We start from the raw sequence: 115,343 nt of genomic DNA, 5'->3' as shown, positions 1-115,343 counted from the left end.
CCCGCCGCGGGGATGAGCGTGTACACATTCCCCTCTTGGGACATGATGATGATCTCACCGGACACGTCCTCGGAGATCATCGTGGGGTTGAAGGGAGTCTCCGTATTCTCTGGACGGCGATGGAGGGAAAAACGCTCCTGCACCGTCCCGGAATCCGGCTCATAACGCAGCGCCGACAAGGTGCCGAAACCCCAGTCACCGTAGATGTAGCAGCCCTCGAGGCGAGGCAGGCGATTGCCGCGGTACACGAAGCCACCGGTGATGCTCACACCTTCCGAGTGCATGTAAGCGTACACAGGCTCCTCATACTTGCGGTCGGGCAAAAAGGGCGTGGAATGGAAGCCTGCCTGTCGTGGTCCATCGCGATCGCTCCAGCCGTAGTTCCGGCCCTTCTTGATCAGATTCACCTCTTCCCAGATGTCCTGCCCCACGTCCGCGAGCCAGAGCTGGCCGGTCACACGATCAAAGGAGAAGCCCCAGGGATTGCGGAGACCCAGCGCCCAGATTTCCGGGCGCCACTCCTGCTTGTCCGCGAAAGGATTGTCCTTGGGAATGCCGTAAGGGAGAGCGCCCGTGCGGTCGTCCACATCGATGCGCAACAGCTTGCCATGCAGCGAGAAGGGATTCTGCGCGAGCCGGTACGGTTCATCACGCATGCCACCATCACCGATGGCGATGTACAGCTTGTCATCGGGTCCGAACGCAAGACCGCCCGCGAAGTGATTCGCCATGATATGCGGCAGCTCAAGAAGCACACGCTCCGTGCTTGGATCCGCCTGGAGAGGATTCCCCTCCGTCGTTCTCATTTCACTGATGATCGTGCGACGTGGCTCCACCGTGGAGTAGGAAATGTAGAACTTCCCATCCTGCGCAAAGTCTGGATGGAAGGCCATTCCATGAAAGCCCTCCTCAAAAAGGATGACCTTCTTGAGCTGTTCACGAAAATCCAGAAATCGCTCCGGCGTGCCGAGGATCTCATCCTGCGGCAGCACCCAGATCTCGCCCCGCTGCTGCATGATGGCATGACGTGGCTCCGGCAGCGGCATCACCGCCATGGCCACAGGCGAATCAAAGCGCTGTTTCACATACAAACGCTGCAGGCGATACTGCGCGGCTGAATCCGTCAGCGGGATCTCCTTGGGAACATCCGAGTCCTCGCCCGGGATGGGATTCGCGACTGCTTGCACGGCTCCCAGCATCACAGCGGCGAGCCATCCAAATCTCCTGGCCGTGGGGGTAGTGGCGAAGATCATGCGCCTTTGTCAGCGATCCTCATGCCACGGTAAAGCACGGATGCTGAAGGGCGTTTTCTTTTTGAGCCGAAGGAATCAAGCCTCGCTCACCCGGAACTTCAGTGCAGCAACTGGCGCGCCACGATGGCATCCGCAGGATTCTTGTCATCGGTGAGCGGCCCCGCTTCAGCAGGAAGCTGGCGCTCCAGCAAGCGGCGCGAGACCATCCGAAACTCGCGACTGCTCGGCAGGTAGTACTTGTCCTCCAGCCACGGCTTCCAGCTCTGGTTTGATCCCAGGAGAATGATGTTTTGCACGTCGCCTCCATTTCCCACGGCGAACACCTCCACGTGCGGAAACACCCTGCGCAAGGTTCCGAGGATGTAGGAGAGCAGCTCCGATTTTTCTCCTTGCGTTGCCGAGATGAGGTTCATCAGGAATACACCATTCGGACTGAGCTTGGACTTCACCTCCGCAAAGAATTCCTGCGTCACCAGATGCGCGGGCACATGCTGCCTGCCGCTGTACGCATCGCCAAAAATGAGATCATAGTTCCCCTCACTCTGTCTGAGATAGCGGCGGGCATCGCTGGCATGCGCATGCACATTGGGATGTTCATCGAGTTTGAAGAACTTGCGGCCCACGTTGATCACCGCGGGATCGATCTCCACCACGTCCACATGCGAACCCTGCACCACGCGGGACACTTCCTCCGGCATGCCAAAGGCGCCGGCGCCAATGAAGAGTGCACGCTCAAGCTTGAGGTTCTCGTTCAAGAGGGCCAGACGCCAGAAGTTCTGGTAGTCGAGGATCAGGCCACCGTCGGCAATGCGCATGCCTCCCTCAGTGGTATTGTCGAGTTCGAGCACGCGTGCCCCGGGATAGTTCTTGGGCTCCTTCACCGTGATCTGGTGGTAGAATGAAGTTTCCTGATGCACCACTTCCGCGGACACGGGCGCCTCGACGAAATAGCCTACCAATCCTGCGGCAATGATGGCCCCCACATGGCCCGCCTGTTGTTTCGCCGGCTTGCGTGCCATCCAGAAGGCGATGAGCGCCAGCAGCAGCAGCAGCACCCCCGTGCCGATGAAAATGGACTTCACCCCAAAGGCGGAGAGAAGGAAAAACCCTGAAAGGAATGTGCCCACAAAACTGCCCAGTGAGCCCAGCATGCTGATGACACCCGCAGCGTGTCCCACCTGGCGGTCCTGATTCACCATGCTGTAGAACCGCACACTCGCGGGTGACACCGCACCCAACAGGATGGCGGGCAGGGCAAAGAGGAACAGCGAGATGAACACCGGACCCGCGATGAGCCCCCGAGTGGAGAGGCCAGGTGAAAACCAGGTGCTTAGCACCGGGATGAGCATGGTGAGCACCGCGGCACCCGTGAGCAGTGTGGCGAGCAGGTCCACACGGCCAAATTTATCCGCCAGCACCCCGCCGAGCCACGCACCACCGCTCAATGCAATCAGCACCACTCCAATGAGGGCCGTCCACGTGTAGATGCTGTTCCCAAAGTGTGGAGCGAGGAGCCGGTTCGCACTGATCTCAATGACCATGACCGATGCTCCGGAAAGAAAGCAGATGACGGCCAGCAGCCAGTGCGTGACGCGGGCATCCGAAGGCGACGCGCTCGGCGACACAACGGCGGCAGACGAACTCTCGACGCCGGGCTTTTTAGAGGAAGGCTTGGACATGGGGCCCCATCCCTAACTGCAATTCCCCCGGGCAGAAAGAGCGAATTTGTGAAGACGGAGGCAGGGGGATCCGGGCTTGCGGACAGAGGAAAGAAACCCAAAGAGCCGCCTCGCTCAGCCGTGCTTGAAGCGGAGATCCTTGATCTCCTTTTCGCCAAAACGTTCCTGTAGCCGCTTTAGCAGCGAGCCCTTCTGCATCATCAACGTGTGGTGCAGGGCTGGCTGCAACACACGCACCGTGAGCACCCCGCGTTTCAGGCCATCGGGCGCAGTGTGGCGGGCATTGAAGGAGCCCACGATGGCCTCCCACGCCGCCGCCACGTCGTCCTCGCGCAGGCGCTCATCCAGCTTCCACGTCTTCAGGATCTGCGGGATGATGGACTCCAGACTTTGCGCATGGCTGTCCATGAGCGGCCCATCCTCCACCCCACGCCAGTCCGTGATGGCCTGGTGGCGAAGTCTTTCTCGGCGATTGGCCCAGCGCATGGAGGAGAGTCAGGGGGAAAGAGGTGGGAGTCAATCGACAAGGAGACTTGCGTCGGTGACTCACAGGGCAAAAGAAAAGCCGCACCCCTGCCGGGCGCGGCTCTTCAAAAAACTGGTCTTCGGAAAGGGCTGGGCAGCTTACTCGCCGTCCGCACCGATCGCCTCCACAGGGCAGCCAGCCATGGCTTCGTCGCAGAGGCGCTGCTCTTCGTCGTTCTCCGGCTGCTTGTACACAAAGCTGTGCCCGCCGTCGTCGTCACGGGTGAAGTTGGCAGGGGCAGTCTCGCGGCACAGGTCACAGTCAATGCACTGGTCGTCCACGTAGAACTTGCCAGAGGTATTCTGCGGATACTTGTTTTCGACGTCTGCCATTTTTTCGAGTTTTGGTAAAAGTTGGATCGCAGGGTAATGTCTGGTGGCGGGGTTTCAAACGGTTTTTTGGCCAGCTCAACTTCCCCGGCAGCAGGAGCCTCCTGCCTTCGTATCCCTCTCTGGTGCAGGATGCGGGCCACGGCGTCGGGATTTTTCCTCGGTGCTTGTCTTCCGCCCCCGCCGGTGCTCCATTCCCTCCCCCTCCCCACCACTCCACACTGTCCCCCCGATTTCCATGTCTGCGACCATCCCCTTCCCCTCGCCCTCGGCCCAGGCGGCCACGGCTCTCAAGCCCCTCGTCCCGGTGGAGGGACTGCACGTGGTACACCTCTACTACACCGTGGACCACGGCCTGTGGCAGACGCTGACCAATGAGGAGCAACAGGCAGCCAAGACCCGCCTCGCCGAGCTGGTACAGACCATCCGCTCCCATCCGCGCACCCAGCTCCTGACTTTCAGCGTGATCACCCCCAAGGCCGACCTCGGCTTCATGCTGATGACGCCGGATCTGCAGGACGCGAACCTCTTTGAAAAGCAGCTCACACTCGGCCTCGGCCCGGACATCCTAGAGCCCGTGTACAGCTACTACTCCATGACAGAGCTCAGCGAGTACAGCACCTCCGAGGAGGAGTACAAAAAGCAACTCCGCGCCGAACTGCAGAATCAGGAAGAACACGGAACCGAAATCGTGCTCAGCCCGAATGACCTCGATGGCAGCGATACCTTCGAACTCCGCCTGAACGAATGGCGCGAGCGCATGAAGAAATACAACCAGGACCGTCTCTACCCAAACATGGCGGACTGGCCCGTCCTCTGCTTCTACCCCATGAGCAAGCGCCGCTCCGATGGGAACAACTGGTACGCCACCGAGTTTGAAGCACGCCGCGAGCTGATGCAGGGACACGCCCGCGTCGGCCGCCAGTGGCATGGCAAGGTTCGCCAGCTCATCACCGGCTCCACCGGCCTGGACCTCATGGAGTGGGGCGTGACGCTGCTGGCGCACGACACCTACCACATCAAGGGCATCGTCTACCAGATGCGCTTCGACGAAGTCAGCTCGAAGTACGCCGAGTTTGGCGACTTCTACATTGGCCTCCAGATGCCACTGGATGAACTGCTGCGCCGTGTGCAGCTCTAACCAATCAAGCCCGTTCGTTTCCGAGTAGAGAGAGTCCTTCGTTACATGCAGAGCAAGCCATTCATCGTCGCCGGACGCGAGATCCGGTCACGCCTGATGCTGGGCACGGGCAAGTTCAGCTCAGGAGAGAAAATGCGTGCCGCGCTGGATGCCAGCGGTGGCGAGATCGTGACTGTCGCCCTGCGCCGCGCGGACTTGTCTGGCAAGAAAGACCCGTTTGCGAACATCCTGGAGTTCATCCCGGCGGACAAGTATCTGCTACTGCCCAACACCAGCGGCGCCATGAATGCGGAGGAGGCCGTGCGCCTCGCCCGCCTTGCCGTGGCCGCCGGCCTGCCAAACTGGGTGAAGCTGGAGATCCACCCCGACCCCCGCTACCTGCTGCCCGACCCGGTGGAAACTCTGAAGGCCGCAGAAGTACTGGTGAAGGAAGGCTTCGTCGTGCTGCCGTACATCAATGCCGACCCCGTGCTCGCGAAGCGCCTGCAGGATGTGGGTACTGCCACAGTCATGCCGCTGGGTTCACCCATCGGCTCACACCAGGGCATCACGACGCGGAAACAAATCGAAATCATCATCGAGCAGGCCTCCGTGCCCGTCGTGGTGGATGCCGGTATCGGTGCCCCCAGCCATGCCGCCGAAGCTCTCGAAATGGGTGCCGACGCCGTGCTGGTGAATACGGCCATTGCTGTGGCTGGCGATCCCGTCCGCATGGCGCAAGCCTTCAAGATGGCTGTGGAAGCCGGTCGCGCCGCCTATGAGATCGGCCTTGCCGATGCCAGCGAGCGCGCGTCCGCGACGAGTCCACTGGGCGCGTTTTTGAATTCCTGAGCCATGCCCTTGAGGTGGCTTGTGCCGAAGGCCTTGGACTGCGGCAGCCTGCTGCCGCTTTGAAGAGTCCACAGCCTGCTCTGGCGATGGTAAATATCACCCGCTGCGCGAGAATCCAGGAAAGCTTGGCGACTTCGTCGCGGCATGGCGTGCAGCAGGCTGCACTAATGGAAAGCGGCTGCAGGCATCCGCAGTCCAAGGCCTTCGGCCCCTGAAATTGGCCCTACGGATCCGCCGGAAACGGATTCGCATCCAGACGAAGCTGAGCCTCGGTCTGGAGCTGTTCGCGATGCGCAGCATCTTCACGCTGCAGATGAACCGTGGCTGCAAACCCCAGTACCAGCGCCAGCACCCCAATCGCCACACAAGCCACCCATGAGGGACTGGCATGCCCCGTACCGTGATGGCTGAGTATCGATGCCACTCGACGGCGCAAACGCGACGGAGAGCGGCCCAGGAAGGACATCGCAGGAGCCGGAGTCGGCGCCACACCACCACCTGCAAGCGTCAGCAAGGAACGCGCATAGCTCTCCGGTCGCACGCCCGACTTCAACACCGCGTCATCGCACAGCTGTTCGCAGGCCTCGGACCAACGACGGAGCACCACATGCGCGAGTGGGTGCCACCACCAGAGCGCGAGCGCCACCTCACCCGCGAGACGCCACCAGAGGTCACCGCGGCGTGCATGTTCCAACTCGTGGCGAAGGACCGCACGCAGGGTGGACGTCCTCCATCCCGCAGCCTGCCCTGGCAAAAGCACCACCGGCTTCCATTTCCAAAGAGCCACACACGCCGTGACGACGTGTGGAGAGACCCGCACCTGAGGCTGCCCCATGCCCGCAAAGATACGATGCATGGATTGCGGCAAGGATTCCGAGGCATCTTCAGAATCACCCGCGAGCGCAAGCATACTGCGCCAGCGAACGAACAACCTCAGCAACATCGCGGCAGTTCCCAGCAGCCAGCATCCGGCGATGACTCTCATCCCACCCACAGCAGGCCCTTCCTCACCTCCAGCTGGCACCTGCCCTGCATTCCACTGCAGATCGATGGCAAGACCAGCGATGGAGGCGAACCAGCGGAGCAGTGGGAGTGCCATCAAGATCAGCAGCCCCACCAACAGCACCCTTCTCCTCAACGCATGCGCCTGCGCCGGCAAGAGACACGCCGCTGCGAGCACGCCCAGAAGCGCGCAGGTGAGGGAGAGCAGCAGGGAGGTCATGGCAGTGCAGGGCTAGCGGCTGGAGGTTTTTTTCTTGCGTGCATGTTCCTCCACCATGTCCCGGATCTTCTTGAGTTCCTCCGGGGGAAGCTGGCGTTCATTTTCCGCAAGCAAGGTGGCGACGAGTTCGCTGGGAGAGCCGCCGAAGAACGTGTCCAGCATGCGCCCCAGGGCACCTTTCCGGGCACGAGTGAGCGGCACCGCCGGCGCATAGAGATACTGTCGTGAAGTTGGATCCTTCCTCACACGGGCCAGTCCCTTCTCCACCAAGAGCCCCAGCAGTGCACGCACCGCGGAGTAGCTGGGCTCACCGGACATCTGCTCCTGCATCTGTCCCACCCCGGACTCCCCGAGTCGATGGAGGATGTCCATGGCTTCGCGCTCGCGGCGCGGGAGGGGTTCATCAGAGCGGGCGGGCATGTGCAGAATTTTCCGCACTTTATCGGTCCCGCAACTGGAAAAAGCGGCGCGCGGAAAATTAAGTGCAGAAAATTCTGCACTTTTTCGTTTGACGATCCCGGCGTTAATGCAGAAAAATCTGCACATGAAAGCCGAACCCGATTCCATACGCCGTCTTCATGTCCTTTGCGCCGCGCTCGTGACAGCCGGTCTCTCATTCCTCCTCGGCGCCTGCGCCTCCTCCGATGGTTCTCTCACGTACGCGGACTCCGGGGGTGTCGGCCGGGGCCTTCGCCCGCCGGGCTCGCCGCCCACCGCCGCCTCCCAGAGGTCCAAAGCTTTGGAAAGCCGCCCCGGTCTTGGCACCACCCTGGGCAACGAGTACACGGACAACTCAGTATCCACCATGTTCTATCGACGCAACCAGTCCACGCCGGATGCTGTGGGCTCCTTCCACTACAACGACGAAGACGGTGCCAAGGCCATGGCGGACTTCCTGGGAGACTCCTCCAAGCACACCGGCAGCTTCAAGCTGGCTGGCGGCAGGGTGAAGGCTTCTCTGGATACGGGGTGGTATGGCGGCAAGCTCCCGTGGTACGAATCCAACGGGAAAATCTTCGTGATCGGTCAGGCAGGCTCAAGCTACTCCATCATCTTGGAGAACCCAGGCAAGGAGAAGGTGGAAGTAGTCGTGTCCGTGGATGGCCTGGATACCCTGAGTGGCACTCCCGCATCTGCAAGTCGTCGCGGCTACGTCATTCCCTCGAAGAGCCAGATCCGCATTGATGGCATGAAATACAACGGCAAGATGCGCCGCTTTGAGTTCGGCTCCGTGCGCAACTCTCAAGCGGCGAAGACCGGTGGCGAAAGGGGCGCACGCAATGTCGGTGTCATCGGCGTCGCCGTGTACGTGGAAGACGAAGCCGCGGCGAAGATGGCCCGCATCAAGGAAGGCATGACTCGTGACGACGCGCGGGCCTTTCCTGGCAGCTGACTGATCACTCGAGAATCTCAGCAGTCCCCCCAGCCCACGGCTTCTCCACCCGGGAACGAGCCGTGGGTTTTTCTTTTGTCTTGAGGATACCCACCCTGGTTTGTTAGCCTCCTGCCATGCAGAGCCAGACAGCCGTTCGCCCTCAAGAGGCGGGGCACGCTTCCTCATCGCCAGGGTCAAGGCGCTGGGGACGGTGGCTCATCGCATTGGTGTTCATGGGAGGAACCTGCGTTTTGTTCTGGCTGATGGCCAACTCTGCCATGCGCGCCAGCATCATTACGCTTCCCCATCATACGGAAATCAAGATTCTGGGCGGGTTCACGGGAACACCCACCACATGGAAGGAGCACCGCCCCAAGATGACGGTCAGCTATGACGTCACCGTCAAAGACGAGAGTATCGAACAGAAGTGCAAGGATCTCTGGAATTCGCTTCATGCACGCCTGCCTTCTTGGGCATCATCAAAAATCAAGGCATTCCCGCGGCCAAAACGAGAGACCTATGGCTCCATGAAGCCTCAGGTGATCGCACTCGCTGCGAGCCAGCCCATGGACTTCGCGGAGTGGAGCATCACCGTCAAAGATGACTCCGGGCAGAATGTCCCTGTATTCAGCTCCACGCCATCATCAAAGTCGCCCAAAGCACCACTGCCCGTTCGGTTGCTGCAGGGTGAGTATCCTTCGGACAGTAAAAGCCTGACCCTCCGCTTCGAATTCAGAGGAATCAAACCCAAGGGACCTTATGGCACTCCCATTTCTGAGTTCACCATCGAGAATCCCTTTTACAGACATCGGTCAGTCCTGTCCTCGCACGCCTCTTCCAAGGGCTTGGTGGGCACGCAACGAATCACCGCAGAACACTTTCGTCTCGACGCTCCACGCACAGAACTCCTTCAGGAAGTCACCTTCCGGCTTCGCTGCGATCCATGGCATGACGCGGATGATGGCGTGCAGGTCTGGAATACCACGATCTGCAACGCCGCCGGTGGTTGGGATGTGATGCCGCTCGTGAAAGTAAAGCGGATCCCCGCCGAGCAGGCGCAGGAAATCGTGTGCCGCACCGCCGGGTGGCCATCGAGATACCCCTTGCGAGTGCGCTTCTGGCTGTCTCCTCGCTTCAGTCACAGTCGCCCGCCGCGCACATCGTTTGAATTCAAACAGGTGGTGGTGCCCAAGCCGGGGCTTGGACAGGCTCAGAACATGACTGCGCGCAGCGGGAATGCTGAGGCCACGCTCTTTTCCGTGCAGAATCGGTCCGAGGGCGTGGTCTCTTTCAGGCTCGCGGACTTGCGGATCACCCCACGGCATGAATGCACCTCGTGGCACCTCCGGGATTCCCAGGGGAACACGACACATCCCGGAACAGGAGCCGAATATCGGGCGTGGGAAGTAGATGACGAAGGCCTCACCTCGAACCGCGTCACCTTCGACACCAATCTTCCAACCAACACCGAATGGTTTGAGATAGGCCTCACGGAGGTGGTGCCGGAGATGGTCGAGCTGGAATTCCCGCCACAGACCAAACCCTGAAGGTCACCAGGATGAACTCATCGTGGCGAAATTCGGGAACTCGTGACGGGCTTGGAAGGGCCACTGCCGCAGGAGGCGCATCCTCCTGCCCTTTTCTTCTTCCAGAACGTGCGCTTCACGAAGACGATCACCGTGCCGATCACCACGAGGAGTGCGGCCCAGGATTGCCAGTCGTTCGATGCGTTCATGAGGTCAGAAGCCCAGCAGGCATCCTCCTTGGTAGACGATGAAACTGGCCAGCCAGGCTGCGGCCGTCATGTAGCCAATCTGGAAGAGCGGCCACTTCCAGCCGTTCGTCTCGCGCTTCACCACGGCCACGGTGCTCAGGCACTGCATGGCAAAGACGAAGAAGACCATGATGCTCACACACACCAGCGGCGTGAACACCGGGGATCCATCCGGCCACTTTTCGGCGGCCATGTGCTCGCGGAGATGGACGCTCTCTTCATCGTCCTCCTCCTGCACGGCATACACGATTCCCATGGTGCTGTTGAAGACTTCACGCGCCGCGAAGCTGGCAATGAGACCGATGCCAATCTTCCAATCAAAGCCCAGTGGCTTGATCAGGGGCTCCACAAGATGGCCAGCCTGGCCCGCAATGCTGTTCGCAAGATTCACGGACTTGTCCGCATCCGGAGTCTTGGGGTAGGTCATGGCCGCCCAGAGAAGGATGGAAAGACCGAGAATCACGGTGCCGGCGCGGCGCAGGAAAATGCGGCCACGCTCGAGCATGAAGAGGAGCAGTTGCCGGATGGAAGGACGCTTGTAGCTGGGCATCTCCAGCACCATGAGACTGCTTTGTCCCTTCATGAGCGTGCGATTGAAGATCCACGCGAAGAAGAATGCGCCCACCGTACCGAGGAGATACATGGCAAGCAGGATCATGGCCTTCGTCCAAGCGGGAACTTCACCCGAGGGCAGCATGGCTGCGATCATGAGCGCATACACCGGCAGACGTGCCGAGCAGCTCGCCAAGGGGGTGACCAGGATGGTGACGATGCGATCCTTCAAGCTCGCAATCGTACGCGTCGCCATGATGCCAGGCACCGCGCACGCGTAGGCGCTCAGGAAGGGCACGAAGGATTTTCCGTTCAACCCCACCTTCCCCATGATGCGGTCCATGATGAAGGCCACGCGCGACATGTAGCCCGAGTCCTCCATGAGGCCGATGAAGAAGAAGAGGATGAGAATCTGCGGCAGGAACACCACCACACCGCCTACACCCGCAACGACCCCATTCACGATGAGGTCACGCAGATCGCCCTCCGGCATGGCGCCTTCCACCCAGGAGCCAATGGCGCCAAATGCATCCTCAATCCAGCCCATGGGCCCCTCGGCCACGCTGAACACGGTGTAGAACAGCACTGCCATCAAACCAATGAGTGTCACCACACCCCAAACAGGATGCAGCAGGAAGCGGTCGAGCTTGTCCGTGAAGGTGCTCTCCTCACGCTCAGGGCGGCGCAGGACGCCATCCAACATCTTCTCAATCGCCTCGTACCTCGCACCCGCCAGCGTGTCCTCCCACCCGGGAAACTTTTTCTCCAACGTATCATGAGCAGCGGCAATGCGGTTCACGTGCTCGTCCTTGATGCCGTAGTGTTCCGGATCATGATCGGAGATGAGATAAAGCGGCTCCAGCAGCGAGGCTTCATTGTGCACGGCACCGGCATTCACCAGATCACCGCGCACCTCATTCAGCGCACGGGTGATGTCCGCAGGCATGGGGGGCTCGTGCTTCGGCGGAGCCTCAAGCTTGCGGCTCATGGCGGCTTTCAATTCCACGAGCCCCTTCCCAACGCTCGCCTGCATGGGAATGATGGGCACACCGAGCTTCTGGCTGAGCTGGGCGAGGTCAATGCGCCACTGCTTGGCCTCGGCCACGTCCATCATGTTCAGCACCACGAGGGCAGGCAGCCCCAGTTCCAGCACCTGAGTGGTCAGATAGAGATTGCGCTCCAGGTTCGCCGCATCTGCCACGATGACCACCGCGTCAGGCCGGGGCGTATCGCGACGGCGGCCAAAGAGCACATCACGCACCACGGCCTCATCGGGCGAGCGTGCGTTCAGGCTGTAGGCACCGGGAAGGTCGATGAGCCGCATCCGCTTCCCGTGCAGGGACATGCAGGAGCCCTCACGCTTCTCCACGGTCACGCCAGGATAGTTCGCGACCTTTTGCTTCAGGCCCGTCAACGCATTGAAGATGGTGCTCTTTCCGCAGTTCGGATTGCCTACAATGGCAAAGAGGGTCTCACGGGTCGAGACTCCCGCCGGCTGCTCCGGCATGACGTCAGCTACAGCTCCAGACATGAAATGGACTACTGGGGAAGAATCTTGATGTGCTGGGCTTCGCTGCGGCGCATGGCAAGGCGGGAGCCACGCACCGAAATTTCGATGGGATCGCCAAGGGGCGCACGACGCACAAGACGTACTTTGGTACCCGGCACCAGCCCGAGCTCACGCAAGCGCGTGATATGTTCATCATGCCCAACGGGAATGTCTTCAATGACCGCGGACGCGCCGGGAGGCAGTTGGCAGAGGGTGGTGGCAGTGGGCATGATGCGGAGTCCGAAGGTATTGAGAATGGGTCGCAGATGCAATGTAAACGTTCGGGATTTTCCGTTCTCTCGGCTTCCCGTCAAATGACTCTGAAACCACCCCTCATCCCAACGCAGCACCACTTGATTGTCAGCCGTTCAGGGATGATCATCCCCACCTCTCACCCACGCTCATGCGCTCCATCCTCCGCATCCACCCTGCCGATGATCTCATCGTAGCGCTGCAACCGCTCAAGGCGGGCCATACCTACCAACTGGATCACGAGGCTTGGAGCCTCCCCGGGGACATTGGCGCGAAGCAGAAATTCGCCGCACGCAATTTCGCTGCCGGGGATCGCGTGACCATGTACGGCGTGACCGTCGGGCGCACGACACAGGCCATCGCCGCAGGAGCCCTCGTGCACACCCACAATCTCAAGCACGACTCAGATGCCTTCGGCGGCAAGCAGCAGGAGATCGCCTGGAGCACGCCGGATGTCTCGCGGTGGAAGTCACGCACGTTTGCAGGCTACAAGCGGCCCACAGGACGCGCGGGCTCAGCAAACTACTGGGTGGTGATCCCGCTCGTATTCTGCGAGAACCGCAATCTCAACTTCATGCGCGAAGCGCTGCAGACGGAACTCGGCTACAAGAAGACCGGACCGTACCAGCAATTCGCACGACAGCTCGCCGCGATGCATCAAAAGGGTGTTTCGAAATCCGAACTCGAAGCTTTGGCGGCAAGCATTGACGAAACCTCCACATCCAAACCTCTGTTCCCGCACGTCGATGGCGTGAAGTTCCTGGAACACGGCTTGGGCTGCGGCGGCACACGGCAGGATGCGGAAGCGTTGTGCGCCCTGCTTGCCGGATACATCGCGCATCCGAATGTCGCAGGCGCCACGGTGCTCAGTCTCGGATGTCAGCATGCGCAAGTGAGTCTCTTGGAGAAGGCACTCGCGGATCACCATCCACACTTCGCGAAACCGCTGCACATCTTCGAGCAGCAGAAGAGCGCCTCCGAGCGCGACATGATGAGCCGCGCCATCAAGACCACCTTTCTCGGCATGGCAGAGGCGAATGACTTACGTCGCGAACCGTGTCCCATCAGTGATCTCATCGTGGGCGTGGAGTGTGGCGGCAGCGATGGCTTCTCCGGCATCTCCGCGAACCCCGCAATCGGCCACACCGCAGACCTGTTGGTCGCACTCGGTGGCACCGCCGCGCTCTCCGAGTTCCCTGAACTCTGCGGCATTGAGCAGGAACTCAGCAATCGCTGCGTCACCGCGACATTGGCTGATCGCTTCGTGCATCTCATGCGCGCCTACCAGCGTGCTGCCGAAGCCTGCGGCAGCGGCTTTGATGCGAATCCCTCGCCCGGCAACATTCGCGATGGCTTGATCACAGATGCCATCAAGTCCGCCGGTGCCGCGAAGAAGGGCGGCACCTCCCCCGTGACCGATGTACTCGACTATCCCGAACCCATCACCAAGCCCGGCCTCGCCCTCGTCTGCACCCCTGGCAACGATGTGGAAAGCACCACCGCCCTCGCAGGTGCCGGCTGCACCGTGATGCTCTTTTCCACCGGCCTCGGAACCCCCACCGGCAATCCCATCTGCCCCACCCTCAAGATCTCCACCAACACCGAACTCGCCCTCCGCATGGGCGACGTCATCGACTACGACGCCGGCCCCATCATCACCGGAAAGAAGACGGTAGAGCAAGCCGGGGAAGAAATGCTGGAGCTGACCATCGCCACCGCCAGTGGTGAATACACACCGAAGGCCGTGGCCTTGGGCCAGGATGACTTCCTGCCGTGGAAGCGTGGCGTGTCGCTGTAAAGCAAACCATCAGGCCAAACAAGGTCGCAGCATGAGCAGTGGACGCTGCGCCCTCACCACGATCCCAAAAACCCACGAGACTCCTGAGTGCAAAGACACCGCTGTGAAGCGTAGACGGGGCGACAGCCCCTACTTCTTCAGACTCGCCTGCTGCTCCACTCTCGCGAACGGCATCATCATCCCGCCCTGATGCAGGACCAGCCCCTGGATCTTCCCATCCTTCTCCCGCTTGAATTCCAGCTCCACGCGGATCGCTTTGCAGAAAACTCGGTCCTTCTTTTCCGCCACGGGATAATACGCAAAATCCGGCTGTTCTCCAAGCCTCGCGAGCAGGTAGGACCCACGCGGTGAGAGCTTCACTTCAAAGGTCTGGATGCCCAGCTGATACTTCCCTGTCAGTTCATCCAACGCCGCCCTCGTCATCTCCCCTTCTTGCGGCTCCGCAAAGCGATTCCCTGAGAGCACGGTACCGCGCTGCTTGAGGGTGACGGACGTCACCGCCCCCTTCTCATCACGCTTGAATGCAAAGTTCGCATCCACACTGGGTTCACGGAATACATCCCTGTCCGCAGGCCCCACATCACCCCACTTCTGATCTGCGAGCTTGGCCTGCAACCTGCCACGCTCAACGCGGAAGCGCATGACGCCCAAGCCGGAAAAGTCAAATGTGCCCACGTAGTCCTCAAGCTTCGTGCCTTCCGCGAGCTCCTGCTCACGAAAGGAGGGCTGCGGCTTCATCTCACGCCAGAGGAATTGCCTCGCAGCGAGTTCCGCCACACCTGCCGCAGAGAATCCCCCGATGGGTGACGCTGAATTGGAGAACACCACAACGGTAACCTTCTGATCCGGAAAACGTCTCAACTCGCTGGTGAATCCATTCAAACCTCCATTGTGCCAGATGCTCTTCAATCCACGCACTTCCGCTACCACCCAGCCATAGGCATAGTTCCCATCGAAGGCATCGGTCTTCTTGGGAGCATCCGCCTGTTCCTTCAGCGGAGTAAGCGCTTTCTTCTGGGACTCGGCACTCAATACACGACCGTTGAACACAGCCTCATTCCAGCGATACAGATCGCCGACAGTGGAATACAACTCCCCCGCCCCACCGGCCTGGCTCATGTGCCAGTTCAGAGCAAGCTTCCAACCGGCATTCTTATCCTTCTCCTCCTTGGGCGCATATCCCTTCGCTTCATGAGCCAGCCCCAGCCCGGGACGATGCGCGCCGGTGGTTTTCATCCCCTCCTTGTCGAACACACGATCCTTCAGCAGGGCCACGTACGAACGTCCCTGCACCTTCTCCACAATGTCACCGAGCAGGTAGTAGCCCGAGTTGCAATACATGTGGGAGGCGCCCGGAGCGAAGTTGGGAGACACATCTCTGAACGAGGCAATGACCTGTGCTGGGGTTACGGGCTCCGTAGCCTGCTTCATGAAGCCGGGAAGCGCAGTGAAGTTGTAGATGCCCGAGGTGTGCGTCAGCAGATGATGCAGCGTGATCTTGTCCCCACGAGGAAAACCCGGGTAATACTTATCGATGGTGTCCGTGACCTTGAGCTTGCCGTCCTCTTCGGAAAGAAGGATGGCCGCCGCTGTGAATTGCTTTGTGACCGAGCCGATGCGGAAAGCGGTCTCCGGGGTGATGGATTTCTTCGCCTCGATATCCTCCATCCCAAAGCCACGCTCGTAGACGACCTTGCCATCGCGCGCGACGAGCACCGCAAATCCGGGACTGTCTTCCTTAACAGCGTTCTTCAAGGCACGATCCACAATCTCGCCCGGCTTGGGAAACTCGCGATTCGTGTCCGCGCCTTTCTTTGCCAGTAGTTCCGCCGCTTCTTCGCGACCATGCATGCGCGCGATCTGCCATGGCGTCAGCCCGCTCACTTCATGTGGCGCATTCACATCGGCGCCATCCGTGAGAATTTGTTCGATCTTGGAAAGGTCTCCAGCCGAAGCTGCCGTGTGAATCGGAGCCGCATGCAGCGACGACGCGATCGCTGCACACAGAAACAAACGCACACTCGCGACAAGCTTGTTCGTCATGCCATGGAGGCTACTCCAGGAATGACGAGGGTGTCACCAGAATTGCGCACGCGGGCAATACGCCGCGCAGGTTATTTGGCGTTTCCGATGCCCGAGTGAATATTGGCGATGGCCGCATTGATCTTCTGCTCGGTCTTCTTCTTGTCCCCCACTTGCGCTTGGGCGATCGCTTCGTTCACCAGTTCCAGCGCTTCCACCCTGGCTCCGCCTTTGTTCTTGGAGGCATTCTTGAGATGCTTCCGGGCGGAGGTCAGCATGGGGAGAGGCTGGTCGGATTTCTTGGCAGACTGCAGCAGCTCCAGCGCTGCTCGCATGTGAGGCTGATCAGGGTTCGCAGCTTCCGTCAGGAAAACACCCGACAACAGAAGCAGCAAGGTAAGAACGGGAATGACGTGTTTCATGGCGTTCAGGGCTTGAATGTTGCGGGCTTTGAGCCCCAAACGCGGGCAATGGCATCGCTTCTTTCAAAAACGATAAGGGGCCGCCTTTTGGGCGCCCCCTCCGTCGGGAAGCTGGAAGCTAACGCTTAGGACTTCTGCGCTCCCGCCGCGGGTGCAGGCGCGGGTGCAGGCGCCGGCGCCGCAGGAGGCTCAGGTGCCTTGGGTACCACCACATCTGCCATCGCATACTCGCGGTCGCGGTTCACACCGGGAAGCGGCACAGGGTAGCGGCCATTGGCGTCTTCATGAATCGGAGCCGGGCCATCGAGCGTCAGCTTGTCCACTCCAGGCGCGAACTCGTACGGGCAGTTCAGCATCTGATCATAGGTGATGATCTGGCCGGTGTGCGCCGCCATACGGCCCATGACGGTGACGAGGCTGGCCTTCACGCCGCGCTCCATTTCGTTGTAGGGCTTGTTGTTGCGGATGGCATCAAGGAAATCATCCCACTCCGTCTGATACGGGTTCGGCTCAGGGGATGGCGCACGCCACACCGTGGCCGAAGAGTCACGGGTCTGACCCTTGAAGATGGCGCTCTTCGCCGGGAGGTGACCCGCCGTGGAGACGATCGCCATGCCCTTCGAGCCGTGCACGTGCGTGGAGAACTCATTGCGGCAGCCCGTGATGTTGCGTCCTTCGAAGAAGAACTTGCTGCCATCCTTCCAGGTGTATTCGACAGAGTAGTGATCGAAGTTCTGGTCCACGTAATCGCCACGATCCGTGCGACCACCGCTGGCTTGGGCTTCCACGGGCCAGTCGTTTTTCATCCAGCAGGCTTCGTCGATATTGTGGATGAAGAAGTCGCTGTACGCGCCGCCGCTCGCCCAGAGGAACGAGTGGAAACGCTGGATCTGCCAGATGAGCTCCGGCGTGTCTTCCGGACGACGCTTCGAGAAGCAGGAAGCCACGGGCGCCTGCATGCGGTACGCACGGGCAAGGATGAGATCGCCAATCGCGCCATCCTGGATGCGGTTGTAGAGCTCGCCGCGGACACGGCAGTGGCGGCACATGAGACCCACAGCCACCTTGAGGCCTTTCTTTTTCGCCTCTTCATTCAGCTCCAGCATGCGCTTGGAGGTGGGGCCGTCCACGGAGAGCGGCTTCTCCATAAAGATGTTCACACCCCGCTCAATGGCGTACTTATAGTGCACCCAGCGGAAGGCCGGAGGCGTGGCGAACACGGCGATATCCCCGGGCTTCAGCATGTCCACCGCCTGTTTGTAGGCATCAAACCCGATGAACTTCGCATCCTCCGACACGCTCATGCGGTCAGGATGCTTGCTGGAGAGCGCGTCAAAGCTGGAGTCCAGACGGTTCTTCTGCACGTCCGCCATGGCGACGAGACGGGTGGGCGGCCCCACGGAGAGCGCATTGCTCGCAGCACCGGATCCACGACCACCGCAACCGATGAGAGCCACCTTCACCTCGTCATTCACCGAGGCGTGAACATACGGGATGGTGATACCGGACAGCACGGACACGCCAGCAGCGGTGCGTGTCGTGGTTTTTAGGAAATCGCGACGGGATGATACGGGAGATTCTGAGGGATTCATGGCGTTAGGGCCGGACATAACGCCCCCAGCACACCGGATTAATCACCGGAATGCAAGCTTGTCTCCGCCGCGCACCTCACTCGAATCTGCTGCACGCCTCAGGCGGCGCGCAGCACGGGCTCTCCGACCAACTCGGAAACCGCCTGGGCAGTCGCTTCCTCCAGGACAATGAGACCTTCCTCCAGCGCATCCTTCGGAATGCTCAGCGGTGGCGCGATTTTCACCGTCTGCCCCCAGGCACCCACCGGTGCGAAAAGAAGGAGTCCCTTCTGGTAGCAAAGCTCAATGATGCGATGAGCGAGATCGTGGTCCGGGTCCTTCGTCCCGACCTTGACCGTCTGCATGCCTGCGACGAGCCCCTTGGCCGTGACATGGCCGATGACAGCAGGATGCTGGGCCTGGATCTTCTTCAGTCCGGCAAGGAGCACGGGCTCCAGCGCGGCGGCGTTCTCCGTCATCTTCTCACGCAGGATCTTGCGAATCGCCGCCATGGCAGCCGCGCAGCAGACAGGATTCCCCGTGTGTGTGCTGGTCATGGAGCCCGGAGGGAATTGATCCATGATTTCTGCACGACCAATCACCGCCGAGAGCGGCAGCGAGCTGCTGATACCCTTCCCACAGCAGATGAGGTCAGGGGCGAGGCCGTAGTGCTCAAACGCCCAGAACTTGCCCGTGCGGCCGAAGCCCGCCTGCACTTCATCGAAGGTGAGCACGATCTGATGCTTGCGGCACCACTCGGCGAGCTGGCGCACGTACTCGGTGGGAGCGAAGTCGGGACCCACGCCCTGGTAGGTTTCCATCATCACGCCAGCGATGTTCTCCGGCTTGAGACCACGCTGCTCGATCGCCTTCAGGAAGCAATCAAAGGTCACATCTGGCTGCCAGTAGCCGTCCGGGAAGGGCACGGTGAAGATCGCCGGGTCTTCATTCACAATCCAGTTCTTCTGCCCGGCCATGCCACCGGCCTGCTGGGAACCCAGCGTGCGGCCGTGGAAGCCGCGCTCAAAGCCGATGATGCCAATCTTGCCGCGTCCGCCCACCTTGATGCCGTGCGAGCGTGAAAGCTTGATCGCACACTCGGTCGCTTCCGAGCCGGTAGTGAGGAGGAAGACCTTCTTCAGGTCTGCCGGTGCCAGTGAGATGAGCAGTTCCGTCAATTCGGCGCGCTCTTCGCTGGGGAAAACATAATTGTGCAGCAGCCCACTCTGCACCTGGGCGATGATGGCATCGCGCACTTCCTTCACGCCGTGGCCGGCATTGGTCACCAGCACGCCGCTGCTCCAGTCGAGCCATTGGTTGCCATGGCGGTCGTACACATAGTAATCCTCCGCCTTGTCCCAGACGATGGGCGGCATACCACGCATGGAAATGGGCTCAAGGGAACGCAGCTTCTCCAAAACAGGCACGGAATCCGGATGCGGAAGTGCCGTGTTGATACGACGATGCTTCGTCTCCACGCGAGGAACGGAGACGGGGGTGATGCTGTACTCTTTGCCCATGTCCACAGGCTACCGCGTACGGGAGCAAGCTGCTACGCTGGGGGCAATGCCTTGTGATACAAAAGTGATTCGGGCATTTTGAAAGAGGGCCGCCACCCGACCGCAGTGCCACTATTTTACCTCGGCAGAAGTCGGATGCTCCAAAATCTGGAGTTCAAAAAACTTGGTCTCGCGATGGATGGTGGCGACATCCATCTGCACGAGCTTTTCCCTTGCCACACGAAGCTCTTCCTGGGTGCGGCCGAGGTCCGCCTTTATCTTGTCCAGCCTCCCCTGAGGGGCCTTCCGGTCTGTGGCATTTTTTTGTTCCTCGGTCAGCAATTCCACCTCCTGCGTTTTTTCGACGACGGCTAACACCGCTTTTGAAGCCACACCGAGAGTCGATTCTTCCATGACCTCCTTCCGCTGTGCGATCAGCACTTCCAGCAAGCGCTTCAGGAAAAATCGGGTGTAGTCCGCACTCGTTCCGGTGGCAGTCACTTCCACCTGGGTCGTTTTCAGCATCCGACTTGCCGAGAGCTTTATCGGGACGGGAGCAACGTAGGGATGATAAGTCTCCGTGCGGTCCGCGGCACGCTTGCGAATTTCCGGGCTCTGCAAAAGTTCAATCTGCTCATGAACAAACTTCGCGACAGCTGCCTCATCAGGCTGACCGGTATAGACCACACCCGGACCAACATCGATGACCGCCCGGCTGACGGACGGTGTACCAAGGACGACCACCGCAGCACCCGTAGGTCTCACTGACGATGCTTTCTCCGAAGCACCATTCTTTTCTACCGCTGGCACCTCGCTCTTTAGCGGTTGCCCACTGGGGTCGACCATCATGGCAGTGACAAAGATCATGACAGGATGCTTCTTCGAAATCAGCGCCTCCTCTCCCTTCAATGCGGAATTCATGAGGAAGGCCGCCACATAGGCGTAACCTCCAAAAGCAATCGTGTGGCCGTCCTGCATGGTGACCACGGTGTGCACCGTGCTTGTATTGCAGATCGGGGTTTTCACGGTCCCACCGCCCACCGCGGGAGCATCGGCCCACCCCATGAAGCCTTGCAATTCGGGTCCGAGATCAAGCTCCAACGTATTCCCAAAAGGACTGACAACTGGATCGATCTCCAGCCGGATACCGATGGGCCGCATCTCAAACTTCTTTGGCACATACAGCGCAGACTCGCCCTGCTCCGCCGGCTCCTTTCTGTCGTACTCGGTGGGGTAAATGAAATCTCGCGCCACCTCCAGCGTGCCCCTGCGTTCGCTGCGGGTGGTGATGGGAGGAAGACCAATCACCGCCTCTACTTGGGGTGCGAGATCGGTCAGATCAAAAGAGGCACCGTTCCCAGAAGTGTTGGCGGATGGCGTGCCCTTCCCCATCAGACTCTTGAGGAGGACTTGGAATTGGGCATCTGTGAACGCACCAGCAACGTGCATCGAGGTCTCAGGAGGCGCTCCGGGATGCTGCTGCGTACTCAGCGAGCCTTCTCCTGCTTTCGCTGGTGTTTTCAGGGATGCCGGCTTCTCGAGTGTTCCAGCAGACGCTCCAGGGAGTACCGGCAGGCTGATTCCCTCCTTGAATACCACCAGGTGACTTCGGATATAGACCTGCCTCACGGGCGTGTTCAGCTTGGCATCCACGATCCCTCGGATCAAATTCAGGTTCGTTGTCGTGTTCCTCACAATCAATTGGGAGGTGGAAGGTATGAAAGTCGCACTTGCCCCTTCGGGAAAAGGGATTCCGAGCTCCTTCAGAACTTCGATTGCATTCCTTCGTGAAGCATTGCCATCGGTGATCCTCCAGGATTCAAGCGTCGGGATTTGCCTCCAGGTGTGAAAGTCCGGAGATACACGGTAGGTACGTGTGTACAGTTCCTCGGAAGAGGACGATGGCGTCGCCTCTTTGGTACTGGGCGGAATCACCTTGGGTGCGGCTGGCTCAGCAGCGGCGAGCGCAATGACAGCAGCACCACCCAAGACCATGGAGAACGCCGACCACGCCGCGCGTCTCGAAGTTTTCCCCAAGCGTGTGATATCCACGATGCGCTGACGAACCAGATCCGCGCCGCCAAGGATACCTGCCATGAGTCGCAGGGCCACCGTCTGCGTCACACGGGTCTCCAATGTCAGCAATGTCTGCCCATACGCGTGTGCCCGGTTCTCACCCAGCCCAATCACCGCGGCATCACAAGCAGACTCTCGGTCACCGCGAAACTTGCGCGACGCGATCCATACCAACGGATTGAACCAATGCACGGCCACTACCAGTGCGGATGCCCAATGCAGCCAGAGGTCCCTTCTCTTGATGTGGGCCAGCTCATGCAGCAGAACATGTCGCAAAGCCTCCTCCCCCAGGGACTCGGCGAGACGAGGTGGCATGAGTACCACAGGACGCCAGAGTCCTGCCACTGCCGGACTCTCCACCGCGGCTGAAACCATCAATCGCGGCAGGCGCTTGAGTCCAGACAGACTTGCACAAACCCGAAACTCAGCCGCAAGACCTTCGCTCACCGGTTCCTGCTGGTGTCGGAGACGACGCCACAGTCCCGCATATGCTGCCAGCCAAAAGAGGAGAATGGTGAGGGCGCTCGCAGCCCAGGCCAGCGCCATCTTTTCTCTCACGGAGAAGCGAGCGACAGGCGCTGCGGGTATCACCGGATCCGGCGCTTCCAACAAAGGCTCGGGTTCACCTTGCACGACGACCGCGGGGTAGTCCTCCACTGCGACCGCCTTCCTTACCGGTGTGGGGAGCGCCTCCGCCGTGAAAGCCCAGCCCACCAGACCTGGCAGCTGCGGGCTCAGGCACAGCACGGCCACCGGAAACCAGAGCCAGCTTCGCGCCCCCGGCGCGAGGCGACGACCCAGCATCCACCGGATGAGGAGCACCAGAGCGATGGCAGCCGCTCCCAGCAGCGACGCCCGAAGCACGTAGTCAAACACCAGGGACAGCGTGGAGAGAGTTGGTGAATTCATGACTTGGGCTTCTCAAGAGCACACAGAGCTCTATTGGTTTTCCTTTGCGGGTGCAGGGCGCTCAAGAATGTCGATGCTACTCGTCACACCGTGGGCTTCCTCCGCTTGTTGCAGCTTCTGTGTCCACACGCGAAGGTTTTCAGTCTCGCGCTCCAGCTCCGCATTGATCTTGTCGATCTCTTCCTTGGGTGCTCCTCCTTTGGCCATGTGATCACGGTGTTCGGTCAGCGTTTTCACCTCCTTTTGCGATGCAAGCACTTCTTGGAGGATCTTCCCCAAGGCTCCATACGCAATCTTCTCCATGGCCTCTTTGCGCACAGCCATGAGCTCATCCAGCAGACCATCCAGAAAATATCGGACATAAGCCTCGCTTGTTCCCGATGCTTCGACGATCACCTGTCCGCTCTCAGGCAGACGGGCAATGCCAAGGTCAACGGGCACCGGAGCGATGTTCGGATACAACATCGCCACACGTTTCACCGCCCGCGTGCGCAGTTCCTTGCCTAGAAGAATCGCCAGCTGTGACTCGGTAAATGCCGCTGTCGGTTCCCTGTCGAGTTCCCGAGTACCAGGCTTGGGCACATGAAACTGCAGTCGCGCCCGCTTGGAGGTCACGCCACCTGCTGTCGCTGCCTTGCCCCCCTTTGCCTGAGGATCGGGTGCCTTCTCCGGTGTATCATTCTTTTCCCCCTTCTGCACCGGCTTGCCCACCGGATTGCCACTGGGGTCAATCATCGCGGCGGTGACAAAGATCATCACCGGATGAACTTTGGAAAGGGTCGCCGCCTCACCTTTGAGCGAGGGATCCAGGAGGAAGGGAGAAACGGACGATTCACCCGAGAACGCCACAGTCTGGCCATCCCAGATGGTCACCGAGGTGCTGACCTTTCTGCTCTCGAAAGCGGGGTTCTTGATCTTCTCACCATCGGCCACGGGATACTCCGTCCACCCGATGAAGGATGGCATTTGAGGTGCCAGAACCAGATCCAATGTGTATCCATCCGCCCCGATGACAGGCTCCACATCCAGCAGAAAGCCCACCGGCTTCATCTCAAAATGGGTGGGCACCAGTTTGGGATGGGTATCTTTCGTCGCGCCCTGGACCGGATCATACGCCGTGGGAAAGATGAACTCGCGCACCACCTCGACCGTGGCTTTTTGCCCATTCCGGGTGACCACGGATGGCATTCTGACGACCGTCTGCACCTGGCCGGCGAGCGTCTTTAGCCAAGCATCGTACGAAGTGTCATCGGGCTTGCCATCGGGAGCCGGCACCCCCTTGCCCATCAGTGCCCGGAACAGCACCTGGAACTGGGGATCCGTGAAGACGCCGCTCACCGCGAATGGCGCGGGGTTCCCGGCTGCCGGATGTACCACCAGAGGAGGTGCAGGCGTGCCTGAAATGGGCTCCGCGGCCGTCTCGCTTTTCTCTGGCGCAGGCTGCATGGGCCCCAGCAGATTCGGTTTGCTGCCTTCCTTGAAGACCACCACATGGCTCGTCACATAGATCTGGCGAATCGTGGCAGTCTGCCTGGCATCGATGATGGCTTCGATGAGATCCAGATTGTCCGCGGTGTTCCTCGCAATGAGCTGGGAAGTGGACGGTACAAAAGTGGCTGAAGCTCCTTCTGGGAAAGGGACACCGAGTTGCTTGAGCAGGACCACCGCCGTGGGCTTTGGCTTCTTCTCCTCCCCACGCGCAGGATTGTCTTGCGGACCCTGTTCTTGAATCCAGGTGAGGAAATCCGGCGGCACTCTGAAGGTGCGCGTGTAGAGTTCCTTGGCAGCAGTTTTGAACGAAGGCGATGCCGCATCCTTTTCTGCAGCCGGCTTCGTTTCTGCGATGGTCGTCGGTGGCGCGGGTTCTGCCGCGACGACTGCCAGCATCCCGGCACCGCTCAGCACTACCACGAAGGCAAAGCACGCAGCCATGCGCGAGTTTCTGTCCCTGCGGGTGATATCCACGATGCGCTGCTTCACCATGTCGGCGCCTCCCAGCATCCCTGCCATCAGTCGTGGCGCGAAGGACGGCACCGCACGTGAGCCGAGAGCCAGGAGCGTCTCGCCATAGGCGTGCGCCTGTCCGTCAATGGCATGAATGACTGCAGCATCACACGCAGCCTCACGATCCACACGGAACTTGCGAGCCGCAAGCCATACGAGCGGATTGAACCAATGCAACACCACCATCAGTGCCGACGCCCAGTGCAACCAGAGGTCCATGCGCCGGATGTGGCCGAGTTCATGCAGCAGCACATGCCGCAACGACGAACGGTCCATCGACTCCAACAATCCCGGTGGCACAAGCACGGTCGGCCGCCACAGCCCAGCCACCGCAGGATTGTCCACCGCTCCGGTCACCAGCAGACGGGGCACACGGCGCAGTCCTGCCTTGAGAACACAGTCGCGGAACTCTTCTCTCAAACGTTCACTGACAGCGCCCTGTTCACGCCTCACTCTCCTCCACAGACCCACATAGGCGATGAGCCAGAAGGCGCCGAGGCAAACACTGCCCGCACCCCATGCAATGGCCAGTGCCTCTCTGATGGACATCGTTGCCCGGACCACCTGCGGTGCAGGCATCCCTGCGTCCTTCAGGAGCTGCGGCTCACCACGCACCACAATCGGCCCGAGCGCCGGCTCGAATACTTCACGCACAGGTTTGGCGATCCCCTCTGGGGAAACATTCCACCCGATGAACGACGGGAGTCGGGGACTGAGACAAAGCAAGACCACAGGGAACCACAACCACCCCCGTGCAGCCGGGGCCAGGCGTGACCCAAGTGTCCACCGGATGCTCACCACCATGAGAATGGCGACCGCAGCCAGCAACGAAGCACGGAGCACAAAATCAAACGCTTCCGTGAGTGCGGGAAGCACGGCGTGGAGTGCGGGCAGATTCATGGCTTTGGCTTTACATTTTCATCGAGTAACCTCTTGAGCTCCTTCACCTCCTCAGGAGTGAGCCTGGCATTGGCGGCGAAATGGGCGAGCAAGGTCTTCTCCGCACCGCGGAAGACACGCTGCAGGAAGGTCTTGCTCTCCGCCCTCACCACGGCATCCCGCTTCACCGCCGGCGCATACTCGCGGACACCCGCCTCGTTGTCCTTCGCGCGCAAGGCACCCTTCTCCACCAACCGTGTAAGAAGTGTGCGGACCGTATTGGGCGCCCAGCCCGTGGATTCACGCAACCCCGCAATCACCTCCGCGGCGGTCTGCGGGGATTCTTCCCACAGGTATTCCATGACAGTCCATTCGGAATTTGAAACAGCTGGCAATGACATGCGCCCATCATGCTACAGTTGTAGTGCACCAGTCAACTACAATTGTAGTTCGAATTTTCAGACCCTCGAAAGCTGGATTATGTGCACGCGGAAAAAACAACACCATTGCCCTCCGCCAAGAAACTGATACTTTTGTTATACACCATGCGACACACCACCAAGGCACGGCCCGTGCTTGAAAACACTCCCCAGCGGGAGTGGGAGTCCTTCCACTGCGAAGTGGTGCAGGGGAGCGGCTATGGAGCCCAGTGGCACTTCCACCCGGAACACCAGCTCACGCTTGTCCTCAAAAGCCGGGGACACCGCGTGGTCGGCGACAGCATTTCTCCACTCACTTCCGGAGACCTTGTCCTCGTGGGCGGCAACGTTCCCCACGTGTGGCACCAGGATGACATGGAGAAACCCATGGCCACGGATGCCGTGCATGCCATCGTCACCCGGTTCCGTGATGACTTCCTTGGCGAAGACTTCATGCGCAAACCGGAGATGGAGCCCGTGCGCGCGCTTCTAAAGCGTGCCAACCGTGGCCTGCAGATTGGCGGTTCCACTCGCAACCGTGTGGCGCAACGCATGCAGAACATGGCCAAGATCTCAGGCCTGCCCAAAGTGATCGAGTTGCTCCAGATCCTACAGGACCTTTCCCAGTCCAAGGACCTCAAACCGCTGGCGAGCGCGGGATTTCGTCCTGAGCTTCATGAGACGGACCAGGGCCGCATGGGTCGTGTGTTTGGCTATATCCATGAACACCTCACGGAGCCCATCTCCCGCGAAGCCGTGGCAGCCAGGGCCAGCCTGAGTGCCGGAGCCTTCAGCCGCTTCTTCAAGACCCGCACGGGCAAGACCCTGCCTCAATACGTGAATGAGCTCCGCGTAGGCCGTGCCTGCTCACGCCTTGCAGAAACAGACGACAAGGTGGCGGACATCGCGCTGGACTGCGGCTTTGAGAACCTGGCGAATTTCAATCGCCAGTTCCAACGCCTCATGGGCGCCTCCCCGCGCGCGTACCGGCAGCAATTCCGCCGGAGCGCACTGGGTTGATGACAGACCAGGCAAGCTGCCGGATCTACATCCGCGAACGACGACGGCGCAACACCAAGGTAATAGCTCCTACCATCAGCAAGAGCGCACGTCCCGGCTCCGGCACCACGGCGCCAATCGAGATGGTGCCGTCGGTGTAGATTTTCGAGGTATCCCACGCAAGACCCTCAGCAAGGGTTGGCAGGACAAAGTCATCAAAGGTGCCGGAATTGTGGACCCCTGCTGATACGTTCGCCCAATCGATGAGCTGCCAGGTGGATCCCAGCGCCCAACTCAGTGCCGCACCGGTGGTATCGACGAGGACCAAGCTGCCATCAATGACAACGGAGGTCGCACTCGTGAGACGAAGCACGTCATTGTCTGTGGTGGGATTGGCGCCCGATCCATTGTTGGTATTCCCAAAGATGTCGAACTGAACCGTTCCTCCCAGCGTGACGATGCCTCCATCGCTGGTTTGCAAGCTAAGAGCAGAAGCTGCTCCACCACCACCAGCGCCAACGCCGTGGGTACTGCCCACCATCAGCGTGGCACCGCTGTTGACCGTGATGTGCCGTGTGCCGGTGGAAGCTGTGATTGTGCCCGTGCCCCCCAAGGTGGCCCCAGAGAGGACGTCCACTCTCCCCGTGCCTGTAGCGGAACCCGTCGTGTTGTTTGCCAGGAACTTGCCCGCAGCAATCGTAGTGCCCATGCCATAGGTATTTGCGGCAGTGACTTCCAGGGTTCCGGTGCCCGTCTTTTCCAGTGCACCGCCCGCACCACTGAGGACGCCCGTGAGACGTGCATCCACATCATTGGCGTTCACACCGTTGCCCACCTCAATCGTGCGGCTGCGCGAACCCAAATCGATGGCGTTGGCAAAAGTCAGCGTGGAGTCCGAGTAGGCCGAGCCAAGCTTGAAGGTGTAATTCGCATCGCCACCCGCCGCGGAGACCAGGAAGTTTGAAGCGCCCCAGACAAGGTTGGTCGGAGTGTCACCGCCAAGGCTCACCAGGCGAGAGCCTCCGTGTGCACTGAACCCGCCATCACCCAGGAGCGCCACCTGTCCCGCAGCCGCGCCGACACCACGGCTGAAATCTCCGTTGGCAGTGTCATTCAAGTCGGCTCCGATTTCGAAGATCCCGCCCAAGATGCGCTGTATGCCCGTGTTGAAGTTCATCGCTTGGGAAAACCGCAGGACACCATTCTCCACATACAGATCACCGACCGGACTGGCGCGGTTGTAGACGACCAGCCCCGGCCCGTTGCTGACGAGAGCCATGCCGTTCATGTTGATGTCAATCGTGAACTTCCCCGTGCTGTAGTTGGAAACGAACAGAGAATTCTGCAATACCGCCGTGGTTCCCGTGATCGAGGCGTCATTGGCTCCAGTCACCAGCAGGGCGTGCCCATTGAACGCAGTGGTGGTCAGGAGCTGGCGAGTGCCAAGGTTCAGATCGATGCTGGTTCCTGCGACTGCCGTGCTGCCCGTGTCGATCTGGAGGGTGGAAAAAAGGAAGTTCGCCGCAGAGTGGTCCACATCCGTGTTCATGATGTAGTTGTTGGCAGAACCTGACTGGGAGGAGACAGCCGTCAGCAACGTCGCACCCGTGTAGCGACGAATCTCAAGCGTGCCAGCATCCTGCATGGCAAAACCGATGCCCGTGGCGTCTTTCACGAGGATGGTCCCGCGGTAGCCATTGGCACTCCCGGTGGAAGTACCCGCCATGACGATGCCATTCTTGATGGATACGGAATTGGCTGGAGGGGGCGTCGCGGCCCCATCGGCAGTGGGCAGGGCCGTCGCTGTTCTCAGGATCCCGCCGCTGGAAAGATCGATGAACAGGGAGGAAGTGCCACTGCCGGAGGCCCACACGCCATTGGTTGTGACCGTCGTACCAGCCCCACCATTGTTGTCGATCACCAGTTTGCTGGAGGTGATGGAGTTGAGCGTGACACCTCCCACGCTCACATTCGTGGCACCCGTGGTGTTTCCCTTGAAGGTGATGGTGCCGTTGCCAAACACCAGGGACTGTCCGTTGATCGGAGTGCCACCTGCGGAGAAATCGAGCACGAGGTTTCCATTGTAAGCTGTAACTGGACCTGTGAACGTGTTGGTCCCGGCCAGCGTCTGGGAACCGTGTCCGATTTTTGAAATTCCAACGGTGCCCACCAGTCCGGCCGTCCCGCTGTTGTCCAGGATGTTGCCGGTAAATACCGCATCTCCCCCATTGGCTCCCACCGTGAGTGTGCGGAGTCCAACCGTCGCCGTATCATTGACAACACGACCTGCCACGACTCCCGCACCACCTTCCAGCCCATTGATGACCTCGTTGGTGTTGTTAAGGTTCAACGTGCCTGCGACACTGCTGCCGCCATTGATGACGACATCTCCAGATCCGGCATTGTCCGGCAGCGCCGAGCCACCGGTCAGGGCGATGGTTCCATCATTGATGATGGTGTCACCCAAATAGGTGTTGAGCCTCGTGAGCGTGAGAGTTCCCGTGCCATTCTTCACCACGGAGACGTTGCCTGTGATCACCCCACCATAGGTGGAATTGCTGTTCTGGTTGATCGTCAGCGTGCTCAGTTCATAAGCATTGGAGTTCGTGAGCGCTGCGAAGGTATTGGAGTTGCCCGTGTTGCGAAGCAGCGCAATGGTCTGGTCGTATCCGAACATATCCACTGTCGCCTGCTCCGTGTTGTTCGTGGAGAAGTGGATGTCCAGTATCGTCACGGTGGGGAGCGTGTTGTCAGCGCCCAAGCGCAAGGTGCCACGAGCAATTTCCGTGGTGGCTGTGATTCCATCTCCGTAGGTATTGGCTCCCGAGAGAACGACGGTGCCCCCCACATGATCGGCGCCAATCTGAAGCACATTGTTCGCCGCTCCGTCATCGATGACGCCGGTGACAATAAGGGTGCCATTCTGCTGCGCACCAATGCGGCTGTTGGTGAGGCTGTTCAGGATGATGTTCCCGGCCCACGTGGCTGTAGCGCCTGCGGCCGCCTGCAGCGCACCGCGATTCACATCCGGCGAACCTGGCGTTGCCACGGAACGACCGCTTCCATTGAGCGTGATGGTCTCTCCAGTGACCGTGACTCCATTCATGAGCTCAATGTGCGCTCCTGAACTGACCACGGTAGCACCGGTCGTGCTACCCAGAGCCGTATTCGATGCCACGCGAAGAATGCCCGCGCTGACAGTAGTGGTGCCACTGTGGGTGTTGTTTCCGCCGAGCACCAGCACGCCGTTGCCCGTCTTGGTCAGAGAACCCACATTGGGCAGGCCGGTGGTAGCAGTGCCGTTGGGATTCACCGTGCGGTCGGCGACGGTCCCATTCACCGTGAATGTCTTGTCTGGCAGGACTTCAATCGTGCCCGTGGCAGCTCCACCGCCGCTATTGCCAATGCCGATGGATCGGTTCACATCCAGCGTGAAGCTCTCCTCAATGCGCAGGCGCCCCAGATTCGCAAGGATGATGGAGTCCACCACTGGAGAAGCAGGAGCCTGGCCGAGATTGCGATCTTGCGAGATGGAAATGGCACCACCACCCGCCGCCAGGGTCCTCCCGGTGTAGGTGTTCACCCCTGTCAGACGCAGGGTTCCCGCGCCATTGAAGAACACGTGGCTGGCCAGCGCATTGTTCCCGCTGTTGTTGGCAATCACACCACTGATGAGTGTATTGCCACCACCCAGGAACTCCGCCACGAAGCTCGAGTTCTGGGAGTTGGAAAGGTAGACATTGCCTGCCAGTTCAAACACCGCAGCCGCCGTCATGGAATTGGTGATGTCATTCCCGTCGGCTCCAAAGGTGAAGTCCCCCGTCACCTTCAGCGAGTTGGCGCCGGAGACCGTCGAGTTTGTACTGAGCACAAAGTTATTCGCCACAGTACGGGCGCCGCCCGCTGCCTGGAGGTTGCCTCCATTCAGCAGCACCGTGCTGGTACCAAACGCGCTGTCATGCCCAGCAGCAAGCACCCCCTGGGTCAGGGTGGTGGTGCCGCCGTAGGTATTGGCCCCGGACAGGATCAGGGTGCCGGTGCCAATCTTGATGAGCCCTGCCGTCCCAGTGCTGTTGCTGATGATTCCCGAAATGGTCGCCGTATTGGCAGCAGCAGCCGTCGTGCTGATGGTGCGCACAGCGCCGTTGAGGTCGATGCCATTCTTGAAGTCCAGCACGTTGTCGGCATTGGCATCATTCAGGGTCAGGACGGTGGGATTGAAGAAAGCGGAGCCCCACTGCAGGGTTCCCCCTGCGCCGCCAAGATTGATGTTGGCAGCATTGCCCACCGCGGTGAAGCCCCCGACAGCGCCGGTCAACTGCACCTCCCCGGCACCAGAGCCCAGAGCACGCGTAAAGTCCGCGGACGAACCCGGGGCGAACAATCCCCCGGCAATGTTGAGGTTGCTGCCACTGGAAAGCCCCACGCCATCCACCGCTCGCAAGACGCCTTCCGTAATGACGGTCTGGCCGGTGTAGGTGTTCGTGCCTGTCAGCGAAAGGATTCCCAGCCCGGCCTTGGTCAGTGCAGTGGCTCCGCCATTGTTCTCGATGTTCGAGCCAATCGTAAACATGCCTGCCACACCCAGATTGTTTTGCATCACGATGAGTTCGCCATTCAGGGAACCTCGCAGCGTCCCCCCCGTGAGCGTGGAAGCGTTCGCGCCAACCTGATCGGTCACCAGGATCATGCCGCTGTCGATGGTATGTGTGCCGGTCAGCGTCACGGTGAAGGCACCGGCGGTATTGTAGCGCAGGCTGTTGATGTTGGTGGCGGCGTACGGTGCGGGGTTGGTGCCAGTCACGTCCATGTTCGCCCCGGTCACCCAATCCGTCGTTCCGGTGGGCACATAGGTCGCGGCCGTGAGCGCACCAGCCTGCGCGACAATGAAGTCGCGCCCATTAAGGGTAGCGCCGATGAGGAGGGAATTGGGTCCTGTCGAAACACTGCTGCCGCCAGCGCTGGTCGGAGCATTGGCAAATGTCACCGTGAACCCCGTGGCTGGCACGGCGAAGTTCACCGTGCCAAAGGCCTGCCGCACATAGCCACCACCACCCGCTCCCGTGAAGGTCAGCGTATTGGTTCCCGTGATGCCATTCGCATTGATGGTGCTGCCGCCCTGGAGAATGGTCAGGCTGGCCAGTGTCTGGTTGTGTGAGTTTCCGTCCGCCGCGACTGCGTGTGTGAATGTGCCGCCGCCGAGCGTGAGCGTGGCCGCGCTGTTGATGCGATTTGTCACACCGTTGTTCGTTGCCGCCGTGGCGCTGCCATTCCTGAAAGAGGCGCCGCCGGTGATGGTGACTGCAGAGGTACCAGCAAGAGAACCGGCAATTCCATCCAGGTTCAGCGCTCCCTGCTGCACCGTGGTGGTACCGTTGTAGGTATTTGCCGCCGAGAGCGTGAGCGTGCCTGCACCGGTCTTCACAATCGAAGCTGTAGTCGCTGCGCCATTCACCAGCCCGACGCTCACCGCGAGGTTTGCGCCGCCACCACCGATATTGAAGGTGCGGCTCACCGCGCTCGCAGTGCTGCTGAGCTCAACTCCCACCAAACCTCCCGTGCCTCCTGCCGTATCAAGGTTGATGCGTGAAGAAGTCGTTCCCAAGGTGGTCACGTCTCCATTCAGGACCAGCCTGCTGCCCTGGGTGCCTGAGGCTCCCTGGCGCAAATTCAACGTGCTACCATCCAAAAAGAGGCCGCCGCTACCGACGGTCAAGGTACTCCGCGTCGTGGCGTTATTTCCATAGAGGGTAAAGCTGTTCGCCGTGTCGACGGCAGCACCCGCCACGGCATTCATGCCCGTGATCCGCAGTTCGTTTACCGAGACTTGTGCGGCACTGTTGCCGACAAAGATGGCGCTCGTCGTCCCCCCAGTGAAGCTGGCGACGCCGGTCACCACCAGTCCCGTGGAGCCAGCTCCACTATTCACCGTACCCCCGACCACGGTGAGGCTGCCGATGGTTTCGTTCAGATTCCGTACTCCTTGATTGACGCCGGTCCCGTTAAACACGCTGGAAGTCCCAGCCACGCTTACAGCCGCGCCGTCAGCGATTTGATGGTCAGCATTGAACTGCAATTTTCCACCTCCGGAGATATTCACATTCCCCGTGATGGCGTTTTGCCCGGCGGTCTTGTTGAGAAGCAGGATGCCTGCATTGACCGACGCCGTGCCGGTATAGGTGTTGGCGCTGGTCCCACCCAGGGTAAGCGTGCCAGCCCCCATCTTCGTCAGTCCGGAGCCTCCCGCTACCACGGAATTGATGGCAGCGGTGGCAGAGTTCACCGTGATCAATCCATCCACAATGGTCAGCACATCCCCAGTGATGGTGTAGGCACCGCTTCCCGGTGGTTCGAAGGTAATCGACTTTGCTGAAATAGGACCACCAAGTGTCACCGTCCCAGCAGCTCCGGTGCCCCCGCCAAACACGGCATCATTGCCGTTCGACCAGGTCACATCCGGCGTCGTAGTGGTCTGGTTCAGCCAGTTCCCGCTCCCAACCTGCCAGGTCCCCGCCCCATCCTGCACCCCGGCCGTCCCGATACCTGTGTCCCATTGCAAAACGTCGGCGCATACACTCCCCGAGAGAAAGGCGGCGAGGAAAGCAGCGATGATGGAATGCGAAGATCTTCTTGCAGTAAGGAGGCGCATAGCGGGCGAAGATGAGGAAGGCAGAGGCAGCGTTGATCATTGTCATGAGCTGCCTGAAACAGCACATGCTGAGCGACAATTTATGCGCCTCAGAAATTGAGAAATTTGCCCACTCCGCGTGTGGCCCATTTGCTTAGCCGAAGCTGGCGGCGGTCATGGCAATCAACCAAGAACTGTTGGGGGATCGGCAGCAACATTCAACTCATCGCCACACCGTGGTATGATTGTTTCAGAGGATGCAGATCAGTAGACACGCGCCCTTGCTGTGACCGGATTGATCAAAATCGTGCGAAAGTCCGGTGGCAAATCCCCCTTCTCCAAGTCCGTTTCCATCACGAGAGTGACCGCATGCTTTTGCTTCGGGTCGAGTGTGGTGGTTCCATCCGGACGAATCTGATAGGAGATATAACTGGAGGTCTCCGGCACCCCGGCCCCCGGCATGGATACAGGCTTTTCGGGCAAAGCCAGCAGCGTGCTATGCTCCGGCCTCGGTGAGAGAATGACCCCCCTGGAGAACCGCTTGGGCTCGGTGAGAAATCTGTATTCAGGAACACCCTTATCATTAAAGCCCTCCAAGACTCCAAATTGATATCCTCGATAGGCGTGCTCTCCCAGATCGTCACCCGGCTTGAACTTGTAGAACAGGATATCGACCGGTCTGTTTTCCTTGCGAGCCAGGAGCGCGGCGAATTCGAGATCACCCCCAAGCTGGCGAGCCGTGGCTGCAAGGGTTTGCGACTGCAACGTCCCACTCAGGGAGGATCCAGCAAGACCCAGCAAGAGCGCTACGATCGTGATCACCAATAGCATTTCCACCAGGGTGAATGCACCCGCAGCCGGTCTGACTCTGAAAATGTTTTTCATGATTTGCGCTCTTCAATGATCCATTTGGAACCACGCAGCAGCACGCTGGTGGAGAATATGCGGTGCTGAAGCTTGAGTCCCATCAACCCCGCTTCGAGCGTTTTCATGTCCGCATCGAAAGAGGCGTGCTGGGTAAACAAATTGGCGAAAATGTCGTTAATTTTCTGTTTCAGCGCACTGGTTCCCATTTTCTCAGCAAGCGCCTCATAGGAGCGCTCTTCAACTGCTACCAGGGTCAATTCCACTACGGGAGGGAGTTGATGATGACTCGCACGGCTCTTCTCATTCTTGTCACCCCACTGATACTCGCGGCTGTCGTAGTAGTAGTTCTCCGCAGGCTTGGTGGTGGTGGTGCTGTTCTCCTTCCCCGAGGAAGTCGACTCACTGATGGTCCCCATCTCCACAGCGATGTAGCGGGGCACCGCGATGAGCGCCAGGATATTGTCCGCCAGTACGACGGAGTGCTCGCGCCAGGTGGCACCACCTGGCGGGAATGGCCCGCGAAACCAGCGAAGCACACCCTCCTTGGATACCGCCTTGTTGAGATCCAAGGTAGAACTGTACAGCAAGCTTTGATCGGGCGGCACGCGCAGTTGCATCAACCGGAAGCGCTGCCGTTCAGGATTCACCTCCGTACGTTGCGCGAGGAACTCAGGCCGTGCGCTGAGATCACTGTTGAAATCCACATAATATCCGGCGCACACAATGAGATTGTAGGGATCTCCCAGGCTGGAGGTGGCTCCGGGCAGCTGCACATGGCCATCGGCCGCCTGGAAGAAGACCCCATGGCCCGGGGCTGCATGTGGAGGACCGAGGAGAACCGAGGCCGGGCCCGATATGAAGTGCCCATCCGACTGCCTTGTGAAATTCACCTTGCCCGCCACACTGGAGTCCCCATATGCCCAGTACGAATTGATCACGGCATTCGAAAGGGACCGCGAGATATTCTCCAGTGCCGCACGTGCGTCCTTGAACTCTTCCGCACGGGACTGCTGCCTGACGACGGTGGACTGGGTATTGTCGACCATTTGCATGATCACAATCATCAGGACCGACAGGACAGTGATGCTGACGAGCAGCTCCACCAGGGTGAAAGCACTCCTCTTGCCACAGTTTGTTCGTGCCGTGTGCATGGCGGTTTAGTAAACAATGGGCAGCGCGCTGTCCGTCTGCTCGATGAGCGACACCATGCTGTTGTAGGTTCGATACTGGCGGGGATCACCAAATGCGGCATCCGCATTCGGGCGATCCGTGATCTTGATAATCAGACGGCGGAGGTACTTGTTTCCCGAGGGATCGCCCTTCACCACAGGCAATTCGGGGTCGACGGTTGTCCTCACTTCATAGAACTTCCAGTTATCCGTCTTCACGACCCGGACGCCGCGGTCATCAAAATAATACTGGCGATCCGGAAGTTTTTGCCCCGATTTCCTGGTACCCCAGTCAGCCATTTGATAGTCAGCCGTCACAGCCTGCACGATCTTCGCTTCCGCCACCTGCGCGGAAGACTGGCGCAAAGAATCGAGACCGCTGGGCATGAGCCCCACGAGCGCCAGGGATCCTATGGCCGTGATGCCAACCGCCATCGTCACCTCCGCAAGGGAGAATCCAAGAGCGCGGGCAAACCGGATTATGTGAACGTACTTCATCGGGCGAACTGCTTGTTTTGAACCACCCGGAACCGGAAGAACCCATCCCAGGTATTGATGAACTTGCCTGATCCGACCCCTATCGTGCCAAGCTCCTCTTCGTTCGGGTCAAGATAGCGCTCCAGCATACAACTCCCGCGGTATTCGGCCGAGACGGCGTCCTTGCCCTCCTCCCAAACGTCAACGGCCGTACTACGCGCCTTTCTGAGTGTCTGGACACGGTAGTGCACCGTGAAGGTGTTCGATTGCGTACAGAGGCGCGGATAGAGCTGTCCATACGGGGCTTCACGAACATTGTCACCGGTCAGGTCCATCGCGTCGGCCGTATTGGGGCTGCCATTCCACCACTCATTCATGTCATCATATTCGGTGGGGGGCGCAGCAGCAGCGCCATAGCTGGCGCCGGGAATGCGCTGGGGCACCAGGAAGACATTGCAGATCTCCGATGGAGTCCGGTAAACGTCCCATACATCGAAGCGCTTTTTGATGCCCTTCAAGGTCGCCTCCGTGTTCACGTTATAGCGGAACTCCAGGGAGCTGCCGCTGGGCTTCTTGTAATCGCCCACTTGGGACACAGGAATGGCGGTTACCTGCGTGCTCTTCAATGCAGCATGCATGCCGGTGCTGCGTTCGATGTGCGTGAACGGCATCATCTGGTAGTTCATGTTGATCTTGCCAGCCGTGGAGAAGCCATCGCTGATGGCGTACGGTTCGATCACAGGCATCCAGAACAGATCCAGCAGGAGGTGATCTCTTGGCGTTGTGAAACCGGGATGGTCACTCGTATCAGGCTCCTGACTTGCCGGAGTGGTCCGTCCGGCTGGATTTGGACAGAAGAGAAGCGTCTGCCATGGCGCGGGATGTCCCCACGGCGAACTCTGATATCCAGGATAGTTTGGATAACTGATAAATCCGTGAATCCCTGAAGGCAGTGACCCAAAGATGACCGCAGACGAGATCATGCGGTTGGGAGAAAAGGTGGTGCCGTCTTCCGAGGCATATTCGCCGCCGCGGCTGAAGTAGCCTCCCTCCGGAAGCCCGCCATTGCCTTCATCAGGTTTGTTTACATAAGGGCCATCTTCGATACCGCCGATGCCGTTGTCCCAGTCCCCGGGGCGGCCATCCGAGCGATATGCACCGTTCAATCCACGAGTGACAGCCGGAGTGGCGGCCGCAGGATAAACGACACCCTTGAGCAGGGAACCGGCCGTATTGGCGGTACTGACGGAACCAAATTGCGGCTCAGTCATCCAGGCTCCATCCCGGAGGCCGTGATCCTGCATCGCCAGAATATTGAAGTAATTCGGACTGGGGATGAAATAGGAGTTGGCGGTGTCAATGGCATCTCCATTGACGATGGTCGGAATATCGTGGAGCGCGGAGTAGAACCTCAAATCACCTTTTGCCGGTCCTACAGGATTCACTTCCACAGAACGGGTGACATCTCCCGCTCGAATAAGTCCATCCCGGAGCTCTGTGGCAGTGGTGGGCAACGAAAGCCTCTGCTGCAGCGTGGTGGGCGGACCATTGGGAATCGTCAGTCTTACCGCGGGGAAGTGCATGCGGATCCTCTGCACCGGAAGATGCTTGTCATCTCCGGTCCACCCAAGGAAGGTGGCGATAGTCATGCTTCCACCGGTGAAGTCGAACTCCGTCGCGCCGGCTGGGATCTCGATCAGCTCACTGTAGAATGGGAAATTGTTTCCATGCTGGTCATTGAGCGTGCCGTCGCCGCCGAAATTGAAATTGCCAGGGTCCTGCCGGACCGTTTTCGAGGGTTTGGCGATGGGATCGGGAGGACCGCGGTGGTACCCCCTCTTGAACTGGGAGAGCAGACCAGCGAAGGGCGTGGTATTTCCGCCTTCAAGCAGGTCCGAGGGAAAGTTCACCATGCTCACGGGCCAATGACTGCGAATGTCACGGAATGGTGCTGTCGATTGATATTTCGGATCTGCAGCCGTAGCAGCGCTGTAGTCGCGCGGTTTGGGGAAGTTCAGAGGCTTCGCTGTGGTTGCGCTCCCCATCTTGACGGCAAATCTTCCCCCTGCCTGATTCTCAAAGAGGACGCGATAGCGGTAGTTCGCCGTCCATGCGGGCGGGCCGCAACTCGGAGCAAATGGCTCCACGATCAGGTACACCTGCATCGCCGGCTTGGAAGGCGTGGTCGGCGTAGCTGGAGTGTCTGTCCGGAAGAAAACGAGTGTCGCCTCGGTGAAGGTGGGGAAACGCCCAAAGCCCTTGGTGTTCTTCACCACGTCGTTATTCACGCTGGTGTGAAAACCCGCATATTTGTTATTCGTAGCGTCGGGAAACTCCTTGAAGGTGCTCAGTGGCGCCGCAGAGGATTCTGCTCTTCTTGTGGGGTTGTTCTTGGGGTCGTTGTGCGGAGGCAGATACTTGTAGACCACACCATTTTGATCCTTTTCCTCCATGGTGTTCTCCGTATTCACACCCCACCGCAGGAGATCCAGCATCTCCGTGAGAATCTGGTCGCGCTTGCCGGTTCCGAACTTTGACTTGGACGAGAAAGACTTCTTGTCCGCCGGGTCCGAGTATCCCACAAAGCCGGGGAAGAAGTGCACCATGTTGTTGCTGGGATGCCCGAAGGCACACACCAGGTAGCTCGACAGCATGGACGAGTTGCGGAGGTTGGAATCCGTCTTGAGATCTTCCCACGTGGTGTGTCCAGATCCCACCTTCCCGGACGGGATGTCTGCGTTCGCATACCGTTCGAAATAGAATCCGTCATTGCGCGAATTCCCGCCCTCCGTTCCGGAGCTGCCCAACATGGCCATCAACCGATCGAAGGCATTTCTCTCCGCGGATGAGTAAGACAGCGGCCAGAGCATGACCTTCGGTTTGTTGAAGGGAGTGAGTTCCGGAGCCCGGCTGTTGGTCGTCAGCACAAACTTGGCAATCGCCAGGTCACGGCCATCCAGCTCATCTGGAGCATTCTGTTGCCTTTCCTTGTCGTACAACAGCTCGTCGAGCGTTGCATAGAGGCGGTCAGTCTTGTCATTCAGGATCGCAGCCGTCGCCTTTTGAGTCCCTCCCTTGGTCCCTCCCCACCTGTAGCGTGGACTGATTTTGTGCAGATTCTCCAATCGGGTGGCAAGCACTCCGTCTGTGAGGTCAGGTTTGATCACAAAGCTCGGACCAAAGGCCTGGAACACGGGACTGAGGCAGGTCTGCGCCGGGTGACCGGGATACCTGGAAAACTCATTCCGCGCAGGCATGCGTTGCGCATAATCCTTGTCGCGTTTGGAGGTCGTCCGCGGAGTCTCCCAAGGCACTCCCTCCAATGCTGTATTGATGTTCACCTTGCTGGACTCGTCGTCAGTCCAGAAAGCGACCCTGCCCACGATGGGATTCTCCTTCGTGGGAACCGGGTCTCCGAAGCGGACTTTGCCGTCCTGCAACGTCAACGGCGCAGTCACACGGCCGTCCTTCAGGATGTACAGCCACTTCACCGGCATCGGCAGTCGACCACTGGAATCGGTCCGGCTTCCAGGAACCTTTGTCCCGGAAACAGCCCCGGTAACCTTGAACCCGTCCACTGCCAGACCAGTTGCGTCATCCGGCATCATCCCCCGGGGGTCGGCGATGGGGAATTCCCATTCCGCGGTGGTGCTACCCGGACCCGTCACAGGCACAGGCTCATTAAGATCCACGTACAGGCCCTTTTTCTGATCCCAGTCCTGCATTTCCGTGACATCCGTTTCCAGTGCGGCACGGACTTCCGCCGGAGTCAGCCCGCCAGTACTTGCGGTAGCTCCCGGCTTCGTGACGACCATCACGTCATCCGAATACAACTTGTGCAAGGCCACAGCCTTGGAGCGGAGATGGCCACCGTCGTCCTCCGTTCCAAAGATGCGGATCAATCCCGGCTGCGAGGTCCAGTTCTTCTGGCCACCAAGCTGCTCAGTCCCTTTGCGGATCTGGGCAATCGCCAGGTTGATGGGCACTTCCGACAGGCTGCGCACATTGACACTGTCCGCATAGGCAGATGAGGACTGCTGCTCAATGCGTGCCATGGAAAGGAACACCAGCACCAGGAGGGCAATGAGCGTCATGCTGCTCAAAACCATCACCAGTGCCACACCCGACCGGCGGGTACTGCCGCGCACCATTTGCTTCAAACGTGCAAGAATGAGGGACGTGCTCATTGCCTATTGCTGATAAAGGGAAAGGGTCAGATGAATTCGCAGGGACGCTCAACGGCGCTCCACCTTCGTCTCGCCCGTGACCCCGAGGAGAGTCACCGGCCCCATGGTGCTGGGTACCAACATCATCACCACAGACGAGAACCCGTCCCTCGTGGGGGTCTGGGAAGGATTCCCACCAATGGAGCTGAATCTTGAGCGAGATATCATTTGAAGCGTGGGTTGACTGCCTGCTAACCAAACAGGCACTTCTGGAAGCTCGGACTCCGCCTCGACGATGGGGTCCTTTGTGTTTACATTGTCTTGCCCAACTCGAAGCAGCACATCGCCATCAAATTTTTTTTGACAGCCCCTCTTTCCCTCGTGGGAAGCAGGTCTTCGCCGACGGCGTGGGGTATTTCTTTCTCCCTTTGTGTGCTGAAATTCTCTGAACGAAACAATCTATAGGCATCCCCCCGTTCCCCGTGTCCCCATCTGACGAAGAATCACGTCTTATTCGTGCCGCCCAAAGTGGCGACATCAGCGCCTTTGCGACGCTGGTACAGCGGCATCATGCGGGCGTTCGCGCCTGCCTTGCGGTGCGTCTGGCCAATTCACATGATGCGGAGGACCTGGCGCAGGAAGCCTTTGTCACCGCCTTCCGGAAACTGGCGGACTGCGACCCGAACCGGCCCATTGGCCCCTGGTTGCGCGGGATTGCCATGAACCTGCTGGCCAATCACCGGAGGAAATTCCGCGCCCTGCCCATTGGCTTGAACGAGGAACTGCAGGCGCTCATTGATAACGGTCTGCCCTCCCACCTCCCGGCGGAGCGTGAGAATGCTGCCCTGGAAGCTCTTAGGGACTGTCTGGACCAAATTGAAGGCCCCTCCCGGTTGCTCCTACAAGCACGATATGCGGAAGGAATGTCACTAGATGAGCTGGCACAAAGATTGCAAAGGAAGACGTCTGCTGTATCGATGCAACTTCACCGCCTGCGTGTAGTCATTGGTGACTGCGTGGAGGCAACCCTGCGCGGCACTCCCCCGGCCACCACTCCCTCATGAACACGATGCAATGGCAGACCCTGGCGGCGAGAGCCGCGGAAGGCACCCTGTCCGTCGAGGAAGGGGTGCAGCTTCTGGCCTTGTGCCGCGAGAGTGAAGAGGCACGGGTGGCACTCATGCGCGTGCTGACAGTGGAGCGTCTCCTGCCCCTGGCGCTCAGCGATCCCAGCGGCCAGTACGCCGCACGTGAGGTGGCCATGCGTCTGCAGCAGCCGGATACGGCCTCCATCCAGGCAGCCTGGCGCTCTGCGGAGAAGGCACGGCGCTGGCTGTGGCAAAAGCACCTGCGCTGGGTGGCGGCAGCAGCAGCGATTGTCCTGATGCTCACTGGCGGAGCCTGGTGGCTTGATCAGATTCACACTCCAGCTGCAACCCTTTCCCGCTCCGAAGGCATCGTTTGGACTGGAGCAGCGCCATCCCTCAAGAGTTCTGATCTGGCGAAGGACACACGCCTGCGCGCCCAGGCCGGCCTGGTGGAGCTGGCCTTCGAAAGTGGTGCCCGCATGGTGCTGGAGGGACCCTTCGATGTAGAACTCAAGGACGGCATGCATGCGTATCTGCACAGCGGCCGCATTTCCGTGCGGTGTCCTCCTTCAGCCCATGGCTTCTCCGTGGAGACGACCGAGGGAATCGCAGTGGACCGCGGCACGGAATTCTGTGTGCACATGGTTCAGGGAGCAGCCATGGAAGTCCACGTGCTCTCCGGCGTGGTGGATGTCACTGCGAAGAACTCAGGACCCACGACCACACTCTTCGACAATGAAGGCCTCCGTATTCATGGCCCTTCCATCGAACGCATCGACGCGGACGCGAACACCTTCGTAACCTCCATGCCAGTCTCCGCTGGGCGGGCACCGGGATACATTCACTGGAGCTTCGACGAGATCAACGCAGGCACCGTGGTGAACAATGGCAAGGACCTGGGCGTGGATGGGCAGGCAAGGCTGGATCTGCTTTCTTATCCTGACAAGGTCCCCACTCCAGGCAAGGGACCCCAGCTGATTGAGGGGGTGTCCGGCAAGGGCCTCTCCCTCGACGGCAAAGCAGTGTACGCAGAATCTCCGTTCCCCGGCATTGGCGGCACGGCTTCCCGCACGGTTGCCTTGTGGGTGCGCATCCCCAAAGAGCTGAACAAGGACTCGGTGTACGGCCACGGCATCATCTCGTGGGGCTCGCTCACCGGTCCCAACGCGTGGCAGATGTCGGCCAACACCATTGTCCAGGATGGTCCTGTGGGTCGCCTGCGTCTCGGCATCTATGACAATGGTCGCATCGTGGGCACCACGGATCTGCGGGACAATCAGTGGCACCACATCGCCGTGGTGATGTATGGCGGCTCCCGCGCTTCCATTGCCACGAACGTGATGCTCTACGTGGATGGCAAGCCCGAGATCGTCACACGCAAGACTCGCACGGAAATCAACACCGACGTGCTCAACGCGGGTCACGGCCTCTGGCTTGGTCGCAACGTGGCCTTCCCCGACCCTGTTCGCAATGGCGATCCCGGACCGCGCTTCTTCAAGGGAGATGTGGACGAGGTTTTCATCTTCAATGCCGCGCTCTCGCACGAGGAGATCAATACCTTGATGCGCACCCACCACGCTCCGCAGTAGCGGGTGATGGCGCGAGATTTGGGTGATACTCAGGCGAGACGGGTGAAGCCACTGCTGGGCATGGCATGACCGGCCTCACTTCCGAGGCGACCAGCAGCCTGCAGCTCTCCTATTTCCGTGAGCGTTTCATCAAGCGCCGTGATCATGGAATGAAGATGGGACTCCTCATGAGCCTGCATCACATAGAGCTGACTGGACATCATGAATCCCCGCGTGAGCATCTTGCGAATCATGAGGGCCTTGGCGGCAAGGGATTCAGATCCCAAGGCAAACGTGACTGATGGCGCACAAGGGCGGTTCCCAAGGGTGAGATTTAAGGCGGGATGCTTTGAGCGGAGCCCTCTCAACATGGCGTGAAGTTGGTCGCCGAGCTTCTCCACGTAAGCCTGCGTGCCGGCGCGTCGCATCTTTCGAATGCAGGCGAGCGCCGCAGCGGGGCCAATGCCGTCCGTCCAGTAGCTGCTGGAGATGAAGCTGGTGTTGGCAGCATCCATGACAGAGCCGCGCCCCACGACAGCACCGCAGGGAATGCCATTGCTCATCGCCTTGGCATACACAGCGATGTCGGGCTCGATTCCCAGCTTCGCGCATCCGCCTGGGAAACCAAAGCGCCAGCCTGCCGTGACTTCATCCACGATGAGCACCGCACCCGCAGCACGGCACCGCGCTGCCACCTTCTCAACAAAGCCATCACGCGGAAGCTCGGAACGGAAAGGCTCCATGACCACAGCAGCGAGACGGCCATCAAGCTGCACCATCGCGGATTCGAACGCCTCAAGGTCGTTGTATTTGAAGGGAACCGAAGTACCTGCGAGTTCGCGTGGCACCCCGTGTGGCTCAAGGCCCGGAAGCAGATGTCCATCCAGCGCCGCGTGGTTGCCGAGATTCGCCGCGAGATACCAGTCACTCCACCCATGGTAGCCGCAGAACGCCACCCCACTGCGACCAGTCGCCGCACGCGCGATACGAACAGCCAGGGCCAGCGCCTCACCTCCTCCACGCGCATAACGCACCCGCTGTGCCCAGGGATGAAGCTCAAGCAGCAGTTCCGCCAGTTCGACTTCCTCTGGCGCCACCAAAGTGCAGTAGCTTCCCAGGTTCACCCGCCGATGCACGGCAGCATTCACCTCAGGATCGCTGTGCCCCAGCAAGATAGCTCCCACCCCGCCCGTGAAGTCCACGAAACGACGGCCATTCATGTCCCAAATGTGTGGCCCGGAACAGCGCGAGAAATAACTGGGCCAGCTCACGGGATCGAAGCTCTCGGCACGCTTCGACATGAGACCCGTGCCGCACGAGATCTTTTCGCGGGCCTCGCGCCACCGTGTCGGACCATCGCTCGAATCGGGCACGGATGAGGGCCGCAGATGAGGAGCGAGCAGCCGGAGCGCGTTGTCGCGGAAGATGTCCTGGATATCCGCCGGTGTCATGCCGGCGTCCTCACACGCTTCCCTCAGGCAGAGGAGTGACTCAATGCTGACGAGTGTGTGATGGCCGAAGACTGTCAGGTCCCTGGCTGACGTGTCATCGGCATAGACCCATGTGAAGCCATCTCCCTGGGTGAAGCAGATGCCGCGCAGCTCACTGACCATGTAGTCACTGCCCCAGAGCACCCGGCGCGGCCCGAGCACCTCCAGCGCGGCACGGAACGCGCCGGCCTGAGTCACTGCGGAGGTGTCCACGACCACGTTGTCGAGATCCACGATGTTCTGCAGACCTTCTCGCGCGTGGCGGTAGTTGAAGGAGCGCGCCACATGCGCCAGCACCAGGCGACAACGCGGATAGCGACGGCACAGACGGCGCAGCGTCTCGACATTGTGAGGATCTGTGATCCCTCCATCGCGCATGATGTGCAGCATCAGCACGCCATCGAACTCGTGGCAAAGCTGCCACATCCACTCCGGTGTGAAGGACTCGATGGTCGCATGCCGTGTATCCTCCACGGGGGCGTAGAGGCGATAACATTTGATGCCGATGAAGACCCCACTCTCCAGCAGACGGCGCACAGCGGCAGGATCATCCTCCGGCGCGGCAAGGACAAGGGCACGCGTATTGCTGTTCTGGACCACAGGAGCGATCTGATCCTGCATCCAGGTATTCTCACCCGCACGATCATTACCCGCTGAGGGGTAACCAAAGAACAATCCCTCCACCTGACGCCCCGGCATCCAGCGCGCCACAGCTTCATTGAAGTCGCGCAAACCGTAGCCGCGATTCTCATCAAGGAAGGCGGGTCGTTTGCCCTCGGCAAAGTGCCGGGTGTGAAAGAGGTGTGTATGGATATCAAAAACCTTTTCGGGGACAAAGCCCTCGACGGCACGATCACGCAGCGCGTGATCCGCATCAGAAAGTTCGGTGACCAGTTTCCAGGACATGCGTATTCAGAAAACGTGAGAGGCCATGAGTATGAGCTTGCCCGTGGGTGTGGCCAATCGCATGCTCTTGGTCACAAGACCTGACCAGATGGCACGACAAGCCCAGCCCGCAATTCCCCCGCTCCCACAGCGGATCACGCTCGTGGCACAGACTGTGCGCAGCTTGTGCGATGGCATCCGATCCGGACGCTGGCAGGCGCGCCTCCCTGGCGAGCGCGATCTCTGCGCCACTTTGCAGGTCAGCCGACCAACCGTGCGTGCCGCATTGAAGGACCTGCAGCTCAAGGGGTGGATCAGCGTCTCCCACCGGAAGCGGCGGGAGATTCGAAAGGTTCCATCCCAGAGTGCCAGCGCCACCGGCAACCGGATCGTGGGTGCGGTGGCTCTTGCCCCCTTGCGCACCATGCCTCCCGCCTCGCTGCTGGTCATTGATATCCTGCGCGAGCAGCTCGCAAAGAATCGCTGGCAGATGGAACTGGTCGTGGATCCCTCCTGCTACTCGAAACAACCGGCAAAGGCGCTCGAAAGACTCATGCGCAAAGTGCCCGCCGCTGCCTGGCTGCTCATGGGCTCAAGTGTTCCCATGCAGAAGTGGTTTCTCAAGTCCTCCATTCCATGCCTCGTACTCGGCACCTGCCCGGAAGAGTTCCCCCTTCCTTCCATTGATGCCGACTACCGAGCCACGTGCCGGCATGCGGGCATGCTGCTCCTGCGCAAAGGGCATCGACACATCGCGATGATACTGCCAGCCAGCAGCACCGGAGGGGACAGGGAAAGCGAACGCGGTATCCGCGAGGCGGTGGATGGGAATTCCAGGGCCCGCCTCACCGTGTTGCACCATCGGAACAAAGCCCACCTTTGTGCCCTTCTCGACAAGACCCTGGCATCCGCCGAGCGCCCCACCGCCTTCCTGGTGGCAAGGGCGATGCATGCACTCACGGTGACCATGCACCTCATGCGGCGTGGCTTTCGTCTGCCAAAAGATGCGGTGGTGCTGTCACGTGACGATGAGAGTTTCCTCTGGCATGCGAGCCCGTCCCTTGCCCGCTATGCAGTGGATGCGGAGAAGTTTGCCCGGAAGGCAGCCAAGGCCATGCGGGAGCTGGCGGAAACGGGGACACTGGCTTCGCGAACCATTCGCATGATGCCCACGTTCATCCCGGACGAAACGCTCGGCTGATCCCGTGTGGGCAACCCGCACCACAATTCCAAGCTAAAGTTTTTCTTCCATTGCAGAGAACACACGATTCGGGCAATCTCGCGGTTCACAATTCGCGCACTTGGGAGCAGGCAATCTGGGATCTGGAAAAATCAACTGGCGGCGTAATGACATGGCTTCGTGGCACTTACCTTGCTGCGAAACCAATTTGGCACACGACTCCAGTATCCCGGCAGGGCGGGACCAGCCATGATGTCCGTTTCGGTCGTGTCAGAGCCTCTTTTCCAAAACCAATCCAACCAACACAAACCATGAGCTACATCACCACCAAAGACGGCACGCAGATCTACTACAAGGACTGGGGCACTGGACAGCCGGTCGTCTTCAGCCACGGATGGCCACTCACTGCAGATGCGTGGGAGGCACAGATGTTCTTCCTGGCCTCCAATGGCTACCGCTGCATCGGGCATGACCGCCGCGGTCACGGGCGCTCCAGCCAGCCGTGGGATGGCAATCACATGGACCAGTACGCGGATGATCTCGCCGAGCTCTTTGAGAAACTCGACCTCAAGAATGTGATCATGATTGGCCACTCCACCGGAGGTGGCGAAGTTGCGCGTTACATCGGCCGCCATGGCACCAGCCGTGTGGCCAAGGCAGTGCTCATGGGGGCGGTGCCTCCCATCATGCTGAAGACGGAGGCGAATCCGGGCGGGCTACCGATTGAAGTGTTCGATGGTTTCCGTGCCGCCTACCTCGCGGACCGCGCCCAGTTCTTCCTGGATGTGGCCAGTGGCCCATTCTTCAACTTCAACCGCCCCGGGGCGAAGGTCTCCCAAGGTGTCATCCAGTCCTGGTACAACCAGGGCATGATGTCCGGGCATAAGAATGCCTACGACTGCATCAAGGCCTTCTCGGAAACCGACTTCACGGAAGACCTGAAGAAGTTCGACGTGCCCACGCTCATCATCCACGGCGATGACGACCAGATTGTGCCCATCGGCGCATCCGCGATGCTCTCCTCGAAACTGGTGAAGAACTCCATCTTGAAGATCTATCCCGGCGGCTCCCACAGTCTTGGAGACACCGCCAAGGAACAACTCAACAAGGACCTGCTCGAATTCATCCAATCCTGAAGCCTCCAGCCAAACCATTCCACGAACCGATCATGAGACTCGACGGAAAAGTAGCAGTCGTCACGGGAGCGTCCAAAGGCATCGGAGCAGCCATTGCCAAGCGCCTCGGAGCAGAGGGCGCCTCCGTGGTGGTGAACTACGCCACCAGTAGGGAGGGCGCGGACAAGGTGGTGAATGCCATCACCTCGGGAGGCGGCAAGGCCATCGCTGCGCAAGCGGATGTGGCAAAGCAGGCCGACGTCACACGCCTCTTCAACGAGGCGCGTGACGCCTATGGGAAGGTGGACATCCTGGTGAACAACGCAGGCCTCTATCGCGGAGCCCCCGTGGGTGAGATCACCGAAGAGAACTTTCACGTACATTTCAATCTGAACGTTCTCGGCCTCATCTTCGCGACCCAGGAGGCACTCAAGTACATGGGTGAAGGTGGCAGCATCATCAATGTGAGCTCTGTACTCAGCACGCTGTCCTCACCGGGCACTCCTGTGTACAACGCCACCAAGTCCGCCGTGGATGGACTCACCCGCACCTTTTCAAAGGAACTCGCTCCAAAGAAGATTCGTGTGAACTCCGTCAATCCGGGCCTGATCGAAACCGAGGGCATCCACGCCGCCGGGATTATCAACTACGCAGACGCAGTCGTTGCCATGACTCCGCTTGGGCGTCTCGGCCAGCCGGATGACATCGCACCTGTGGTTGCCTTCCTGGCTTCGGCAGATTCCGGATGGATCACGGGCGAATGCCTCTACGCTGCTGGAGGCCTGCGCTGAGCCCGCTCACAGCCCAGTCAGGTCTTCGCCCCCATCATCTGCTCACCGAAAAAAACACCACCCTCCCATGTCCACACTCGGCATCATTCACACGGTCATTGGCGTCATTGCAGTCATTGCCGGAATCATCGCGCTCGTGCGCCAGTTCCGGATCACTTCGAAGAACGGAGTCGGGCAGGTCTACATCCACTCCACGGTCCTGACGTGCCTCACGGGATTCGGCATTTACAACCTTGGCGGGTTTGGGGTGCCTCATGTGCTGGGCATCATCACACTGCTGGTGCTGGGTGCGGCATGGCTGGCAGAGACAAAAAAGACATTCGGCGGCAAGTCTGCCCTGGTGGAGACTCTCTGCTACACCACGACCTTGTTCTTCCATTTCATTCCCGGCATCACCGAGACATTCACCCGGTTCCCCCTGGGGGCGCCTGTCTTCGCAAGCCGCGAAAGCCCGGCGCTTGCTGGCACCATCGGGGTCATCTTCGTGATCTTCCTCGTGATCATGGTGAAGCAGGTCAAGGCCCTGAAGGAGCCGCGGCGCTCACTGTAGGGCACTGAAAGAAGCCAGATGTGCGGACTGAGGCAGGCCATGTCCTGTCCGCAGATCATGAAGATCTTGGGGAAGGATTGCGCTGTCCGCTCCGTTCAGTGGGCGGTGCGGCAATTGCACTTCCCACCACGTGACTGCCTCGACTCAAGACATCAGCTCACGCGTCCGGAATCGGGTGATGTGGCGGCTCATGCCGTATCTCGTCCTGCTCTATGTGATCGCCTATCTCGATCGCGTGAACGTCAGCTACGCGGCGCTGGAGATGACCGCGGACCTCGGTTTCACGGAGAAGACGTATGGGCTCGGAGCAGGCATCTTCTTCATTGGCTATTTCCTGCTGGAAGTGCCCGGTGCCGTCATCGCATCGCGATGGGGTGTGCGAAAGTGGATCTGCCGGATCATGCTGACCTGGGGGATCTTCGCGGTGGCCATGGGATTCATCCAGAATGCGCAGCAGTTCTACTGGCTGCGCTTTCTCATCGGTGCGGCGGAGGCGGGATTCTTCCCGGCGATCATCGTGTACCTGGGGCACTGGTTCCGTGGTGCGGACAAGGCGAAGGCCGTGGCGATCTTCATGTCCGCCATCTCCCTGGCAATGGTGATCGGCGGTCCCATCTCCGGCTTGCTGTTGAATCTACAGTGGTTTGGCATGGAGGGATGGCGCTGGCTCTTCATCCTCGAAGGCATTCCTGCGATCGTATTGGGGATTACCACATGGTTCTTCCTGACGGAGCGGCCTGAGAACGCAACGTGGCTGCCCGCTGAGGAGAAAGCCTGGCTCGTGAATGAGCTGGATCGCGAGCGTGCCGCGAGAGAACTCGAAGGCAAACAGCATGCCTCCTCCATCCTGGAAGCCATCAGGAATCCGCAGGTGCTGCTGTTCTCTGCCGCTTACTTCTTCGGCCTCATCGCTTCCAATGGGCTCGGCTACTGGTTGCCAAAGATGATCAAGTCGATGTCAGGCTTCACCAATATGGAAGTGTCCCTGCTCGTTTCGCTCCCCTACTCACTGGGCGTGGTGGCGAAGGTAGCCGCCGGATGGTCCTCCGATCGCACGCGCGAGCGCCGCTGGCACACGATTGCGCTCATGGTCGTGGGCAGCTTCGGTCTGGTGGCCCTCGCCACGTGGCAGGGGCATCTGGCAATCGCCATCGTGTGCCTGTGCATCGCCGTGATTGGCCTCATGGGCTACACCTCCAGCTTCTGGGCCTATGCCACCAGCTTCCTTGCCGGCACGGCGAATGCCGCGGCGATTGGTTTGATCAACTCGGTGGGAAATCTCGGCAGCTTCGTCGGCCCCTACGGCATGGGCTGGCTAAAGGAGGAAACCACCGGATATACTGCCGGACTGCTCGCCCTGGCCGCATCAGCTGCAATCACGGCCTTGCTGGTGTTTGCCGTGCGTGTGGACCGTCAGGAGAAACATCAGCCGCGCGGATGAAGCGATGAAGGATTCACGAAAGGTCTCCGTATGAACATCGCACTGCCAGCCCCGCACCGGGTTTGATTCGCCTCATGCATGCGTCCTTCTCTTTATTCAGGAATGCGGTTCTGATTTGGCTGGCGGTGCTCGCTGCCTCACCTCAGGTCTGGTCCGTGGAGACTGTGAAGAAGCCGGCACTCAGGGCCGCAGCTCTTGAGTTCGGCGTCACTCCTACGGTAGGCGGGGCGACCGTGGGCAAGACAGGCGCGGTGGTGCTGAATGTCGCCGGGCCCTTGAAGTCCACCATCACTCTGCTGGAGCACCATGGGAAGCGTCTATGCCTAGTGACCACCCACTTCAATTCACCCAAGGCCGCAAACGTCAGCGCAATGTTTCGGCGTGCGATTGCCAGGGAACTGGGGCTTCCCGTGGAGCGCGTGTTGATCTTTGTCTCCCACAACCACACCGACATGAAGATGGCCTCCAATCAGACGGAAGCCTACGATGTGCTCTCCACGCCACCGGAGAAGATCCCAGAACCGCAACTCCTGCCCACGGGACGTGAACTGCTGGATCAACTGCTCAGCCATGCTAAGCGTCTGCCTGCATTGCTGCAACCTGTGACCGTGTGGTGGGCCGAAGGGTCCGAAGGTCGCATCACTTACAATCGCAAAGGACGCCGCGCCGATGGGACCGCCTACCTGATGCGCGAGGAGGATCGCGACCTCGTGGGTGTGGACTACAATGGGGACATTGATCGCCAGGCCCCCATCGTCGTGCTGAAGAACGAACAGGGGAAAGTCGTCACCGCCCTGGTGCAGTTCACTGGACACCCCTGCACGTGTTATCATCCAGAGAAGCCCATCGTGTTTGGTGACTGGCCGCAGGTGGCATGCGATGTCGTAGCGCAGCACCTCGATCCAGCAAGCCCAAGCCCCGTGAGTTTCCTGCAGGGCTGCGCAGGGGATGTGAATTCCAAGGGGATGTTCCGAGGAGACGTCGCACTCTCCACCAAGTATGGGAAGATGCTGGGCGACAGCTATGTGAAGGCACTGGAGATGCTGCAACCCTCTGCTCGCGACGGCTTCGACTATGAAGTGACGAAGGCGCAGATCCCCCTGGCGCTTCTTCCTTCACGGGAAACACTCCACTCCGAGATCGCGGAAATGGAGGACTTCATCAGGCGCGCCAATGCAGGTGATGAAAACACACTTTCATGCGCCGGGTTGAATTTCCCTCGCGAACTGTCACCGGTGTATCGGGGGAAGCTGATCGAAGGCGTGCTACCATGGAGCCGCTGGGCGCTGGAGATGCATCTGCAGGGGAAAGCAGATACCATCGACAGACATCTCGAAGTGGAGCTGTACGTGATTCGTCTCGGGGACGTGGGCATCGTTGGCATGCCGTTCGAACCATTTCAAGGAATCGGCCGCCAGATGCGTGCGGGCTCGAAGCTGCCTCTCACCATTCCCTGCGGTTACACCAATGTGTCCTACGGCTATCTCACCGATGGTCCAAACACCGGCGACGGTGAATACATGAGTGCGCACTACCGCTACAGCCGCTTTCGCGCGCCCTATCAAAGGCCCGCGGGCGATGTGCTCGCCACCAAAGGCGTGGAAATCCTCAACCGGTTCGCCAACGATGGAGCAGCCCAGTCCAAATGATAGCTTCTATGTATTGGGCGCTGACGCGCAGGTGGATCCCGGCGTGATCCTTGGCTACCGCTATCCCGGAGATTCGAAGCCCACCCGCATCGGCGACCACGCGATCATCCGCTCCGGCTCCATCATCTATGCAAACACCACGATCGGTCACCGCTTCCAATGCGGGCATCAGGTGCTGATCCGGGGCGAGGTGACCATCGGCAACCGGTGTGTGGTGCATCACAAGTGCACCCTGGAGGGCCGGTTGCGCATCGGCGATGGCGTGAAGATCATGGCGCATGTCTATCTCCCCAGCACCACAGTGATTGGCAATATGGTCTTCATCGGACCTTGCACCACATTCTTGAACGACCGCCTGCCCATGCGTCGCGCTGCCCCGGTGGAAGGTGCGAGCATTGAAGATCACGTCACCATCGGCGGAGGAGTAACCATCTGCCCGGGTATCACCATCGGGCGCGGCTCCTTCATTGCCGCGGGCGCGGTGGTGAACAAAGATGTGCCACCCCACACCCTGGCCATGGGCGTTCCCGCCCGCCACTATCCGCTCACTGAACCCATGGGTGCAGGGAACATGCCTGAACTGCTCCTGCCACAGACGGATCTCTTCGGCTCCCACCATGATGACACCTGGAAAAGTGAACCCTTTCCCGCACCATGAGACTCCCTCTCTCTCGTCGCACTATCGTCCATGCGCTGGCGGTCGTATGCTTGCCTGCACTCGGTTATCTTCCCGCGCAGGACAACGTTAAGGCGCAGACTTCGGAGACAGTGCTGTTCCCATTTGATGACTACGGCATTCCTTTTTCAAAGGGCCTGATCCTCACGCTTGTTCCCGGCCACAAGTCCGCTCACGCGCCGAGCATCGGCTTTGATCCAGAGCATCCCGGCACTCCCGTCATGCCAATCGGAAAGAAAGGTGACCCGGATTTCCCACGCGCCTACTTCTGCGGCACCATCCTGCACGTGGATGGCGAGTACCGCATGTGGTACTCCGGCTTCGACGGAAAAGCACGGCAGGTGTGCTACGCCGTCTCCAAGAACGGCACGGAGTGGACCAAGCCCAAGCTGGGTCTCGTGGACTACAACGGCAGCAAGGAAAACAACCTCTGTGCCATTGATGGTGAGCAGGCGATGAGAGGCATGATTGTCCTGGTGCTCTATGATCCCGAAGATCCGGATCCCGAGCGCCGCTTCAAGATGGTGCGTGAAGTGAACCCGGAGATGAAACCCGCTGCCGTGAGCGCGGATGGGGTGAGGTGGAAGAGTGTGGCCGGAGGGAAAGACATCCTCGGCGGTGGCAACCTGGAGCCGACTGGTTTGGTCAAGCACAACGGCGCCTACTACATCTATGGCCATGGCGGACCGGTGCCGCATCCCATCCAGATTCGTGGCTACATGAGAGCCCAGAAGCGCATGATGGTCACTCTGGCGTCCTATGATTTCGAGAACTGGACCACGGCGGGACACGTGAGCTTCCGTCGCGACGACCTCCCACCACGCCCTATCAAGGACTTTGAGTTTCATCGCGGAGAGCAGGTGCACCTGGGAGCCAGCGTGTGGAACCGTGGCAATGTACTGCTGGGATTCTACGGCCAGTACCACAATGAAACCAATGACCGCCGCACCGCCGTGGTCGACATTGGACTGGTGGTGAGCAACGACGCCATCCACTTCAAGGAACCGCTGCCCGACTTCAAGATCATCCCCTCCTTTGAAGAAGATGACCGTGCCGAGCCCCGGCTCACACAAGGACAGGCCTTTCACAACATCGGCGACCGCACCTTTGTGTACTACGGCATCTGGACCGAAGTCGATCGCAACAGTCCCACCGGTGTGCGTGTGGCGACATGGCAGCGGGATCGGCTTGGTTATTTCGCTCCCGTTCCGGAAGCGAAACAAGCGCATTGCATCTCAAGCCCCATCGCCACTGTGGACGAAGGGGCAAAGGTATATGTGAATGCCACCGGTCTGTCTGACTCTGGAAACCTCACGGTGGAACTGTTGGATGAGCAACTCAGACCACTGCCCGGATATACCGCCGCAGACTTCACGCCGTTCGAGGCCAAGTCAGGCATGCGTCTGCCGGCTGTCTGGCAGGGCCGGAAGTCCGTCGAAAAGGTCGGCGGCCCCATCCGTGTCCGGATCAATTGGTCGGGTGAGAATCAGGAAAAGACCCGTCTCTTTGCTGTGTACGTGGAGAACCCCCAGCCCCAATGACTATGAAGCTGTCTACTCTGTGCCTTCGAAGATTGCTGGCCCCCGCCTGCGCGCTGATGTTTGCGAGCACCTCCGTCGCAGCGGAGTATTTCGACGAGACCAAAGCCACGACCATCTTCGCCTTCGACAGCGTCTCCATTCCTCACGTGCAGAATCTGCGGCTGGAGATGCGCACTCCCACCAAGCACCCGGCCAATCCCGTGGTGCCGCGTGGTGCGCCTGGAGCTGCAGATGCGCGCGGCGTGCAGTTCTATGGATCCGTCATTCGCGAGAACGGCAAGTTCCGCATGTGGTATGTGGCCTTCGACGACGACAAGGAAAACAAGGTCGCCTCAGCACGCTGGAGGGCCGCCTATGCAGAGAGTGATGACGGGGTAAGGTGGGTGAAGCCAAACCTCGGGCTCGTGGAGTTCCACGGGAACAAGGACAACAACATCATCTCCACGGATCCGTACCCGCTGGGATTTGTGAATGTGAAGGTGCTCAGGGATGATGAAGATCCCGATCCGGCAAGACGGTACAAAATCTCCTCCCATGTGTATTTCAGGCAGGAACGACGCCTCGGCACGCTGGCACCGTTCGTGAGCACGGATGGCTTGTCGTGGAAAATGGAAAGGCCGGTAAAATCCGTCAAAGCAGAGCTGCCTGAGGATGATCTCGTGCTGCCCAAGATCCACTTCGAGCCGAGCGGTGGTCTGTATAAGTGGGATGGGATGTTCTTTGCCTCCGGTCAGAACTCGATGGATGCCCCGCGCCCGTATCACGGTCGTGTCGCACGCGTCTACCAGTCTCCCGACTTCAAGAATTGGTCACAGACCAGCGCCATCAGCCTCGTGCGGCCACAGCAGCACACCCTCCTCGGGTCAGGTCGCAGCCGCGAAGGGGAGCAGGTGCACGAAGGCATCAGTGTGTGGAATCGTGGTAATGTCCTGCTCGGCATTTTCGGCATCTGGCATGGCGCCAGGGAGTGGAAGGATGTGACCATCGACCTCGGCTTCGCCGTGAGCAATGACGGCGTGGCATTCCGCGAGCCAGCGCATGAGTGGACCTTCCTGAAACGCGGTGATGACGGAGCTTGGGATCAGGGAGGCTTGATCCAAGGACAGGGATTCCAGAACGTGGAAGAACAGACCTACGTCTACTACGGCGCGTGGGATCCACGGCACTGGGAGGAAGAACCACCGCGCGGGGGTGTGGGTATTGCCGTGCTACCCCGGGATCGCTTCGGCGATCTGGTGCTTGAAGAAGCCGGACAAGGCCCAGGGGACTACCAACTTCCCGTGGTACAGAGTGAGTTCGTCACCGCACCTGTAAACACCAAGGCGGGCACTCCTCACGAATTCCATGTGAATGCGGATGGACTCAGCAATGAGGCCGGGCTGCGCGTGGAATTGCTCGATGCCCAGATGCGCCCCCTGGAAAACTACTCAGGCAAAAACTCGGCGGTGGTCCGCGAGAGCGGCTTTCAAACACCCATCTCGTGGGCAGGCAAGACTGGCATCACAGACTTGCCCGAGCGCATTCGTCTCCGCGTGATCTTCGAGGGGGCGAAGAAGAAGGACATCCGCTTCAGTGCGCTGTATGTGAAATCGGCGACACAGAAATAGCGGGCGGCCTTCTGCAAAGCATCCCAAGTTGGCTTCGCTGAAAGCCATCGATTGACGGGAAGTGAAAGCCATTCCACGGAAGGGCATAGCTTTCTGCGCATGTCCCAGGAGAATCTTCAAATCCTTCGCTCCGGCAATCTCGTCAACGCAACACGGCTGGATCTGAGCTGCGGCCTCACAGAATTGCCCCGGGAGGTGTTCGAACACTCAGAGACACTGGAAATCCTGAATCTCACGGGCAACGCCTTGTCTTCGCTACCGGAGGACTTGCCGCGGCTGCACAAACTGCGCATCCTGTTCTGCTCTTCAAATGAGTTCACCACCTTCCCTGAGGTTGTCGGCGAGTGCCCCAGCCTGCGCATGGTGGGGTTCAAGTCGAACCAGATTGAGCTTGTGCCAGACATCCCCTTTCCTGAGCACTTGCGCTGGTTGATTCTCACGGACAATCGCATCAAGACGCTGCCAGAGTCGCTTGGACACTGCACGCAGATGCAAAAGCTGATGCTTTCCGGCAATCGGCTCCGCAACCTGCCGGAGTGCTTTGCCCAGTTCACACACCTGGAACTGCTGCGCATCGCAGCCAATGAATTCGGGCACCTGCCCTCGTGGCTCACCTCACTGCCGCGTCTGGCATGGCTGGCATTTGCAGGGAATCCCATGGCCCCCGCGCCTTCCTCAGATGATATCCCCATGAGGGACATCCCATGGAGTACGCTGCAACTGGATAAGCTGCTGGGCGAGGGTGCCTCCGGCCGCATCTCAAGAGCTCAATGGCACTCCAAGAATGGATGTGAAGCACAACCCGTGGCGGTAAAAGTCTTCAAAGGTGCGATGACCAGCGACGGGCTGCCTGAGAATGAAATGGCCGCAGCGCTGGCGGCGGGCAGCCACCAGAATTTTGTGGATGTGCTGGGTCGCATCACGCAGCACCCCGAGGGAGCGCACGGACTGGTGATGTCCCTGCTGGATGAAGGCTTCATGAATCTGGCGGGACCGCCGAGTTTTGAGAGCTGCACTCGTGACATCTACGCCCCCAGCCAAACCTTCACCCTGGAAACGGCGCAAAGCATCGCCCTGAGTGCCGCTTCCGTGGGAGCCCACTTGCATGCGCGCGGCCAGATGCTCGGAGACCTGTATGCGCACAACATCCTCCATCACGAGGATGGCCGGTGCCGCATCACGGACTTCGGCGGTGCGACATTCGTGCCCCAGGGCGACCCCGGTCTGAAGCTCGCGCTGGAGCGCCTGGAGGTGCGCGCCTTCGGAGTGCTGCTGGAAGAGCTGTTGGATCGATGCACGGTCGACGCTGTCGAATCGAGTGCCGTGGACCAGATGCGGATCCTGCAGGCCCATTGCCTGGGAACACCCGCCGAAAGACCGCTCTTCCCAGACATTCAGGCGCTGCTGGAGAGGATTGTACCATGATCGCGGACAATCGTGTCAGTGGGTAAGTCCCTGGCGGCGTATGACTTCTCTCCCCATGAAGTTTCTCGTCGCCGCGCTCGTCATTTCCACAGCCCCACTCTCCGCTCTCTGTGCTGAAGCACCGGAATTTGCGTGGATGAGTCACGGCGTCGGAGTGAAGAACGGAAAGACGCGAGCCATCTGCTTCGACCGTGAGGGGAATGTCTTCCTTGCCGGCGAAGTGACGGGCGATAGTTCGTTTGGCGAAATTCAGATGAAGAGCAAAGGCGGCATGGACTTTGTGCTGGCCAAGCTCGACAAAGAGGGCCGCTTCCTGTGGGCACGCAATCTGGGCGGCAGCCAGGTGGATCGCGGCTATGGCGTAGTCGCGGACAAGACCGGGCATGTCTACGTGACCGGCCACTACCAGAGCACCGATGTCCTGGTGGATGGCAAGGCACTGCCCAACGCAGGCGATTACGACATCTTTGTGGCGAAGTACTCCCCCAACGGTGAGCTGCTGTGGGTACGCACTGCCGGTGGCAAGGGGTACGACTACGGGCATGGCATCGCCCTGGACAGCCACGGGGATGTTATCGTCACCGGTGCTGTGTCTGGCGAGAGCAAGTTCGGTGAGACGGTGGTGCCGGGCACGGGACGTCCCATCTTCTGCGCGAAGTATGATGCAAACGGCACGCTCAAATGGGTGAAGGCCTCGGAAGGCAAGGATTCCAGCAGCGGACACGGCGTGGCGCTGGACGGCGCTGACAATATCTACCTCGCCGGCTCCACGAGCGGCGCAGGTACTTTTGGAGGATTGCCCCTGAGCACGGCGAAGGGACAATCCACCCTGCTCATCAAGCTCGATGCGGAAGGCAAGGCGCAGTGGGTGCGCACCTGCGCAGGAGCCGGGGCCCATGAGCTCACGGTAGACAGCTCCGGTCGCGCGTGGATTGCGGGCATGTTCAAGAAAGAGGCCACGGTGGGTGATACAGTCTATCACACCACAGGCGACAAGGACAGCGATGGCCTGCTCGCACACTACAGCGCCAGTGGTGACTTGCAGTGGAGCCGCGTGATTCAGGGGCCTGCCGTCGACTACTGTCTCGGTGCAGCCACGGACCACAAGGGAACGGTCTTTGTCACAGGTGAATTCAGCGCCACGGCCACCTTCGCCGGGCAGACGCTGGCGTCCAAAGGGGCCACCGATATCTACGTGGCTGCATTGGACGCCAAGGGGACCCTGCAATGGATCGTTCAGGCGGGTGGGGCCAAGGGTGACAATGCCTACACTATGGTCTGGCACCCGGAGCGGGGCCTTGTGTTTGGCGGCTCGTGCACATTGCCCGCCACCTTCGGGCCGAAGGCGTTCGAAGGCACTGGCGGGACCAATATGTATGGAGCACGGCTGGACCTGAAATAACAATTCCGACGTAGTGTTGTCGAAGGTCCCTCCCTCCGGCTTTTCCCCTGTCATGTCCTTCCTGCCCCGCCTTACCATTCACCGCATCAGCCTGCTGGCTGCGATGGGGATGATGGCATTCAACTCGGAAGCAGGGGCAGACACGAAAGCGGCCATGCGTGTGCTGCGGGACCAGTGCGTGAGCTGCCACAAGCCGGGCAAGGCGAAGGGAGGCTTGCTGCTCACGACCCATGAAAAGATGATGGTGGGCGGTGACAATGGAAGCCCCATCATGCCTGGCAAAGGCGCAGACAGCCTGCTCTATCAAGTCGTGCTGAAGGAAGGCGATCCCCACATGCCGCCGAAGAAGCAGCTCGCTGACACGGATGTGGCTGCATTGAAATCCTGGATCGATGGCGGCGCAGTTTGGGATGCCTCAGTCTTCGATGAGGCGCCCGTAGCCAGGCCGGTGAAACTTGCTCCTCCACCTCAGAGTTACCAGCCCGTGCTGGCCGTGGCCCTCTCACCCGATGAGAAGCTGCTGGCGTACAGCCGCGGTAGCAGCGTGATTTTGATCGACATGACCAAACCGGAACGTCCCGTCGCGGGAAAGCTCGAAGGCGGTCACACTGAACCGGTGCAGTCCCTTGCCTGGACGCCGGATGGCAAACAGCTGATCACAGGCGGTTACCAGCGCATCATGGTATGGGACACCATCACTCACCAGCAGGTGCGCACGTTGAACGGTCCGCTGCTTGGCAGCATCACTGCCCTTGCGCTGGACAAGACGGGTGAGACTCTCTTCGCCGGCGATGGCGAAGCGGGCGGCGCGGGCTTCCTGCGGAAGTTCAATCTCAAGGACGGCACTCTCTCTGGCACATGGAAGGCACATGAAGACACCATCTATGCCCTGCGCCTCTCTCCTTCAGGTGACCGCTTGCTGAGCGGCAGCGCGGACAAGCTCGCGAAGCTATGGGACCTCGCAACGCTGAAACTCGTGGCCATCTATGAAGGTCACACCAACCATGTGCTCGCCGTCGCTTTCAACAAAGACGCCACCCAGATTGCCACCGCAGGCGCGGATCGGGAAGTGAAAGTCTGGGATGTGAAAAGCAAGGAGCAGGACGTATCCCTGGGCGACAAGAAGACCGTCTATACCGCGCTGGCCTGGACCCCTGACGGCAAGGCGCTGGCCGTGGTCACCGAGAAGGGCCATGGCAGCGTGTACACGGAACTCACCAAACACACCGGGGAACAGCGCAGCGATACCGGCAAGGAGAAGAAGCTCACCACGGTGAATGAGAACCTCACCAGTGTGGCCATTACGGGCGATGCGAAGAGTGTTTTCGCAGGCGCCTTCAATGGGAAGGTCTACATTTGGGATGCTGCCACAGGCCAGCCGAAAGGTGAACTTGAGCCCAAGTAGCCATCGCAAGAAACCAAGCCCTTTCCCGTAATTTCCAAATGCCCCGCAACCTGCTGCTCCCCATGCTTCTGGCGACCCTGTCGCCAGGTGTGATGGTGCGTGCGGCGGACCCGGTGAGCTTCACGAATGACGTGATGCCACATCTCATGAAAGCGGGCTGCGCGGCGGGCACTTGCCATGCAAAGCCAGAGGGGCAAAACAACTTCAAGCTCTCCGTCTTCGGCTACGATCCGAAGCACGACTACAATGAGATCGTGAGCGACGATCGCGGTCGGCGTCTCCTTCTGGCCGCTCCTGAGGAAAGCCTCCTGATGAAGAAGGCCACAGGCGCAGTCACTCATGAGGGCGGCGAACGCATCAAGAAGGATAGCGAAGCCTATCGTATCCTTATCGACTGGATGCAGCAGGGTGTGCCTTTCTCTTCTGAGATCGAGACGAAGCTCACCTCGGTAGCCGTGGAACCGCGCGAGAAGACGTATGCGAAAGCTGCGAGCCAGACGCTCAAAGTCACCGCCACATACTCGGATGGAAAGACCCGCGATGTCACTCGCCTCGCAGACTACCTCTCCCAAGACAAGGAGATGGCCTCCGTGGATGAGCAGGGCGTGGTCACGGTGGGCAAGGTGAGCGGCGAAGGTGTGATCGTCGTGCGCTACATGGGCTTGGTGGATGTCGCGCGCATCACCGTTCCCTCAGACAAGGTCCTGCCCGAGGAGCTTTATACAAAGCTGCCGGTGAACAACGAGATCGATCGGCTGGTGTACGAGCGGCATCGCAAGCTGGGCCTGCTGCCTTCTGAGACTTGCTCGGATGCGGAGTTCCTGCGTCGAGTCTCGCTCGACCTCATCGGCATGCTGCCCACGCCGGAGATGGCACGGAAATTCCTGGCCGATACGCGTGTCGACAAACGCACGCGCATCGTGGATGAACTGCTGGAGCATCCCAACTACGCCGACCACTGGGCGGTGAAATGGGGCGACCTCATCCGGCCCAATCCTTCGCGCGTGGGCGTGAAGCCGGTCTACCTGCTCGACCAGTGGCTTCGCGAGAGCTTCCGCGCGAACAAGCCTTACAACACCATGGTGAAGGAGCTGCTCACTGCAGAGGGCAGCAGCCATGAGTACGGACCAGTAGCGGTGTACCGTGACAAGCGCGACCCCGTCGATGCGACTTCCTTCGTGGGGCAAATCTTCCTCGGTGTGCGTCTGGACTGTGCGAAGTGCCACCATCATCCGAGCGAGAAGTGGACCCAGGAGGACTACTTCCAGCTCGCCGCCTTTTTTGGCCAGATGAAGCGCAAGGGCCAGGGTATCTCCGCTCCCATCTCCGGTGAACCAGAGTACGTGTGGTACGGCAGTGGTGGGAAAGTCACCCACCCCGTAACGGATGCGGTGATGACGCCCAAGGTGCCCGATGGTCCCGAGATGCCTTATGTGGAAGGGCAGGATCCGCGCAAAGGCCTCACCGATTGGATGTCCGGCAGTGACAATCCGTTCTTCGCTCGCGCCATTGTGAATCGTATCTGGTCGGACTTCCTCGGGCGCGGCATCGTGGATCCGGTGGATGATTTCCGCGTTTCCAATCCACCGACGAATGAAGCGCTGCTGGACTGGCTGGCGCAGGACTTCATCGCGCATGGCTTTGATATGAAGCACCTCATGCGCACCATTGTGAACTCGCGCACGTACCAGCTCAGCACCCAACCGAATGAGCACAATGTGACAGACACGAAAAACTACTCCCGTGGCATCAAGCGCCGCATGAGCGCGGAGGTGCTGCTGGATGCTGTGTGCGATGCCACTGGCATGAAGGACAAGTACAACGGCCTGCCTCCGCAATCGCGCGCCGTGCAGACCTGGAACTACAAGATCGACTCGGATTTCCTGGATGCCTTTGGCCGCCCCAATGCAAGCCAGGAGTGTCCCTGCGAGCGTGAGCGCAAGTCGAGTGTGATCCAGGCGCTGCACCTGATGAATTCCTCCGACATCCAGGAGAAGCTCAACAGTGCGGACAGCCGCATTGGCCAGCTCGCGAAGCGTGACATCTCGGACATCGATCTGGTTTCCGAGTTGTACCTCACACTGTACTGCCGTCTGCCGGACGAGGAGGAGCTTCGCACCTCCATCCGCTTCCTGAACCAGCCTCAGGCCAACAGGCAGAACGCCATCGGGGACCTCGCCTGGGCGCTCATCAATTCCGCCGAGTTCGTTTTCAACCACTGAAAAGAAGACCGCCCGCCGGGCCGTATTCCTACTCTCCTCCACCCCGTTCATGAGTTTCTTCAAGACCAACTGCAATGGCCTCGGCCGCCGTGACTTCCTGCAGGTCGGCTTCGGCGCGTTGGGTGGTCTTGCCTTCACGGATATCCTCACGCTGAGGGCTCAGGCAGCCCAGGCACGGGGCAAGGCGAGCCCGGACCAGATCAATTGCATCTTGGTGTGGCTGGACGGTGGTCCCTCGCACTACGAGACTTTTGACCCGAAGCCAGACGCGCCGCAGGACATTCGCGGAGACTTCAAGTCCATCCCGACGTGCGTGCCCGGCGTGCACTTCAGCGAGACGGTTCCCCTGCTGGCGAAGACCTTCAACAAGTTCAGCGTCGTCCGTTCCATCTGCCACAAGGATCCGAACCATGGCGGTGGCAATCACTACCTGATGACGGGCTCGCCCACTCCGGTTCCGGTGGGCTGCGGGGCGTTTGTGAGCTTCCATCCTTCCTTCGGATCGATGGTGTCCCATCAACGTGGCGTGCGCGGAGGATTGCCCGCGTACATGAGCCTGCCCAGTGTCTCGCGCTCGGGTGGTCCGAACTTCCTCGGTGCGCAGCATGCCCCCTTTGTGATTGGCGGGGACCCAAGTGCCAAATCTTTCCGCGTGCGCGACGTGGCCATTCCAGAAGGCATCAGCGAAGGGCGCGCGATGAATCGCAATGACCTGCGCGCCTCGCTGGATCGCATGCAGCGCATCCACGAGCAGGTGGCGGAGGATCCCACCGTGGGCTTTGACCAGTTCTACCAGCAGGGCATGGAGCTCGTGACCTCGCCCACGGCACAGGCTGCCTTTGATCTGAGCAAGGAGCCGGAGAAAATCCGTGAGCTCTACGGGAAGAATGATTTCGGACAGCGCCTGCTTCTTGCACGTCGTCTGGCGGAGGTGGGTGTGTCTTTCACCGTGGCGTATTGGGGTGGTTGGGACCATCACCGCGCCCTCTTCAAAGGCTACAAGGACAGCTATGCGGACAAGCTGGATCGCGGTTTGAGCGGCCTTATCACGGACCTCGATCAGCGCGGCATGCTGGACAGCACGCTGGTGATTTGCCTTGGAGAATTCGGTCGCACGCCAAAGGTGAACAAGGATGCGGGCCGCGATCACTGGCCGGGAGCCATGAGCGTGCTCATGGCAGGCGCAGGCATTCCCGGCGGACAGATTGTGGGCGCCACGGATCCGAAGGGTTACTACGCCTCCGAGAACATCTATTCACCTGAGGACTTTGCCGTCTCGCTGTACACGAAGCTTGGTGTCGATCCGCATCAACTCCTGCACACCAGCACGGGGCGTCCGGTGCATCTCGTGAATGGCGGCAAGCCGATCAAGGAACTCTTCGCGTGAGGCTCTGCGTGGGAGTGCGTGTGCATCGTTGGTTGATGGGACTTGGAGCACTGGCTCTCTCGGCTGGAGTTTCTTTGCGTGCGGAGGTGCCTACTTTGCAGGCGCTATTCCCTGCTGGCGGCCAGGTGGGCTCCACCTTCACAATAGCCGCCAGCGGGAAACTGGATGACAAGGCAACGCTCTGGACGGAGACTCCCGGTCTCACGCTCACACCATCCGGCAAGAAACGGGAGTGGAATGTCTCCCTCAGTGCGGAGACGAAGCCAGGGCTCTACCTGATTCATGCCGTGAATGAAGATGGCGCCTCCGAGCCGCGCTGGTTCAGCGTGGGCACATTGCCGGAGATCACAGAATCCGAGCCGAATGACGCCTGGGAGAAGCCACAGGTGCTGCAGCAGATGCCTGTGTGCATCAATGGCAAGCTCGACAAGGGTGGCGATGTCGACGGATACTCACTCAAACTCCGCGAGGGCCAGACTCTCGTGGGCATGGTAGAGGCGTACACACTTGGCTCCGGCGTCGATGTGATGGCGCATGTGGTGAACGAAGCCGGTGAACGCGTGCTCACCGCCAGTGACGGACGGAATCTGGATCCTGTCATTGTCTTCAAAGCACCCAAAGACGGGCGCTACATGGTACAGATCGCCGGTTTCTCCCACCCTCCCACCGCGGATGAACGCTTCACGGGGAGTGCAACCATGGTGTATCGCCTGCATCTCAGCAGCGGTCCGGTGGTGACACAACTCTTCCCTGCCGCGGTGATGAAAAGTGGGAAGACAGAGCTGACACTGCATGGCCACAATCTTGACCAGAGCAAGTTGAAGACGACAATCGACAGTGCGCAGCTTCGCAACATTGAAGATGGCACTGCTCAAATTTCCCTCCCCAATACCCTCGCCCCCCTTCAGATCGTGCTTTGCGACAAAGCTCCAGCAACCGAGAAGGAGCCGAACGATACCAAGGAACAAGCGACACCCGTGGAAGCTGGATGCATGGGTGGCCGAATCACAGGCAAAGAGGATGTGGACCGCTATGCCATCACGCTGAAGAAAGGCGATCGGATGGGGGCACGCGTGTGGTCGAAAGAGCTCGGACTGCCGCTGGATTCCCTGCTGAAGATTGAGGGGCCGGATGGCAAGTTTTCCTCCACCTCGGATGACTCCGGAAATTCGCCTGACCCCCAACTCCAATGGAATGCACCAATGGATGGGGTGTATCAGGTCATCGTATCTGATCTCTTTCACAAGGGCAGCGATGATGCGTCCTATGTGCTGGAGATCGGACCACCGCAACCCGGCTACAGCGTAGCACTGGCAGATGCCAAGCCCATTGTCCTCACCGCGGGAAAGACCGTGAGCCTCAAAGCCAAATTCAACTTCCGCAATGGCTTCAAAGGACCACTTGCCGTGCGCATGGGCAATCTACCTACGGGTGTCTTCTGTCCGGAAACGCCTGTGCCTGAGAAGGGTGGAGAAGTGGAATTGAAAATCCAGGCCGCGGCCAATGCTTCTGCTGCCAGCCAGCCCGTCAACGTAACGATCTGGGACAAGTCTGACCCGCCCAAGTTTCAACGTGTGGAGGGCCCGCTGCGAGGGGAAACCCTGCGAGGGACGTCACTGCGCGACTCGGGGCCGACGATCTGGCTTACTGTAAAGGCGGGGCAGTAATTTTGGAAGCGCGCAGTGCATGCTTTCGGGAGCCATGCCGCAGCTGAGGTCTCCAAGCTCGGCAGCTCTCATTCCGTACTTGTCCAAAGACAAACTTGGACACATTCTGGCTTATGCCAACCACCCTTCAGAAAGTGGTAACACTGTTCGCTCTGATTGTTTGGATGCCGGGAGACATTGCCGCCAGCCCAGAGTCAGAAGTCAAAATTGGCACGGCATCGATAAGCGGACGAATCACTGTCCTTGGATTGATAGATGCCCTTCACGATCAAAGACTGGACATTCCTGAGCGGAAGAAGTTTTACACATTCTACCTGAGGCAGCAATTAGACGTGGCAGGCTTGACCGACCTTGAAGCACTGACGCAAGCACATGCTCAGGGTGTCGAGCGAACCATGAAAGCGGTGGGTGAAGCCAAGCTGGACGCGGTCAGCCGGGCCATGCGCACCCCTTACGAAAAGCCTTTTACCGATGGCTCCCAAATTCAGATATCAGAATCCGAGAAGAAGGCGATCAAGGAGTACTTCAATCGCAACTACACCGCAGGCAACACGGCTATGAGAAGCGGCTCAACGGACTCCCTGACCAAAATCGATTTGGGCACAATCATGCTCGGCAATATGCGAATTTGTCTCGACGGTTGGGCCTCTGGCCGTGTGGTGCCCGAGGCCTCAAATCCAAAACTATTTCACCTGGTCGTCGCTTCGCTTGAAAAGACCATTTCCAGACTCTCGGAAGATGAAACCATGATCAATGAAGCCTGGAGAGAAGCCGTCTCCTATTGGCTGAAAAAATAGCGTTTCAGCGCGGTGCCAAGGGATGGATGGCGCGATGAAAAACGCGCCATCCGATATCATTGCTAGAGTCCCACCTCGTGAAGCGCCATTCTTGCTATAGTGCCAGCAACGCCTCCCTCACCACCTCCGCCGTGCGCGCCAGATCTTCCGGAGCATGAGCAGTACTGATGAAGCCGGTCTCGAACTGCGAAGGGGCAAAATACACGCCCTTGTCGAGGCAGTGGTGGAAGAACTTGCGGAAGGAGACGAGGTCGCTCGTCTTGGCATCCGTGAGATTACGCACCGGGGTCTCAGTGAAGAAGAGGCAGAACATGCTGCCGACGCGGTACCACTGGTAGTTGCGCCCGGTTTGCTTGAGGGTGTCGAGCACGGCTTCTTCCATGATGGCGCCGAGTTCGTCGAGGCGCTTCCAGCCCTGCTGCTTCTCCATTTCACGGAGTTGGGCGAGGCCGGCGGCCATGGCCACGGGATTGCCACTCAGGGTCCCGGCCTGATACACGGGACCGTCCGGCGCGAGCATGTCCATGATGTCCTTGCGACCACCAAAGGCGCCGACGGGCATGCCACCGCCGATGACCTTGCCCATGGCAGTGAGATCCGGGGAATAGTTCTCCAGTTCCTGCACACCGCCTTTGGCAACGCGGAAGCCGGTCATCACTTCATCGAAGATGAGTACCGCACCGTGCTTCTGGGTGATCTCACGCAGCTTTGCCAGGTAGCCCGGCTGCGGGAGGATGAGACCGGCATTCGCAGGATAGCTCTCCACGATGACACCGGCGATCTCATGCCCCATCTTCTCAAAGCATTCTTCCAGTGCGGCCACGTCATTGTACGGCAGCACGGTGGTGAGGTCCGCATAGGCGGCAGGCACACCGGCGCTGTCCGGTCGGCCGTGAGTGAGCGCACCACTGCCTGCCGCAACGAGCAGCCCATCCGAATGGCCATGGTAACATCCATCAAATTTCACAATCCGGTCACGACCGGTGAAGCCACGCGCGAGGCGGATGCAGCTCATGGTGGCCTCCGTGCCGCTGTTCACCATACGCACCTTCTCCACGCCGGGCACCCACTCACAGATGAGCTTGGCCATCTCCACCTCGTAGGGGTTGGGAATACCAAAGCTCACGCCATCCTTCGCTGCATTGTGGATGGCCTCAATCACCGGCAGCGGGGCATGTCCCAGAATGGCAGGGCCCCAGGTGCCCACGTAGTCGATGAGTTCCTTGCCATCCACGTCCCAGATGCGGCAGCCCTTGGCACGGCGCACGAAGAAGGGCTCGCCGCCGACATTGCGAAACGCGCGCACGGGGGAGTTCACCCCGCCGGGGATGTATTTCTTGGCAAGGGCGAAGAGGCTGGTGGAAAGCGGGCCGTTGGACATGCCTCATGATTAGCGACAAGTCGCCGCGCCACAAGTGAAGGCATTGCCGGACTCCGCAGGCTATCTCCGCCCGAAATCGACGTAGGGCAGGTCCTTTCTCAGCGCTGTCATACGGTTGGCATTGAGGGTTTCGAGCTGATAGATGGAGATCACCTTGAGCCCTGAGACCCTGCGGATGTATCCCGTCCCGAGGTCGGTGCACATGCGCACATGAACGGTGAGGCGGGTGATCTTGCGCATGTTTTCCAGACCGGCCAGGCCACCATCTGTCATACCGGATGCAGCGACGTTGAGTTCGTCCACGTCGGCGAGTTTCATGCTCAGCGTCTTGAAACCCGCATCCGTCAGGCGTGTGTAACCCAGGTCGAGCTTGATCAGACCGCGGAGTGTCACCAGCCTGATCAATCCATAGTCCGTGAGATTCGGGCACCGGTGCAGAGTCAGAATCTTCAGCCCCTTCAGGGCAGCCACACCATCCATCGAGCCGTCACTGACGGGGGCATAGCTGAGATCCAGTGATTTTTCTCACACGGCCCGCAGGGCTCGCTCAAGGCTGAGATTGAGGGGCTCTCACCTCATCATACTCCTTCCAAAACTCAGCGGTGGTCTTGTCTGCAATGAAGTTTTTCGAACCGCCGTCATACGCCAGCCTCTTCAAGTTCGGAAGCTTGCGGAGCAGTTCGATGTTTCGCGCGTCCCGGGGAATCGAGAGCACTTCGAGTGCGGGAAAGTTCAGCAGGGGGGCGACATCCGTCACGTTTTTGCACTTGGCGAGAGCGAGCATTTTCAACGGCATACCCTCCAGCAGAGAGAGGTCGCTGAACTGCGAACCGTGGACGGTCAGACACTCCAGCCTCATGCCCCGCAGCGGGCTGAAGTCGGTGGCCGGTGATCCTGAGAGCCAGAGCTGCGTGAGCGGCATCCCTTGCAGTGGGCTGAGATCGGTGACCGGATTGCCGCCAATGTGGAGATAACGCAGCGGCAAACCGCGCAGCGGCGATAGATCCCTGACCTTGCATGCGCTGAGGTGAAGCCGGCTGATGGAGTCCCCTCCCTTGAACATGGAACAGTCGCTGAATGCCGACGGATTAATGAGGACACTCCATGTTCCGTCGTCAAGTTTGAGTGCATTGTAGCCGACGTTGGCGTCTTGGAGAGCCGACTTCCAGGGCAGTGCAAAATCCTCCCAAAACTGTTGCGCAGGCTTGTCGGGTTCACCCTGGACGTTTTCCGTGTAACTGATGCGTTGCAGCCTGGTCAGGACGCGGAGCGCGGTGACGCCTTTTATCTGATGCGGGAAGGTGAGCATCTCGAGATCCTTGCAATCCAGAAGCGGTGACAGGTCCGTAAGGGCCGCGCAGCCGTGCACTTTCAGAAAGGTCAGAGGTGTGCCACGCAGGGGTTCGAGATTGGCAACCTTGGAGCGGGCGATGAAAAGTCTCTTGAGGGGCATGCCACGCAGGACCGAAATGTCGGTGAACGTACCCTCGGTCGCCTGAAACTCCTGAAGCGCCATGCCCTGGAGTGGGCTGAGATCGGGAATATCGAGATGGCCGATCTCCAGCCTCCTGAGAGGCAGGCCGCGCAGCGGGGTGAGGTCCTTGACTTGCGTGGCATCGATGCGCAGGGCACTGACCGGCGCCCCTGCGAGAGCCGTGACATCCTTCAATTTCGAGTTGCCGATGTCGAGATCCCAGGTGCCGTCGTCCAGCGCCTTCATGCGCCGGATCGCGCCACCCGCAGCGCGCAGCCTGAGCGAAAGGTCATACATCTTCCAGAACTCGTCTGCGCTGGAAGCAGGCAGATCCGTGCGGGAGAGATTGAAGGCCATCAGCTGCAACCTGGTCAGCTTGCGCAGTGCCTCGATATTCCCAGCCTCGATCGGCACGGTCAGTCTTTCCAGTGTGGGCATCTCCGCGAGCACGGCCACGTCCGCTTTGCTATGGCAGCCGTCTACATAGAGCTCGCGGAGCGGCAGCCCCTTGAGCGGAGAAAAGTTGGTGACTTTCGGGCAGGTCAGCTTGAGATGCGCAAGAGACATCCCGCTCAACGGCGCCAGATCCACGAGCGACTCGCTCTCCACGGAGAGTTCGCTGATGGGCGCGCCCTTGAGAATCGAGAGATCCGTGATCGGCTGCCTGGTCATTTCCAGCCTGTAGGAACCGGTGGGCAGCTTGGTAAGCGTGAACTTGATTCCCTTCCTGCGCAGTGCCGTAACCAATGCCTGCTCACGGTCCCAATCCTGCCAGAAGATATCCTTCGCTCCGGTGGCCGCGATGCCCATCCGGTTCATGACCGTGGCTCCAAGCTGGCGCAGGTTGGGAAGCAGGCGCAGAGAGCCGATGGCCGCGAGATCGTCATCCGGCAACTCGCGAAACTCGGAGGGAAGCAGGAGAAGCTCCAGCGTCTGGATTTCTGAGAGCACCTTGTAGTTGCGCGCGTTCACGCATCCCCAGAGCGTGAGTTCCTTGAGCGGCTTGCCACGAAACACCGCCAGGTCAGTGACGCGGTTGTGCTGCAGGACGCACTTCTCCAGCGGAAGCCCGGCCAGAGGCGAGAAATCCAACACCGGAGTAAACGACAAATAGATACTCTTGATCGGCAGCCCGACGAGCGGCGACAGGTCGGACACTCGCGTACGGTCGAGATCCAGCACTTCCAGCGGCATCTTCCGAAGCGGGTTCAAGTCGCGGATCGGACAGTCACGAACGATGAGACTTCTCAGCCGCAGGGAGCTGAGCGCGGCGAGGCTGGTGACCTTGCTGCCGGAGAGATTCAGCTTCTCCAGCGTACGTATCTCGCTCAGTGGGGTGAGGTCCGCCACGCGGGTTTCGGCGACGTTCAGCTCAATCAGTTGAAGATCGCGCAAGGGCGAGAGGTCAGTCAGATCTCTGCATTTGGACAGATCGAGTGTCGCGAGTGGCGCCGTGGCGAGGGGAGACAGGTCGAGCACCTTGGTATCGCTGAGATCCAGCGCGAGGCGTCCATCCTCGCGCACGGTGAGACGATCCTTGAGCGGCTTTTCCGCGGAGACGGGCAGGTCCTTGAGTCGTGCGAGCCAGTAGTCGACGAGCAGCTTTTTTTCATCGCCGAGCATTCTGGCCACGGGCATGATCTCCGCCGCGGGCCGCTGCTGCTGCTGCATGGCGAGATGCAGCTTTGCCAGGTTCTCCCGGCTGAGTTTGCCGCCGCCGCTGGACGTTGCGGCGAGCAACTCGTCACACAGATTTGCGGAGGACTCCGCGCGCATGAGGTCAGGCTGCAGGCTCAGGGCTTCACGATACACGGTGGCAGCCTCTTCAAGCTTGAGCTGGCACTGGAGCAGGTCTGCCTTCGCCAGGAGATACTCCGCCACATCCGGCCGCAGTTTGATGGCGTAATCGAGCTTCTCGATGGCTTCGCCGAACTTCTCCTGCGCCACCAGCGCGCGTGCCTGCTCCGCGAAGGCCGGGGCTGAATCGCGCAGTTCGTTCAGAGCTCGATTCGCCCGCACCGCCTGCCAGGTGCTCATCACCGTGGCGGCCACCAGCACGGTGGCGATGGCGGCGGCGACATGCAGCGCGGCTCTGTTCCGCCGCGCGAACTTGCGGAACTGGTAGCCCATGGTGGGTGGTGTGGCGCTAACCGGTTCATCGGCCAGAAAATGGGCGATGTCCTGGGCGAGGCTGTTCGCGGTCTCGTAGCGGCGCGTGCGATCCTTGTCGATGGCCTTCATCACGATCCAGTCGAGGTCGGGCTCCACCAGCCGATCCAGCTTCGCTGGCTCGACGTGGCGTGCCTTCGCCGTGAGCGTGCGCTCCTCGCCGAGCAAGGTGCTGAGGCGTGAGGAGGGCTTCACCGGCTCGACCTCGCGGATGATGCGCCGCATTTCCTCATAGCCGGCGGAGAGCAGGGACTTGCTGTCGAAGGGAGGTTTGCCCACGAGCAGCTCGTAAAGCAGGATGCCCAGGGCGTAGATGTCACTGCGTGTATCGATATCCACGGCGCTGAGGCTGGCCTGCTCGGGGCTCATGTACACGGGCGTGCCAATGAACTGCTCGAAGCGGGTGAAGAGGGTCTTGTCCGTGAGCTTGGCCTGCGTGGCCTTGGCGATGCCGAAGTCGATGACCTTCACCACCGGCTTGTCAGCATACAGAGTGATCATCACGTTGGAGGGCTTGATGTCACGGTGGATGATGCCCTTCTGGTGCGCGTGATTGATCGCGGCGCATACGTCGCGAAACAGGACCAGCCGCTCGCGCGTGCCCAGTCCGGCCTCATCACAGTACTGCGTGATGGGCAGCCCCTTCACCAGTTCCATGACAAAGAAGGGACGACCTCGATCCGTCGCACCCGCGTCGAGCACCTTGGCGATGTTCGGGTGGTCCATCATGGCCAGCGCCTGGCGCTCCGCCTCGAAGCGCGCGATGACCTCCTTTGTATCCATGCCCAGCTTGATGATCTTCAGCGCGACGCGCCGGGTCACCGGCTCCACCTGCTCCGCCATCCACACCGTGCCGAAGCCGCCCTCGCCTATCTCCTGCAATAGCTTGTAGCGCCCAATGCGTTCACCAGGCTTCTCTGGAGCGGGTAACTCGTGGGGTCGGGCTCGGGGGCCGGGAATGATCTGGATGGTGGCATCGAGTTGGCCCGAGCCGTCACCCTCATTCACGGATTCTTCCATGAACTCGGCTGGCATGGATGCATGAGCCTCCAGCAGAGCCCGAACCTCGGCATGCAACGCTGCATTTCCTCCGCAGGCCGAGACAAGAAACGCCTCACGATCTTCCGGCGCATGATCCAGGGCAGCGACAAGAAGACGCCCGGCCTCATCTGGCGGCTGGGTGGGCATTGGAGACTCCATTTCACCCCCACATGCGAAAATGAGCAACGAAAAGGATCAGATTTTCTCCAAGCATGGCCTGAAACGCCCAATCTGAAACAAAACCCATGGACGACGTCCATGGGTCCGCTAGCATCCGTGCAAATCGAGTTTCACGCTGCCACGTCCCCTTAGATGTCTTCCGTCCCTGCCCCCCTTTGGTCCTTGCAATGTCCAGATGCCGCCGCTGTGCAGGCGCTAGCCCAAGGGCCGCTGGGAAGGGAGCTGAATCCGCTGCTGCTGCATTTGCTGGCACTACGCGGTCATGAAGCCGAAGCCGTCGCACGGACCTTCCTGAATCCACGTCTTTCCGATCTCGGAGATCCTTTCGTGCTGCCGAACATGAGTACGGCGGTGGAGCGCATCTTCCAGGCTGTCGACAAGAAGGAAAGCGTGGTGCTCTACGGTGACTACGATGTCGATGGCGTGACTTCCATCACCCTGCTCACCCACACGCTGCGGGCATATGGACTGGATCCCCGTGCCTTCCTTCCCCTGCGCATGGAGGAGGGTTATGGCCTCAGTCTTGATGGCATCGCGCGATGCTTCGAGCGGCATGGGAAGCCAACCCTGCTCATCGCGCTTGATTGCGGCACGGGCTCAATCGCAGAGGCAGATTGGCTGAAGGCGCACGGTGTGGACTGCATCATTGTGGATCACCATGAGCCCACCCCCCGGCTGCCGGAGTGTGCCGCGCTGGTGAATCCCAAGCTGCGGGGCGAGAGCGGCCCTTTCACGTATCTGTGCACTGTGGGGCTCGTCTTCAAACTGGCGCATGCGCTGCTGAAGACCCGTCGCCTGGACCACTTTGATCTCAAGCACCACCTGGACCTCGTCGCCATGGGCACGGTGGCGGATCTGGTACCGCTGAAGGAGGAGAATCGTGCACTCGTGCGCAAGGGCTTGGATGTGCTTGGTGCAACCCGTTGCGTGGGATTGAAGGCGCTGAAGGACATCACCGGGCTGGATGGTTTCGTCCAGGCCCATCACATTGGCTTCCGTCTCGGCCCGCGCCTCAATGCGGCTGGAAGGCTGGACACCGCGCAGACGGCACTGGATCTTCTCCTCTGCACGGATCCCAAGGAAGCCAATGAGTTCGCCAACCTGCTGGACCTGCACAATCGCGAACGGCAGGAGGTGGAGAACACCGTCCAACGCGAGGCTCAAGCCATGCTCGCCTCCGAGCCGGAGCTCGCCGAGGGCGAATGCATCGTGCTCGGCTCCCGAGGATGGCATCCGGGTGTGGTGGGCATTGTCGCTTCACGGCTCATGCGTGAATATCATCGCCCTGTGCTGATGCTGGCCTTTGACGATCACGGTACGGGCAAGGGCAGCGGACGCAGCGTGCCAGGCATCTCGCTCGTGGCTGCGCTGGACGGCTGCCGTCATCTGCTGGACAAAGGTGGCGGCCACCCCATGGCGGTGGGTGTCTCTCTCAACGAGAGCAACCTCGTCGCCTTCCGCGCTGCGATGATTGAAGGAGTGCGCTCGCAGATCCGCTCGGATGAGCTGGCCCCGCGATTGCATCTGGATGCGGAGATCCGGCTCGCGGATCTCGCACCGGCCTTCTTCGATGGCTACGCGCGTATGGAGCCCTTTGGCATGGGCAATCCAGAGCCGGTCTTCCTGTGCCGCCGCGTGGAGCCAAACCTTCCCGGCCAGGTGCTGAAGGAGAAGCACTGGAAGCTCATGCTGCGCCAGGGCAAGGAGATGCGTCCCGCCATGTGGTTCAACGCACCTGTAAAGGACGCTCCCCCCCCACCCTGGGATGTGGCCATCAAGGTGCAGCGCCACTCCTGGCGTGGCCAGGTCTCCTGGCAGCTCATGATTTGCGAGGCACGGGCGGCAGAATAGCGGCAGGCCTGCACTTCCCGCTTTCCTCCGGGCGACTTCGCGCTTCCATGCGCGACATGCCGCTAGACCTCACTGCCGTTCCCTCCACGGATCCCATCCGCGCCTACCGCTATCGCGATGGGCTGTATGCCGCTGACTTCATCACCGCCGCGGTGGTGCATCTGGACTTCTTCACGTGGCTGCACGCGAATCCTTCCACAAAGGATGGCATCGCTGCGCACTTCGGATTCACCGAGCGCCCGCTGGATGTGCTGCTCACGCTCTGCGCGGCGAATGGCTTCGTGGAAAACCGTGATGGAACCTACCACGCCACACCTACAGCGGTGGAGCATCTCACAAGCGCCTCGCCGTGGAATCTGAAGCCCTACTACGCCTCCCTAAAGGACCGGCCGATTGTAAAGGACTACCTGCAGGTGCTGAAAACCGACAAACCCGCGAACTGGGGTGGAGACAAGGCAGCGCTGGACTGGCACAAAGCCATGGAGACGGATGAGTTCTCCCGCAGCTTCACCGCCGCCATGGACTGCCGCGGTATCTACCTCGCGCAGGCGATGGCGAAGAAGGTGGACCTCACCGGACGCAAGAGACTGCTGGATATTGGTGGCGGCAGCGGCATTTACGCATGCTCCTTCTGCGCGCATCATCCGCACCTGCAAGCAACCGTGCTGGACCAGGCACCGGTGGATCGCATTGCGCAGCGTTGCATCGATGAACGTGGCTTTCACGACCGTGTGTCCGTGGCCACAGGCAACATGTTCAAGGATCCGCTGCCGGCCGATTGCGACGTACACCTCTTCTCCAATGTGCTGCACGATTGGGGCATCGCCGAGGTGAAAGAGCTTCTCGCCATCTCGTACAAGGCGCTGCCCGCAGGTGGATTGCTCATCATCCACGATGCCTTCATCAATGCGGACAAGACCGGTCCCCTTCCCGTGGCGGAGTATTCCTCGCTGCTGATGCACTCCACTCAGGGGAAATGCTATTCCACGCAGGAGTATGCGGACCTGTGCCGTGAGGCGGGATTCAAGCCGGGCGCCTATCAGGACACCGCGGCGGATCGCGGGTTCATGGTGGCGACCAAGTAGGCGCGCTTATTTGACTACGCTGGCGGCGCCTCTGCCGCCAGCATGCCATGGCACATCCAGAGGGCGCGGGGATGGTGGAAGAAGCTCTTCCAGAGGTTCCCCTTGGTCGTGGTAGAGCGTGAACCATCGCGATTGAGGTAACCAAACCACTCACCGTGTTGCGCGTCGGCGAAGTGCTCGAAGCTCCAGAGACGCACGCGCTCATGCCACTCTGCATAACGTGGCTCGCCGGTCAGTCTCCAGGCCATAAGGGTGGCGATGAGCGCCTCATCATGTGGCCACCAGAACTTCATGTCGTGCCAGTACTCCTGCACCGGCTTCCCGGCGGCGTCGCGATAGTAGAAGATGCCACCGTGCTCAGCATCCCAGCCACGAGCCCACATCCAGTCCAGCATCTTGCAGCCCAGCTCCACGAAGCGTGACTCCCTGCGCAATGCCCCCTCCTGCATGATAAACCACGCGGCCTCCATGGCATGCCCGGGATTCAGGAGACGCCCGTCGAAATGGTCGACGAGACTGCCATCTGGCGCGACGTTCTCCATCACGCACTGCAATTCAGGCCGGACGAAGAGCTTCTCAATCTCCTCAATGCAGCGATCCCGCCAGCTGCGCAGCATGGCATCATCTCCCAGATTGGTGGCAAGCTCTTGCGCAGTGACCAGCGTGATCATGCGCGGCCCCATGCCGATCATCGGTCGCGTGCCCGTGTACTTTGGCGGCATGAGGCCGGGGGTGAAATTCCACTTCACGAAGAGATCAAACAACGCTCGAGCCCGCTCCGCAGATACAGCATGACCTGTTGCACGCGCATGAGCGGCATAAGCAATGGCCGTGAAACTCTCGCTATAGGCATAGCGGCGTTTCCGGATTGGCTGGCCCTCACGGGTGACGTGGAAATACATCCGCCCGAGCGGATCACTCCTGTCCACGCCATGATGCTCCAGGAAGCGCAATCCACTCTCACCCCACGCCAGCCATTCCAGTCGTGACTCGAGGGTGTTGAAAAGCGTGAGCAACATCCAGCTCATGCGCCCCTGTGCCCACACGGACTTGTCCGTGTCGAGCACCGAGCCGTCCGCATCCACACAGTGCAGGAAGCCCCCATGCTGCGTATCGACACAGCGGGGAAACCAGAAGGGCATGCAATCGCGCAGCAATGCGTCGCGATAGAAGGCGGCAAGTCTGGTGGTGTCGAGCGGCATGAATATTTGACCGCGTCACTATGACACCACCGAATCCTGTTCACATCTCTTTTGGCATCCACGCTTCGAATTTTGAAACCTCCGCCTTCGCACTGGAGCTTACCGGGATGCCCCATGCATCGAAGAAGGGTCCGAGGTTCTTGTTCACGATTTTTGAATATCGGACGAGAAATTGATCACGACGCTCGTCATCATTCTTCGGCGTGGGGCCATAGCTGCTGTCGGCAAAGCTGTGCAGGTATTTTTTCCAGCTGTCCCAGCCGAATCCTTGCACGAGCTGGATGTAGGTGGTGAGCGCCAGGAAGGGGTCTGCCTTCCATGCGGCCCACTTGTCCGAGGCGGCCTTGATCTTCTGCACATTCTTCTTACGCGATTCCTCGCTGATGGCGGGGTGACCGATGAGCCAGTCCTTCTGCAGCACGGCGTGGTAGCAGTACATGCCGATGACATTGTTCGTAACCTCGCCCGTACCCGCAAAGGTGAAAGTGTCCCGTTGATGATTGTGCCCAATCTCATGGTAGAACCCCCAGCCCGGAAACTTGATCCGTCCATACGTCACCATCTCCATCGCTTCCGGGACGTGAATCATGATGGGGTACCCGGAATGCATGAAGCCAGCACTGATTTGCACGTCCGCCACCATGCGCTCGGGGCGTTTACGTTCGGCGGTCTGGTTGCTCACATCATCCTGCGCCTCCACCACCCTTTTCCAAAACGCCATGAGCTCCGTGGGATTCTTCACAGTGCGGGCCACTTCGGAGGGCACGGAAAGAATCACCTTGTCACAGGCCAGCTCTGCCCAGGGTGCCGGGCGACTTTTGATCTCATTGTTCCACTTTGCGTCATCATCCTGCCCCAGTACAAACAGAGGCGCGGCGATGCCCCCCTTGATGCCCGCGGAGAAGGGCGCATCACTCGAAGCGCGACCCGGCACCTCGATGTAGATTAGACCACCAAACGCGCTTGCAGCTTTGGTCTCGACAGACTCAAGCGCGACGGACTTGGTGATGTCCGGTGCACGGGACCAGCTATCGAGGTGATACAGCGTGTCCGAGTGGCAGCCGATACGCACCGCATATCCCTTGCCTGTGAGATTTGCAGGCAAGGTCACAGTGATAGGTTCGCCAGCGACGGCATACAACCCCGTGCTGGTCCAACCCGGGATTCCCGGATTCACCTTCACCTCTTGCGTGATGCGCGCTGCATCCGCCGGAGCCTTTCCGGGGAACGCTGCATGCGCAGGATGTGCCGCAGCGGCGCTGCCCGGTGCGAGACGCAGCACCCGTGTCTCCATGCCGAGGCGAAGGCGGTCCGCGGGATTTTTGACTTCGGTGAGGGGTTCCGCCTTCGTCGGCACAGGTGTGGCACTCCCCATGCCTCCAATCGCTGCGACCACCGCATCACGCAGGTTGTTGCGATCTGGCGGCTGGGAGGCCAGAGCCACCTGGATGGCGCTCATGCCCTGCTTCAGCTCTTCCGCCGAGGGTGCAGTACCCCCGCCACCTTGCTTCTTGATTGCAGCGATGGCCACGGAGGCATTCATCATGGCCGGCAAATCGGCGCGACCTTGGAACGATGGCAGCTGATCAAAGGCACTCATGTCCGTGATGGCAATGCCTGCCGGCATCAGGGCTCGATTCACGCCATGCGCCACGGCGAGGTTCTTTCCACCGCTGGTCTGCTCAAAGGCCCAACCTGTCATGCCTGCCACCACACCACCACCCTCTTTCACCCACGCTGCCAGCGCCTCCCCCTCTGCGGGATCCGTCACGGCCTGGATGTTGATGATGATGACATCGAAGTCATTCAGCGTCTTCTTCTCCAAAGGCCCCGTGAAGGCCTTCGTGGAGTTGAAGCCATGCTCCTTGTAGAAATTGACTGCGTTCACCTGCTTGAGCCCGACACGTGGACTGGCCTTGCCTCCAGCCCACTTCACGCAATTCTCCATCAGCTTCGCATGGTCACCGCCTTCGCTGCCCGTGAGGTAGCTGTTGTGCCCAAAGAGAATGACACGTCCCTTTCCATATCCCGCTGCGGCAGCCACGGCGAGCTCTGCTCCCTGACGATCCGGTGCGGAGAGGATGGGAAACGCCATGGTGCCCCAGATCGCTATCGGACCCGGCGCACCTGTCTTGGGCACGGAGCCTACGCCTTCCAGGATCTTGGCGCGTTCCGCTTTGACGAGTTCCGGCGGCATCTGCCCGGAAGCCGTGGCGCCCAGTAGACAGGCGACAGCGAGGAAGTACTGAGGCAGCAGCAATTTCATAGGAATGAGGAGGAGCGTTTGAAAAAGCGAAAATGAAACAGGTAGCGCCGGCGATGTTCACCGGTAGATCACCACGAGAAACACCACGGCCTCGCTGCGGCCAGCATTGACGATCGCGTGTGGGACGTCGGCACGATAGTTTGACGAGTCCCCATGGTGCAGGAGTTCGTTGTCTCCGCCGGACTCCACTTTCACCTGCCCCTTTACTACCGTGAGGAACTCACGCGTGCCTTCAAAGTGCGCCTGGCTGCGCAAAGCACCCTCCGGCTGCAGGGTCACCTCATAAAACTCCACGTCCTTTTCCAGATTCAGCGGGCTCAGCGTGCGAATCCGACAATGATCATCGGAACGATAGTGATAAGCACGGTCCGCATTGCGAATGACACGGATGCCGGACGTGGCACCCGGGGCACCAATCAATTCCCCAAGGCTCAGCTCAAACGCCTGGGCGATGCGCAGGGTCACGGCCAGCGTGGGATTGGCCTGCTCGCGCTCAATTTCGCTCAGCATCGACTTGCTCACGCCACTCGCGCCCGCCAGCGCCTCCAGGGACCAGCCACGCTCCGCGCGCAGTTGTTTCACCCGATTCCCAAGATGGCGGCTGATGGCCTCTGCGGGTTCGGCGGCGGGTCGGGGAACGGACTTGGCGGATTTCCTTGGCATACAATAAACCGGATTTTTGTCTTGCATGCCGGAAATGGCAATCCAAAATGTTGGAAATTTCATCCGGCATGCCGGATGCACCGCTTCACTCATGAAAGCCCTCGTCAAAGCAAAGTCGGAACGCGGCCTCTGGCTGCAAGACGTGCCCGAGCCCACCATCGGCATCAATGATGTCCTGATTCGGGTGCACAAGACTGGCATCTGCGGCACGGATCTGCACATCTACAAGTGGGATGCGTGGGCACAGCGGACCATTCCTGTGCCCATGGTCGTGGGACATGAGTTCGTGGGCGAAGTCGTGGAAGTGGGCTCAAACGTGAGCGACTTCCACCCCGGCGAAATCGTCAGCGCGGAGGGACACGTGGTGTGTGGCCGCTGTCGTAACTGCCTCGCGGGACGTCGTCATCTTTGCAAAGATACCGTAGGCATCGGCGTGAATCGGACCGGAGCCTTCGCCGAATACATCAGCGTGCCCATGACGAATGTGTGGCACCATCGGGATGATGTGGACAAGGAAGTGGCTTCCATCTTTGACCCCTTTGGCAATGCCGTGCACACGGCGCTCGCGTTTGAGGTGCTGGGAGAAGATGTGCTCATCACCGGTGCAGGGCCCATCGGCATCATGGCGGCCGCAGTGGTGAAGCACGCTGGCGCCCGCCATGTGGTGGTAACAGATGTGAACGACTACCGTCTTGATCTAGCGAAGAAGATGGGTGCGACGGTGGCCCTCAATGTGACTCGCGGCAGCCTGGCCGATGTGCAGAAGAAGCTCGGCATACGCGAAGGCTTCGACGTGGGTCTCGAAATGAGCGGTAACCCACAGGCCTTCCGCGACATGATCGACAACATGTGCCATGGCGGACGCATCGCCATGCTCGGCATTCCCTCGGAGCAGATTGCGATCGACTGGACGAAAGTCGTATTCAACATGCTCACCATCCATGGTATCTACGGTCGTGAAATGTATGAGACCTGGTACCAGATGACGGTGATGCTGGAGACTGGGCTCGATATCAAGCCGGTCATCACGCACCGCTATCACTACACCGAGTTCGAGAAGGGCTTCGCCGCCATGGAGAGCGGACAAAGCGGCAAGGTAATCCTGGACTGGCAAACTTAAGGAGCTTTATGAAAGCGAAGAAGTACTTGATTGTTGGTCCGCCCGGAGCTGGCAAAAGCACGCTGCTAAGCTGGCTCCCAAGCTACGGAATTTGTACGGTCGTCGATTTGGAAAATATTGGCGGTAAAGAGAACTACGCCCTGCCTACCGCACAGCAGCATGAACGTAACAAACGAGTTCAGTTCTTGGAGATTTTGGAGAAGACCGACTTTAAACATCCTCTCTTTGTTGGATGCGCTGACCTCGATCCCAATCCTCTCGTGACAAGATTTGAGATCATCTTTCTATTTCACTCTGACAAGGAGCAATATCTCAGCTGGGTTGAAAAAAGAAACTTGGCTCGAGGCGACAAGAGAGGCCAATCAGAAGAGATAAACTATGGTCACATGCTCAATTTCCGAGCGCGTCAAAAACACAAATTTGAGTTTGAACCGGCTCGTTTTAAGGGCAACCCAGGCAAATTAGCGTCTGCAGTATGGCAAGAAATTGACCCAAAGCTTCTGCATCGTTGGCCAACGCGCCCCAGCTGAGCGCCCGTAGCGAACTACAACTGCTTCATTTCTCAGTATGAGTACCACTCAACAATTTCTTACACATGTCTCCACGCAACTTGAAAACATCCGTGAAGCGGGCACCACGAAGCGCGAGCGTATCCTGACCACCCCGCAGGGCTCCCTCGTCCGCGCCAACGGTGGCGGCGCTGTGCTCAACCTGTGCGCGAACAACTACCTCGGCCTCGCTCAGCACCCCTCCGTGCGACGTGCGGCACATGAAGCGCTGGAGCACTGGGGCTACGGCCTCGCCAGTGTCCGCTTCATCTGTGGCACCCAGCAGGTGCACAAGGAACTGGAGGAGGCGCTCAGCCATTTCCTGGGCACGGAGGACACCATCCTCTACTCCTCCTGCTTTGATGCGAACGGTGGTCTCTTTGAAACGCTGCTCGGTCCCGAGGACGCCGTGATCAGTGACGAACTGAATCACGCGAGCATCATTGATGGCATCCGCCTCTGCAAAGCGAAGCGCTATCGCTACAAGAACTCCGACATGACGGAGCTGGAAGCGCGGTTGCAGGAAGCGGATGCCGCGGGCGCGCGGTTCAAGCTCATCGCCACGGACGGCGTCTTCTCCATGGATGGCACCATCGCACCGCTCAAAGAGATCTGCGATCTGGCGGACAAGTATGGCGCGCTCACCATGGTGGACGACTCGCATGCCGTGGGCTTCATGGGCAAGCACGGTCGCGGCACGCATGAGTTCCGCGACGTGATGGGCCGCATCGACATCCTCACTGGAACGCTCGGGAAAGCACTGGGCGGCGCCTCCGGTGGCTACACCAGCGGACGAAAGGACATCATCGCCCTGCTGCGCCAGCGCTCGCGGCCCTATCTTTTCTCCAATACTCTGGCGCCCTGTATCGCCGGTGGGTCCCTCGAAGCATTGCGACTGCTGGAGGCATCCACCAAGCTGCGCGACCAACTGGAATCCAACACGCGCTACTTCCGCGAAGCGATGACCATGGCCGGGTTCAATACCGTACCCGGTGAGCATCCCATCGTGCCCATCATGCTGGGTGATGCCGCCCTGGCGACGAAGTTCGCCGATGCCATGCTGAAGCGCGGTGTGTACGTCATCGGCTTCAGCTACCCGGTGGTCCCGGTGGGCAAGGCACGCATCCGCACCCAAATCAGCGCTGCACATACGAAGGCGGAATTGGAACAAGCAGTCACCGCCTTTGTCGAAGTGAAAAAGGAGCTGGGTGTGTAGCACCACCGCAAGGCCCATATCACCGCGTCACTCGCATGAGCCTCTCCGTCGTCGAACTCTTCACCATCGGCATCGGACCGAGCAGCTCGCACACGGTCGGGCCCATGCGTGCCGGAGCGCGATTCGTGGAGCGACTTCGCAAGGCGGAGCTGCTGGATCGCGTGGCACGCGTGGAGGCCCATCTCTACGGCTCTCTGGCCCTGACTGGAAAAGGGCATGGCACGGACAAGGCGGTGCTGCTCGGCCTCGAAGGCGAGCTGCCGGAGAGTGTGGATATCGACTCCGTGCCAGTCCGGCTCGAACGAATCCGGCAAACTCACTGTCTGCATCTGGGTGGCACGCGTGAGATTCCCTTCGAGGAAAAGCGCGACTTGCTCTTCCATCGCCTGGAATCTCTTCCTGAGCATCCCAATGGCCTGCGCTTCTTCGCCTACGATGGCTCCGGCACCGAACTTCTCTCCAGGACCTACTACTCCATCGGCGGTGGATTTGTGGTGAATGAAGGTGACGCCCGCCGCGACACCTTGAATGCCGATCAGCGAGCCCTTTCCTTCCCCTACAAGACAGGCGATGATCTGCTGCGCATGGGCAAGGACTCAGGGCTCAGCATCAGCGAGATGACCCTTCGCAATGAAAGCGCCTGGCGCTCTGAGCAGGAGACACGTGCGTCCCTGCTGAAAGTGTGGCACGCGATGCAAGGGTGCGTGGAGCGCGGCTGTCATGCGGAAGGCACGCTGCCTGGGGGATTGAAAGTACAGCGCCGGGCACCTGGTCTATATCGTGAACTCACCTCAAAGCCGGAAGTCGCGCTCCAGGATCCTCTCACGGCGCTCGATTGGGTCAGCCTGTGGGCCATGGCCGTGAATGAAGAAAATGCCGCCGGTGGTCGCGTGGTCACCGCACCCACCAATGGAGCAGCGGGAATCCTGCCCGCCACCATGCATTACCTGTGTCGCGTCTTGCGCGTCACGGATGAGGACAAGATCGTGCGATTCCTCCTCACCGCGGGAGCCATTGGCCTGCTGTACAAGCTGAATGCCTCCATCTCCGGAGCGGAAGTGGGATGCCAGGGTGAAGTCGGCGTTGCGTGTTCCATGGCCGCAGCCGCACTGTGTGAAGCGCAAGGTGGCACCGTACCTCAAGTGGAGAATGCCGCTGAGATCGGCATGGAGCACAATCTCGGTCTCACCTGCGATCCGGTGGGTGGACTCGTGCAGGTGCCCTGCATCGAACGCAATGCCATGGGCGCCGTGAAAGCCATCCACGCCGCTCGCCTCGCCCTACACGGTGACGGCACTCACCGTGTGTCGCTCGACAAGGTCATCGCCACCATGCGCCAGACCGGCGCGGACATGAGCACCAAGTACAAGGAAACCTCCCGCGGCGGTCTCGCGGTCAATGTGACCGAGTGCTGACTTCACCCCATCCTTTCGCCCCTCCTTATTTCACCTTCCATGAAGCTCTGTCACTCACTTCGATCCCTGCCCGTGTTTCTTCTGACCTTCGGTAGTCTCATGACTTCCATGCCTGTCGTGGCGGATGAGAATGGGAAAGCCGTCGAACCCAATGCCGCGTGCTCCATCCACCTAGGTTGGCCCGCACCTGCTGCTGAGTGGTTCTATCTGGAGGGTCGAGTGGAGACGAGCACGGCAGGCAGCTACTTCATGGTATGCGGATGGAACACGGGATACTTTGGCGTCCAGGAACTCGGCAAAGGGCGCAAGGTCGGCATCTTCTCCGTGTGGGATCCCACCAAGGGAGACAACCCCGAAGCCGTGAAGCTGGAAGACCGCGTGGAGATTCTCGCGCAAGGCAAGGACGTGAAGGTATCGAGGTTCGGTGGTGAAGGCACGGGTGGCAAGAGCATGACAGACTTCCCCTGGGAGATTGGCGAGACCCTTCGCTGCGTCGTACAAGCGCGTGTCGAGGGTGAAAAAACTGCGTACACAGGCTGGCTCTGGCAGCCCAAGGAAAAGGCCTGGAAACTCATGGCCACCTTCCGAGTTCACACAGGAGGCAAGCCACTCTCTGGTCTGTATTCCTTCGTGGAGGACTTCCGTCGCGATGGCAAAAGTGTCCATGAAGTGCGTCGCGCTGTGTTTGGCAACGGCTGGGTGCGAACCGTGGAAGGCCAGACGCAGCCTTTGACGAAGGCACGCTTCACCCATAGCAAGGCCCCCACCGAGGCGGGCGAGCTTATCGATGCGGGCCATGCCCCGGGTGGGCTCTACCTGCAGAATGGTGGAGACACCAAGAAGTCCGTATCTCCTGGAACCGTGCTCGAGATGAAAGATGCACCGAAGACGCCACCGGCGGATCTGCCTGTTGAACTCAACCAATGAAATGCGGCATCATTCGACAAGGACCGTTCGTCACGTCGTTATACTCTCATCATGAAGCGTCGCCATTTCCTCGCCTCGGCCACCACCGGCATCGCCGCCATCTCGCAGGCGGCCTCTGCACAGACCCCAGCCACTCCTGCTCAAACCGCCCCACCTTCTCCCGCTGGTGATGCACTGGCCACCACGCCTCCCGTGGTCATGGCGCCACGCGCCGATGGCGCGGAAATTGTATGGGGCATCTCACGCCATGCACGTGGCTGGGTGGAAGTGAAGCAGGACGCTGAGGTGAAGCGCTTCGGCGGAAATGCCTTCGGCTTCTCCACGCAAGGCACCAAGGGGCTGCGCGTACGCCTTCACGATTTCGCCCCTGGCACGACGCATACATATCGTACCGTCACCGAGTCCATGACCGAACCGGCTGTGCGTGAAGAAAGCCCATGGCGCACGCTCCGCACGTTGGCACCCAAGGCTGAGGAGACGCACTTCCTCGTGTGGAATGACACGCATCAGAACAAGGAGACCATCACGAGACTGCACGCTGCATCCCCTGATTCCGCAGACTTCCTTTTGTGGAATGGGGACATCTGCAACGACTGGCACAAGGAGGAACAAATCATCCCCACGCTGCTGCATCCCGCCGGCACAGATTTCACTGCACAACGTCCGCTCTTCTTTGTCTGGGGAAATCATGACCTGCGGGGACAATATGGATACCAACTCGCGGATCACGCCGCAGCACCGGAAGGACATTCCTACTATGCCTTCCGCAGCGGACCCGTGGCTGTGGTCTGCCTGAATACCGGCGAAGACAAGGATGATGACCACCCCAGCTTCAAGGGACGGGTGGCGTGCGAACCGCTGCGCCGTGAGCAAGCGGCGTGGTTGCGGTCTCATGTCCTGACGACTCCGGAGCTGCGTGACGCCCCCTACCGTGTCGTGTTCTGCCACATCCCGCTGCGCTGGCTGAATGAGAGTGAAGAAGGACGCACCTACGATGCCTTCAGTCGCAGAAGCCGCGACCTCTGGCATGAGGCACTCGTGGAGTGGAAAGCACAGATCGTCGTCTCCGGGCACACACATGAACACGCATGGCTGCCGCAGTCACCAGAGCGACCATACGCTCAACTGGTCGGAGGCGGGCCAAAGCCCGATGCCGCCACCTTCACCGAAGCGCACGCGAACGGTTCCCGGCTCCAGTTCACCATGCGCAATCTTCAGGGAGAAGTGCTCCGGCAGCATGAGTTCGCCCCGCTCCGCACCACCTGAAGCACCCCCACGTCCTCTCTGCCGCCATGCCACCCTGGCTCGAACATTTCGCCGTTGCCGTATGCGCCATCTCCGGCGTGCTCGCAGCAGCCGGGCGTGGCGTGGATCTCTTTGGCGTGCTGGTGCTGGCACTCGTGACGGCGGTGGGCGGTGGCACCATCCGCGATGTCTGCCTGGGAGCCGAACCCGTGTTCTGGATTCAGAATCCCTCTGTCACGGTCACCGCCTTGCTGACAGCACTCGCTACCTTCGTGGTGGCACGATTCTGGCGCATGCCCCTGCGCGCCTTGCTGGTCGCCGACGCCGTCGGCCTGGCAATGTTCACCATCGTAGGCGCAGAGAAGTCACTGCAGTATCAGGAGTCGGGTATCATCGCCGTGATTCTCGGTGTCATCACCGGCGTGGCTGGCGGGATCATTCGCGATGTTTTGTGCCGCGAACTGCCGCTCGTCTTCCGTCAGGAAACGTTTCTGTACGCCACGGCCGCCACGATTGGGTCGGTTGCTTATGTGTTGCTGTACCGATTCGCGCCTTCCGTGCCCATGCCAGGATTGATCGGCATGATCGTGATCCTGCTGCTACGCCTCGCGGCCATTGTCTGGAAATGGCGGCTTCCTGTCTTTGACTCCCGCACCTGACCAACCTTCCTCCTCCATGCAATACCGCACTCAGCCCTTCCAGTTTTTTGTCACTCTTGTCGCGGCATCTCTGTGGGGAATGGTCTCTGCACAGCAGCCCTTCACCGTCACCGTGGACTACAGTCAGGCACCATCGTGCCAGACCTTCGCGGAGAAGTCGAAGACCCTCGTGGAGGAGTGGTATCCGAAGCTCACCAAAATCCTCTTCGGCGACAATCACGCTCTACCCTATCCCGAAGTGAAGCTCATCTTCAAGCCGATGAAGGGTGTGGCGGGTACGGTGAACAATGAGATCACCATCTCTGAGGATTGGGTCACCAAGAAAGCCCCCGATGACTACGGCATGGTCGTTCATGAACTCACGCATGTAGTGCAAAACTACAAGGGCAAGGGCGAGTGGTGGCTCATGGAGGGTATCGCGGACTATACGCGCGACCGGCATTTCGAGCCCGGCAGGCGCAAGCATCGCATCGACCGCGCGAAGAACAGCTACAAACAGGGCTACGGCATTGCGGCGACCTTCCTCATCTGGCTGGAGGATGTGAAGACCAAAGACAAGGACCTTGTACGCAAGCTGAATACCGCCTGCCATGATGGTACTTACAGCGCGGAGAAGTTCAAGGAACTCTGCGGCGCGGATGCCGACTCCCTTTGGCAGGAGTTCCTCACCACCCTGGCCAAATAGTGTTCGATGGAAGTTCTCCCATGAACATTTACACCTCTCATTTCAAAAACTCCTTGGGGTCAGGTTCAGAATCATCCCACTGAATCCATACTCTGGCCATTTGCCGTTCTTTGCCCCGCGTAAATATGACGATTGCCTTCCCCACGGTGAGTTGATGACTGAACTCAGGATCGGCATCACACTTCTGAGGGTTCATTCCTTTGGCTGTGAGCAATTTCAGGACGTCGTCCACCGAACTCCTCTCCATGTTTTTCAGGATGACTCCTTCAATTGCCACTGTTCCCGTAAAACTAATGGGTGTCCTTCTGTCCAACCCCATATCATTGAACGGAAGCACAAACTGTATGGCCCTGCCATATCTGGGAATGATGATGCCGCTCTTGTTGAACTCAATAAACGTGCCCCTGAGTTCGAAAAACTTTGGCTCATCACTGAGACGTTTTGCCAGCCCTTCGGCCCACGGGCCGGGTGTGAGTACCTTGCCATTGATGCGCACCCCCTGCGCAGCGGACACTTCAATCACCGGACCCGATTGGGCGGAAGCAGAGCCCCAAGCACATACAACGCCGAGAATGAGGACTAACCAAAACCTTTGGGAGAACGTCTGGTTCTTCATGGATGCTACGCGAGAGGAGGATGATTCCCAACGCGATCGAGGTCAAGACAACAAAAGCACAGGGAGACTGGCCTCCATGTACACCAATCAGGATCGAAAGAACACCTTTTGTTCCGACGCCAGGGCATCACTCCCAAGCACCGGCCAAACGCCCCCTCATCCAGATGTTTGATCAAGCCTCCACCATCCAGCGCGCCCTCGATGTAGCGCGCGGTCTGCAGCAGCGTGCCACGGAACTGCAGACGGCTGCCGAGCGCCGTCAGCAAGCAGAGCTGGATCGCATGCTGCAGACGTCCACGGACAAGGCTACGCTGGTCCAGCTCACGGATCAGGCCTTCCGCGCGAAGTCGTCCGCCCGTGTCGTGGATCAGTTCACCCACATCCTGGATGTGCAGGGCATCCCGCGCTTCTTCAGTCCCCTGGACCGCGCCATGCTACGGGGCTTCCAGACGTTTGGCGGCTGGCTACCTGGCGTATCCGTGCCGATGGTCAAAGGCCACATGCAGCAGGAAACGGCCAACGTGATCCTGCCTGCGGAGCCCGAGCTGCTGGCCGAGCATCTACGCCAGCGCCGCGAGCAGGGCGTGCGCATGAATGTGAACTTCCTCGGCGAGGCCATCCTCAGTGAGGCGGAAGCAGGACGGCGGCTGGAGCAATGCCTGGAGGCCTTGCAAGCGCCGGACACGGAAGTGCTCTCCGTGAAGATCTCGACGCTGTACTCGCAGATGTCTCCCATCGCCCGCGAGCATACCATCACGACGGTTTGCGATCGCCTGGAGCGGCTCTACCGCAGTGCAGCGCGCTCGACCTTCACCCGTACCGATGGCTCCCGCGTGCCGAAGTTCATCTACCTCGACATGGAGGAGTATCGTGACCTGAGCCTCACATGTGAGGTCTTCATGCGCACGCTGGATCGTCCAGGTCTGGAAAAAGTCAGCGCCGGAATCGCACTGCAAGCCTATGTGCCGGATAGTGCGAGGTGGCAGCGCATCATCAACGCATGGGCACGGAAACGCACTGCCGCTGGAGGTGCTTCCGTCACCATTCGTCTTGTGAAGGGCGCGAACATGGAGATGGAGCGCTTCGAGGCAGCGCTGAAGGACTGGCCGCAGGCTCCTTTCAAGACGAAACTGGAGACGGATGCGAACTACAAGCGCATGCTGCATGAAGGACTCGCGCCGGAAAACCTCCCTGCCGTGCGACTGGGCATCGCTTCCCACAATCTCTTCGACGTCGCTTATGCGCTGACGCTGGTGCAGGAGAGCAACGCATTTGATCATGTGCAGTTTGAGATGCTGGAGGGCATGGCGAATCACCAGCGTCGTGCCTTGTTTGAGAGAGCGTCCAACCTCCTGCTGTACGCGCCCGTCTGCCGGAAGGAACATTTCCTCAGCGCGATCGGCTATCTCATCCGCCGGCTCGATGAGAATACAGGCGAGGAAAACTTCCTGCGGCATGCCTTCAAGCTCTCGCCCGGCAGCGCCGAGTGGCGGGGACTTGAGAGAGGGTTCCGCGAATCCTTCGCCCTGCTGCCGGATCTCAATGATGCGCCACGGCGCACCCAGGATCGCCGCCTGCCAGCCGAGGTACCGCTTGTCGGCGCTTTCCGCAATGAGCCGGATACCGACTGGTCCCTGCCTCACCACGCCGAGTGGGCTCAATCCATCGTGGAGAAGTGGAAACCCCTCTGCGACGGCCACGCCACGGAAATCCCACTGGTGCTGGATGGCAAGGAACTGCTCGCCGACCGCAAAGTCCGCGATTGTGTGGATCCCTCGCGACCGGGTGTGATCGTAGGCCGTTATCGTCAGGCCAGTGCTGAAGACGTCGCACGTGCTGTGGAGTGCGCCGCAAATGATCCGGACGGCTGGCGCGACCTCGACCCCACCGAGCGCCAGACCATTCTCAAGCGAGTCGCCCAAGAGCTACGCCAGGCTCGCGCCGATCTCATGGGCGCCGCGATGGCGAATGGTGGCAAGGTCCTCACCGAGTCCGACCCTGAGGTGAGCGAAGCCGTCGACTTCGCGGAATTCTACGCCGCCACCGCCAGGATGTGGATGGAGGGTGTATCACCTCATCTCATTGCCAAAGGAAAGGGCGTGGTTGTCGTCGTCTCACCATGGAACTTTCCCATTGCCATCCCCTGTGGAGGCGTCGTCGCAGCACTCGCAGCAGGAAATACCGTCATCCTCAAGCCCGCCTCCGACGCGGTGTTGGTGGCATGGGAGTTCTGCAAATGCTTCTGGCGCGCCGGTGTTTCCCGCCAAACGTTGCAGTTCGTGCCATGCAGTGGTGGCACGGAGGGCCGCGCGCTGGTGCAGCATCCCAAGGTGAATGCGGTCATCCTCACTGGAGGCACGGAGACAGCGCTGCACATGCTGCGCGAAAATCCCGCCCTGCCGCTCAGCGCAGAAACCGGTGGGAAGAATGTGACCACTGTCACGGCACTCTCGGATCGCGACCTGGCCATCAAGAACGTGCTGCACTCCGCCTTCAGCCATGCGGGACAAAAATGTTCCGCCACCTCCCTGCTCCTGCTGGAGGCAGAGGTGTATGACGACCCACAATTCAAACGAGCCCTCGTGGAGGCGGCGGAAAGCCTCACCATCGGATCTGCATGGGATCTCACCCCCAAAATGGGACCTCTGATCCGTCCGCCCTCGGGTGATCTGGAGAATGCGCTGCAGACCCTGGAGCCGGGCGAATCCTGGGCACTCATGCCACAACGCCTGGAGGGGAATCCCCACCTTTGGTCCCCGGGGATCAAATGGGGTGTGCAGTCCGGCAGCTACACGCACCTCACGGAGTTCTTCGGTCCGGTGCTCGGCGTCATGCGCTACGAAAAGCTGCACGAAGCCATCGCCCTGGTAAACCAGACAGGCTTTGGCCTCACGAGCGGGCTGGAGAGTCTGGACGACCGCGAGCAGACCGAGTGGCGCGCCGGCATTCGCGCGGGGAATCTCTACATCAACCGCACCACGGTGGGAGCCATCGTCCTGCGTCAGCCTTTCGGCGGCATGGGAAAGAGCGCCTTCGGCCCTGGCATCAAGGCGGGTGGACCGAACTACGTGGCGCAGTTCATGGAATTCAGCGAGACCCTTCCCGCCACACCCTCCACCCCGCGCCCTGACGGCGAGATGGCCCGGCTCCTAGCCGCGCTGCAGGACTGGGACACGCTGAATCTCACGGAAAACTCCCGCCTCATCGCCGCCTTCACCAGCTATGAACGGGCGTGGGAGATGGAATTCGGCGTGGAGCACGATGATTTCCGCCTGCCCGGTCAGGACAACATCCGCCGCTACCTGCCAGTCCGTGACCTGCGCATCCGCCTGCACCCCGATGACACGTCCTTTGACCTCTTCGCTCGCGTCGCAGCAGCCCGGGTCGCCGGCTGCCGCATTACCGTGAGCAGCCCCCCACATTTGGAATGGAGGGCCCTCACCCGCCTCCAGACCGCCACGGAGGGCTGGGCAGGGGCCATCGAGTTCGTGGAAGAATCGAATGCCGAGCTCGCCCGGATCATCTCCGAGGGTCAGACCGATCGTGTGCGCTACGCTTCCGCAGCCCGGATCCCCCTGGAAATCCGACGCGCCTCGGCGGAAGTGAATGTCTTCATTGCCGATGCCCCGGTGCTCATGGAAGGCCGGGCAGAGCTGCTCTGGTACGTGCAGGAGCAGAGCCTCAGCTTCGACTATCACCGGTATGGGAACCTTGGCATGAGGTCCGGAGAGGCTCGGGCAGAACCGAAATAGGCTCGCATTTCCAGGCGAAAACCCCATAGTACACAGGGAGTTGGAGAAACCTCCCCTGTGACTTCCCTCTTGCCATTTCGGGCATCCTCGCTTCCAGTCCGCTCCATTCTTTTCCAATCCATGGAGAACGACACCAACCATCCGAAAGACCCCCAAGGGCTGGACCTCAAGGAGATCCGGCAGATCGTAGATTTGATGAGCAAGAACGACCTGTCTTTCTTCCACCTGGAACATGGGTCTTTTAAAATCAAACTGCGTCGCGGCTCGGATGTAGAGGCCGCCAAGGACCTCCTTTCCAAGATTCCCGTGGGAGCCACTACCATGGCTGCCCCGATGATCGCCGCACCCGTCGCCGCTCCTGCGGCTGCCCCCGCTGCCGCACCCGCAGCAGCTGCGGCACCCGCCGCCGCGGAACCCGCTGGCCCCACCATCAATTCCCCGATGGTCGGCACCTTCTATCGCTCCTCTTCTCCCGGGGAGAAGTCCTTCGTCAATGTGGGCGACACGGTGGATGAAAACACCGTGGTCTGCATCATCGAGGCCATGAAGGTGATGAATGAAATCAAGGCCGAAGCCCGCGGCACCGTCGTACGCATCCTCGTGGATGATGCGAAGCCCGTGCAGTACGGACAGCCCCTCTTCGAGCTGAAGTAAGCACGATACGTCTGCCCTTCCCCCTCCCGGGCTGCTGACAGCTCACTCCCGCTCCCCAGCAGCCCAGACCTTCCGGTCCCCAGTTCAGTTCGTTTACCCGGCCAACCTCCTTCATGTTCCGCAAAGTCCTCGTCGCCAACCGTGGCGAAATCGCCCTCCGCGTCATCCGCGCCTGTAAAGAATTGGATGTCAAAACGGTCGCCGTGTACTCCGAGGCGGACGTGGACTCCATGCACGTCCATCTCGCGGATGAGGCCATCTGCATCGGCCCTGGTCCGAGCTCGGAGAGCTACCTGAAGATTCCCCGCATCATCGCCGCGGCAGAGATTGCCAATGTGGACGCCATCCACCCCGGCTACGGCTTCCTCTCGGAGAAGGCCGAGTTCGCGGAAATCTGCAAGCAGTGCAAAATCAAGTTCATCGGGCCCTCGGCGGAAGTGATCGCCATGATGGGCGACAAGAACACCGCCCGCGCCACGGCCAGAAAATTCGGCGTACCAATCACTCCTGGATCGGACGGCATCATTGAGAGTGAAGATCAGGCGTTCGAAATCGCCCGCCGCATCGGTTACCCTGTCATGATCAAGGCGACCGCCGGTGGTGGTGGTCGCGGTATGCGTCCCGTGCTGAATGAAGCGACCCTCCGCTCCAGCTACCAGCAGGCCAGCATGGAAGCGCTGAAATGCTTCGGCGACGGCAGCGTGTACATGGAAAAGCTGGTGGAGCGCCCGCACCACATCGAGTTCCAGGTGGTGGCGGACAGCCACGGCAATGTGATTCACCTCGGTGAGCGCGACTGCTCCATGCAACGCCGCAACCAGAAGATCATTGAAGAGTGCCCCTCCCCGAAAATCTCGGACGAGATTCGCAAGGCCATGGGCGACGCCACAGTGAAGCTCTGCAAGGAGATCGGCTACGAGAACTGCGGCACGATTGAGTACCTCGTGGACAACGATGGGAAGAATTTCTACTTCATGGAGATGAACACCCGCATCCAGGTGGAGCATCCCATCACGGAAGAGGTGTACGGCTGCGACCTCATCAAGGAGCAGATCCAGATTGCTGCTGGTCTGCCTCTCTCCCAGCATATCTTGAAGAGCACGCCGCGTCACCACTCCATCGAGTGCCGTATCAATGCGGAAGACCCGGCTCGCAATTTCGCCCCGAGCCCTGGTCGCATTGACCTGTGGTACGCCCCCGGTGGCCGCGGCGTGCGCGTGGATACCCACGTGTACTCCGGCTACAGCGTGCCCCCGCACTATGACTCGATGATCGCGAAGCTCATCGTCACCGCTGCCACCCGCGATGCCGCCATCCGCCGCATGCGCCGTGCCTTGGGTGAGTTCATGATTCAGGGCATCAAGACCACGATTCCGCTGCAGAGCAAAATCCTCACCACGTCTGACTTCCAGCAGGGCAAGTACGACATCACCTGGGTGGAGAACTTCCTCCGCCAGGAAGGGATGAAGGATAAGGGCTAGTAGTCCGACCAACCTGCATCAAAAGGCTTGGTCCGGCTTCCGCAGAGGCCGGACCGTCTCCCCGGTTACTTTTTGGCTTGGGGACTGTCGTAGTGGTGCACCACTTTATCGTTGTGGATGACATCCAGGGACAGCCCCACGATTTGTCCGTAGGAACGCTTTTTCGGACCAGTACCCAAGCCGTTCATTCGAGGGTCTTTACGCTGCACCACCCTGACATCAAGCAGCACACTCTTCGTGGCAAATTCCACAGCCGCACCTCTCTTCACAAGGGGAATTTGGTATTCGTCAGACATTTGCATCGCCGTCCCCGGACGGCTGCCGTCCTTGAGATAAGAAATGGTGTACCGCACTTTCAAGTCCGCAAGATCGCCAGCACTGTTATTGACCAACTTCACATTGCAGAGTCTGGAGAAAGGGTGACTGAATATTTGGTAGCGCTTGGTGTCTGACTCAAGACGATCGAGAGGAATGGAAGGCCCGAAATTCGCGGAATCAGAATCTTCCACGCTACGTTCCAGGTCCTTCCTTTCCCTGCGGATATCTGCAGCCGACTTGGCTCCATCGAGGATGAGGATCGACTTATTGCTTCCGTCGGACCAAGTGACGTTAAAGCTGTAGGAAGCCGGAATGACCCCGGGGGTCGCGGGCGTTTCTGGGGTAGCAACTGTCGAGAGCGCATTGCCAGCAGGCATCACCTTGTCCCGATTTTTCACCCGTTCCGTGATCTCGTTTTGAACCTTCTCCCTGTCAGCGGGAATCAGTCCCCAGAGGTTCAGGGTTCGAATGGACCCATCCAGGAGCATGAACGCCCAGGCGTCACGTTTCGTCTCGACGAGTTCTCCCTCGAATGATGTTCCATCCTGCAGCGTATAACGACGGATCTCCGCATGCCCGGGCCATGCCATGGCCAGATGCAGGAGCAGACAACATACAATCAATTTATTCTGCATATCAGTCGAACAATATATCAGGACGGATATTCTTTCGTCCAAAACATTATTGCTCAAAGTTTCACCGCCACGTCTCGCCCCAAAGCCATCAGCCGCTCCATTTCCTCTTCCGTGAAATCATGTGGCACGGACAGTCCCACGCCAAGCGTGCCGCGCAGTTCCTCGCCATCCAGACACGGCACGGCCAGGGAGCCCTGCACATTTGTCGCTCGCGCCCCCTCCTTGGCCACACCGCCAAGGTCCTGCTGCAAGTTGCACAGTTCCACCGGCTCACGACGCTCTGCCGCCACGCCGGCGATGCCTTTGCCCACCGGAATAGTACCGATCACCGGAATGAGTTGAGGAGGAATGCCACGATGGGCCACGATTTTCAACAGGCCATCCGTGGGGTCCAGACGATGCAGGGTGCCGGTGGCTCCAGAGAAATCTGCCACCACGGCATCGAGCACAGCCTGCCAGTCGAGGGGAGAAGCGGAGAGAAGCTGGGAAATCGGGGAAGACATGGTGGGTAGAGTCAAAGGTCAGGAGGTCATGGAGTCAACGGGACTCTGAACCGGTTCCTCTCGTACCAATGCCTCCCCCCTTGACCCTTGCCCCTTTTCCCTTAACCCTTCTCTCCAATGCCTCCCAAGAAATCCGCCGCCTCCGCCGCTTCGAACTTCATCGCCGTTTTGGGCACGGATGAAGCGCTGATGAAGGAGGCGGCCATCCGGCTCTCGCGGGAGTTGTCTCCCCCGGATGCAGGCGACTTCGGCGTCGATATCATCGAAGGTATCGCCGAGAGCGCGGAGCACTGCGCGCAAATCGTGCGCCGCTCCCTGGATGCCCTGCAAACGCTTCCATTCTTCGGCGGCGGCAAGCTGGTGTGGCTGAAGAATGCGAACTTCCTCGCCGACAGCCAGGTGGGCAAGACCAATGCTGCCACCGAGGGCATGGAGACCATTCTGGACTACGTGGAGCAGCAGCTTCCTCCCGAGGTGAAGTTCCTCCTCAGCGCCTCGGCCGTGGACAAGCGACGCAGCGCGTACAAGCGTATCCAGAAGCTCGCGGACCTGCGCACCTTCGACAAGCCGGACACGAGCAAGACCGGTTGGGAAGATGAGGTCATCCCTCTCGTGGAGCGCCGCGCTCGTGACCTTGGCATCACGTTCGACAATGATGCCATTGAGATGCTCGTCCATCTCGCGGGCGAAGACACCCGCCAGCTCGACAGCGAGGTGGAAAAGCTCAGTCTCTTCCTGGGAGAACGCACCCGCGTGACGGTGGAAGATGTGAGGCTTTTGGTGCCGCTCAATCGCGCCGGCGTGATCTTCGAGCTCGGCAATGCGATGGGCAAACGTGATCTGCGCCGCGCTCTCGAACTCGTCCGCACGCTGGTGTATCAGGGGCAGAGTCCCATCGGCATCCTGCTCGCGGCCATCGTCCCTCGCGTGAAGAGCATGCTGCTCGCGGCTGACTTGGTGGCACGTCATCCTCGTCTGCCGCGCACAGCCTATCCCGCCTTCGCTGCGGCACTGGACAAGCTTCCCGCTTCTGAAACCTCGCACTTGCCGAAGAAGAAGGATGGCAGCGGGCTGAATGTGTATCCTGTGTTCCTCGCACTCGGAGAGAGCTCCAAATACACCGCCGCCGAACTACGCGCCGCGCTGCAAGCATGTCTGGATGCGAACCTCAAGCTGGTGACCACCAGTATTGATCCGCAGCTGGTGCTGGAGAGATTCTTGGTAGGGATGCTCAGCAAGCCAGGTCAGAGGAAGGCGGCGTGATAGCCTCAGTCATCATCGCCGCTGCATCCCGTAGGACGGGTGCCGATGTTCGTGCTTCACCACCGTGACTCGAACAACATCTTCGGGAATCCACCGAAAGAAGATAACGTAAGGAAACCTCTTCATCATTGAGCGTCGGATGTCTCTCCGCACAACCATCCAACGCTCTGGCATAGAGGCAATGCGCATCACCTGCCGTTCGAATTCATTTACGAACTCATCTCCCAACCCTGGCGAACGCGATTCGTAGAAGTGATGAATCTCCTCAAGCTCTTCTGCTACAGAAGGATGATACTCGATCCTCATTTCCGAAGACGACTCATCAGCTCCGCATGAGTCAAAGGCTTAACTGCACCAGACTCAATTTCCTCATCCCGTTTCTCGGCTAGAGCCAGAGCTTCTTCATCGTCAAGATCCTCCACCTTGGCATACGGATCATCCAGGCTTTCCCAAAGAAAGGCCGCCAGGATGGCTCGCTCACGGATGGGCAGCTTCAGGGCCTCTGGCGCAAGTTCGTCCACATTCATTGAGGATCAAAATACATCTTCTGGATTGTGACTGCAAAGGGGGAATTTTCTGAAGGGTGCGGATGCCCTCCAAAAAGGCCATGTCGGCAGCTCAGGTATTCCGTACCGTTCCTGCTCGAACCGACCTTTGCGCCCGGCATATTTGATGCGCTCAAGTTGCTCGCGGCAGTCCTCCAGCAAATCGCTCTCCAAGAGAGCAGGCAGCAGACGTTGATCGTACTCACTCAGCGCCTTGGAAGCTACATCATCTTCCCAAACCATTAGAAAGGGGTGTACCGGACGAGGACTTCGCTGCCGAAGTGCATTAAGGATGGCATAACCTGACACATCTGTATCGCCGAAGTGAAAATGGGGAAGCTCCTCCGACAGCAGCTCCAGCAGGCGGAGCGTGGCGGCGGTGGGATAGGACGTGGCGAGCAGCAGGGTATCGCCTTCGCGATTGGCGGTGCAAGCATCGGCGAACGTGCTCTTCTCGTTCTCAATGCTCAGCAGGCGAGCGGCCGCCGTGGTGGCATGGGTAGCCCGCAGGAGATCTGCATGGGTAATGGTGGCAGGACCTTGCAGGCTGGATGTGTCATGGGAGGAACCGTCCGCGAAGTGAATCACAAGCGGCCCCTGCACGATCACACGACTGAGAGTACCAACCAGGCCAAGTGATTCCAGACTGAATGGCTCGCCGAACATAAGAACCAAAGCGGCGTCCAATTCAGCTCGCCGTTCCTCGATGCCCTTTGATCCCCATCCGAGCAATTCGCTGGCGATTCGCTCGCGAATGCCAGGCCGCCAATCCTTTGAGGTGAGCGCGAACAACGAATCGAAAGCTCTTTCAACCAACTCAGGATGCCGCCACGAAAACGGTCGACATGTTTCCCCCGTCTCCCATGACATTTGAATGTGATTACACAATGCGACCCATTCTTGGGGATACCGGAGATGCAGGCGTGCGCAGTTCTGACGGAGAATTGCAAAACTCCGTTCGAGCCGTTCGCTTCCCACCTTCCCCCCAAACAAGCTGGTAAGCCATACTTCCGACTCCAGCGGCAACGCAATCTTCTCAATGCGATACTTCCGATAACGATGGCGCACCAGCTTGAGCCTCCCTTCCTTCTCCAGCGCGATGGCTTCACGTTCTGCCACGAGACGCTCATCCGCAGAGGTCACGCCTGCGTCATCCAGCAAATTCTCCCAAGCTCGCAGGAACGATCGGCTGGCCTGCTGCGCCCGCGCACCGCGAGCGGATTGCCACTGGCGGTGCAACTCGCGCAGCCAGGCCGGAGGCTTCATGCAAAGGCCTCCCGTAGACGATCCCGATCCACACGCACCACCCAGTTCTGGATGTCACTCACCGATCCAGTGGCATCGTCATAGGAACGCTCCACACGGCATTGCACCACGGTATCCGCGTGCTCGATCATCGTGGGCAGGCGATCTTCCGGGAAAGCCATGACGAGTTGCAGGCCGAAGTTCTGTGCGAGCTCCAGGCAGTCATCAATGCGATCGCCGGAGAGCTTGCTGAAGGCCTCATCCATGACGACGAGGCCGAGGGTGGGCGGACCATTGGGTGTGCTCACGTCATACACACGATGGAACGCCGCCAGAGTGGCCACGAAGAAGGGGGCCTGGTTTTCACCACCGCTCTGTTTCTTCGCACTCTTGTTCAGCGAGATGGCCGCGCCATCTCCCTTGCCGGTGGGCCGGGCTTCGATGTCCCAGTGATGGTAGTAGCGATAGTCCAAGGCGCGCTGGCCACGCTTGTCCTCGGGATTGTCCGCCGCTTCGATGGCCGCCATGAGCTCCAGCTTGGCCTTCTCCAGCTCTTCGCGCTTGGAGTGATTGAAGAGGGCGAGCTGCTCCCCGGTCGGAATACCGCCATCCACCAGTTCCCAGATGGCCGTGTGCGTGCGATCCTTCTGGCTGGTGATCTGGTAGCGCATGCCACCGATGTCATGGGCCATCGCTTTGTTCAGCTCACGCTTGGTGCGATCAGCTTCATCCAGCTTCTCCTTCAGCACGTCCAGCACCTGATGCTGCAGGCGTTCCTCCCACTCCTTCTGTGCCTGCGCGGCCTCAGCCTTGTAGCGATCCAGTTCCTGCTCGGCAAGCTGACGCAGGCGGGAGGCGTAGCGCTCGTTGTCTTCGTCCTGCGTATCGAACGCTTCCGCGATATCCGGATGAGCCACGGCAAACTGCTGACGCTCGGCATCGCGCTGCCGTGTGGCCTCCGCTCCACGATTCGCCTCGTGATTGGCGACAACAATGGCAGCCTCCCTCTTCTTCGACCAGGAACCCTTCTCAGACTTGGCCGTGGTGAGGCGCGTGGTGATTTCTGTTTCCAGCACTCCTGTGAGCTTCGCACGGCTGGTATGCCTGTTGAGCAGAAGGGAGCTCTCCTCTTCCTCCAGAGTGGCAATGCGATCCCGCAGCTCACGCTGCTGGAGATCCAGATGACCAAGGCGCTCTTCCAGACGGATGGCACGCTCGGAGGCGCCCTTGAAAGCGGACTCGAGCTTGCGCAGCTTCTCCACGGTGGCTTCGCGCTCGGGTGTGGCCAGCAGGCGGATGGTCTCATCCAACGTGTGGCACTCCTTCTCCACCTCCGGCAGACGGCGCAGGGCAGACCCCACGTCCGGTGGTGTGGGGTGTATCAGACCATGAGTTTCCGCCTGGTTTGCCCAGCCCTGCCAGTCGGCATGCTGGCGGCGGACCACGGAGAGCTGCTCACGCACGGTGCGCAGTTCCGTCTCCCGCACCTCACGCATGCGGCGCAGCCCCTCCTCACCCAAAGTCAGCTCTTTCGCAGGGACGAGCCTCACACGTCGAGGCGGGTCCTTCAGCCAACCATCGCGACTCAGGGCACGTGGATGCTCCGTAAGCCCGTGGGTGTGATCCACCGGCATGAGGTCCCCCAGCAAGCCATCCAGATACACCGAGGCGCCGGCATGCTTCGTCTCCAGGAACTCCCGCACGCTGCCTGCCTGCACGGAGTTCTTTTTCATTTTGGCGCGGGCTTCTTCCAAGTGAATGAGCGGCTCAGCCGGGCTTGGTGTGCGTTGCGCTTCCTCCCAAGCTGCGGCGAAGTCCTCCGGCAAAATGGCCTGTCGATCCTGAGCGAGCAGGCTCTCCAGCAGCGGCCACCAGGCCTCCGCCTCCGCCTTCACCTCGACGACACGGCCCAGGGCCGAGACCTTCTGCCCACGCGCTCTCAAAGCATCCAGCAGTGGTGAAGGCGCGGACCGCCCCTCTCGATAATGTTCCAGATCGCGCTGCAATTCACGCTCCCGTGACTCGAGCTTCTCAATCTCACTGCGCAACTCGCGGAGACGCTCCCGGGCAATCTCCAGGAGCTCGTCCCCCTGTCTTCCCAGGCGCGCCACGGCATCCAACCCCTTCGATTCATCATTGCCGCGGATCACACCCAGCAATTCATGCACCTCGCGTGGGACATCCACATGCAGGGACTCCGCGAGACGCAGCCAGTTCTTCCAGTGCATACCGTGCGTCTGCAGGAACTGGGACGCGGTCTTGCGAGCTTCACGCAGCTCCGCCAGCTCCTCCTTCAGCTTGCGCAGGCGTTCGCGATTCTCACTGAGCCGGGCGAGCTGGGAATCATTCCCCACCACGAGACGCACTTCCGTGAGTTGGTCCTCCAATTCATTGCGCTCGGTGATGGCATCCTCACGGTCGCGCACTTGCTGCGCGCTGTCTTCCGTGATCTTGCGCAACATCTGACGGGCCCCCTCCAGCTTCTCCAGAGCTTCCTCATGCTGCAGCGCATCCGCGAGGTGATACCACAGGGCTGACTCCCGGCGATGTGACGCCGCAGCTTCATGAAGCTGGCAGATGCGCCCCAGACGCTGGTGCTGGTCATGCATCTTCTCCAAGTGGGCCTTGGCACGGTTGTGCGCCTCCACACTGGCTTTCACCGCGCGTACGTCCGGCAGGGAAACTTCCAGCAAGTAGTCGCGGATGAACGCCTCGAAGTTGCTCTCCGGCTGGAATGCCATCGCCTTCGGCAACGTCTTGTTCATCTGCTCCCGGTCGAAATGCAGGCCCGTGCGCTGGCGCATCTCCTCCAGATAAGTGCGCTGGTGCTCCCAGCAATCTCCCTCAAGATCACGCTTCAGGTGCACGCGAAATTCCTCATCCGAGAGAAACTCCTCTTCGCCGTGCAAATCCATGCGGAGGAAGTCAGACTTCTCCATGCGGCGCGGCGCGCGGAACCAGCGGATGCTGCCTTTTGCCGTGGGACTATCGTACTCGATGCGTGCGCCCCAGGTCTGCCGTGGAATGTCCCCAGCAGCATTGGGAGGAGCGGAAAATTCCAGCGCGGCAAACGTCACGCCACTCGACCTGAGGAAGCGTTCGTTGCCATCGCGACTGATGGTGTTCGTATCGCACAGGCAATACCCACGCAACGTACGACCGCTGCCAGCTCCCGCCGCGGCTTTGTTGAACCGGCTGAGTTGCTCCCCCAGCATGACAAACTGGATGAGGTCCAGCAGCGCGCTCTTCCCAGAACCATTGGCTCCGGTGATGAGCGAGAGACCATTCACATCAATGAACTGGCGGTAACCGTACCAGTTCACCGCGACGATGCGGCTCAGGGTGATGCGGCGGGGCGAATTCATACTGCGGACGCACCTCCGGTCGAAACTTCCTCTCCTACGGCCGCAGTGGGCGAGACCAGTTGAGCGCGCTCACTCCACTGCTCGATGGAATCAAAGGGTATCACACGCGCGAGCGATGGCAGGACCTCAATGATAGTCTCACCGGGAGCCTCCGAGTCATCTGGCCGGCGGGTGCGAATCAGGCGATGGCGCTTCAGTTTGCCCAGCGCATCCTCAAGCTGCGTGCGCTCGGGCCTTTCGATGTCCTCAAAGTACACGCGCAGCTTCTCGTATAATTCATCCAGGGTGAGCGTAACGGCAGAACTGAGTCCACTCGTCTGCGCCTCATCCCACACACGCCAGAGGGTCAGCAGCATGAGGGTTTCATACTTATTGAAAGAGCCGAGAAGCTGACACGACTCCGTGCGCGGACGTGCCTGGAGCAACGGGACCTCTTCATCCAGCACGAGCTCCAGGCCCAGAGGTGCCAGGTAATCCGCAAGCCGATGCTGATGCTCCCGTGCCACCAGGAGGAGCTCGCGTCCACTGCCGGTATCTCCTAGCAGCACGCCATGGCTCAGCAGGTCCGCCAGGATGTCGCGCATCGGCGCACGATCCTCCACCGGCACCTCGTGCCAGAAGCTGGGCCACAGGGGATCCGTTCTCTCAATGGTCATGAAGTTCTTGTCAGGTTAAAGCGGTCCACCTTCCACTCAAGTTGCTCATCGCGTATCACCTTCTCGGGCTCCAGGCCAGACTTCAGCCGCTCACTCGCGATCTTCCAGCGCACCATGCGCCCCTGCTCATCCTGCGCATGATCGTAGGCGACGGTGGCCAGCAGATCCAGAAGCTCATCCGTGCTGCTGACGCTGAACGCATCAGTGCCTGCGGAGGCCTTCTTGCCCGGCAACATCCTCGCCACCAAACGCGCGGCGCGCATGGGTGTGAGGGCGAGACGCTGCCGCTGCCGCATGGCTTCCAACGCGGAGGCCTCGTCCTCGGGCGTGGCGCGACCTGCGTTGAACTTGAGATCCACCGGGGGACGCCGATTCCTTCCCTTCCACAACGCGCCGGTGCCAAAGAAGAGCTTCACCTCGGGACACAGCGGCTTGAAGTCCGCAGGCATGTTGGACAGATCGCGGAAATGCTCGCCACGGTGCGTGGCGTTGATGGCCTCACAATAGGCCTTCACCAATTCCGGTCTTCTGCCGCGTACTTCAGTTTGATAGCGGTAGCGCTGCTGGGACAGGCGATTGAACGCCGCCATGCGTTCATCGATCGCGCGCGCGATGTCTCCCAGGCCGCCAAGACTGCGCTCCAGCGTTGCCAGCACCTGCCGTGCACGCAACACGGACTCCGGGGCATCGTATCCGAAGTGCTCACGGATGCCTTCTGCCAGCCGCTCGCGCACGAGGGGATCGTCCTGCTGCGCGGCCACGAGAGCTCTTGCAGAACGCAAGCGCGAGAGCAGGCCTCCCTTGCTCAGCACATCATAGCAGACCATGTGCTGTCCTTGGGCGAAGTCGAGGTAGAAGAGCTTCAGCGTCTGCGCGGGAGAGTCTGACTGACGCTGCTGCGCTTCGAATCCCGCAATCAGCTTCTCCACCGAGTAGAGCTGATTCACGGCGAGATCGAGGCGCTGGCTGAGATCGTTGATCGTCGCCCGCAGCGAGTCGCCGGTGTGTACATCCGCATCCAGCACCTGCGGCCGTTCAAGCGTCTCGCAAACCCCACGCAAGGTATCCGCGAAGGTGCGCAGCTCAGCGATTTCATCCTCCGCAAGTGCCCTCAGCATGCCCATGAGCAGGCGAAGGCCCGGCGTCACGATGATGCGGCGGTCCTGCAGTCCCAAGGTCTGCTCCTCCAGCCAGCCGGCAGCGAGGAGGCGGTTCATGAACATCCCAGCCCGCTGGCCCACATCCCGGAGCAGAGCACCCTCGTCATCCGCCAGTGCCACCTGTGGGTGGCTCGCCAGCACTTCACGGATGATCTGCCGTGCTTCGCTGAAGGGCAATCTGCCCGCCAATCCAGCCTCCTCGATTAAGCGCTGGGCACAATCCACCGACACCGGCGCTGAGGGACGGGTCAGCGGCCGGAAAAAGTCCGCTGACACCGTGCGCGCGAGTCGTTCGCTGAGAGATGCATCCTGCACCCACCTTCCATACTCGGGGCCGGGGCCGGGTTCAACTCAGCAAAAGATGGAAAAAACAAGAATGCGAGCGAGCCCCGGCGACTCGATAAGCACTCACTTACTCTCCAAGCCCGGCACCTTCACCTTCCCATGCGGCACACTCACATTCGGATTGCCCCTTGCAAGGTAGCGCCAGGGATGATTCACCGCCTTGCTGATGCCCACGCGGATATCCTCTGCCACCTCATGCGCAAGCCCGGTCTTGGGAATGCGCAAGCCCACGCCCGTTGGCCGGCCCCGTCCCGCCATCGGTGTTCGATGGTCGGAGCCCGTGATTCCCATGGCCACCGCGAGTTTGCCTGGTCCGCTGCACAGCTCCGTGACCTTCTCCCGGCCACGACGCCGTTGCATCTCCTTAATGCCGCTCACAGGCTCCAAGGCCCGGATGAGGATAAGCCCATCCCGCCGGCCGCCTTTGACCAGAAGGTTGAAGAGCCAGTACATGCCATAGTTGAAATAGACGTAGGCGGCGCCGGGAGGCTCGTTCAGTACGAACTGTCGCGCACTCGGCCGTGTGGCCGTGTGGCAGGCCTCGTCATACTCTGCGCCGTAGGCCTCCGTCTCCACGATGATGCCGCTGCACCCGTGCCACACGAGTTCCACCCCCACCAGCTCACGCGCCACGGTGAGCACATCACGTTGGAAGAAGTCACGGCCGAGCATTCGCTTGATTTGCACGCTGTCCGGCAAGAATGCAACGCACACCACGTGTTCTCCACTGCACTCCTGTCCTTTCCATGAAATGTCTTCTCGCCCTCCTTTCCCTCTTCGCAATCACCACCATGCTTGCTGCTGATTCCAAGTCCATCCTCGACATCCCGCTCAAAGACATCGACGGCAAGGACACCTCGCTGAAGGCATATCAGGGGAAAGTCCTGCTCATGGTGAATGTGGCCTCGCAGTGCGGCCTCACGCCGCAGTATCAGGGACTGCAAGGGCTCTACGAGCAGTATAAAGACAAGGGATTGGTGGTGCTCGGATTTCCCTGCAATGACTTCGGCGCACAGGAGCCCGGGTCCAACGAGGAGATCAAATCTTTCTGCAGCACGAACTACAAGGTGACCTTCCCCATGTTCGACAAGATCCATGTGAAAGGCCCTGAGCAGCACCCGCTCTATGCCGCGCTCACCGGCAAGGATGGCGCTTTCCCGGGCGATGTAGGCTGGAACTTCGGCAAGTTCCTCATCGGAAAGGACGGCAAGCCACTGCAGCGCTTCGAGCCGGACACGGAGCCTACCGATGCTGGCTTGATGAAGGCAATTGAAGAAGCGCTGGCGGCGAAGTAGTCAGCCACAGTCGGCTGCGGTGCTGACCGCACAAAGGATTGTGCGGACCACTCACGGCTTCCGTTTTTCGATCACCCGCGTGTCCAGCACTTCACCAAGCAGATTTTTGAACTGCACAGTCATGCTGGGCGCGCCTTTTTTGAAGGTGAGCAGCAGGTAGTTGTCCTCGCTTTTGAAGAACTGCGCCTTGGCATCTTTGTAGGGAGAGCCATCGCCTTTCAGGCAGGTATTGAAATAGGGCAGGCCACCGTCCAACTCGGCGCGCTCGGCGAAGTAACCGAAACCGGTGATGAGGGCACTGCTTTTGCGAAACTGCTCATGCCAGATGCCTTTCGTGGCACCAGCCAGTGAGGACTGCTTTTCATTGATGAGGCTGAACACAAAGCCCTGCGCGGTCTTGCCCATCAGATCACGGAACCAGACAAATTGCTCCGACTGCGCATCGATGGCATGGCAGGTCTGCCAGGTATTCCCAATATCTGAGATGTGCTGGATGTCCGTGGCGATGAAACGCACGTCGAATTCAGGAATGTCGAAGTGCCACTTCCACTCATCACCAGGCAGGGCAAAGAACTCGCGATACGCGGTAGCGGACACATCATAGACTGCCTCGGGGGGCGGTTTGGGTCCGCGAGACTTCACTTCCTTGTCATGATTCCCCAGAATGGGCATGAAAGGCGTGCCGCGGAAAAGCTCCGGCTCGCGGTCGATGAGGTCCGCGAAAGCTTTCACGCCCTCCCTCCCCTTCTCATGCAGGCTGGGCACGTTGTCTCCTGCCGTGATAAGCAGGTGCACATCATCCTTCTTCAAGGCGCTGAGATCCCTGCCCGGCGCATATCCCCAGTCTCCTACAATCGCCACGCGCAACTCCTCGACCGGATACCCTTTGAATGTCGCATCCTTCGTGGCGTGCTCGCCACTGCCCACCGAGTAGTGCCACACCACGTCCTTCTCCGGGATGGCGATCTCCACGTGGTGACGCGTCGCCAGTCCTTCCGTCGTGGCTACGCGATCGTACTTCGCAGCAAGGCCATAGTTCACCACCGAGGGCAAAGGTTTTGCGGTCTCCCAATTCACCACGATGCGGGAGGGGTCATTCGACTGGTGCGTGAGCCATACACGTTCAACCTGAGCGTGGGCGGATGCGCCGGAGGCAATCAGAGCTAGAACACTGGCAAGACGAAAGCGACAAGGCATGCCAAAGAACTGGCCAGCGCGGTTGGTTCTATCTTTCCTGCGCAACGTTCAACCACCTTTCAGGAAGGTCAATTCCCCACTTTCCCCTGTCCATCTGCCCGCAACTTTGCTTGCATGCCATGTCATGCCCAGAGGCCAGATTCCCTGCCGCGCCATCGCCCTGACCTTGGCCATGACATGCACCACCGCCATGCTACCCGCCCAGTCCCCCGTCCCCATCACCAACGCCGAGCGCTGGCTGCGCGCGGTGAAGACTCCAGAATTCACCACGCCTGCGACCAAAGAGGCATGGGTAAAGCAGCGTGCGGAGATACGCACCACCCTGCAATCGCTGCTGGGCACCTTCCCGCCCCGGCCTGCGATCCCTCAGATCACCACGCTCTCCCGCGAGGAAAAAGATGGCTACGTGCTGGAGAAGTTTCGCTTCGAGAACGGACTCGGCATGACCGTGCCGGGCTATCTTTTCCTGCCAACCAATGCTGCAGCCTCGGGGAAGAAGTCACCCGCTATCCTCTACTGTCACTGGCACGGCGGGCAGTATGACATCGGCAAGGAAGAGTTGTTGCAGACAAACGCAACACCGGTGCCCGCCGGGCCTACGCTGGCGAAGCTCGGCTATGCAGTACTGGGCATCGATGCGTGCTGCTTCGGCGAACGCAATGGTGAAGGTCCCGGTGGCACCACCGAGAAAGGTTCGGCAGGCGAAATGACCGCGGCCAAATTCCAGCTCTGGGCCGGACGCACCCTGTGGGGTGTCATCGTTCGCGACGACCTCATGGCCTTGGACTATCTCTGCTCGCGTCCGGAAGTGGATGCTTCGCGTATCGGCGTCACTGGCATCAGCATGGGCAGCACGCGGAGCTGGTGGATCATGGCACTCGACGACCGCCCGCGTGCCGCAGTGAATGTAGCCTGCATGACCCGCTACCGTGACCTCGCCAGCGCGCAGAATCTGAAGGCGCACGGCATCTATTACTTCGTGCCGGGGATGCTTCAGCACTTCGACAGCGAAGCCGTCATCGCCCTCGCTGCGCCGCGCCCCATGCTCTTCATGACGGGTGACCAGGATAGCGGCTCACCCATCAGTGGGATCAAGGCAATCGAGCAAAAGGTAAAGCCGATCTACCAACTTCACGACAGTCCTGCTCATTTTGAGAACATCATCTATCCCGGTGTGGGACACGTGTACCTGCCCGAGATGTGGGAGCGCACGGTGCAGTGGATGGACAAGCATGTGAAGACACAGCCTTGAACGCACAATTTTTGAGAGGGATCTGAAAAATGCCGCCGCCTGCCGGGGTTTAGCATTTCCCTCACACGACACTCCCTCCCGCTCTCCCCATGCCTTGGCTACAGAACTACGACCCGCTCAACAACGCCGCTCTCTCCACTCTGCTGGCAGCCATTCCGGTCGGCGTGCTCATGGGGCTCATAGCATCCGGGAAGCTGCGTGTGCATCTGGCCGCATCCCTGGCGCTGGTGATCGCACTGGGAGTCGCCATCCTTGGCTATCACATGCCTGCAAAGGCGGCCTTCGCAGCGGCAGGATACGGCGTGGCGTTTGGACTGCTGCCCGTGGGCTGGATGATTCTGAATCTGCTCTTCCTCTACAACATGACGGTGGAGAAGGGTTGGTTCGATGCGCTCCGCCACAGCTTCACCCGGCTCGCTCCTGACCCTCGCATCCAACTCCTGCTCGTAGCGTTTTGCTTTGGCTCCTTCTTCGAGGGCATTGCAGGATTCGGCGCACCGGTCGCCGTCACAGCCGCGCTGCTCATCCAGCTTGGGTTCAAGCCGCTCGAAGCATGCTGTCTTTCACTCATCGCCAACACCGCCCCGGTCGCCTTCGGTTCGCTGGGCATTCCCATCATCACGCTGAATCAGGTCACGGGTCTCGGCGAGCTGACACTCTCTCAGATGGCCGGTCGGCAGCTTCCCTTCTTCTCCGCCATCATCCCCACGTGGATCATCATGGCGTACTCTGGATGGCGCGGCATGAGGGAGGTCTGGCCCGCAACACTCACCGCAGGTGTGAGCTTCGCGATCATGCAGTTCATCATTTCGAACTATCATGGCCCCATGCTGGTGGACATCGGCTCTGCATTGTTTGCCACTCTGGCGATGGTGCTGCTGCTGAAGGTATGGAAGCCAAAGACCATCGCACAACCCACACTCGCCACTGCTGGAACTACAGTCGGCGAGCCCCGCAACCCCGCGGCATCAACAGCGACCCATGAACGCCCCTTGAAGCGCGCCTGGCTTCCCTGGATCATACTGGTGAGCATCGTCTTTGTGTGGAGCCAGAAGGGAACGAAGACAGCCCTTGATGGCCTCTTCATTCAAAACTTCTCCGTGGCAGGTCTGCACCAGGCAGTGGTGCGCACGCCACCGGTCATTCCCGCAGATGTACCAGCCACACCGGAGAAGGCTGTCTACACGCTCAATCTGCTCTCGACCACCGGGACTGGCATTCTTCTCGCGGCCGTGATCGCAGGTGCAGTCATGGGCTTTTCACCCGGACGCATGCTCCAGGTCTGGCTTCGCACGCTGGTGAAGATCCGACTCTCGTTGATCACCATCGCGGCGATGCTGGCACTCGGCTTCGTGACCAAATACTCCGGTGCGGACGCCACGCTGGGGCTCGCACTCGCGAAGACGGGCTGGCTCTATCCCTTCTTCGGCACCTTGCTGGGCTGGCTTGGCGTGGCCCTCACGGGTTCGGACACAGCATCGAATGTGCTCTTTGGATCGCTGCAAACGGTGACTGCGCAACAGGTCGGCGTGAGCCCGGTGCTCATGGCCAGTGCGAACAGCGTAGGCGGTGTCATGGGGAAGATGGTGGATGCGCAGAGTATCGTGGTGGCGAGCACGGCGGCGAGTGTGTTTGGGCAGGAGAGCGCCATCCTCCGCCGCGTTTTCTGGCACAGCATCATTCTCGCGGCACTCGTAGGGGTCTTTGTATTTCTCCAGGCGTATGTGTGGCCCTTCACAGAGATGGTGGTGAAACAGGCGGGCTGAGATTCTGGTGGCTACAGTGCAAACCGCCCATCCCACGCCCTCCGGGTTTGCAGGATGCACACGCACTACGCAAAAGGTTTACGAGGCTACAGGCACATTCAGGACGGCGCAAAACGAACTATCGATCACGCATGTCGCACGTGATGAGCGCATTAATACCGTCATTTAAGATATTCTGAATTTCTCCAATCGAGTACCAATCAACTTCTGGCATGCGCCTTGCACATGGTTGGGGCACCCAAGCGACTCTCCGCTGAAAAACCCACCGCCCCAAAAAACAGGAGCACTGCCATGAACTCCCCCGTCATCACCTCCACCAACAACCCGACTCTCAAGCTCCCGAAAGGCGACTTCACCCGCGTACCACTCTCGGTGCGTCTGGTGCAGAGCGGCACCCTTACCTCGGGTGCCAGCCTGGTGAGCAGTTTGAACGCCCCTCGCGAGTCCAGTCCACCACGATTTTCGTGGCGCTGACGCCGCGACTCGCCCGCGTTCATCGCGCCGACGCCCCGGTTATGCAGGGCGCGCGCAAGCCGGGCGGGAGACTTCTATCTGCATGGCCCCACCCTTCCCATGCCGAAGCTCTCCCGCCCGGCGCCTATGTTTTTCAGGCAATTCCGCCAAATGAGCTGAAGGCTGCTCGTGTGGTCGGGATGCGATGCACCACCGATGGCGTGGTGCAACATCGCAAGGCGCGTGCGCACCACTTCACCACGTGGGTGCGTTCTTTAAGGCTCCAGCGTAGTCGACCCTCTTGTACATTTCCAATTTATAAAGACCCTCGATAGCAATCGCATTTGGTGAGATGGTGCCCTTGTCGAGATGGTAAAGACCGTCTATCCCGAGTACCTCGAGTTTTATCTCATTTCCGTCGATACAATAGTAACCGACTGCTGTATTCAATGAGAACTCATCACCTTCTGAAGCCGTAGGAAGCCTGCCGGGAATGCCGAGCGCTCGCATCGACACTTGTCCACCCGGCCAGAACCTGAGAAAGAAATAGTGATCGAGGTCGAAATCCGTCCTGTGACTGACGTAGAGTGCGTTGAAATCCGGCAAAATCGTCGCTTTGGTGAAATCGCAGTCCTTGTAGCGCCAGCGGGGCGACACGGGTACCAAGAGCCCTGTCGAGTTCACCTCAACTTTGGGCCAGTATTTCGAAACGCAGCTCGTGAAAGTACCGGTCATCAGGCAGAGCCCGCATAACATCGCGATTTGTTTTACCATTCTCATGCTGGCAAGTGCATAGGCTTCATTCTAACGCGGGAGCACGGCTGCCCTTCATCCCGGCATTAGTCTCCGGAATCCATGTAGCAACACGACACTGAGAAACAAAAGATTTCTCGGAATGACACCCCACACGGCATATCCCACCGAAGACTGGGAATCCTGGTCTGCAACACGTGAGGCCACTTCGCCTAGAACACGGATGCTCCGTGGCCATTCGCAGATGCCAGAGAGCCATTCCTCCGGAATGCCCTGCTCACCGCACTCCATTCCAGCAAGTGCTCCCGCAATGGCAGCCACCGTGTCCGTATCCCCACCGCAGCCAATCACTTCCTGGAGCGTCATTCGGAAATCGCCGCGATGCCGCAGCCAGGCGTAGAGTGCCACGGGCACCGTGCGGTAGATGTAGCCACTGACCTCACGCTTCCCGCCGAGAGATTCGGAGAACGAGGCCACGGGTGATGCACGCGCCAGCTCTGATCGCATCAGCATCATCGCACGCTGCCACTCGTCATCAGGTGAAAGCGTCTGCCAACTATGGAGCAATGTGTCATCGTTCGCCTCGCCACGCACCAAGGCTGCAGCTCCGAATGCCACTGCCAACGCTCCGGCGAGTGCCTTTGGGTCGCGATGCGTCATGATGGTGGATGCCTCCACATAGGCACGCAGGTTGGCCTCATCATTGGCGAATCGTGCCCCGAGAAGCGCAGAGCGCATGGCCGGACCATTGCCCGCTGACCACACACCACTCTTCGCCGGATTCCAACCGAGCCAAAGTTTTATGATGGAGCGCGCGGTGGCAAGCCCCACACCGGCAGGCAGGGCAACAAGCCACCAGCGCAACCGCCTCGCGAGCGCACGTCGGAAAGTTGCCACATCATTACCTGCCTCGATCAGAGACTGGGCAGTGAAGAAGAGATGCTCCGTGTCATCACTCATCATGCCACGGCCAAAGAAGAAGCGATGCTTCAAAGGGCCGGGCCAGCGGCGGGCGATGCGCTTCGCAGACATGCCCTCAGCGGGCAGTCCCAGAGCATCACCCACCGCAGCACCGAGCATGAGTCCGGTGATGCGGTCGCGCGTTTTATCATCCCTCACGACCATAGGACGCAATCAGTTCGATGACGCCGACGATGTGACCGTTGAACTCTTCAAGCTCCTCCGCGGGCACCCAGAGTTCTTCATGCTCCGAGCCACCGACAATCTGCTTCGGGAAGCGCGAACCATAGACCTCATCGACCGCAAAGCACAGCACGTGACCTTCTCCACTGGCGGGCACATTCCAATCACGCGCAATCTGGCGCGCGTAACCTTCGTTGCACACAGGATAGAAGATGGGCTGATCCGGCAGCCGGGGCGGAAAGCGCCGCCAGCCACTGTCAGCAATCAGCTTCAACTCCTCCGGTCCGACGGGACGGTAGAGCGTGATGGTGGGATGGCTCATGAGGATGTCTGTGGAATGACGATATCGAATGCACGACGCACCTCGCCGGATGAGGTGGTGTCATAGATGGCGAACACGAAGCGGGGGAAGACATTTGCAAAGGCTGCACCCTCACGGATGAGATCCGCAAATACGCCAGCCACCATGCGCGGGTCATTGTGGAACACACCACAGCCCCACGCCCCAAGCACGAATGTCTGCACGCCACGCGAAGCTGCGAGTTGCAGCACGCGTTCCGCACGCCGGCGAAGCGTGGGCTCTACCATTGGCAGTTCGTGCGGCTGGTTCTTGGCCACGGCTCCCGCGTTGGGCGCTGGCGCAGTGATCACCGAGGCCAACACCGGCACGTCCAGAAGAGCACCGTCATCATCGCGGAAGAAAGGAACCTCCGGGGACCAGATCATCCAGTCCGTGTAGAGTCCCGAGCGGCAGGCCCGGTTGGTTTCATAGTAGCGCGGCACGGAAGTGAGGCAGGGATACAGTGCGGAAGATCGAGCGAGCGATTCCTCCTGTGCTTGTGAGCCACCCAGGAATCCACCACCGGCATTCTTCGCGCTGGCGAAGTTCAGACAGGCCAGACCTGGTGCGCCCTCGCTCTGCAAGCGGATGAGCGCTTGCAGCGTGGATTCGGAAGTCACCTCAATGACGCTCTTCGCTTCACCTGCTCGCGCGACTTCCAGCACTTCCTCAGGAGAAATGCTCACGGTGCCGCGCACGGACCTGCTGACGGATTCAGCAAGATCCACGACCTTCCCGTTGCTGCTGGTGTATTCACCTTGCTCAACAAGGCGGAGAGTCTCTTCTGCCAGCGAAGCCCTCGCTGACCGTTTGGTAATCATAAAATCGATTGTCTAGTTGTTGGACGCGCGCATGACAGCGCGCGCCTTTTCATTCACTCGTCTGCGACAGACGATGCCTCCAACTGTAACTTCTCCCGCACCTCCATGAGGATGATGCCGAGCATATTCTTTCCGGAACCATCGCCACCGTCGGCCCAGTAGAAATCATTCGCGGTGTGTTCCACCAGCGTGGCATCACCCGTGTTAAGCAGCAGGGCTTTGAGTTCCTTGTCCTGGGTGAACTTGGCCATCACCGCTTCGCGCATGATGTCGTCCTTCACGGATTCCCAGTCCTTCCGGAGTGGACGTTTCCGTGAGCGCCCCATGCGGGCCACCACCATGGGAGACTCCGCCATGCGCAGTTCCTCCTCGTGTTCCGTTCCCGCAAACTTCTGGGCCTGGAAATAGTGCTCCGAGGTACGCCACGTCTTTCCCTTCAGGAAAAGACGGTGCGCGGAAAAATTGGAGAAGGGACCGTATTCGCCCTTCGTGCTGTAAAAATTGATGACGTTCCCGCTCACGGAAGTTTGTTTCTACAGGGCGAAGTGAAATCCGCCCTTCTTGAGTTTTTCATAGCGTCGCGCATCGAACTTCCACAGGGCCGCGGCGCGATGCGCGACATCCTGCTGCACCTCTCCGGTATCGATGAGCAGGTCCATGCTCAGGATCTTCTTCCGGAAATTGCGCTTATCGAGAGTCTGGCCGAGCACGGCCTCATAGACCTGTTGCAGTTGGGTCAGGGTGAATTGCGGTGGCAGCAGTTCAAAGCCCACGGGCTCGTGCTGCATTTTGAGTCGGAGGCGTTGCAGGGCCGTATCCAGAATCACCTTGTGGTCGAAGGCCAGGGAAGGCACATCCTCCACGGAGAACCAGGCAGCGTCCTTCGCATCCGTATCCGCCTTCGGAGGGTGACTCAGGAAGGGTACCAGGGCGAAGTAGGCCACGCTCACCACGTGTTCACGCGGGTCGCGCTTCGGTTCACTGAAGGTCTTGAACTGCTCCAGGTACACCTGTTTCAATCCGGTCTCCTCCTCCAGTTCACGGCGGGCAGCCACATCCGTGTTCTCACCCACCTTCACGAAACCACCCGGCAGCGCCCACTTCCCCTCGAAAGGAGGCAGGGCGCGCTGGATGAGCAGCACGCGCAACTCATGCTCCCCGGCATCGAAGCCGAAGATCACGCAGTCCACCGTGAGAGCGGGGCGCGCATATTGATAGGTGAATGACATGGTGTAAATCTAACACCATGCTTCGTGTGAAATCAACACTAAATCATTTGAGTTGAACTGTGCCACAGATGAAACCGCTCAAGGTGGTTCGTCCTGGAAGGACGTAATAGGGTGTTGGCACGTGGGAGAGACAGTGGCACATCTTCCGCCGTCGCCTCCGGGACGGAACATCGTTGATTCCGAGATCCGGTGGTTCCCGACCTGATTACAGGCCTCCACCACCGGCTACCAGCCAACGTCCCTCCGGGACGAACAGCACACAGTACTGCACGCGCGTGAGGCTACAGCTCAAACCAGGGCATTATAAAAAATGGCATAGCCGATTTCGGGCTTTGATGAGATGCAATTAGAAACACAGCCCAGCGTGGAAGCTTCTGTAACCCGTGGATGTTCCAGTCGCGGATCGACACCCGAGCCCATGACCTCACCCAAGATTTCCCGGTTCGAGCGTCGCTCCGCGACTCAGCTTCCAGATGACCACAGGTTTATGAAAGTGCTCTAATATTCGCACCTGCTATTTCACCTCACCAATCAGCGCGCACACCCGATCGACCTCCGCCTCGGTATTGTAGAAGTGCGGACTGAAGCGCAGGTGGGCCCGACCGGCACGGTTGTGGCGCAGGGAGATGGTCACTTGATGCTTTGCCAAGTGATCGAAGACCTGCTCCAGCGGTGCCCCTCCATCCCGTGTGGCGGTAGTGATGCTGCTGGCATTTTCTCCATTGGTAGGCGGCAACACCTGGAAGCCTAAGGCCTCCAACCGCGGCACAAGATGGGCCTTCAGCTTCAGCAAGCGAGCAGCAACATTCTCAATGCCCACCTCCACCAGCAGGTCCAGCGCTGCGCGCATGCCGTAGATGCCAATCGCATTCGGCACGCCGGGCTCGTAACGCCGTCCACCTTTCTCAAACTCCACCTGATCCTGTGCGATGAAGTTCGGCGACTTCACATTCCACGCGCCAATGAGCGTTGGTCGCAGGACCTCATGCAATGACTCACGCACATAGAAGATACCCGCCGCCATGGGACCGAGCATCCACTTGTGCGCATCCGCGCTGAGGAAGTCCACATGCTCCACGCTGGTGGGAAAGGCGCCCACGGTCTGGATGGCGTCCAGGCAGAAGTAGATGCCGCGACCACGCACCAGTTTGCCAA

88 protein-coding genes (2 of these 88 cut by a window edge) are annotated in these 115,343 nt (G+C 59.9%); 42 read left to right on the top strand and 46 right to left on the bottom strand.

Annotated features, from left to right (window positions below; genetic code table 11):
• From DES53_RS24280 to DES53_RS24265, 4 genes are all read right to left on the bottom strand, one after another.
• Positions 1–1,253, bottom strand: partial view of a PQQ-dependent sugar dehydrogenase gene (locus tag DES53_RS24280; RefSeq protein WP_113960921.1) — the 5' portion only. Its footprint begins 7 nt before the window's first position; only the first 1,253 of its 1,260 coding nucleotides appear in the window; the start codon lies at positions 1,251–1,253; the stop codon falls past the left edge of the window.
• Between the two features lie 98 nt (positions 1,254–1,351).
• Entirely contained in the window at positions 1,352–2,932 is a 1,581-nt protein-coding gene (locus DES53_RS24275) for a fused MFS/spermidine synthase (RefSeq protein WP_113960920.1), read from the bottom strand.
• Between the two features lie 114 nt (positions 2,933–3,046).
• Positions 3,047–3,418 carry a DciA family protein gene (locus DES53_RS24270; RefSeq protein WP_113960919.1) on the bottom strand — a complete coding sequence of 124 codons (372 nt, stop codon included), beginning with the start codon at positions 3,416–3,418 and terminating at the stop codon, positions 3,047–3,049.
• A gap of 138 nt (positions 3,419–3,556) precedes the next feature.
• Positions 3,557–3,790, bottom strand: coding sequence for a ferredoxin (locus DES53_RS24265; protein WP_113960918.1), 234 nt, complete (start codon positions 3,788–3,790; stop codon positions 3,557–3,559).
• 235 nt (positions 3,791–4,025) lie between these two features.
• Here DES53_RS24265 and DES53_RS24260 point away from each other — a divergent pair, with 235 nt between their 5' ends.
• Together DES53_RS24260 and DES53_RS24255 are read left to right on the top strand one after the other, a co-directional pair.
• Positions 4,026–4,928 carry a chlorite dismutase family protein gene (locus tag DES53_RS24260; protein ID WP_113960917.1) on the top strand — a complete coding sequence of 301 codons (903 nt, stop codon included), beginning with the start codon at positions 4,026–4,028 and terminating at the stop codon, positions 4,926–4,928.
• A gap of 45 nt (positions 4,929–4,973) precedes the next feature.
• Positions 4,974–5,759, top strand: a complete 786-nt coding sequence (locus tag DES53_RS24255) for a thiazole synthase (RefSeq protein WP_113960916.1) — start codon at positions 4,974–4,976, stop codon at positions 5,757–5,759.
• Positions 5,760–5,982: 223 nt separating this feature from the next.
• Here DES53_RS24255 and DES53_RS24250 read toward each other — a convergent pair whose 3' ends face one another.
• Both DES53_RS24250 and DES53_RS24245 read right to left on the bottom strand, forming a co-directional pair.
• Positions 5,983–6,981 (bottom strand): M56 family metallopeptidase, encoded by a 999-nt coding sequence (locus tag DES53_RS24250; RefSeq protein WP_113960915.1) that lies wholly within the window; start codon positions 6,979–6,981, stop codon positions 5,983–5,985.
• Between the two features lie 12 nt (positions 6,982–6,993).
• Positions 6,994–7,401, bottom strand: a complete 408-nt coding sequence (locus DES53_RS24245; RefSeq protein ID WP_170157355.1) for a BlaI/MecI/CopY family transcriptional regulator — start codon at positions 7,399–7,401, stop codon at positions 6,994–6,996.
• Between the two features lie 124 nt (positions 7,402–7,525).
• Here DES53_RS24245 and DES53_RS24240 point away from each other — a divergent pair, with 124 nt between their 5' ends.
• Complete coding sequence (locus DES53_RS24240; protein WP_113960913.1) at positions 7,526–8,374, top strand: hypothetical protein; 849 nt, start codon at positions 7,526–7,528, stop codon at positions 8,372–8,374.
• Between the two features lie 260 nt (positions 8,375–8,634).
• A complete protein-coding gene (locus tag DES53_RS24235; protein ID WP_113960912.1) occupies positions 8,635–9,903 on the top strand; it encodes a hypothetical protein in 1,269 nt (422 codons plus the stop codon).
• 17 nt (positions 9,904–9,920) lie between these two features.
• Here DES53_RS24235 and DES53_RS24230 read toward each other — a convergent pair whose 3' ends face one another.
• Genes DES53_RS24230 through DES53_RS24220 form a run of 3 tightly spaced genes read right to left on the bottom strand, consistent with a single transcriptional unit; the run spans position 9,921 to position 12,461 of the window.
• Positions 9,921–10,091 carry a FeoB-associated Cys-rich membrane protein gene (locus DES53_RS24230; RefSeq protein WP_113960911.1) on the bottom strand — a complete coding sequence of 57 codons (171 nt, stop codon included), beginning with the start codon at positions 10,089–10,091 and terminating at the stop codon, positions 9,921–9,923.
• Positions 10,092–10,095: 4 nt separating this feature from the next.
• Complete coding sequence (gene feoB / locus DES53_RS24225; protein ID WP_245958251.1) at positions 10,096–12,213, bottom strand: ferrous iron transport protein B; 2,118 nt, start codon at positions 12,211–12,213, stop codon at positions 10,096–10,098.
• 8 nt (positions 12,214–12,221) lie between these two features.
• Positions 12,222–12,461, bottom strand: coding sequence for a FeoA family protein (locus tag DES53_RS24220; protein WP_113960946.1), 240 nt, complete (start codon positions 12,459–12,461; stop codon positions 12,222–12,224).
• A gap of 173 nt (positions 12,462–12,634) precedes the next feature.
• Here DES53_RS24220 and DES53_RS24215 point away from each other — a divergent pair, with 173 nt between their 5' ends.
• Complete coding sequence (locus tag DES53_RS24215) at positions 12,635–14,281, top strand: UxaA family hydrolase (protein WP_113960909.1); 1,647 nt, start codon at positions 12,635–12,637, stop codon at positions 14,279–14,281.
• A 129-nt stretch (positions 14,282–14,410) separates the two neighbouring features.
• Here DES53_RS24215 and DES53_RS24210 read toward each other — a convergent pair whose 3' ends face one another.
• The 7 genes from DES53_RS24210 to DES53_RS24180 form a co-directional block, all read right to left on the bottom strand.
• Positions 14,411–16,324, bottom strand: a complete 1,914-nt coding sequence (locus tag DES53_RS24210; RefSeq protein WP_113960908.1) for a serine hydrolase — start codon at positions 16,322–16,324, stop codon at positions 14,411–14,413.
• Positions 16,325–16,395: 71 nt separating this feature from the next.
• Complete coding sequence (locus DES53_RS24205) at positions 16,396–16,725, bottom strand: hypothetical protein (RefSeq protein ID WP_147263583.1); 330 nt, start codon at positions 16,723–16,725, stop codon at positions 16,396–16,398.
• A 125-nt stretch (positions 16,726–16,850) separates the two neighbouring features.
• The gene (locus DES53_RS24200) at positions 16,851–18,317 is read right to left on the bottom strand and encodes a Gfo/Idh/MocA family protein (RefSeq protein ID WP_245958250.1); all 1,467 of its coding nucleotides are present in this window, start codon (positions 18,315–18,317) and stop codon (positions 16,851–16,853) included.
• A 98-nt stretch (positions 18,318–18,415) separates the two neighbouring features.
• Positions 18,416–19,816, bottom strand: coding sequence for an aspartate aminotransferase family protein (locus DES53_RS24195; RefSeq protein WP_113960905.1), 1,401 nt, complete (start codon positions 19,814–19,816; stop codon positions 18,416–18,418).
• A 111-nt stretch (positions 19,817–19,927) separates the two neighbouring features.
• Positions 19,928–22,780: a M56 family metallopeptidase gene (locus tag DES53_RS24190; protein ID WP_113960904.1), complete on the bottom strand. Its 2,853-nt coding sequence runs from the start codon at positions 22,778–22,780 to the stop codon at positions 19,928–19,930.
• A 30-nt stretch (positions 22,781–22,810) separates the two neighbouring features.
• The gene (locus DES53_RS24185; RefSeq protein ID WP_113960903.1) at positions 22,811–25,684 is read right to left on the bottom strand and encodes a M56 family metallopeptidase; all 2,874 of its coding nucleotides are present in this window, start codon (positions 25,682–25,684) and stop codon (positions 22,811–22,813) included.
• Complete coding sequence (locus DES53_RS24180; RefSeq protein ID WP_113960902.1) at positions 25,681–26,064, bottom strand: BlaI/MecI/CopY family transcriptional regulator; 384 nt, start codon at positions 26,062–26,064, stop codon at positions 25,681–25,683. Before DES53_RS24180 ends, DES53_RS24185 begins: the two co-directional genes overlap by 4 nt.
• A gap of 144 nt (positions 26,065–26,208) precedes the next feature.
• Here DES53_RS24180 and DES53_RS24175 point away from each other — a divergent pair, with 144 nt between their 5' ends.
• Positions 26,209–27,102 carry a helix-turn-helix domain-containing protein gene (locus tag DES53_RS24175; protein WP_113960901.1) on the top strand — a complete coding sequence of 298 codons (894 nt, stop codon included), beginning with the start codon at positions 26,209–26,211 and terminating at the stop codon, positions 27,100–27,102.
• Positions 27,103–27,127: 25 nt separating this feature from the next.
• On the opposite strand, the gene DES53_RS24170 is transcribed toward DES53_RS24175, so the two are convergent.
• The 5 genes from DES53_RS24170 to vccA form a co-directional block, all read right to left on the bottom strand.
• Positions 27,128–33,730 carry an autotransporter-associated beta strand repeat-containing protein gene (locus DES53_RS24170; protein ID WP_113960900.1) on the bottom strand — a complete coding sequence of 2,201 codons (6,603 nt, stop codon included), beginning with the start codon at positions 33,728–33,730 and terminating at the stop codon, positions 27,128–27,130.
• Between the two features lie 243 nt (positions 33,731–33,973).
• A complete protein-coding gene (gene vccD / locus DES53_RS24165; RefSeq protein WP_113960899.1) occupies positions 33,974–34,594 on the bottom strand; it encodes a Verru_Chthon cassette protein D in 621 nt (206 codons plus the stop codon).
• Positions 34,591–35,727, bottom strand: coding sequence for a Verru_Chthon cassette protein C (gene vccC / locus DES53_RS24160; protein WP_113960898.1), 1,137 nt, complete (start codon positions 35,725–35,727; stop codon positions 34,591–34,593). Before vccC ends, vccD begins: the two co-directional genes overlap by 4 nt.
• 6 nt (positions 35,728–35,733) lie before the next feature.
• The gene (gene vccB / locus DES53_RS24155; RefSeq protein WP_113960897.1) at positions 35,734–36,243 is read right to left on the bottom strand and encodes a Verru_Chthon cassette protein B; all 510 of its coding nucleotides are present in this window, start codon (positions 36,241–36,243) and stop codon (positions 35,734–35,736) included.
• The gene (gene vccA, locus DES53_RS24150; protein WP_113960896.1) at positions 36,240–40,409 is read right to left on the bottom strand and encodes a Verru_Chthon cassette protein A; all 4,170 of its coding nucleotides are present in this window, start codon (positions 40,407–40,409) and stop codon (positions 36,240–36,242) included. Before vccA ends, vccB begins: the two co-directional genes overlap by 4 nt.
• Before the next feature lie 461 nt (positions 40,410–40,870).
• Here vccA and DES53_RS24145 point away from each other — a divergent pair, with 461 nt between their 5' ends.
• Positions 40,871–41,452, top strand: coding sequence for a sigma-70 family RNA polymerase sigma factor (locus DES53_RS24145; RefSeq protein ID WP_170157354.1), 582 nt, complete (start codon positions 40,871–40,873; stop codon positions 41,450–41,452).
• Positions 41,449–43,065: a LamG-like jellyroll fold domain-containing protein gene (locus DES53_RS24140; protein ID WP_113960894.1), complete on the top strand. Its 1,617-nt coding sequence runs from the start codon at positions 41,449–41,451 to the stop codon at positions 43,063–43,065. The genes DES53_RS24145 and DES53_RS24140 overlap by 4 nt, the downstream gene beginning before the upstream one ends.
• A 29-nt stretch (positions 43,066–43,094) precedes the next feature.
• Here DES53_RS24140 and DES53_RS24135 read toward each other — a convergent pair whose 3' ends face one another.
• A complete protein-coding gene (locus tag DES53_RS24135) occupies positions 43,095–45,440 on the bottom strand; it encodes an aminotransferase class III-fold pyridoxal phosphate-dependent enzyme (RefSeq protein ID WP_113960893.1) in 2,346 nt (781 codons plus the stop codon).
• A gap of 25 nt (positions 45,441–45,465) precedes the next feature.
• On the opposite strand from DES53_RS24135, the gene DES53_RS24130 reads away from it, so the two are divergent.
• From DES53_RS24130 to DES53_RS24055, 16 genes are all read left to right on the top strand, one after another.
• Entirely contained in the window at positions 45,466–46,620 is a 1,155-nt protein-coding gene (locus tag DES53_RS24130; RefSeq protein WP_113960892.1) for a GntR family transcriptional regulator, read from the top strand.
• Positions 46,621–46,910: 290 nt separating this feature from the next.
• Complete coding sequence (locus DES53_RS24125; RefSeq protein ID WP_113960891.1) at positions 46,911–47,735, top strand: alpha/beta fold hydrolase; 825 nt, start codon at positions 46,911–46,913, stop codon at positions 47,733–47,735.
• 29 nt (positions 47,736–47,764) lie between these two features.
• Positions 47,765–48,505, top strand: a complete 741-nt coding sequence (locus DES53_RS24120; RefSeq protein ID WP_342782374.1) for a glucose 1-dehydrogenase — start codon at positions 47,765–47,767, stop codon at positions 48,503–48,505.
• Positions 48,506–48,572: 67 nt separating this feature from the next.
• Entirely contained in the window at positions 48,573–49,055 is a 483-nt protein-coding gene (locus tag DES53_RS24115) for a hypothetical protein (protein WP_113960889.1), read from the top strand.
• A gap of 130 nt (positions 49,056–49,185) precedes the next feature.
• On the top strand, positions 49,186–50,496 hold the full coding sequence (locus DES53_RS24110) for an MFS transporter (RefSeq protein WP_147263582.1): 1,311 nt from the start codon (positions 49,186–49,188) through the stop codon (positions 50,494–50,496).
• Between the two features lie 74 nt (positions 50,497–50,570).
• Entirely contained in the window at positions 50,571–52,145 is a 1,575-nt protein-coding gene (locus tag DES53_RS24105) for a hypothetical protein (RefSeq protein WP_113960887.1), read from the top strand.
• Positions 52,123–52,803, top strand: a complete 681-nt coding sequence (locus DES53_RS24100) for an acyltransferase (RefSeq protein ID WP_170157353.1) — start codon at positions 52,123–52,125, stop codon at positions 52,801–52,803. Before DES53_RS24105 ends, DES53_RS24100 begins: the two co-directional genes overlap by 23 nt.
• Positions 52,800–54,362 carry a hypothetical protein gene (locus DES53_RS24095; RefSeq protein WP_113960885.1) on the top strand — a complete coding sequence of 521 codons (1,563 nt, stop codon included), beginning with the start codon at positions 52,800–52,802 and terminating at the stop codon, positions 54,360–54,362. The genes DES53_RS24100 and DES53_RS24095 overlap by 4 nt, the downstream gene beginning before the upstream one ends.
• 2 nt (positions 54,363–54,364) lie before the next feature.
• A complete protein-coding gene (locus DES53_RS24090; RefSeq protein ID WP_147263581.1) occupies positions 54,365–55,969 on the top strand; it encodes a glycoside hydrolase family protein in 1,605 nt (534 codons plus the stop codon).
• Positions 55,970–56,068: 99 nt separating this feature from the next.
• A complete protein-coding gene (locus DES53_RS24085) occupies positions 56,069–57,394 on the top strand; it encodes a leucine-rich repeat-containing protein kinase family protein (RefSeq protein WP_113960883.1) in 1,326 nt (441 codons plus the stop codon).
• 55 nt (positions 57,395–57,449) lie between these two features.
• Positions 57,450–58,796 carry an NHL repeat-containing protein gene (locus DES53_RS24080; protein ID WP_113960882.1) on the top strand — a complete coding sequence of 449 codons (1,347 nt, stop codon included), beginning with the start codon at positions 57,450–57,452 and terminating at the stop codon, positions 58,794–58,796.
• Positions 58,797–58,848: 52 nt separating this feature from the next.
• Positions 58,849–60,201, top strand: coding sequence for a c-type cytochrome domain-containing protein (locus DES53_RS24075; protein ID WP_113960881.1), 1,353 nt, complete (start codon positions 58,849–58,851; stop codon positions 60,199–60,201).
• Positions 60,202–60,239: 38 nt separating this feature from the next.
• On the top strand, positions 60,240–62,423 hold the full coding sequence (locus tag DES53_RS24070) for a DUF1553 domain-containing protein (protein ID WP_113960880.1): 2,184 nt from the start codon (positions 60,240–60,242) through the stop codon (positions 62,421–62,423).
• A gap of 49 nt (positions 62,424–62,472) precedes the next feature.
• Positions 62,473–63,810, top strand: a complete 1,338-nt coding sequence (locus DES53_RS24065) for a DUF1501 domain-containing protein (RefSeq protein WP_113960879.1) — start codon at positions 62,473–62,475, stop codon at positions 63,808–63,810.
• 35 nt (positions 63,811–63,845) lie between these two features.
• A complete protein-coding gene (locus tag DES53_RS24060; RefSeq protein WP_147263580.1) occupies positions 63,846–65,477 on the top strand; it encodes an IPT/TIG domain-containing protein in 1,632 nt (543 codons plus the stop codon).
• A 113-nt stretch (positions 65,478–65,590) separates the two neighbouring features.
• A complete protein-coding gene (locus tag DES53_RS24055; protein WP_113960877.1) occupies positions 65,591–66,274 on the top strand; it encodes a hypothetical protein in 684 nt (227 codons plus the stop codon).
• Positions 66,275–66,368: 94 nt separating this feature from the next.
• On the opposite strand, the gene hemL is transcribed toward DES53_RS24055, so the two are convergent.
• The 3 genes from hemL to DES53_RS24040 form a co-directional block, all read right to left on the bottom strand.
• Positions 66,369–67,655 (bottom strand): glutamate-1-semialdehyde 2,1-aminomutase, encoded by a 1,287-nt coding sequence (gene hemL / locus DES53_RS24050; RefSeq protein ID WP_113960876.1) that lies wholly within the window; start codon positions 67,653–67,655, stop codon positions 66,369–66,371.
• 60 nt (positions 67,656–67,715) lie between these two features.
• Entirely contained in the window at positions 67,716–68,126 is a 411-nt protein-coding gene (locus DES53_RS24045) for a leucine-rich repeat domain-containing protein (RefSeq protein WP_147263579.1), read from the bottom strand.
• A gap of 76 nt (positions 68,127–68,202) precedes the next feature.
• Positions 68,203–72,486 (bottom strand): serine/threonine-protein kinase, encoded by a 4,284-nt coding sequence (locus DES53_RS24040; RefSeq protein WP_245958249.1) that lies wholly within the window; start codon positions 72,484–72,486, stop codon positions 68,203–68,205.
• A gap of 165 nt (positions 72,487–72,651) precedes the next feature.
• Between DES53_RS24040 and recJ the strand changes: the two genes are divergently transcribed.
• Complete coding sequence (gene recJ, locus DES53_RS24030; protein ID WP_113960872.1) at positions 72,652–74,370, top strand: single-stranded-DNA-specific exonuclease RecJ; 1,719 nt, start codon at positions 72,652–72,654, stop codon at positions 74,368–74,370.
• Positions 74,371–74,417: 47 nt separating this feature from the next.
• Entirely contained in the window at positions 74,418–75,455 is a 1,038-nt protein-coding gene (locus tag DES53_RS24025) for a methyltransferase (RefSeq protein ID WP_245958248.1), read from the top strand.
• Between the two features lie 14 nt (positions 75,456–75,469).
• Here the strand turns inward: DES53_RS24025 and DES53_RS24020 are convergent, their stop codons facing one another.
• From DES53_RS24020 to DES53_RS24010, 3 genes are read right to left on the bottom strand one after another with little or no spacing between them, the layout of a single operon-like run.
• Positions 75,470–76,657 (bottom strand): AGE family epimerase/isomerase, encoded by a 1,188-nt coding sequence (locus DES53_RS24020; RefSeq protein ID WP_113960871.1) that lies wholly within the window; start codon positions 76,655–76,657, stop codon positions 75,470–75,472.
• 40 nt (positions 76,658–76,697) lie between these two features.
• Entirely contained in the window at positions 76,698–78,923 is a 2,226-nt protein-coding gene (locus DES53_RS24015; RefSeq protein WP_113960870.1) for a M60 family metallopeptidase, read from the bottom strand.
• 57 nt (positions 78,924–78,980) lie between these two features.
• Positions 78,981–79,586: a helix-turn-helix domain-containing protein gene (locus tag DES53_RS24010; RefSeq protein ID WP_113960869.1), complete on the bottom strand. Its 606-nt coding sequence runs from the start codon at positions 79,584–79,586 to the stop codon at positions 78,981–78,983.
• Positions 79,587–79,677: 91 nt separating this feature from the next.
• Between DES53_RS24010 and tdh the strand changes: the two genes are divergently transcribed.
• The 8 genes from tdh to DES53_RS23970 are packed head-to-tail and all read left to right on the top strand — an operon-like array spanning position 79,678 to position 87,401.
• On the top strand, positions 79,678–80,706 hold the full coding sequence (gene tdh, locus DES53_RS24005) for an L-threonine 3-dehydrogenase (protein WP_113960944.1): 1,029 nt from the start codon (positions 79,678–79,680) through the stop codon (positions 80,704–80,706).
• Positions 80,707–80,714: 8 nt separating this feature from the next.
• On the top strand, positions 80,715–81,236 hold the full coding sequence (locus DES53_RS24000; protein ID WP_113960868.1) for an ATP-binding protein: 522 nt from the start codon (positions 80,715–80,717) through the stop codon (positions 81,234–81,236).
• 37 nt (positions 81,237–81,273) lie between these two features.
• Positions 81,274–82,470 (top strand): glycine C-acetyltransferase, encoded by a 1,197-nt coding sequence (locus DES53_RS23995; protein WP_113960867.1) that lies wholly within the window; start codon positions 81,274–81,276, stop codon positions 82,468–82,470.
• Between the two features lie 35 nt (positions 82,471–82,505).
• The gene (locus tag DES53_RS23990; protein ID WP_113960866.1) at positions 82,506–83,885 is read left to right on the top strand and encodes an L-serine ammonia-lyase; all 1,380 of its coding nucleotides are present in this window, start codon (positions 82,506–82,508) and stop codon (positions 83,883–83,885) included.
• A gap of 39 nt (positions 83,886–83,924) precedes the next feature.
• Positions 83,925–84,812: a DUF3472 domain-containing protein gene (locus DES53_RS23985; protein ID WP_113960865.1), complete on the top strand. Its 888-nt coding sequence runs from the start codon at positions 83,925–83,927 to the stop codon at positions 84,810–84,812.
• 51 nt (positions 84,813–84,863) lie between these two features.
• Positions 84,864–86,078: a metallophosphoesterase family protein gene (locus DES53_RS23980; protein ID WP_113960864.1), complete on the top strand. Its 1,215-nt coding sequence runs from the start codon at positions 84,864–84,866 to the stop codon at positions 86,076–86,078.
• A gap of 26 nt (positions 86,079–86,104) precedes the next feature.
• Positions 86,105–86,716: a trimeric intracellular cation channel family protein gene (locus DES53_RS23975; RefSeq protein ID WP_113960863.1), complete on the top strand. Its 612-nt coding sequence runs from the start codon at positions 86,105–86,107 to the stop codon at positions 86,714–86,716.
• Positions 86,717–86,732: 16 nt separating this feature from the next.
• Positions 86,733–87,401 (top strand): basic secretory protein-like protein, encoded by a 669-nt coding sequence (locus tag DES53_RS23970; RefSeq protein ID WP_113960862.1) that lies wholly within the window; start codon positions 86,733–86,735, stop codon positions 87,399–87,401.
• Between the two features lie 37 nt (positions 87,402–87,438).
• Here the strand turns inward: DES53_RS23970 and DES53_RS23965 are convergent, their stop codons facing one another.
• The gene (locus DES53_RS23965; RefSeq protein WP_113960861.1) at positions 87,439–88,017 is read right to left on the bottom strand and encodes a hypothetical protein; all 579 of its coding nucleotides are present in this window, start codon (positions 88,015–88,017) and stop codon (positions 87,439–87,441) included.
• A 164-nt stretch (positions 88,018–88,181) separates the two neighbouring features.
• On the opposite strand from DES53_RS23965, the gene DES53_RS23960 reads away from it, so the two are divergent.
• From DES53_RS23960 to accC, 3 genes are all read left to right on the top strand, one after another.
• Positions 88,182–91,769 (top strand): bifunctional proline dehydrogenase/L-glutamate gamma-semialdehyde dehydrogenase, encoded by a 3,588-nt coding sequence (locus tag DES53_RS23960; RefSeq protein ID WP_113960860.1) that lies wholly within the window; start codon positions 88,182–88,184, stop codon positions 91,767–91,769.
• Positions 91,770–91,889: 120 nt separating this feature from the next.
• The gene (gene accB, locus DES53_RS23955) at positions 91,890–92,423 is read left to right on the top strand and encodes an acetyl-CoA carboxylase biotin carboxyl carrier protein (RefSeq protein ID WP_113960859.1); all 534 of its coding nucleotides are present in this window, start codon (positions 91,890–91,892) and stop codon (positions 92,421–92,423) included.
• A gap of 113 nt (positions 92,424–92,536) precedes the next feature.
• A complete protein-coding gene (gene accC, locus DES53_RS23950) occupies positions 92,537–93,904 on the top strand; it encodes an acetyl-CoA carboxylase biotin carboxylase subunit (RefSeq protein ID WP_113960858.1) in 1,368 nt (455 codons plus the stop codon).
• 65 nt (positions 93,905–93,969) lie between these two features.
• On the opposite strand, the gene DES53_RS23945 is transcribed toward accC, so the two are convergent.
• A complete protein-coding gene (locus DES53_RS23945) occupies positions 93,970–94,857 on the bottom strand; it encodes a hypothetical protein (RefSeq protein WP_147263578.1) in 888 nt (295 codons plus the stop codon).
• A gap of 53 nt (positions 94,858–94,910) precedes the next feature.
• A complete protein-coding gene (locus DES53_RS23940) occupies positions 94,911–95,360 on the bottom strand; it encodes a GAF domain-containing protein (protein ID WP_113960856.1) in 450 nt (149 codons plus the stop codon).
• Between the two features lie 117 nt (positions 95,361–95,477).
• Here DES53_RS23940 and holA point away from each other — a divergent pair, with 117 nt between their 5' ends.
• Entirely contained in the window at positions 95,478–96,623 is a 1,146-nt protein-coding gene (holA, locus tag DES53_RS23935) for a DNA polymerase III subunit delta (protein WP_113960855.1), read from the top strand.
• A gap of 12 nt (positions 96,624–96,635) precedes the next feature.
• Here the strand turns inward: holA and DES53_RS33965 are convergent, their stop codons facing one another.
• From DES53_RS33965 to DES53_RS23900, 7 genes are all read right to left on the bottom strand, one after another.
• Positions 96,636–96,929, bottom strand: a complete 294-nt coding sequence (locus DES53_RS33965) for a type II toxin-antitoxin system RelE/ParE family toxin (protein WP_113960854.1) — start codon at positions 96,927–96,929, stop codon at positions 96,636–96,638.
• Positions 96,926–97,150 (bottom strand): addiction module protein, encoded by a 225-nt coding sequence (locus DES53_RS23925; RefSeq protein ID WP_113960853.1) that lies wholly within the window; start codon positions 97,148–97,150, stop codon positions 96,926–96,928. Before DES53_RS23925 ends, DES53_RS33965 begins: the two co-directional genes overlap by 4 nt.
• A gap of 6 nt (positions 97,151–97,156) precedes the next feature.
• Entirely contained in the window at positions 97,157–98,287 is a 1,131-nt protein-coding gene (locus DES53_RS23920) for a Wadjet anti-phage system protein JetD domain-containing protein (protein WP_211325663.1), read from the bottom strand.
• Between the two features lie 143 nt (positions 98,288–98,430).
• Positions 98,431–101,778, bottom strand: a complete 3,348-nt coding sequence (locus tag DES53_RS23915) for an SbcC/MukB-like Walker B domain-containing protein (protein ID WP_113960851.1) — start codon at positions 101,776–101,778, stop codon at positions 98,431–98,433.
• A complete protein-coding gene (locus DES53_RS23910) occupies positions 101,775–102,434 on the bottom strand; it encodes a DUF4194 domain-containing protein (RefSeq protein WP_113960850.1) in 660 nt (219 codons plus the stop codon). Before DES53_RS23910 ends, DES53_RS23915 begins: the two co-directional genes overlap by 4 nt.
• Entirely contained in the window at positions 102,431–103,909 is a 1,479-nt protein-coding gene (locus DES53_RS23905) for a Wadjet anti-phage system protein JetA family protein (RefSeq protein WP_113960849.1), read from the bottom strand. Before DES53_RS23905 ends, DES53_RS23910 begins: the two co-directional genes overlap by 4 nt.
• A 93-nt stretch (positions 103,910–104,002) precedes the next feature.
• A complete protein-coding gene (locus DES53_RS23900) occupies positions 104,003–104,626 on the bottom strand; it encodes a DNA-3-methyladenine glycosylase (protein ID WP_147263577.1) in 624 nt (207 codons plus the stop codon).
• A gap of 104 nt (positions 104,627–104,730) precedes the next feature.
• On the opposite strand from DES53_RS23900, the gene DES53_RS23895 reads away from it, so the two are divergent.
• Positions 104,731–105,234, top strand: a complete 504-nt coding sequence (locus tag DES53_RS23895; protein ID WP_245958253.1) for a glutathione peroxidase — start codon at positions 104,731–104,733, stop codon at positions 105,232–105,234.
• 51 nt (positions 105,235–105,285) lie between these two features.
• Here the strand turns inward: DES53_RS23895 and DES53_RS23890 are convergent, their stop codons facing one another.
• On the bottom strand, positions 105,286–106,431 hold the full coding sequence (locus DES53_RS23890) for a metallophosphoesterase family protein (protein WP_113960846.1): 1,146 nt from the start codon (positions 106,429–106,431) through the stop codon (positions 105,286–105,288).
• 124 nt (positions 106,432–106,555) lie between these two features.
• Between DES53_RS23890 and DES53_RS23885 the strand changes: the two genes are divergently transcribed.
• The 3 genes from DES53_RS23885 (at position 106,556) to DES53_RS23875 (ending at position 109,923) form a co-directional block, all read left to right on the top strand.
• Positions 106,556–107,683, top strand: a complete 1,128-nt coding sequence (locus tag DES53_RS23885) for an alpha/beta hydrolase family protein (protein WP_170157350.1) — start codon at positions 106,556–106,558, stop codon at positions 107,681–107,683.
• 89 nt (positions 107,684–107,772) lie between these two features.
• Positions 107,773–109,449 (top strand): L-lactate permease, encoded by a 1,677-nt coding sequence (locus tag DES53_RS23880; RefSeq protein ID WP_113960844.1) that lies wholly within the window; start codon positions 107,773–107,775, stop codon positions 109,447–109,449.
• 291 nt (positions 109,450–109,740) lie between these two features.
• Positions 109,741–109,923 carry a hypothetical protein gene (locus DES53_RS23875; protein ID WP_147263576.1) on the top strand — a complete coding sequence of 61 codons (183 nt, stop codon included), beginning with the start codon at positions 109,741–109,743 and terminating at the stop codon, positions 109,921–109,923.
• A 234-nt stretch (positions 109,924–110,157) separates the two neighbouring features.
• On the opposite strand, the gene DES53_RS23870 is transcribed toward DES53_RS23875, so the two are convergent.
• The 7 genes from DES53_RS23870 to DES53_RS23840 form a co-directional block, all read right to left on the bottom strand.
• Positions 110,158–110,559: a hypothetical protein gene (locus tag DES53_RS23870; RefSeq protein WP_170157349.1), complete on the bottom strand. Its 402-nt coding sequence runs from the start codon at positions 110,557–110,559 to the stop codon at positions 110,158–110,160.
• 171 nt (positions 110,560–110,730) lie between these two features.
• Entirely contained in the window at positions 110,731–111,780 is a 1,050-nt protein-coding gene (locus tag DES53_RS23865; protein WP_113960841.1) for an ADP-ribosylglycohydrolase family protein, read from the bottom strand.
• On the bottom strand, positions 111,764–112,120 hold the full coding sequence (locus tag DES53_RS23860) for a hypothetical protein (RefSeq protein WP_113960840.1): 357 nt from the start codon (positions 112,118–112,120) through the stop codon (positions 111,764–111,766). The genes DES53_RS23865 and DES53_RS23860 overlap by 17 nt, the downstream gene beginning before the upstream one ends.
• Positions 112,117–112,959, bottom strand: a complete 843-nt coding sequence (locus DES53_RS23855) for a TIGR02452 family protein (RefSeq protein ID WP_113960839.1) — start codon at positions 112,957–112,959, stop codon at positions 112,117–112,119. Before DES53_RS23855 ends, DES53_RS23860 begins: the two co-directional genes overlap by 4 nt.
• 53 nt (positions 112,960–113,012) lie before the next feature.
• Complete coding sequence (locus tag DES53_RS23850; RefSeq protein WP_113960838.1) at positions 113,013–113,480, bottom strand: riboflavin biosynthesis intermediates N-glycosidase; 468 nt, start codon at positions 113,478–113,480, stop codon at positions 113,013–113,015.
• Between the two features lie 12 nt (positions 113,481–113,492).
• The gene (locus DES53_RS23845) at positions 113,493–114,188 is read right to left on the bottom strand and encodes an NUDIX hydrolase (RefSeq protein WP_113960837.1); all 696 of its coding nucleotides are present in this window, start codon (positions 114,186–114,188) and stop codon (positions 113,493–113,495) included.
• 514 nt (positions 114,189–114,702) lie between these two features.
• Positions 114,703–115,343, bottom strand: partial view of an aminotransferase class V-fold PLP-dependent enzyme gene (locus tag DES53_RS23840; RefSeq protein ID WP_113960836.1) — the 3' portion only. Its footprint extends 523 nt past the window's final position; the window shows 641 of its 1,164 coding nt (coding positions 524–1,164); the start codon falls outside the window, past its right edge — the gene reads right to left on this strand; it ends in the stop codon at positions 114,703–114,705.

The organism is Roseimicrobium gellanilyticum, assembly GCF_003315205.1.
In the GTDB taxonomy this organism is placed as follows: domain Bacteria; phylum Verrucomicrobiota; class Verrucomicrobiia; order Verrucomicrobiales; family Verrucomicrobiaceae; genus Roseimicrobium; species Roseimicrobium gellanilyticum.
The sequence above is the reverse complement of the archived record's forward strand: the minus strand, read 5'-3'. Positions and strand labels throughout refer to the sequence as shown.

Coding starts and splice junctions, on each gene's coding strand:
- DES53_RS24275 (WP_113960920.1), bottom strand. CDS start 2,932: ATGTCCAAGCCTTCCTCTAAAAAGCCCGGCGTCGAGAGTTCGTCTGCC.
- DES53_RS24270 (WP_113960919.1), bottom strand. CDS start 3,418: ATGCGCTGGGCCAATCGCCGAGAAAGACTTCGCCACCAGGCCATCACG.
- DES53_RS24265 (WP_113960918.1), bottom strand. CDS start 3,790: ATGGCAGACGTCGAAAACAAGTATCCGCAGAATACCTCTGGCAAGTTC.
- DES53_RS24260 (WP_113960917.1), top strand. CDS start 4,026: ATGTCTGCGACCATCCCCTTCCCCTCGCCCTCGGCCCAGGCGGCCACG.
- DES53_RS24255 (WP_113960916.1), top strand. CDS start 4,974: ATGCAGAGCAAGCCATTCATCGTCGCCGGACGCGAGATCCGGTCACGC.
- DES53_RS24250 (WP_113960915.1), bottom strand. CDS start 6,981: ATGACCTCCCTGCTGCTCTCCCTCACCTGCGCGCTTCTGGGCGTGCTC.
- DES53_RS24245 (WP_170157355.1), bottom strand. CDS start 7,401: ATGCCCGCCCGCTCTGATGAACCCCTCCCGCGCCGCGAGCGCGAAGCC.
- DES53_RS24240 (WP_113960913.1), top strand. CDS start 7,526: ATGAAAGCCGAACCCGATTCCATACGCCGTCTTCATGTCCTTTGCGCC.
- DES53_RS24235 (WP_113960912.1), top strand. CDS start 8,635: ATGCGCGCCAGCATCATTACGCTTCCCCATCATACGGAAATCAAGATT.
- DES53_RS24230 (WP_113960911.1), bottom strand. CDS start 10,091: ATGAACGCATCGAACGACTGGCAATCCTGGGCCGCACTCCTCGTGGTG.
- feoB (WP_245958251.1), bottom strand. CDS start 12,213: ATGTCTGGAGCTGTAGCTGACGTCATGCCGGAGCAGCCGGCGGGAGTC.
- DES53_RS24220 (WP_113960946.1), bottom strand. CDS start 12,461: ATGCCCACTGCCACCACCCTCTGCCAACTGCCTCCCGGCGCGTCCGCG.
- DES53_RS24215 (WP_113960909.1), top strand. CDS start 12,635: ATGCGCTCCATCCTCCGCATCCACCCTGCCGATGATCTCATCGTAGCG.
- DES53_RS24210 (WP_113960908.1), bottom strand. CDS start 16,324: ATGACGAACAAGCTTGTCGCGAGTGTGCGTTTGTTTCTGTGTGCAGCG.
- DES53_RS24205 (WP_147263583.1), bottom strand. CDS start 16,725: ATGAAACACGTCATTCCCGTTCTTACCTTGCTGCTTCTGTTGTCGGGT.
- DES53_RS24200 (WP_245958250.1), bottom strand. CDS start 18,317: ATGAATCCCTCAGAATCTCCCGTATCATCCCGTCGCGATTTCCTAAAA.
- DES53_RS24195 (WP_113960905.1), bottom strand. CDS start 19,816: ATGGGCAAAGAGTACAGCATCACCCCCGTCTCCGTTCCTCGCGTGGAG.
- DES53_RS24190 (WP_113960904.1), bottom strand. CDS start 22,780: ATGAATTCACCAACTCTCTCCACGCTGTCCCTGGTGTTTGACTACGTG.
- DES53_RS24185 (WP_113960903.1), bottom strand. CDS start 25,684: ATGAATCTGCCCGCACTCCACGCCGTGCTTCCCGCACTCACGGAAGCG.
- DES53_RS24180 (WP_113960902.1), bottom strand. CDS start 26,064: ATGTCATTGCCAGCTGTTTCAAATTCCGAATGGACTGTCATGGAATAC.
- DES53_RS24175 (WP_113960901.1), top strand. CDS start 26,209: ATGCGACACACCACCAAGGCACGGCCCGTGCTTGAAAACACTCCCCAG.
- DES53_RS24170 (WP_113960900.1), bottom strand. CDS start 33,730: ATGCGCCTCCTTACTGCAAGAAGATCTTCGCATTCCATCATCGCTGCT.
- vccD (WP_113960899.1), bottom strand. CDS start 34,594: ATGAAAAACATTTTCAGAGTCAGACCGGCTGCGGGTGCATTCACCCTG.
- vccC (WP_113960898.1), bottom strand. CDS start 35,727: ATGCACACGGCACGAACAAACTGTGGCAAGAGGAGTGCTTTCACCCTG.
- vccB (WP_113960897.1), bottom strand. CDS start 36,243: ATGAAGTACGTTCACATAATCCGGTTTGCCCGCGCTCTTGGATTCTCC.
- vccA (WP_113960896.1), bottom strand. CDS start 40,409: ATGAGCACGTCCCTCATTCTTGCACGTTTGAAGCAAATGGTGCGCGGC.
- DES53_RS24140 (WP_113960894.1), top strand. CDS start 41,449: ATGAACACGATGCAATGGCAGACCCTGGCGGCGAGAGCCGCGGAAGGC.
- DES53_RS24135 (WP_113960893.1), bottom strand. CDS start 45,440: ATGTCCTGGAAACTGGTCACCGAACTTTCTGATGCGGATCACGCGCTG.
- DES53_RS24130 (WP_113960892.1), top strand. CDS start 45,466: ATGAGTATGAGCTTGCCCGTGGGTGTGGCCAATCGCATGCTCTTGGTC.
- DES53_RS24125 (WP_113960891.1), top strand. CDS start 46,911: ATGAGCTACATCACCACCAAAGACGGCACGCAGATCTACTACAAGGAC.
- DES53_RS24115 (WP_113960889.1), top strand. CDS start 48,573: ATGTCCACACTCGGCATCATTCACACGGTCATTGGCGTCATTGCAGTC.
- DES53_RS24105 (WP_113960887.1), top strand. CDS start 50,571: ATGCATGCGTCCTTCTCTTTATTCAGGAATGCGGTTCTGATTTGGCTG.
- DES53_RS24100 (WP_170157353.1), top strand. CDS start 52,123: ATGGAGCAGCCCAGTCCAAATGATAGCTTCTATGTATTGGGCGCTGAC.
- DES53_RS24095 (WP_113960885.1), top strand. CDS start 52,800: ATGAGACTCCCTCTCTCTCGTCGCACTATCGTCCATGCGCTGGCGGTC.
- DES53_RS24090 (WP_147263581.1), top strand. CDS start 54,365: ATGAAGCTGTCTACTCTGTGCCTTCGAAGATTGCTGGCCCCCGCCTGC.
- DES53_RS24085 (WP_113960883.1), top strand. CDS start 56,069: ATGTCCCAGGAGAATCTTCAAATCCTTCGCTCCGGCAATCTCGTCAAC.
- DES53_RS24080 (WP_113960882.1), top strand. CDS start 57,450: ATGAAGTTTCTCGTCGCCGCGCTCGTCATTTCCACAGCCCCACTCTCC.
- DES53_RS24075 (WP_113960881.1), top strand. CDS start 58,849: ATGTCCTTCCTGCCCCGCCTTACCATTCACCGCATCAGCCTGCTGGCT.
- DES53_RS24070 (WP_113960880.1), top strand. CDS start 60,240: ATGCCCCGCAACCTGCTGCTCCCCATGCTTCTGGCGACCCTGTCGCCA.
- DES53_RS24065 (WP_113960879.1), top strand. CDS start 62,473: ATGAGTTTCTTCAAGACCAACTGCAATGGCCTCGGCCGCCGTGACTTC.
- DES53_RS24060 (WP_147263580.1), top strand. CDS start 63,846: ATGGGACTTGGAGCACTGGCTCTCTCGGCTGGAGTTTCTTTGCGTGCG.
- DES53_RS24055 (WP_113960877.1), top strand. CDS start 65,591: ATGCCAACCACCCTTCAGAAAGTGGTAACACTGTTCGCTCTGATTGTT.
- hemL (WP_113960876.1), bottom strand. CDS start 67,655: ATGTCCAACGGCCCGCTTTCCACCAGCCTCTTCGCCCTTGCCAAGAAA.
- DES53_RS24040 (WP_245958249.1), bottom strand. CDS start 72,486: ATGCCCACCCAGCCGCCAGATGAGGCCGGGCGTCTTCTTGTCGCTGCC.
- recJ (WP_113960872.1), top strand. CDS start 72,652: ATGTCTTCCGTCCCTGCCCCCCTTTGGTCCTTGCAATGTCCAGATGCC.
- DES53_RS24025 (WP_245958248.1), top strand. CDS start 74,418: ATGCGCGACATGCCGCTAGACCTCACTGCCGTTCCCTCCACGGATCCC.
- DES53_RS24020 (WP_113960871.1), bottom strand. CDS start 76,657: ATGCCGCTCGACACCACCAGACTTGCCGCCTTCTATCGCGACGCATTG.
- DES53_RS24015 (WP_113960870.1), bottom strand. CDS start 78,923: ATGAAATTGCTGCTGCCTCAGTACTTCCTCGCTGTCGCCTGTCTACTG.
- DES53_RS24010 (WP_113960869.1), bottom strand. CDS start 79,586: ATGCCAAGGAAATCCGCCAAGTCCGTTCCCCGACCCGCCGCCGAACCC.
- tdh (WP_113960944.1), top strand. CDS start 79,678: ATGAAAGCCCTCGTCAAAGCAAAGTCGGAACGCGGCCTCTGGCTGCAA.
- DES53_RS24000 (WP_113960868.1), top strand. CDS start 80,715: ATGAAAGCGAAGAAGTACTTGATTGTTGGTCCGCCCGGAGCTGGCAAA.
- DES53_RS23995 (WP_113960867.1), top strand. CDS start 81,274: ATGAGTACCACTCAACAATTTCTTACACATGTCTCCACGCAACTTGAA.
- DES53_RS23990 (WP_113960866.1), top strand. CDS start 82,506: ATGAGCCTCTCCGTCGTCGAACTCTTCACCATCGGCATCGGACCGAGC.
- DES53_RS23985 (WP_113960865.1), top strand. CDS start 83,925: ATGAAGCTCTGTCACTCACTTCGATCCCTGCCCGTGTTTCTTCTGACC.
- DES53_RS23980 (WP_113960864.1), top strand. CDS start 84,864: ATGAAGCGTCGCCATTTCCTCGCCTCGGCCACCACCGGCATCGCCGCC.
- DES53_RS23975 (WP_113960863.1), top strand. CDS start 86,105: ATGCCACCCTGGCTCGAACATTTCGCCGTTGCCGTATGCGCCATCTCC.
- DES53_RS23970 (WP_113960862.1), top strand. CDS start 86,733: ATGCAATACCGCACTCAGCCCTTCCAGTTTTTTGTCACTCTTGTCGCG.
- DES53_RS23965 (WP_113960861.1), bottom strand. CDS start 88,017: ATGAAGAACCAGACGTTCTCCCAAAGGTTTTGGTTAGTCCTCATTCTC.
- DES53_RS23960 (WP_113960860.1), top strand. CDS start 88,182: ATGTTTGATCAAGCCTCCACCATCCAGCGCGCCCTCGATGTAGCGCGC.
- accB (WP_113960859.1), top strand. CDS start 91,890: ATGGAGAACGACACCAACCATCCGAAAGACCCCCAAGGGCTGGACCTC.
- accC (WP_113960858.1), top strand. CDS start 92,537: ATGTTCCGCAAAGTCCTCGTCGCCAACCGTGGCGAAATCGCCCTCCGC.
- DES53_RS23945 (WP_147263578.1), bottom strand. CDS start 94,857: ATGCAGAATAAATTGATTGTATGTTGTCTGCTCCTGCATCTGGCCATG.
- DES53_RS23940 (WP_113960856.1), bottom strand. CDS start 95,360: ATGTCTTCCCCGATTTCCCAGCTTCTCTCCGCTTCTCCCCTCGACTGG.
- holA (WP_113960855.1), top strand. CDS start 95,478: ATGCCTCCCAAGAAATCCGCCGCCTCCGCCGCTTCGAACTTCATCGCC.
- DES53_RS33965 (WP_113960854.1), bottom strand. CDS start 96,929: ATGAGGATCGAGTATCATCCTTCTGTAGCAGAAGAGCTTGAGGAGATT.
- DES53_RS23925 (WP_113960853.1), bottom strand. CDS start 97,150: ATGAATGTGGACGAACTTGCGCCAGAGGCCCTGAAGCTGCCCATCCGT.
- DES53_RS23915 (WP_113960851.1), bottom strand. CDS start 101,778: ATGAATTCGCCCCGCCGCATCACCCTGAGCCGCATCGTCGCGGTGAAC.
- DES53_RS23910 (WP_113960850.1), bottom strand. CDS start 102,434: ATGACCATTGAGAGAACGGATCCCCTGTGGCCCAGCTTCTGGCACGAG.
- DES53_RS23895 (WP_245958253.1), top strand. CDS start 104,731: ATGCTTGCTGCTGATTCCAAGTCCATCCTCGACATCCCGCTCAAAGAC.
- DES53_RS23890 (WP_113960846.1), bottom strand. CDS start 106,431: ATGCCTTGTCGCTTTCGTCTTGCCAGTGTTCTAGCTCTGATTGCCTCC.
- DES53_RS23885 (WP_170157350.1), top strand. CDS start 106,556: ATGCCCAGAGGCCAGATTCCCTGCCGCGCCATCGCCCTGACCTTGGCC.
- DES53_RS23880 (WP_113960844.1), top strand. CDS start 107,773: ATGCCTTGGCTACAGAACTACGACCCGCTCAACAACGCCGCTCTCTCC.
- DES53_RS23875 (WP_147263576.1), top strand. CDS start 109,741: ATGAACTCCCCCGTCATCACCTCCACCAACAACCCGACTCTCAAGCTC.
- DES53_RS23865 (WP_113960841.1), bottom strand. CDS start 111,780: ATGGTCGTGAGGGATGATAAAACGCGCGACCGCATCACCGGACTCATG.
- DES53_RS23860 (WP_113960840.1), bottom strand. CDS start 112,120: ATGAGCCATCCCACCATCACGCTCTACCGTCCCGTCGGACCGGAGGAG.
- DES53_RS23855 (WP_113960839.1), bottom strand. CDS start 112,959: ATGATTACCAAACGGTCAGCGAGGGCTTCGCTGGCAGAAGAGACTCTC.
- DES53_RS23845 (WP_113960837.1), bottom strand. CDS start 114,188: ATGTCATTCACCTATCAATATGCGCGCCCCGCTCTCACGGTGGACTGC.